At 70.7% G+C, this 112,492-nt stretch carries 108 protein-coding genes (1 of these 108 cut by a window edge); 31 read left to right on the top strand and 77 right to left on the bottom strand.

The genetic code is table 11. The features are described 5' to 3' along the window. The 4 genes from ctaD to M4I32_RS10315 all read right to left on the bottom strand — a co-directional run. Positions 1-154, bottom strand: the 5' portion of a protein-coding gene (ctaD, locus tag M4I32_RS10330) for a cytochrome c oxidase subunit I (protein WP_319034413.1). 1,610 nt of this gene lie to the left of the window's left edge; only the first 154 of its 1,764 coding nucleotides appear in the window; it begins with the start codon at positions 152-154; its stop codon lies off the left edge, out of view. A gap of 5 nt (positions 155-159) precedes the next feature. After that, the gene (gene coxB / locus M4I32_RS10325) at positions 160-1,059 is read right to left on the bottom strand and encodes a cytochrome c oxidase subunit II (protein ID WP_319034412.1); all 900 of its coding nucleotides are present in this window, start codon (positions 1,057-1,059) and stop codon (positions 160-162) included. Between the two features lie 122 nt (positions 1,060-1,181). Further along, on the bottom strand, positions 1,182-1,544 hold the full coding sequence (gene erpA / locus M4I32_RS10320) for an iron-sulfur cluster insertion protein ErpA (RefSeq protein WP_319034411.1): 363 nt from the start codon (positions 1,542-1,544) through the stop codon (positions 1,182-1,184). A gap of 22 nt (positions 1,545-1,566) precedes the next feature. Beyond that, the gene (locus M4I32_RS10315; protein ID WP_319034410.1) at positions 1,567-2,991 is read right to left on the bottom strand and encodes a dipeptidase; all 1,425 of its coding nucleotides are present in this window, start codon (positions 2,989-2,991) and stop codon (positions 1,567-1,569) included. Between the two features lie 48 nt (positions 2,992-3,039). Between M4I32_RS10315 and M4I32_RS10310 the strand changes: the two genes are divergently transcribed. Next, positions 3,040-3,600, top strand: a complete 561-nt coding sequence (locus M4I32_RS10310; protein WP_319034409.1) for a DUF3043 domain-containing protein — start codon at positions 3,040-3,042, stop codon at positions 3,598-3,600. Between the two features lie 39 nt (positions 3,601-3,639). Here M4I32_RS10310 and M4I32_RS10305 read toward each other — a convergent pair whose 3' ends face one another. From M4I32_RS10305 to dnaE, 5 genes are all read right to left on the bottom strand, one after another. After that, entirely contained in the window at positions 3,640-4,680 is a 1,041-nt protein-coding gene (locus M4I32_RS10305) for a quinone-dependent dihydroorotate dehydrogenase (protein WP_319034408.1), read from the bottom strand. A 12-nt stretch (positions 4,681-4,692) separates the two neighbouring features. Next, a complete protein-coding gene (gene nrdR / locus M4I32_RS10300; protein ID WP_319034407.1) occupies positions 4,693-5,211 on the bottom strand; it encodes a transcriptional regulator NrdR in 519 nt (172 codons plus the stop codon). 15 nt (positions 5,212-5,226) lie between these two features. Then, positions 5,227-6,558, bottom strand: coding sequence for a histidinol dehydrogenase (gene hisD, locus M4I32_RS10295; protein WP_319034406.1), 1,332 nt, complete (start codon positions 6,556-6,558; stop codon positions 5,227-5,229). Positions 6,559-6,576: 18 nt separating this feature from the next. Continuing rightward, entirely contained in the window at positions 6,577-7,581 is a 1,005-nt protein-coding gene (locus M4I32_RS10290) for a hypothetical protein (RefSeq protein ID WP_319034405.1), read from the bottom strand. A gap of 103 nt (positions 7,582-7,684) precedes the next feature. Continuing rightward, the gene (dnaE, locus tag M4I32_RS10285) at positions 7,685-11,152 is read right to left on the bottom strand and encodes a DNA polymerase III subunit alpha (RefSeq protein WP_413466812.1); all 3,468 of its coding nucleotides are present in this window, start codon (positions 11,150-11,152) and stop codon (positions 7,685-7,687) included. 141 nt (positions 11,153-11,293) lie between these two features. On the opposite strand from dnaE, the gene M4I32_RS10280 reads away from it, so the two are divergent. Then, positions 11,294-11,764 (top strand): NUDIX hydrolase, encoded by a 471-nt coding sequence (locus M4I32_RS10280; RefSeq protein WP_319034403.1) that lies wholly within the window; start codon positions 11,294-11,296, stop codon positions 11,762-11,764. Between the two features lie 17 nt (positions 11,765-11,781). Here the strand turns inward: M4I32_RS10280 and M4I32_RS10275 are convergent, their stop codons facing one another. The 19 genes from M4I32_RS10275 to M4I32_RS10185 all read right to left on the bottom strand — a co-directional run bounded on the left by M4I32_RS10275 (position 11,782) and on the right by M4I32_RS10185 (position 31,084). Continuing rightward, the gene (locus tag M4I32_RS10275) at positions 11,782-12,702 is read right to left on the bottom strand and encodes an RluA family pseudouridine synthase (RefSeq protein WP_319034402.1); all 921 of its coding nucleotides are present in this window, start codon (positions 12,700-12,702) and stop codon (positions 11,782-11,784) included. A 7-nt stretch (positions 12,703-12,709) separates the two neighbouring features. Next, complete coding sequence (lspA, locus tag M4I32_RS10270) at positions 12,710-13,381, bottom strand: signal peptidase II (protein WP_413466810.1); 672 nt, start codon at positions 13,379-13,381, stop codon at positions 12,710-12,712. Positions 13,382-13,384: 3 nt separating this feature from the next. Further along, entirely contained in the window at positions 13,385-13,993 is a 609-nt protein-coding gene (locus M4I32_RS10265; protein ID WP_319034401.1) for a DivIVA domain-containing protein, read from the bottom strand. Between the two features lie 139 nt (positions 13,994-14,132). Next, entirely contained in the window at positions 14,133-14,438 is a 306-nt protein-coding gene (locus tag M4I32_RS10260; protein ID WP_319034400.1) for a YggT family protein, read from the bottom strand. A gap of 50 nt (positions 14,439-14,488) precedes the next feature. Further along, positions 14,489-14,959, bottom strand: coding sequence for a cell division protein SepF (locus tag M4I32_RS10255; RefSeq protein WP_319034399.1), 471 nt, complete (start codon positions 14,957-14,959; stop codon positions 14,489-14,491). A gap of 34 nt (positions 14,960-14,993) precedes the next feature. After that, positions 14,994-15,692, bottom strand: coding sequence for a YggS family pyridoxal phosphate-dependent enzyme (locus tag M4I32_RS10250; RefSeq protein ID WP_319034398.1), 699 nt, complete (start codon positions 15,690-15,692; stop codon positions 14,994-14,996). A gap of 2 nt (positions 15,693-15,694) precedes the next feature. Then, positions 15,695-16,858, bottom strand: a complete 1,164-nt coding sequence (gene ftsZ / locus M4I32_RS10245; RefSeq protein WP_319034397.1) for a cell division protein FtsZ — start codon at positions 16,856-16,858, stop codon at positions 15,695-15,697. Between the two features lie 288 nt (positions 16,859-17,146). After that, a complete protein-coding gene (locus M4I32_RS10240) occupies positions 17,147-18,097 on the bottom strand; it encodes an FtsQ-type POTRA domain-containing protein (RefSeq protein WP_319034396.1) in 951 nt (316 codons plus the stop codon). A gap of 140 nt (positions 18,098-18,237) precedes the next feature. Then, positions 18,238-19,728 carry a UDP-N-acetylmuramate--L-alanine ligase gene (murC, locus tag M4I32_RS10235; protein ID WP_319034395.1) on the bottom strand — a complete coding sequence of 497 codons (1,491 nt, stop codon included), beginning with the start codon at positions 19,726-19,728 and terminating at the stop codon, positions 18,238-18,240. A 227-nt stretch (positions 19,729-19,955) separates the two neighbouring features. Next, entirely contained in the window at positions 19,956-21,029 is a 1,074-nt protein-coding gene (locus M4I32_RS10230; protein ID WP_319034394.1) for a UDP-N-acetylglucosamine--N-acetylmuramyl-(pentapeptide) pyrophosphoryl-undecaprenol N-acetylglucosamine transferase, read from the bottom strand. A gap of 107 nt (positions 21,030-21,136) precedes the next feature. After that, positions 21,137-22,339 (bottom strand): putative lipid II flippase FtsW, encoded by a 1,203-nt coding sequence (gene ftsW / locus M4I32_RS10225; RefSeq protein WP_319034393.1) that lies wholly within the window; start codon positions 22,337-22,339, stop codon positions 21,137-21,139. Continuing rightward, positions 22,296-23,861: a UDP-N-acetylmuramoyl-L-alanine--D-glutamate ligase gene (gene murD / locus M4I32_RS10220; protein ID WP_319034392.1), complete on the bottom strand. Its 1,566-nt coding sequence runs from the start codon at positions 23,859-23,861 to the stop codon at positions 22,296-22,298. Before murD ends, ftsW begins: the two co-directional genes overlap by 44 nt. Positions 23,862-23,874: 13 nt before the next feature. Continuing rightward, positions 23,875-24,987, bottom strand: coding sequence for a phospho-N-acetylmuramoyl-pentapeptide-transferase (mraY, locus tag M4I32_RS10215; RefSeq protein ID WP_319034391.1), 1,113 nt, complete (start codon positions 24,985-24,987; stop codon positions 23,875-23,877). Next, positions 24,984-26,396, bottom strand: coding sequence for a UDP-N-acetylmuramoyl-tripeptide--D-alanyl-D-alanine ligase (locus M4I32_RS10210; protein WP_319034390.1), 1,413 nt, complete (start codon positions 26,394-26,396; stop codon positions 24,984-24,986). Before M4I32_RS10210 ends, mraY begins: the two co-directional genes overlap by 4 nt. Positions 26,397-26,448: 52 nt before the next feature. Further along, the gene (locus tag M4I32_RS10205) at positions 26,449-28,236 is read right to left on the bottom strand and encodes a penicillin-binding protein 2 (protein ID WP_319034389.1); all 1,788 of its coding nucleotides are present in this window, start codon (positions 28,234-28,236) and stop codon (positions 26,449-26,451) included. 1 nt (position 28,237) lies between these two features. Further along, positions 28,238-28,849, bottom strand: coding sequence for a hypothetical protein (locus M4I32_RS10200; RefSeq protein ID WP_319034388.1), 612 nt, complete (start codon positions 28,847-28,849; stop codon positions 28,238-28,240). Beyond that, a complete protein-coding gene (gene rsmH / locus M4I32_RS10195) occupies positions 28,846-29,796 on the bottom strand; it encodes a 16S rRNA (cytosine(1402)-N(4))-methyltransferase RsmH (protein WP_319034387.1) in 951 nt (316 codons plus the stop codon). Before rsmH ends, M4I32_RS10200 begins: the two co-directional genes overlap by 4 nt. A 99-nt stretch (positions 29,797-29,895) precedes the next feature. Beyond that, on the bottom strand, positions 29,896-30,327 hold the full coding sequence (gene mraZ / locus M4I32_RS10190) for a division/cell wall cluster transcriptional repressor MraZ (protein ID WP_319034386.1): 432 nt from the start codon (positions 30,325-30,327) through the stop codon (positions 29,896-29,898). A gap of 379 nt (positions 30,328-30,706) precedes the next feature. Next, positions 30,707-31,084: a DUF3040 domain-containing protein gene (locus tag M4I32_RS10185; protein ID WP_319034385.1), complete on the bottom strand. Its 378-nt coding sequence runs from the start codon at positions 31,082-31,084 to the stop codon at positions 30,707-30,709. Between the two features lie 68 nt (positions 31,085-31,152). On the opposite strand from M4I32_RS10185, the gene M4I32_RS10180 reads away from it, so the two are divergent. Beyond that, entirely contained in the window at positions 31,153-32,247 is a 1,095-nt protein-coding gene (locus M4I32_RS10180) for a polyprenyl synthetase family protein (RefSeq protein WP_319034384.1), read from the top strand. A gap of 6 nt (positions 32,248-32,253) precedes the next feature. Here the strand turns inward: M4I32_RS10180 and M4I32_RS10175 are convergent, their stop codons facing one another. Next, entirely contained in the window at positions 32,254-32,604 is a 351-nt protein-coding gene (locus M4I32_RS10175; protein WP_319034383.1) for an Rv2175c family DNA-binding protein, read from the bottom strand. Between the two features lie 215 nt (positions 32,605-32,819). On the opposite strand from M4I32_RS10175, the gene M4I32_RS10170 reads away from it, so the two are divergent. Together M4I32_RS10170 and pknB are read left to right on the top strand one after the other, a co-directional pair. Further along, on the top strand, positions 32,820-34,010 hold the full coding sequence (locus M4I32_RS10170; RefSeq protein WP_413466811.1) for a LysM peptidoglycan-binding domain-containing protein: 1,191 nt from the start codon (positions 32,820-32,822) through the stop codon (positions 34,008-34,010). Positions 34,011-34,091: 81 nt separating this feature from the next. Beyond that, positions 34,092-36,035, top strand: a complete 1,944-nt coding sequence (gene pknB, locus M4I32_RS10165; protein ID WP_319034381.1) for a Stk1 family PASTA domain-containing Ser/Thr kinase — start codon at positions 34,092-34,094, stop codon at positions 36,033-36,035. An 88-nt stretch (positions 36,036-36,123) separates the two neighbouring features. Here the strand turns inward: pknB and M4I32_RS10160 are convergent, their stop codons facing one another. Genes M4I32_RS10160 through M4I32_RS10150 form a run of 3 tightly spaced genes read right to left on the bottom strand, consistent with a single transcriptional unit; the run spans position 36,124 to position 39,152 of the window. Then, positions 36,124-37,461: a class II 3-deoxy-7-phosphoheptulonate synthase gene (locus tag M4I32_RS10160; protein ID WP_319034380.1), complete on the bottom strand. Its 1,338-nt coding sequence runs from the start codon at positions 37,459-37,461 to the stop codon at positions 36,124-36,126. Between the two features lie 50 nt (positions 37,462-37,511). After that, entirely contained in the window at positions 37,512-38,195 is a 684-nt protein-coding gene (locus tag M4I32_RS10155) for a lysophospholipid acyltransferase family protein (protein WP_319034379.1), read from the bottom strand. A 3-nt stretch (positions 38,196-38,198) separates the two neighbouring features. Then, positions 38,199-39,152 (bottom strand): ROK family glucokinase, encoded by a 954-nt coding sequence (locus tag M4I32_RS10150; protein ID WP_319034378.1) that lies wholly within the window; start codon positions 39,150-39,152, stop codon positions 38,199-38,201. Positions 39,153-39,301: 149 nt separating this feature from the next. On the opposite strand from M4I32_RS10150, the gene M4I32_RS10145 reads away from it, so the two are divergent. Then, a complete protein-coding gene (locus M4I32_RS10145) occupies positions 39,302-41,134 on the top strand; it encodes an AMP-dependent synthetase/ligase (protein WP_319034377.1) in 1,833 nt (610 codons plus the stop codon). A 54-nt stretch (positions 41,135-41,188) separates the two neighbouring features. Here the strand turns inward: M4I32_RS10145 and def are convergent, their stop codons facing one another. From def to M4I32_RS10130, 3 genes are read right to left on the bottom strand one after another with little or no spacing between them, the layout of a single operon-like run. After that, a complete protein-coding gene (def, locus tag M4I32_RS10140; protein WP_319034376.1) occupies positions 41,189-41,680 on the bottom strand; it encodes a peptide deformylase in 492 nt (163 codons plus the stop codon). Between the two features lie 4 nt (positions 41,681-41,684). Continuing rightward, complete coding sequence (locus M4I32_RS10135) at positions 41,685-43,226, bottom strand: MinD/ParA family protein (RefSeq protein ID WP_319034375.1); 1,542 nt, start codon at positions 43,224-43,226, stop codon at positions 41,685-41,687. Between the two features lie 57 nt (positions 43,227-43,283). Next, positions 43,284-46,691: a pyruvate carboxylase gene (locus M4I32_RS10130; RefSeq protein WP_319034374.1), complete on the bottom strand. Its 3,408-nt coding sequence runs from the start codon at positions 46,689-46,691 to the stop codon at positions 43,284-43,286. A 71-nt stretch (positions 46,692-46,762) separates the two neighbouring features. Between M4I32_RS10130 and M4I32_RS10125 the strand changes: the two genes are divergently transcribed. Beyond that, the gene (locus M4I32_RS10125; protein WP_319034373.1) at positions 46,763-47,563 is read left to right on the top strand and encodes a ParA family protein; all 801 of its coding nucleotides are present in this window, start codon (positions 46,763-46,765) and stop codon (positions 47,561-47,563) included. 156 nt (positions 47,564-47,719) lie between these two features. Here the strand turns inward: M4I32_RS10125 and M4I32_RS10120 are convergent, their stop codons facing one another. From M4I32_RS10120 to M4I32_RS10110, 3 genes are all read right to left on the bottom strand, one after another. After that, entirely contained in the window at positions 47,720-48,265 is a 546-nt protein-coding gene (locus M4I32_RS10120; RefSeq protein ID WP_319034372.1) for a MerR family transcriptional regulator, read from the bottom strand. 103 nt (positions 48,266-48,368) lie between these two features. Beyond that, complete coding sequence (locus M4I32_RS10115; protein WP_319034371.1) at positions 48,369-49,061, bottom strand: MerR family transcriptional regulator; 693 nt, start codon at positions 49,059-49,061, stop codon at positions 48,369-48,371. Continuing rightward, on the bottom strand, positions 49,061-49,552 hold the full coding sequence (locus M4I32_RS10110; RefSeq protein ID WP_319034370.1) for an FHA domain-containing protein: 492 nt from the start codon (positions 49,550-49,552) through the stop codon (positions 49,061-49,063). Before M4I32_RS10110 ends, M4I32_RS10115 begins: the two co-directional genes overlap by 1 nt. Before the next feature lie 103 nt (positions 49,553-49,655). On the opposite strand from M4I32_RS10110, the gene M4I32_RS10105 reads away from it, so the two are divergent. After that, positions 49,656-50,204 carry a copper resistance protein CopC gene (locus tag M4I32_RS10105; protein WP_319034369.1) on the top strand — a complete coding sequence of 183 codons (549 nt, stop codon included), beginning with the start codon at positions 49,656-49,658 and terminating at the stop codon, positions 50,202-50,204. Positions 50,205-50,338: 134 nt separating this feature from the next. Then, complete coding sequence (lpdA, locus tag M4I32_RS10100) at positions 50,339-51,736, top strand: dihydrolipoyl dehydrogenase (protein ID WP_319034368.1); 1,398 nt, start codon at positions 50,339-50,341, stop codon at positions 51,734-51,736. Between the two features lie 184 nt (positions 51,737-51,920). On the opposite strand, the gene M4I32_RS10095 is transcribed toward lpdA, so the two are convergent. Together M4I32_RS10095 and M4I32_RS10090 are read right to left on the bottom strand one after the other, a co-directional pair. Beyond that, entirely contained in the window at positions 51,921-52,565 is a 645-nt protein-coding gene (locus M4I32_RS10095) for a CYTH domain-containing protein (RefSeq protein ID WP_319034367.1), read from the bottom strand. After that, positions 52,555-52,770, bottom strand: coding sequence for a response regulator (locus tag M4I32_RS10090; RefSeq protein WP_319034366.1), 216 nt, complete (start codon positions 52,768-52,770; stop codon positions 52,555-52,557). Before M4I32_RS10090 ends, M4I32_RS10095 begins: the two co-directional genes overlap by 11 nt. 47 nt (positions 52,771-52,817) lie before the next feature. Between M4I32_RS10090 and M4I32_RS10085 the strand changes: the two genes are divergently transcribed. Continuing rightward, positions 52,818-53,549, top strand: a complete 732-nt coding sequence (locus M4I32_RS10085; RefSeq protein ID WP_319034365.1) for a glutamine amidotransferase — start codon at positions 52,818-52,820, stop codon at positions 53,547-53,549. On the opposite strand, the gene M4I32_RS10080 is transcribed toward M4I32_RS10085, so the two are convergent. After that, the gene (locus M4I32_RS10080) at positions 53,537-54,277 is read right to left on the bottom strand and encodes an NAD(P)H-hydrate epimerase (RefSeq protein WP_319034364.1); all 741 of its coding nucleotides are present in this window, start codon (positions 54,275-54,277) and stop codon (positions 53,537-53,539) included. The genes M4I32_RS10085 and M4I32_RS10080 overlap by 13 nt on opposite strands. After that, complete coding sequence (locus M4I32_RS10075; RefSeq protein WP_319034363.1) at positions 54,274-55,386, bottom strand: YihY/virulence factor BrkB family protein; 1,113 nt, start codon at positions 55,384-55,386, stop codon at positions 54,274-54,276. The genes M4I32_RS10080 and M4I32_RS10075 overlap by 4 nt, the downstream gene beginning before the upstream one ends. Positions 55,387-55,490: 104 nt before the next feature. Between M4I32_RS10075 and M4I32_RS10070 the strand changes: the two genes are divergently transcribed. Then, a complete protein-coding gene (locus M4I32_RS10070; protein ID WP_319034362.1) occupies positions 55,491-57,158 on the top strand; it encodes a GspE/PulE family protein in 1,668 nt (555 codons plus the stop codon). An 18-nt stretch (positions 57,159-57,176) separates the two neighbouring features. On the opposite strand, the gene M4I32_RS10065 is transcribed toward M4I32_RS10070, so the two are convergent. From M4I32_RS10065 to M4I32_RS09970, 20 genes are all read right to left on the bottom strand, one after another. Beyond that, positions 57,177-58,415 (bottom strand): type II secretion system F family protein, encoded by a 1,239-nt coding sequence (locus tag M4I32_RS10065; RefSeq protein ID WP_319034361.1) that lies wholly within the window; start codon positions 58,413-58,415, stop codon positions 57,177-57,179. Between the two features lies 1 nt (position 58,416). Then, the gene (locus tag M4I32_RS10060; RefSeq protein WP_319034360.1) at positions 58,417-59,556 is read right to left on the bottom strand and encodes a type IV pilus twitching motility protein PilT; all 1,140 of its coding nucleotides are present in this window, start codon (positions 59,554-59,556) and stop codon (positions 58,417-58,419) included. Between the two features lie 8 nt (positions 59,557-59,564). Continuing rightward, a complete protein-coding gene (locus tag M4I32_RS10055) occupies positions 59,565-60,260 on the bottom strand; it encodes a hypothetical protein (protein WP_319034359.1) in 696 nt (231 codons plus the stop codon). Further along, positions 60,257-61,027 carry a hypothetical protein gene (locus M4I32_RS10050; protein WP_319034358.1) on the bottom strand — a complete coding sequence of 257 codons (771 nt, stop codon included), beginning with the start codon at positions 61,025-61,027 and terminating at the stop codon, positions 60,257-60,259. Before M4I32_RS10050 ends, M4I32_RS10055 begins: the two co-directional genes overlap by 4 nt. Then, the gene (gene pilM / locus M4I32_RS10045; RefSeq protein ID WP_319034357.1) at positions 61,024-62,043 is read right to left on the bottom strand and encodes a pilus assembly protein PilM; all 1,020 of its coding nucleotides are present in this window, start codon (positions 62,041-62,043) and stop codon (positions 61,024-61,026) included. Before pilM (M4I32_RS10045) ends, M4I32_RS10050 begins: the two co-directional genes overlap by 4 nt. A gap of 19 nt (positions 62,044-62,062) precedes the next feature. After that, entirely contained in the window at positions 62,063-62,905 is an 843-nt protein-coding gene (locus tag M4I32_RS10040; RefSeq protein WP_319034356.1) for a prepilin peptidase, read from the bottom strand. Beyond that, positions 62,902-64,431, bottom strand: a complete 1,530-nt coding sequence (locus tag M4I32_RS10035) for a hypothetical protein (protein ID WP_319034355.1) — start codon at positions 64,429-64,431, stop codon at positions 62,902-62,904. The genes M4I32_RS10040 and M4I32_RS10035 overlap by 4 nt, the downstream gene beginning before the upstream one ends. Further along, on the bottom strand, positions 64,422-64,973 hold the full coding sequence (locus tag M4I32_RS10030; protein ID WP_319034354.1) for a hypothetical protein: 552 nt from the start codon (positions 64,971-64,973) through the stop codon (positions 64,422-64,424). The genes M4I32_RS10035 and M4I32_RS10030 overlap by 10 nt, the downstream gene beginning before the upstream one ends. A gap of 78 nt (positions 64,974-65,051) precedes the next feature. Further along, on the bottom strand, positions 65,052-65,492 hold the full coding sequence (locus M4I32_RS10025; RefSeq protein WP_319034353.1) for a prepilin-type N-terminal cleavage/methylation domain-containing protein: 441 nt from the start codon (positions 65,490-65,492) through the stop codon (positions 65,052-65,054). A gap of 99 nt (positions 65,493-65,591) precedes the next feature. Further along, positions 65,592-66,017 (bottom strand): prepilin-type N-terminal cleavage/methylation domain-containing protein, encoded by a 426-nt coding sequence (locus tag M4I32_RS10020; RefSeq protein ID WP_319034352.1) that lies wholly within the window; start codon positions 66,015-66,017, stop codon positions 65,592-65,594. A 452-nt stretch (positions 66,018-66,469) separates the two neighbouring features. Continuing rightward, positions 66,470-67,702 carry a type II secretion system F family protein gene (locus tag M4I32_RS10015; protein WP_319034351.1) on the bottom strand — a complete coding sequence of 411 codons (1,233 nt, stop codon included), beginning with the start codon at positions 67,700-67,702 and terminating at the stop codon, positions 66,470-66,472. Then, a complete protein-coding gene (locus M4I32_RS10010; protein WP_319034350.1) occupies positions 67,699-68,847 on the bottom strand; it encodes a type IV pilus twitching motility protein PilT in 1,149 nt (382 codons plus the stop codon). Before M4I32_RS10010 ends, M4I32_RS10015 begins: the two co-directional genes overlap by 4 nt. 11 nt (positions 68,848-68,858) lie before the next feature. Next, the gene (locus tag M4I32_RS10005) at positions 68,859-69,506 is read right to left on the bottom strand and encodes a hypothetical protein (RefSeq protein WP_319034349.1); all 648 of its coding nucleotides are present in this window, start codon (positions 69,504-69,506) and stop codon (positions 68,859-68,861) included. Between the two features lie 2 nt (positions 69,507-69,508). Beyond that, a complete protein-coding gene (locus tag M4I32_RS10000; protein ID WP_319034348.1) occupies positions 69,509-70,171 on the bottom strand; it encodes a hypothetical protein in 663 nt (220 codons plus the stop codon). Beyond that, a complete protein-coding gene (pilM, locus tag M4I32_RS09995) occupies positions 70,171-71,232 on the bottom strand; it encodes a pilus assembly protein PilM (RefSeq protein WP_319034347.1) in 1,062 nt (353 codons plus the stop codon). Before pilM (M4I32_RS09995) ends, M4I32_RS10000 begins: the two co-directional genes overlap by 1 nt. Positions 71,233-71,284: 52 nt before the next feature. Further along, entirely contained in the window at positions 71,285-72,112 is an 828-nt protein-coding gene (locus tag M4I32_RS09990) for a prepilin peptidase (protein ID WP_319034346.1), read from the bottom strand. Then, positions 72,109-73,623: a hypothetical protein gene (locus tag M4I32_RS09985; protein ID WP_319034345.1), complete on the bottom strand. Its 1,515-nt coding sequence runs from the start codon at positions 73,621-73,623 to the stop codon at positions 72,109-72,111. Before M4I32_RS09985 ends, M4I32_RS09990 begins: the two co-directional genes overlap by 4 nt. Then, complete coding sequence (locus M4I32_RS09980) at positions 73,614-74,195, bottom strand: hypothetical protein (protein WP_319034344.1); 582 nt, start codon at positions 74,193-74,195, stop codon at positions 73,614-73,616. The genes M4I32_RS09985 and M4I32_RS09980 overlap by 10 nt, the downstream gene beginning before the upstream one ends. Beyond that, positions 74,192-74,641 (bottom strand): prepilin-type N-terminal cleavage/methylation domain-containing protein, encoded by a 450-nt coding sequence (locus M4I32_RS09975; RefSeq protein WP_319034343.1) that lies wholly within the window; start codon positions 74,639-74,641, stop codon positions 74,192-74,194. The genes M4I32_RS09980 and M4I32_RS09975 overlap by 4 nt, the downstream gene beginning before the upstream one ends. A gap of 141 nt (positions 74,642-74,782) precedes the next feature. Then, positions 74,783-75,175 carry a prepilin-type N-terminal cleavage/methylation domain-containing protein gene (locus M4I32_RS09970; RefSeq protein WP_319034342.1) on the bottom strand — a complete coding sequence of 131 codons (393 nt, stop codon included), beginning with the start codon at positions 75,173-75,175 and terminating at the stop codon, positions 74,783-74,785. 399 nt (positions 75,176-75,574) lie between these two features. Between M4I32_RS09970 and M4I32_RS09965 the strand changes: the two genes are divergently transcribed. From M4I32_RS09965 to M4I32_RS09920, 10 genes are all read left to right on the top strand, one after another. Further along, positions 75,575-75,982 (top strand): DUF4383 domain-containing protein, encoded by a 408-nt coding sequence (locus tag M4I32_RS09965; protein ID WP_319034341.1) that lies wholly within the window; start codon positions 75,575-75,577, stop codon positions 75,980-75,982. Positions 75,983-75,985: 3 nt separating this feature from the next. Next, positions 75,986-76,483 (top strand): hypothetical protein, encoded by a 498-nt coding sequence (locus M4I32_RS09960; protein WP_319034340.1) that lies wholly within the window; start codon positions 75,986-75,988, stop codon positions 76,481-76,483. Positions 76,484-76,914: 431 nt separating this feature from the next. After that, on the top strand, positions 76,915-77,631 hold the full coding sequence (locus M4I32_RS09955) for a hypothetical protein (protein ID WP_319034339.1): 717 nt from the start codon (positions 76,915-76,917) through the stop codon (positions 77,629-77,631). 29 nt (positions 77,632-77,660) lie between these two features. Further along, positions 77,661-79,286 carry a DNA polymerase Y family protein gene (locus M4I32_RS09950; RefSeq protein WP_319034338.1) on the top strand — a complete coding sequence of 542 codons (1,626 nt, stop codon included), beginning with the start codon at positions 77,661-77,663 and terminating at the stop codon, positions 79,284-79,286. Then, positions 79,286-82,900: an error-prone DNA polymerase gene (locus M4I32_RS09945; protein WP_319034337.1), complete on the top strand. Its 3,615-nt coding sequence runs from the start codon at positions 79,286-79,288 to the stop codon at positions 82,898-82,900. The genes M4I32_RS09950 and M4I32_RS09945 overlap by 1 nt, the downstream gene beginning before the upstream one ends. A gap of 74 nt (positions 82,901-82,974) precedes the next feature. Further along, on the top strand, positions 82,975-83,580 hold the full coding sequence (locus tag M4I32_RS09940) for an XRE family transcriptional regulator (RefSeq protein ID WP_319034336.1): 606 nt from the start codon (positions 82,975-82,977) through the stop codon (positions 83,578-83,580). Between the two features lie 60 nt (positions 83,581-83,640). Next, complete coding sequence (locus M4I32_RS09935) at positions 83,641-84,681, top strand: isopenicillin N synthase family dioxygenase (protein WP_319034335.1); 1,041 nt, start codon at positions 83,641-83,643, stop codon at positions 84,679-84,681. Then, positions 84,678-85,685 (top strand): adenosine deaminase, encoded by a 1,008-nt coding sequence (gene add, locus M4I32_RS09930; RefSeq protein WP_319034334.1) that lies wholly within the window; start codon positions 84,678-84,680, stop codon positions 85,683-85,685. Before M4I32_RS09935 ends, add begins: the two co-directional genes overlap by 4 nt. A gap of 97 nt (positions 85,686-85,782) precedes the next feature. Continuing rightward, positions 85,783-86,685, top strand: a complete 903-nt coding sequence (locus M4I32_RS09925; RefSeq protein WP_319034333.1) for a hypothetical protein — start codon at positions 85,783-85,785, stop codon at positions 86,683-86,685. 246 nt (positions 86,686-86,931) lie between these two features. Next, positions 86,932-87,135: a cold-shock protein gene (locus M4I32_RS09920; protein WP_319034332.1), complete on the top strand. Its 204-nt coding sequence runs from the start codon at positions 86,932-86,934 to the stop codon at positions 87,133-87,135. Between the two features lie 71 nt (positions 87,136-87,206). Here M4I32_RS09920 and M4I32_RS09915 read toward each other — a convergent pair whose 3' ends face one another. Genes M4I32_RS09915 through M4I32_RS09900 form a run of 4 tightly spaced genes read right to left on the bottom strand, consistent with a single transcriptional unit; the run spans position 87,207 to position 91,084 of the window. After that, on the bottom strand, positions 87,207-87,629 hold the full coding sequence (locus M4I32_RS09915; protein ID WP_319034331.1) for an ATP-binding protein: 423 nt from the start codon (positions 87,627-87,629) through the stop codon (positions 87,207-87,209). Beyond that, entirely contained in the window at positions 87,622-87,954 is a 333-nt protein-coding gene (locus tag M4I32_RS09910) for an STAS domain-containing protein (protein ID WP_319034330.1), read from the bottom strand. The genes M4I32_RS09915 and M4I32_RS09910 overlap by 8 nt, the downstream gene beginning before the upstream one ends. Continuing rightward, positions 87,951-89,909 (bottom strand): glycosyltransferase family 2 protein, encoded by a 1,959-nt coding sequence (locus M4I32_RS09905; protein WP_319034329.1) that lies wholly within the window; start codon positions 89,907-89,909, stop codon positions 87,951-87,953. Before M4I32_RS09905 ends, M4I32_RS09910 begins: the two co-directional genes overlap by 4 nt. Further along, positions 89,906-91,084: a GAF domain-containing SpoIIE family protein phosphatase gene (locus tag M4I32_RS09900; RefSeq protein WP_319034328.1), complete on the bottom strand. Its 1,179-nt coding sequence runs from the start codon at positions 91,082-91,084 to the stop codon at positions 89,906-89,908. Before M4I32_RS09900 ends, M4I32_RS09905 begins: the two co-directional genes overlap by 4 nt. A gap of 238 nt (positions 91,085-91,322) precedes the next feature. On the opposite strand from M4I32_RS09900, the gene M4I32_RS09895 reads away from it, so the two are divergent. Then, positions 91,323-91,526, top strand: a complete 204-nt coding sequence (locus M4I32_RS09895; RefSeq protein WP_319034327.1) for a cold-shock protein — start codon at positions 91,323-91,325, stop codon at positions 91,524-91,526. Between the two features lie 75 nt (positions 91,527-91,601). Here the strand turns inward: M4I32_RS09895 and M4I32_RS09890 are convergent, their stop codons facing one another. Beyond that, positions 91,602-92,657: a hemolysin family protein gene (locus M4I32_RS09890; RefSeq protein ID WP_319034326.1), complete on the bottom strand. Its 1,056-nt coding sequence runs from the start codon at positions 92,655-92,657 to the stop codon at positions 91,602-91,604. Beyond that, positions 92,654-94,048, bottom strand: coding sequence for a hemolysin family protein (locus tag M4I32_RS09885; protein WP_319034325.1), 1,395 nt, complete (start codon positions 94,046-94,048; stop codon positions 92,654-92,656). Before M4I32_RS09885 ends, M4I32_RS09890 begins: the two co-directional genes overlap by 4 nt. 107 nt (positions 94,049-94,155) lie before the next feature. Here M4I32_RS09885 and M4I32_RS09880 point away from each other — a divergent pair, with 107 nt between their 5' ends. Continuing rightward, positions 94,156-94,827 carry a GAP family protein gene (locus M4I32_RS09880; RefSeq protein WP_319034324.1) on the top strand — a complete coding sequence of 224 codons (672 nt, stop codon included), beginning with the start codon at positions 94,156-94,158 and terminating at the stop codon, positions 94,825-94,827. Positions 94,828-94,848: 21 nt separating this feature from the next. Here M4I32_RS09880 and M4I32_RS09875 read toward each other — a convergent pair whose 3' ends face one another. Both M4I32_RS09875 and M4I32_RS09870 read right to left on the bottom strand, forming a co-directional pair. Next, on the bottom strand, positions 94,849-95,709 hold the full coding sequence (locus tag M4I32_RS09875) for an oxygenase MpaB family protein (RefSeq protein WP_319034323.1): 861 nt from the start codon (positions 95,707-95,709) through the stop codon (positions 94,849-94,851). A 94-nt stretch (positions 95,710-95,803) separates the two neighbouring features. Continuing rightward, complete coding sequence (locus tag M4I32_RS09870; RefSeq protein WP_319034322.1) at positions 95,804-96,502, bottom strand: helix-turn-helix transcriptional regulator; 699 nt, start codon at positions 96,500-96,502, stop codon at positions 95,804-95,806. Between the two features lie 168 nt (positions 96,503-96,670). Here M4I32_RS09870 and M4I32_RS09865 point away from each other — a divergent pair, with 168 nt between their 5' ends. From M4I32_RS09865 to M4I32_RS09855, 3 genes are all read left to right on the top strand, one after another. After that, positions 96,671-97,513 (top strand): ABC transporter ATP-binding protein, encoded by an 843-nt coding sequence (locus M4I32_RS09865; protein WP_319034321.1) that lies wholly within the window; start codon positions 96,671-96,673, stop codon positions 97,511-97,513. Between the two features lie 63 nt (positions 97,514-97,576). After that, positions 97,577-98,605 carry an aliphatic sulfonate ABC transporter substrate-binding protein gene (locus M4I32_RS09860; protein WP_319034320.1) on the top strand — a complete coding sequence of 343 codons (1,029 nt, stop codon included), beginning with the start codon at positions 97,577-97,579 and terminating at the stop codon, positions 98,603-98,605. Then, a complete protein-coding gene (locus M4I32_RS09855) occupies positions 98,605-99,483 on the top strand; it encodes an ABC transporter permease (protein WP_319034319.1) in 879 nt (292 codons plus the stop codon). The genes M4I32_RS09860 and M4I32_RS09855 overlap by 1 nt, the downstream gene beginning before the upstream one ends. A 208-nt stretch (positions 99,484-99,691) precedes the next feature. Here M4I32_RS09855 and M4I32_RS09850 read toward each other — a convergent pair whose 3' ends face one another. From M4I32_RS09850 to M4I32_RS09840, 3 genes are all read right to left on the bottom strand, one after another. After that, positions 99,692-101,116 (bottom strand): amidase family protein, encoded by a 1,425-nt coding sequence (locus M4I32_RS09850; RefSeq protein WP_319034318.1) that lies wholly within the window; start codon positions 101,114-101,116, stop codon positions 99,692-99,694. A 408-nt stretch (positions 101,117-101,524) separates the two neighbouring features. After that, on the bottom strand, positions 101,525-102,346 hold the full coding sequence (locus M4I32_RS09845; RefSeq protein ID WP_319034317.1) for an alpha/beta hydrolase: 822 nt from the start codon (positions 102,344-102,346) through the stop codon (positions 101,525-101,527). Then, positions 102,343-103,428, bottom strand: coding sequence for an LLM class flavin-dependent oxidoreductase (locus M4I32_RS09840; protein WP_319034316.1), 1,086 nt, complete (start codon positions 103,426-103,428; stop codon positions 102,343-102,345). The genes M4I32_RS09845 and M4I32_RS09840 overlap by 4 nt, the downstream gene beginning before the upstream one ends. A gap of 74 nt (positions 103,429-103,502) precedes the next feature. On the opposite strand from M4I32_RS09840, the gene M4I32_RS09835 reads away from it, so the two are divergent. Further along, positions 103,503-105,179, top strand: a complete 1,677-nt coding sequence (locus M4I32_RS09835; protein ID WP_319034315.1) for a cation:proton antiporter — start codon at positions 103,503-103,505, stop codon at positions 105,177-105,179. Between the two features lie 15 nt (positions 105,180-105,194). Here the strand turns inward: M4I32_RS09835 and M4I32_RS09830 are convergent, their stop codons facing one another. After that, positions 105,195-105,584, bottom strand: a complete 390-nt coding sequence (locus M4I32_RS09830) for a ChaB family protein (protein ID WP_319034314.1) — start codon at positions 105,582-105,584, stop codon at positions 105,195-105,197. 180 nt (positions 105,585-105,764) lie between these two features. Next, positions 105,765-105,974 carry a hypothetical protein gene (locus M4I32_RS09825; RefSeq protein WP_319034313.1) on the bottom strand — a complete coding sequence of 70 codons (210 nt, stop codon included), beginning with the start codon at positions 105,972-105,974 and terminating at the stop codon, positions 105,765-105,767. Positions 105,975-106,187: 213 nt separating this feature from the next. On the opposite strand from M4I32_RS09825, the gene M4I32_RS09820 reads away from it, so the two are divergent. Beyond that, on the top strand, positions 106,188-106,412 hold the full coding sequence (locus tag M4I32_RS09820) for a hypothetical protein (RefSeq protein WP_319034312.1): 225 nt from the start codon (positions 106,188-106,190) through the stop codon (positions 106,410-106,412). Next, complete coding sequence (locus M4I32_RS09815) at positions 106,409-107,740, top strand: erythromycin esterase family protein (RefSeq protein WP_319034311.1); 1,332 nt, start codon at positions 106,409-106,411, stop codon at positions 107,738-107,740. The genes M4I32_RS09820 and M4I32_RS09815 overlap by 4 nt, the downstream gene beginning before the upstream one ends. A 177-nt stretch (positions 107,741-107,917) precedes the next feature. Here M4I32_RS09815 and M4I32_RS09810 read toward each other — a convergent pair whose 3' ends face one another. After that, complete coding sequence (locus M4I32_RS09810; protein WP_319034310.1) at positions 107,918-109,024, bottom strand: FUSC family protein; 1,107 nt, start codon at positions 109,022-109,024, stop codon at positions 107,918-107,920. Positions 109,025-109,062: 38 nt separating this feature from the next. Beyond that, a complete protein-coding gene (locus M4I32_RS09805; RefSeq protein ID WP_319034309.1) occupies positions 109,063-110,049 on the bottom strand; it encodes an aldo/keto reductase in 987 nt (328 codons plus the stop codon). Between the two features lie 147 nt (positions 110,050-110,196). On the opposite strand from M4I32_RS09805, the gene M4I32_RS09800 reads away from it, so the two are divergent. Together M4I32_RS09800 and M4I32_RS09795 are read left to right on the top strand one after the other, a co-directional pair. Next, the gene (locus tag M4I32_RS09800) at positions 110,197-111,216 is read left to right on the top strand and encodes an NADPH:quinone reductase (protein WP_319034308.1); all 1,020 of its coding nucleotides are present in this window, start codon (positions 110,197-110,199) and stop codon (positions 111,214-111,216) included. Between the two features lie 43 nt (positions 111,217-111,259). Further along, a complete protein-coding gene (locus tag M4I32_RS09795) occupies positions 111,260-112,354 on the top strand; it encodes a winged helix DNA-binding domain-containing protein (RefSeq protein WP_319034443.1) in 1,095 nt (364 codons plus the stop codon). Positions 112,355-112,492 lie beyond the last annotated feature (138 nt).

The following is a 112,492-nucleotide window of genomic DNA, read 5'->3' as shown; positions in this document are numbered from 1 at the left end:
ACCCGATCGTCTTGTGGTCGGTCGAGGTGATCCACTTGACAACGATGTTGCCCTTGTGCTCGGTGCGCGAGCGCGAGAGCAAGGCCGCCTGGCGCGGCGGCAGGGTCGAACCGGGCGCGGATGCCGAGTCCTGCGTGGGGAGTGTGGTGGCCATGGTGATCAGCCTTCCTCGACGGTCACGCCGGTCACGCCGGTGCCAGGCAGATTGTCATTGCGGTCGTAGTCCTCGGTGATGTCGCCGACCTGTCCCGCGGCGCGCAACTCGGCCAGGTAGGCCTCGTACTCCGCCTCGTCGACGACCTCGACGTTGAAGAGCATCGCCGAGTGGTACTCGCCACAGAGCTCGGCGCACTTGCCGGCGTAGGTTCCCTCACGCGTCGGCGTGAAGGACCAGAAGTTCTCGTGCCCCGGGTACATGTCCTTCTTGTAGAGGAAGTCGATCACCCAGAAGCTGTGGATGACGTCACGGGAGAGCAGCTCGATCTGCACCGTCTGGTCGACGGGGAGCACGAGCGTGGGCAGCGAGTCCTGATCGACGTCACCGTCCGCCTCCGGGACCGCCTGGACGCCCATCGTCCACACCGCGTCGGAGCCGTCTTCCTCTTCGCCGTTGTACTGGAAGTCCCACGCCCACTGCTTGCCGATCGCGACGATCGACACGTCGGGCTCCTCGTACTGCGTCTCGAGGATGGTCTGGTCACGGGCGGTGAATGCGAAGAAGCCGATCACCAGGATCAGCGGCACGATCGTGTAGAAGATCTCGATCGGCATGTTGTAGCGCAGCTGCACGGGCAGACCGCGCTGCCCCTTGCGGCGGCGGTAGGCGATCATCGCCCAGAGCATCAGCGCCCAGGTGACGACGCCGACGACGAGGAGCACGATCCAGGAGTTCACCCAGAGACCCGACACCATCTCGGTGCGGTTCGTCGCCTGCGGCCCGTCCTCGATGAACCCCGGCAGATAGCCGTTCAACTCGGTCGCAGTACAACCTGCGAGGACGACGATGGCCGCGATCCCGACGGGGATGGCAGCCCAGCGGAGGCGGCGTTCAGGGCGCACGGTGCACCTTTCGAGTGTCACGGGTCTAACAGGCTTAGTCTAGGGCAATTCACACCGGGCTCTGTTCGAACGCCCAGGCCGACGAGTGTCGACCTGGGCGTTCACAAGGGCCTCGCGAAACGTCAGTGGAAGCTGTCTCCACAGGCGCAGCTGCCGCCCGCGTTGGGGTTGTCGATCGTGAAACCCTGCTCCGAGATGGTGTCTTTGAAGTCGATCGAGGCGCCGTCGAGATACGGCACGCTCATGTTGTCGACGATGACTTCGACACCGTCGAAGTCGACGGTCTCGTCGCCCTCGAGGTTTCGCTCGTCGAAGTACAGCTGGTAGATCAGGCCCGAGCATCCGCCCGGCTGCACGGCGACGCGCAGCCGCAGATCGTCGCGGCCCTCCTGCTCGAGCAGGCTCTTGACCTTGGCCGCGGCCTCCGTCGTGAGCTTGACGCCGTGGGCGGGCGCCTCGGTGGGAACAGTCGTGGTGTCGGTCATGGCATCCTCCTTGTGCAGAAGTCTACCCGCGCCCACCCCGGGCGTCGCCGTGCGCGACGCGGGTGTTCGCGTCGGTGAGGAACAGCGCCTCGCTCAGGATCGCGTGGCGGAACGTGTCGAGGTGCAGCGACTCGTTCGGACTGTGCGCGCGCGAGTGCGGGTCCTCCACGCCCGTGACCAGGATCTGTGCGTCGGGGAACTGCGCGACCAGGTCGGAGATGAAGGGGATGCTGCCCCCGACGCCGATGTCGATCGGGGCCACGCCGTAGCCCTCCGCGAAGGCGTCGCGGATCGCGGATACCGCCCACCCCGAGGTGTCGACGAGGAACCCCTCGCCGACGTCGACGTCCGAGAACTCGAGGTGCGCGCCGAAGGGCACGTGGGCGCGCAGGTGCGCCTGCAGCGCGTCGAAGGCCGCGGCTCCCGACTGTCCGGGAGCCACACGCGCGCTGACGACGACCGTCACGTGCGGCGCGAGCGTGTTGGACGCGGCATCCGCCGACGTGAAGTCGACGCCGGTGACCGTCACCGCGGGCTGGTTCCAGATGCGCGACAGGATGTCTCCGCGGCCGGCGGGAGCGACCCCGTCAAGCAGACCGGTCTCGTCACGCAGGGCCGCCTCGTCGTAGGCCGGGGATGCCGCATCCCGCGCCGCCAGCCCGGCCACCGCGACCGCGCCCTCGTCGTCCCAGAGGCTCGCGAGCAGCTTGGTCGTCGCCATCATCGCATCGGGGACCGCGCCGCCGTACATGCCCGAATGCGACGCGTGCGCCAGGGTGCGCACCGTGAGCGTGAAGCGGGCATTGCCGCGCAGCGAGACGGTGAGTGCGGGCGTGCGCTCATCCCAGTTGCCGGAGTCGGCCACGACGATCACGTCCGCGGCGAGTGCGGCGCGGTTGTCGGCCAGGAACGTCGTGAACGACCGCGAGCCGTACTCCTCCTCGCCCTCGACGAAGAGCACGATGCCCAGATCGATGTCGTCGCCGTGGGCCGCGCGCAGCGTGCGAAGCGCCTGGATGTGCGTCATGACGCCGGCCTTGTCGTCGGCCGCTCCGCGCCCGTAGAGGCGGCCGTCGCGCACGGTGGGCTCGAAGGGCGGCGATTCCCAGAGCGCATCGTCGCCCGGGGGCTGCACGTCGTGATGGGCGTAGAGCAGCACGGTCGGGGCGCCTCCGCGCGCCGCGCGTGTGGCCAGCACCGCGGGCTGGCCCGGCTCGCCCGTCTCCGGCACAGCGGCCCGCAGCACCCGCACCTCGTCGAAGACCCCGGTGCCCCGGGCGAGGTCGGCGACCGCATCGGCGCTCGTCACGAGCTGCTGGGGGTCGAACGAGGGCCAGGCGATGCCCGGGATGCGGACGAGGGCGCCGAGGTCGGCCAGCGCGGACGGCATCCCGTCCTCGACGATCGCGCGCAGATCAGAAGCGGTCGGGGGCGCGGGGGAAGCCATGCGGGTATCTTAGAAGGGACCCCCACCCCGAGCGGCGAAGGATTCACCGTGGCCAAGAACCCCGCGCCCAGCGACGAGCAGGCGAACCCGGCCGGACCCGGGAAGAACCGCCCGACACCGTCCCGCGCCGAGAGCGTCGCCGGACGCCGGCGTCCGCTGGTGCCCGACACCAAGGAAGCCAAGAAGGCCGCGCGCGCACAGATGCAGGTCAAGCGCGATCAGGCGCGCGCCGGCATGGCCGCCGGCGACGAGAAGTACCTGCCCGCACGCGACAAGGGCCCGCAGCGCCGGTTCGTGCGCGACTTCATCGACTCGGGCTGGTTCGTGGCCGAGTTCATCATGCCGGCCATGGTCGTCGTGATCCTGCTGTCGTTCATCTCCGTCCCGGCGATCCAGTTCTACTCGTTCGTCGTGCTCTGGGGATTCATCCTGCTCGTCGTGATCGAGATGTTCGTCACGTCGTGGCGCACGAAGCGGGCCGTCCGGCGCCGATTCGGCGAGACCAAGCTCGAACGCGGCACCGGCTGGTACGCCGCCATGCGGTCGCTGCAGATGCGCTTCCTGCGACTGCCGAAGCCCCAGGTGCGGCGCGGAACCAAGCTGTCCTGACGCCCGTCGGCGCGGGCGCTCGGCGCGCGCGGACGTTTCTCAGCCGTCGACGGATGCCGCGGTGCGGCGGAGTCCGCGATTGACCTGACGGGCCCAGAGGGGCCCGCGATACAGGAACGCCGTGTATCCCTGCACGAGCGTCGCCCCCGCCCGCAGCCGCTCGCGCACGTCATCGGCGGTGTCGACCCCGCCGACGGAGATGACGCAGAACTCGTCCGGCACCACGGCGCGCACGCGCCGGAGGACCTCGAGCGACCGCTCTCGCAGCGGCGCCCCGGACAGACCGCCCTCCCCCGCGGCGGCGACCGCCTGTGGGCTCGAGACGAGTCCCTCGCGCGAGATCGTCGTGTTGGTCGCGATCAGGCCCGCGAGCCCGACGCGCACGGCGAGCGTGGCGATGCCCGCGATCTCGTCGTCGTCGAGATCCGGCGCGATCTTGACCAGGAGCGGCGTGGTGCCGGCCGCGTCCTTGACAGCGCTCAGCAGCGGCGCGAGGGTCTCCACGGCCTGCAGCGTGCGCAGACCCGGCGTGTTGGGCGATGAGACGTTGACCGCGAGATAGTCGGCCACGGGGGCCAGCAGCGCCGCGCTGTGCACGTAGTCGGCGGTCGCATCGGCGACATCCGTCACCCGGCTTTTGCCGATGTTCGCCCCGAGCACCGGTCGCCCGCGGCGCCGGCGCAGGCGGGCGAGTCGGTGCGCGGCCGCCTCGGCCCCGCGGTTGTTGAACCCCATGCGGTTGACCACGGCCCGGTCGGCGACGAGGCGGAACAGCCGCGGGCGGGGATTGCCCGGCTGCGGCACCGCCGTCACCGTGCCGACCTCGACGTGACCGAACCCGAGGGCGCCGAGTCCCGCGGCGCCGACGGCATCCTTGTCGAAGCCCGCGGCCACTCCGAAGGGCGAGGCGAAGCGCATCCCGAGGGCCTCGACCGCGAGCGAGGCGTCGGGCCGGGTGGCGGCCCGCAGCAGCGGCGCCAGCGGCCGCACGCCGCATGCGCGGATGACGGCCATGGCCAGGTGGTGCGCGCGCTCGGGGTCAAGACGCGTCAGCAGCAGGGAGAACAGCGCGCGGTACATGTCGGCCCCAGGCTAGCGGGTCGCGCCCGAGGCGGATGCGGGCGAGGCCTGACCGGTCTGCGCGTCCGGCGCATCGGGCTCGCGGACATGGTCGGCCCGCAGCTCGCCGATCGTGCGCTCGAAGTCCTCGAGCGATTCGAAGGCCTGGTAGACGCTGGCGAAGCGCAGGTAGGCGACCTCGTCGAGAGAGCGGAGCGGAGGCAGGATCGCAAGCCCGATCTCGTTCGCCTCGACCTGGGACGCCCCGGTCTGGCGGACGACCTCTTCGACGGTCTGCGCCAGCATCGCCAGGTCGGCCTCGGTGACGGGGCGGCCCTGGCAGGCCTTGCGCACCCCCGAGATGACCTTCTCCCGGCTGAACGACTCGATCACACCCGAGCGCTTGATGACGTTGAGGCTCGCCGTCTCGCTCGTCGAGAACCGGCCCCCGCATTCGGGGCACTGCCGACGCCGGCGGATGGAGAGACCGTCATCGCTCGTGCGCGAGTCGATGACGCGGGAGTCGGGGTGGCGGCAGAACGGGCAGTGCATCGGGCGGTGGTGCTCTCAATCGTCGGATGCCGCAGCAGCGACACGATCGCCGTCGCCCGCGAAGCGCGCGGTCACGGCTTCGCCGTGCGCCGGGAGCGCCTCGGCCTGCGCGAGGGCGACGATCGCGTCGGTGACGTCGGCGAGGGCGCCGCGGTCGTAGGTCACGATCTGCTGCGGGCGGAGGAAGGTGTGGGCGCCGAGGCCGGACGCATATCGCGCCTGTCCCCCGGTCGGCAGCACATGGTTGCTGCCCGCCAGGTAGTCGCCGAGACTGACCGGCGAGTGCGCGCCGAGAAAGATCGCACCGGCATCCGTGAGAACGGGCAGCAGGGCTTCGGGATCGGCGGTCAGCACTTCGAGGTGCTCCGGCGCATAGGCGTTGCTGAAGGCGGCCGCGGCTTCGAGGTCGTCGACGAGCACGAGGGCGGATTGGATGCCGTCGAGCGCGACCGCCACCCGCTCGGCATGACGCGTACCCGGCACACGCTTCTCGAGCTCGCGCGCCACCGCCTCGGCCAGGGCGGGGGCGTCGGTGACGAGCACCGCACCGGCCTGCTCGTCGTGCTCGGCCTGGCTGACGAGGTCCGCGGCGACGAGCCTCGGGTCGGCCGAGGCGTCGGCGATGATCAGGATCTCGGTCGCGCCGGCCTCGGAGTCGGTGCCGACGGATCCCGCGACGTGCCGCTTGGCGGCGGCGACGAAGTTGTTGCCGGGCCCCGTGACGACATCGACCGGCTCGAGCTGCAGCCCGGGCACGCCGTGGGCGAGGGCGCCGATCGCGCCCGCTCCCCCGATGGCGTAGACCTCGTCGACGCCGAGCAGGCCCGCTGCCGCGAGGATCGTCGGGTGCACGCGCCCGTCGGGCCGTTGCGCGGGAGACGCCAGGGCCACGGAGGCGACACCCGCGACCTGCGCGGGCACGACGTTCATGACGACGCTGGAGGGGTAGACCGCCTTGCCACCCGGGACGTAGACCCCGACGCGCCGCACGGGCTGCCAGCGCTGCGTCACCCGGGCGCCGTCGGCCAGCTCGGTGACGGCGGGCGGCGGCACCTGCGCCGCCGAGGCCCGTCGCACGCGGGTGATGGCGCTCTCGAGCGCCGCGCGCACGGCCGGGTCGAGGCGCTCGACGGCCTGGTCGATCTCGTGCCGCGGCACGCGGATGTCGTGCCCCGACACGCCGTCGAACCGCTCGGCCTGCGCCCGCAGTGCCGGCTCGCCGCGATCGCGCACGTCGGCGACGAGTTCGCCCGCCACCTCGAGCGCGTTCTGCCGCGCCTGCGCGGCGCGGGGCACCAGGGCGGCGGCATCGCGCGCGGTGGTGCCGCGCAGGTCGATCGTGCGCATGGGTCTCGGGCTCTCCGCTCAGCCGCGCGTCACGCCGGACACGTCGTAGAGCACGCCCACGCGGCCGTCGTCGTGGCGCACCACGAAGCTCGAGCCGCGGTCTGCGACGACGAGCGCCCAGGCCGTCGGCCCGATGCGGAACAGCGGCTGGCCGGTCTGTTCGTCCACGACGTCGCGCTCGACGGGCACGAGCGCCCAGAACGGCTGGTGCGAGACCGTCTCGGGTTCGGGTGCGGGGGCGGATGCCGCCGGGTCGGCGTCGACGGGACCCTCGGCGGGTGCGTAGCCCGACCGCGCGTACGCCGGCGCCCACGTCTGCTCGTCCGTCGCTGCGGCCGGGGCGGGAGCATACGGATCGATCGGGTCGACCACGCCCGTCTCGTCGTCATCGGCTGCGGGCGCAGAGTCATCCCGATCCTCGACCGGAGCGGGCTCCGGCCGCGGGCGGGCGACGACCGGCCGCACTGCGCGGGCGTTGCGGTGCGCGGGCGCCTCGGGGCGTGCGCGGAAGTCCTCGTCGAAGGGCGCGATGAACGGCGCGAAGACCGAGAAGAAGACCAGGGCGAGCATGGCGAAGAATTCGACCCACACGACCCATGTCGTCAGCCAGGGTCCGCCCGGGGCGACGGTCGCGACAGTGCTCCAGATGTACTCGAGCCAGATCACGGCCGAGACCGAGAAGGCGACCGAGGCGAACTGGTCGACGCCGAGCGAACCCACCCGACGGATGCCGTCGGGCGAGAACCGGCGCAGCACGATGAGGAACACCGCGACCGTCGGCACGCCGATCGTGAGGATCCAGTCGATGCCCGACGTCCACACGGACTGGAAGCCGCGGTCCCAGACGGAGAAGAACGACACCACGAACGCGATCACCCAGGCGCCCAGGATCGCGACCTCGCGGATGGTGAAGGGACCCACGCCGTACTGCGGGGCGGCGCCGGTGGCGGCAGGCTCGTTCGCCGCGGACTCGTGCGTCGTCCCGGGTGCGGTGTCGGATGCGTCGACGTCGTTCTCGGTCACTGTCGTCCCCTTCCTCGGGCGCGGAGGCGCCGTGCCCCAGCTTACCGCCGAGGCCCTCGTGTGACGACGTCCGGCGCCGCGCCGGCGCCGCGGGATGCAGGTGTCAGTTGCCCAGGCAGTTCGGGCCGAGCAGCGACTTGAGCTCGCCGTAGAGGTCGGCGCTCACGCTGACCCGATGGGGCACCTCGAACACCTTCGCGACCTGCCCCTTCGTCAGCTTGATGCGCACCTCCCCGGTGCCGCGATGGCGGGTGAGCATGTCGCCGAGGTGCGTGATGACGGCCTGCGTCGCGCGCTGTTCGGGGATCACGAGGTCGAGCGTGCTCGAGGTGTCGACCGCGTCGACGGCCGGCACCATGGCCGAGACGGCATGCAGGTTGAGGCCGTCGTCGCGGCGCGAGATGCGCCCGCGCACGACGAGGATCGAGTCGGCGACGAGCATGGACTGGTACTCCTGGTAGGTCTTGCCCATGAACATCACGGTCACCTCGCCGTCGAAGTCCTCGACCGTGATCATGCCGTAGGGGTTTCCGCTGGTCTTCGCCACCCGGTGCTGCACGCTCGTGACCAGACCGGCGACGGTCACCTGGTCGCCGTCGGCGAGATCCTCGGCCGTCAGCAGCGAGTTGATCGAGAGCGAAGCGTGCTTGGCCAGCGCCACCTCGAGCCCGGCGAGCGGGTGGTCCGAGACGTACAGACCGAGCATCTCGCGCTCGAACGCGAGCTTGTCCTTCTTCGTCCACTCGGGCCGGTCGGGCACCTTCATGTTGGCCTGCGGCTCGTCCCACAGGCTGTCGAAGTCGAAGCCGACCTCGCCGTTGGCCTCGCGCCGCTTGTCGAGCACCACCTGCTCGGTCGCGTCCTCGTGGATCTCGAGCAGGGCACGCCGGGTGTCGCCCATCGTGTCGAACGCGCCGGCCTTGATCAGCGATTCGATCGTGCGCTTGTTCGCCACCGGCAGCGGCACGCGCTGGAGGAAATCGTGGAACGAGGTGAACGGGCCGTCCTCGCGGGAGGCCACGATCGCGGCGACCACGTTGGCGCCGACGTTGCGCACCGCCCCCAGCCCGAAGCGGATGTCTTCGCCGATGGCCGCGAAGTACCGGATCGACTCGCTGACGTCCGGCGGCAGCACCTTGATGCCCATGCGTCGGCACTCGTTGAGGTAGATCGCGAGCTTGTCCTTGGAGTCGCCGACGCTCGTCAGCAGCGCCGCCATGTACTCGGCGGGATAGTGCGCCTTGAGATACGCCGTCCAGTACGACACGAGCCCGTAGGCGGCGGTGTGCGCCTTGTTGAACGCGTAGTCCGCGAAGGACTCCAGCACCTTCCAGAGCGTCTGCTGCGCGGCATCCGAGTATCCCCGCTCGGTCATACCGCCGAAGAAGATCTCCTGCTGCTTGTCGAGCTCGGACTTCTTCTTCTTTCCCATCGCGCGGCGCAGCAGATCGGCCTGCCCGAGCGTGTAGCCGGCCACGCGCTGAGCGACCGCCATCACCTGCTCCTGGTAGACGATCAGGCCGTAGGTGGTGTCGAGGATGTCGGCGAGCGGCTCGGCGAGCTCGGGATGGATCGGCTCGATCTCCTGCTGGCCGTTCTTGCGCATCGCATAGTTGATGTGCGAGTTCACGCCCATCGGTCCCGGCCGGTACAGGGCCAGGACGGCCGAGATGTCTTCGAAGTTGTCGGGCTTCATCAGCCGCAGCAGCGAGCGCATGGGCCCGCCGTCGAGCTGGAAGACGCCGAGCGTGTCGCCGCGGGCGAGCAGCTCGTACGAGGGCGCGTCGTCGAGGGTGAGGTCCTCGAGGATCAGCGGGCTGCCGCGGTTGGTCTCGATGTTGTCGAGCGCGTCGTTGATGATGGTGAGGTTGCGCAGCCCCAGGAAGTCCATCTTGATCAGACCGAGCTCTTCGCAGGACGGGTAGTCGAACTGCGTGACGATCTGGCCGTCCTGCTCGCGGCGCATGAGCGGGATGATGTCGATGAGCGGGTCGCTCGACATGATCACGCCGGCCGCGTGCACGCCCCACTGGCGCTTGAGGTTCTCGAGACCGACCGCGGTGTCGAACACGGTCTTGGACTCGGGATCGGTCTCGATCAGGGTGCGGAACTCGGATGCCTCCTTGTACCGCGGATGCTGCGAATCGAACATCCCCGTCAGGGGCATGTCCTTGCCCATCACCGCCGGCGGCATCGCCTTGGTCAGCTTCTCGCCCATGCCGAAGGGGAACCCGAGCACCCGGCTGGCGTCCTTCAGCGCCTGCTTGGCCTTGATCGTGCCGTACGTCACGATCTGCGCGACGCGCTCGTCGCCGTACTTCTCGGTGACGTACTGGATGACCTCGCCGCGACGTCGATCGTCGAAGTCGACGTCGAAGTCGGGCATCGACACCCGATCGGGATTGAGGAAGCGCTCGAAGATCAGGCCGTGCTTGAGCGGATCGAGGTCGGTGATCCCCATCGCGTAGGCGACCATCGAGCCGGCGCCCGAGCCGCGCCCCGGACCCACGCGGATGCCGTTCTTCTTCGCCCAGTTGATGAAGTCGGCGACGACGAGGAAGTACCCCGGAAAGCCCATCTGCACGATGACGCCGGTCTCGTACTCGGCCTGCCGTCGCACGTCGTCGGGCACACTGCCCGCATAGCGGACCTGCAGACCCCGCTCGATCTCTTTGACGAACCAGGACTCCTCGTTCTCCCCGTCGGGGACGGGGAAGCGCGGCATGTAGTTGGCACTCGTGTCGAACTCGACGTGGCAGCGCTCCGCGATCAGCAGGGTGTTGTCGCACGCCTCCGGGTGATCGCGGAAGAGGTGGCGCATCTCGGCGGCCGACTTCAGGTAGTAGCCGTCGCCGTTGAACTGGAACCGCTTGGGATCGTCGAGGGTCGTCCCGGACTGCACGCAGAGCAGCGCCGAATGGCTCTTCGCGTCGTGCTGATGCGTGTAGTGCAGGTCGTTCGTGCCCACGAGCGGGATGTCGAGCTCCTGCGAGATGCGCAGCAGGTCGCCGATGACGCGGCGTTCGATCGACAGGCCGTGATCCATGATCTCGACGAAGTAGTTGTCTTTGCCGAAGATGTCGCGGAACTCGGCCGCGGCCGCCTTGGCCGCGTCGTACTGCCCCAGGCGCAGGCGCGTCTGCACTTCACCCGACGGGCAGCCCGTCGTCGCGATGAGGCCGGCGCTGTACGTCTGCAGCAGCTCGCGGTCCATCCGCGGCTTGAAGTAGTAGCCCTCCAGGCTCGAGCGAGACGCGAGGCGGAAGAGGTTGTGCATGCCCTGAGTCGTCTCCGACAGCAGGGTCATGTGGGTGTAGGCGCCCGACCCCGAGACGTCGTCGTCGGACTGGTCGGGGCTGCCCCACCGCACACGGGAGCGGTCGCTGCGGTGGGTGCCGGGGGTGACGTAGGCCTCGAGGCCCACGATCGGGTTGACACCGGCGGACTTCGCGGCCTTGTAGAACTCGAACGCCGCGAACGTGTTGCCGTGGTCGGTCACGGCGACCGCCGGCATCCGCTGGTTCACCGCCTCGTCGACGAGCGAGCCGATGCGCGCGGCACCGTCGAGCATCGAGTATTCGCTGTGCGCGTGCAGGTGAACGAAGGAGTCTGCTGCCACCCGTCCACCCTACGTCGGCGCGTCGACATGGCGAGCTCGACGTCCCGGGTCCGCGGCGTTCGAGAGGGGCGCCGGCGCCGCTATCGTGGGCGGATGCCGACTCCCGAATTCGTGCTCGAACTGCGCAGACACGTCGGGCACGCCCCCCTTCCGATCGTGGGAGTCACCGCGGTCATCCTCGACAGCGATCAGGTGCTGATGGGGCGGCGCAGCGACACCGGCGCGTGGGCGCCCATCTCGGGGATCGTCGACCCGGGCGAGGAGCCCGCCGCGACCGCGCGCCGTGAGGCCCTCGAGGAAGCCGGCGTCGAGATCCGCGTCGAGCGCCTCGTCTCGGTGCACCAGGTGCCCCGCATCACACACGTCAACGGCGACCAGGTCGACTACCTCGACATCGCCTTCCGATGCACGTGGGTGTCGGGCGCGCCCTGGCCCGCGGACGGCGAGCTGACCGAGCTGCGGTGGCTGCCGCTCGAGCAGGCGCTCGCGGCGGCCTCGGCCGGCAAGCGGCGCGCGATAGAGCTCGCGGTGGCGGGCCCGGCGGAGGCGTTCTTCGAAGCCTGACCGCATCCGCGCACGGGTCAGTCGATGCGGAGCGTCGCGAGTGCGTGAGCCAGGTCGGTCGGGTAGGGCGAGAGCACCCGCACCGGCTCGGACGTGATCGGGTGCGCGAAACCGAGCTGGCGGGCGTGGAGCCACTGCCGGGTGAGACCCAGCCGGGCGGCCAGGCGCGGATCACCGCCGTAGAGCGGGTCGCCGACGCACGGATGCCGGTGCGCGGCCATGTGCACGCGGATCTGATGCGTACGGCCCGTCTCGAGCTGGATCTCGAGCAGCGATGCGCCCGGGAAGGCCTCGAGCGTCTGATAGTGCGTGACCGAGTCCTTGCCGTCCGGGGTGACGGCGAACTTCCACGAATGCGACGGATGCCGGCCGATGGGCCCCTCGATCGTCCCCGCGAGGGGGTCCGGGTGTCCCTGCACCACCGCGTGGTACACCTTGTCGACCTCGCGCTCCTTGAACGCCCGCTTGAGTGCCGTGTACGCCCGCTCGGTCTTCGCCACCGCCATCAATCCGCTCGTGCCGACGTCCAGACGGTGCACGACCCCCTGACGCTCGGCGGCCCCGCTGGTCGCGATGCGGTAGCCGGCCGAGGCGAGAGCGCCCAGCACCGTGGGCCCCTCCCAGCCCAGGGACGGGTGCGCCGCAACGCCCGCGGGCTTGTCGACCACCACGACGTCGTCGTCGTCGTACGCGATCGACAGATCGGGCACCGCGGTCGGGACGATCGTGGGCTCGTGCTTGGGCTCCCACTCCACCTCGAGCCAGGCGCCGGCGACCACCCTGTCCGACTTGGCCAGCGGCCTCCCGTCGAGGCTCGCGCCGCCGGCGGTCACGACCTCGGCCGCGAAGGTGCGCGAGAACCCGAGCAGCTTGGCGAGGGCGGCATCCACCCGCTGGCCGTCGAGGCCGTCGGGAACGAAGAGGGAACGAGACTGCATGCGTCGATCAGGCCGCGTTCGTCGATCCGTCAGCGGCGGGTGTGTCCTTCTGCCTGGCACCGTCGCGGCCGGCGGCCAGACGGCCTGTCTTGCCGCCCTCGGCATCGTCTCCGCTCTCGCGCCGGTCGCGGGTGCCGTTCAGATGGATGCCGACCAGGATGAGAAGCGCGATCGCGATCATGTCGCCGACGATGAAGATGTCGGCGACGTTGTAGACGGCGGGCATCATCCACGGCGTCGAGATGAAGTCGACGACGTGACCCACCGGAAAGCCGGGATCCCGGAACAGTCGGTCCGTGAGGTTCCCCAGCACTCCGCCCAGCAGCAGACCGAGCGCCACGGCCCAGAGGCGCGAGCGGACGCGAGTGATCATCAGCACGATGATCGCGAGGGCGACGACCGCCAGCGCGATCGTGAAGATCCACGTGACGCCCTCACCGAGCGAGAACGCGGCGCCCGGGTTGAACACGAGCACGAAGACGAGCGCATCGCCCACGACCTGAACCGGATCGCCGGGCTCGAGCGCGGCGAGGGCCCACTGCTTGCTCGCCTGGTCGGCGGCCAGCACCACCACCGCGAGGATCGTGATGATGGCGACGGCCGCCGCCGGGCGAAGCTGCGGCCTCGCCGCCGACGGCCCCCTGCGGGACTGGTCGGAAGCGGGGCGCGCGGCGTTCAAGGCCTAGAGGCCGACAGCCGAGACGGGCGTCGAACCCGAGCTCGAGCCGCTCGAGTCCAGGTCACGCAGCTGACCCTCGATGTAGGTGCGCAGCTGCGAGCGGTAGTCGCGCTCGAACTGACGCAGCTCGGAGATGCGACCCTCGAGCGTCTGGCGCTCCTTCTCCATGCGGGCCGTGGCTTCGCGCTGCTTGGCCTCGGCCTCGGCGACGATGCGCGAAGCGGTGGCCTGCGCTTCGGAGACGAGCTTGTCGCGCTGGGCGACACCTTCCGACACGTGCTCGTCGTGCAGGCGCTGGGCCAGCTCGATGATGCCCGCGCTCGTGGCCGTCCCGGTCGCGTCGGTGGACGCCGCCGGCTGCGCGGCGGGCTGCTCCGCCGGCTTCTCGGCGGGCTTCTCCGCTTCGGGCTCGGGCGCGGCCGCCGCGGCGGGCGTCTCACCCGACTCGTACGCGGCGAGCTTCGACTTCAGCTCTTCGTTCTCGGCGATGGTCTTGCGCCATTCGACGACGATCTCGTCGAGGAAGTCGTCCACTTCTTCGGGGTCGAAGCCCTCTTTGAATCGGACGTGCTGGAACTGCTTGGTGACAACGTCATCGGGGGTCAGGGCCATGGGATCCGTCCTCTTCATTTCTCGTGGTCGGTGTCGTGGCGCCCCGCGGGCGCAGCCTGTCTCAGCATAGTCGAGCGCCCTGTCGGGCGCATTTGGCCCCGCGCGGCGCCGCCCTGCGCGTGGGGTGGGCGTCGGCGGCTCACGCCATCAGCGCGATCGTGCGGGTCACGCTCAGCAGCACGAAGCACAGCAGCATCGTGATGGCGAAACCCAGATCGATCGCGACCGGCCCGATACGCAACGGCGGGATCAGACGCCGGAAGAAGCGGATCGGCGGATCGGTCACGGTGTAGACGATCTCGGCGGCGACGAGTCCCGCACCCTTCGGCCGCCACTCGCGATTGAAGATCGGGATGTACTCGAGGATGAGCCTCCCGAACAGCACGAAGATGTACAGAAGAAGAAGGCCGTTGACGATCGACGCGATGAGCCCCAGCAGTTCCACCCCTTCAGCCTACGCGTGCGCGGGGGTTGCCTCGCGCACGCGCAACGCTTCTACGCCTGCGCGAACGCCGGTGCCGCTTCGGGGTCGGCGTGTGCGATGCCGCCGTCACCCGAGACCGCCACGTGCTCGGGCGAGAGCAGGAAGACCTTGCTCGTGACGCGCTCGATGCGGCCGTGCAGGCCGAGCGAGAGACCGCTCGCGAAATCGACCAGACGCCGGGCGTCCGCGTCGCTCATCTGCGAGAGGTTGATGATCACCGGCACTCCCTCACGGAAGTTCTCGGCGATGACCTGCGCGTCGCGGTACTGCTTGGGGTGCACGGTGAGGATCTCCGAGAGACCTCCCGTGGCGGGCTGCTTCACCGCCGTCGGACGGCGGAGAGGGGTCACCGTGGCGCCGCCCTTGGGGGTCTCGACGGCCTGCATGCGAGACTGCGAGGTCTGCTGCGGGGTGTCGTCGATGATCTCCTCCTCGTCCGCGAGGCCGAGATACACCATCGTCTTCTTGAGTGGGTTCGCCATCGCATCCTCCGTGTTGGCTCGTCTGTTCTCGAGGCTACGCCCGGGTCGGGCGGTTGCCGGTGATTGCGGTTCCGATCCGCAGGTGTGTCGCGCCGGCGGCGAGCGCCTCGGTGAAATCCCCCGTCATTCCGGCCGAGATCCATTCCGCCTCGGGCACGATGCGGCGCACCTCGGCGGCGTATCCGGCCAGACGCTCGAAGGCGGATGCCGGGGGCTCGTCGAGCGGCGCGACCGCCATCACGCCGCGCAGGCGCAGGGTGCGGCATCCGGCCACGTGCTCGGCCAGCGATGCGATCTGGGCGGGTTCGGCGCCGCCGCGCGCCGGGTCATCCGTCAGGTTGATCTGCAGCAGCACGTCGAGCGGGGCGACCTCGGCCGCATCCCCCTCCGCCGCGTCGAGCGCGTCCGCCAGGCGGGCGCGATCCACCGAATGCACGACGGATGCCGCTCGGCGGATCGCGCGCGCCTTCTTCGTCTGCGCCTGGCCCACGAAGTGCCAACGCACGTCGAGGTCGGCCAGCTCGGCGTGCTTGGCTGCAAGCTCCTGCTGCCGGTTCTCGCCGACGTCGCGCACGCCGAGTTGCGACAGCTCACGCACGAGCGACGCCGGATGGAACTTGGTCACGACGATCCGCGTGACGCCGCCCGGGTCGCGGCCCGCCGCGCGTGCGGCATCCGCGATGCGTCGGTCGACCTCGCGCAGACGCTCGGCGAGCGGCGAGGACTGCGACACCGCTACTTCAAGAAGTCGGGGATGTCGAGGTCATCGTCGCCGAACGCCGACTCCAGGCCCTGGTTCTCGGGCACGATCGGCGCGCTGACCGAGCCGACCGACACCCGCTCGCGCGGCGCCTCGACCCTGGGCTCGCGCTCGGCCGCATCTTCGGGGTCGACCGCCGGAAGCGCCGGCGCCTGCCGGGTGGCCGTCACTGCTTCGACCTTCGGCAGCGGCTCGCCGCCGTCGAATCCCGCCGCGATGACCGTCACGCGCACCTCGTCGCCGAGCGTGTCGTCGATGACGGTTCCGAAGATGATGTTCGCCTCGGCGTGTGCAGCCTCGCGCACCAGCTGCGCGGCGTCGTTGATCTCGAAGATGCCGAGGTTCGACCCGCCCTGGATCGACAGCAGCACGCCGTGCGCGCCCTCGATCGAGGCCTCGAGCAGCGGCGATTCGACCGCGAGTTCGGCGGCCTTGATCGCCCGGTCGGCACCCCGCGCGGAGCCGATGCCCATGAGTGCGGACCCGGCCCCCTGCATCACGGATTTCACGTCGGCGAAGTCGAGGTTGATCAGGCCGGGCGTGGTGATGAGGTCGGTGATGCCCTGCACACCGGCGAGGAGCACCTGGTCGGCCGTCGCGAAGGCCTCGATCATCGAGATGCCGCGATCGCTGATCTCGAGCAGGCGGTCGTTCGGCACCACGATGAGGGTGTCGACCTCTTCTTTCAGGCTGGCGACGCCGGTCTCGGCCTGCGTCTGGCGACGACGGCCCTCGAACGAGAACGGCTTGGTGACGACACCGATGGTGAGCGCACCGATCGACTTGGCGATCTTCGCCACGACCGGAGCACCCCCGGTGCCTGTGCCACCCCCCTCGCCGGCGGTGACGAACACCATGTCGGCGCCGCGGAGCGCCTCTTCGATCTCTTCGGCGTGATCCTCGGCGGCGCGGCGGCCGACCTCGGGATCGGCGCCGGCGCCGAGCCCGCGGGTGATCTCGCGACCGACGTCGAGCTTGACGTCGGCGTCGCTCATCAGCAGCGCCTGCGCATCCGTGTTGATCGCGATGAATTCCACGCCGCGCAGGCCGAGTTCGATCATGCGGTTGACGGCGTTGACGCCACCACCGCCGACGCCGACGACCTTGATCACCGCGAGGTAGTTCTGGTTCTGGCTCATGTCGGCCTCCGTGTCCCCGTACCTGCTGCTAAACCTTCAACCTCAAGTAGAGGTATAAAGAAATGCCCGGTATGCATTTCGTTGTTCACACGCTAAGCGGCCGCCGGGCGGGCGGGCGCAGGCGCGCGGGCGTGTCGCGGCATCCGCTCGCACCGACTTCGCCAGCCTCTCCCCGGTGCGGCTGCACTCTTCGGCGGCGGCGCCAGGAATTTCTGCCGCCGGCGCCGAAAACTGCCGCCACAAGGGATGACGCGTACGGGCGGCGGATGCGGGCGCGCGGGCTGGAGGTCAGCTGATGATGATGGCGTCGGGCGACGAGACGTCGTAGACGCGCACGTCCTCGGGCGGTCGCGCCTGCATCGCGGTCTCGAGCACGAGGGCCTTCAGGGGCGTCTCGTCGACCGCGCCCCACACCACGTCCGTGGCCGTGCCGCCCAGCGTGAGTGTCACATCGTCGCGGGTCGTCGCACGCACCCGCGTGACGCGCTCGCGGATGTCGGCGGGAAGCGCCCGCATCACGAGCCCCACGGATTCGAAGGCGTCGCCCCCGCGCCCTCCGCTGACCTCCAGCACGGGCCGCCCCTCGGGCACGTCGGGCGTGGTCGAGAGGACGACACCGGCGGCATCCACGAGCGTCCATCCCGCCGCCGTCTCGAGCACGCCGATGGGCGTGCGCTCGACGATGCGCACGACGAGCTCGTGCGGCGGCTGCGCCTCGAGCGTGTACGACTCCACGAGCGGGAACGCCACGAGGGCGGCCTTGACCTCGCTGGCGTCGACGAGCGGAAGCGGCCGGCCGACCTGACCTGCAAGCGCCTCCTCGAGCGTCTCGGCGGGAAGCGTCGAGGCCCCGACCACGCTCACCCGCTCCACGGCGAACAGCGGGCTGTAGGCCGCGCCGACGCTGCCGACCACGAGCACGACGACGGCGGTCGCCGTGACCGACCAGACGATGCGGCGGCGCCGCGCTCGGCCCGTGAAGCGCCGCACCTCGCGGCGCAGCGCCCGCCGGCGGGCCCGGGCGGCGCGCCACACGTCGCGCACGCGCATCGGTCCGTCCTCCGCAGCACGCGGCTCCTCGGGCGGGGACGAGCGGACGGATGCCGCCGGAGGGCCCGCGGCGGACGCGCTGTGTGCGAGCCGGTCGTGCATCCACGGGATGCCGGCGATATCGAGGCGATCGGTCTGGTGGCTCCCCGTCGTCTCGTCGCCGGCCGGCTCCCCCGCGACGTCGCTCACGCCCTCCGCTGTATCGAGAGGGCCGGCATCCGCGAGCGCGGAATCGGGGCGCCGTTCGTGCTCAGCCTCCCGCCCCGGCTCCGACCCGCGCTCGGGCTCCGGGGGCGGGGCCGACGCGGGAAGCGGCGGGGGCCGACGCATCACTGCCCCGCGGCGCCTGCGGCGGCGGGACGGAACGGGGCGTCACCGGGCAGGCCTTCACCGGGCAGGCCTTTACCGGACAGCCCTTCGCGGGACAGGCCTTCGCGGGAGAGGGCGCCGAGCACCTGCGGGATGATGCGATAGACGTCGCCGCAGCCGAGCGTGACCACGAAGTCGCCCTCACGCGCGACGTCGGCGACGTGCTCGGCCGCCCGCTGCCAGTCGGCGACGTAGTGCACGCGCTGCGGATCGCGGAAGTCCGCGCTCACGAGCTCGCCGGTGACGCCCGGGATCGGATCCTCGCGGGCGCCGTACACGTCGAGGACCACCGTGTGGTCGGCATGCTGCTCGAGCACCTCGGCGAACTCGCGATGCATCGCCGCCGTGCGCGAGTACGTGTGCGGCTGGTGCAGCGCGATGATCCGGCCCTCGCCGATCACGGTGCGGGCGGCGGCGAGCGCCGCAGCCACCTCCGTCGGGTGGTGCGCGTAGTCGTCATAGACGCGCACACCCCGCTCCGTGCCGTGCAGCTCGAAGCGGCGCACGGTGCCGGCGAACTCCTCGAGGGCGCGCACCGCGGGTTCGAGGTCGTAGCCGAGCGTGAGTAGCACGGCGATCGCGCCGGTCGCGTTGAGCGCGTTGTGCGCCCCCGGCACACGAAGCCGCCCGCGCACGGTACGGCCCTGGTAGGTCACGGCGAAGGCGACGGGACCCTCGGCGACGATGTCGCTGACACGCACGTCGGCGGCGGCATCCGCACCGAAGGTCACCACGTTCGGGTGGGCGAGGCGCGCGGCGATGCGCAGCGCCCCGCGGTCGTCGGCCGCGATGACGACGGCCTCGCGCGCAGCGTCGGCGAAGCGCACGAACGCGTCGTCGACGGCCTCGTCGGTGCCGTAGTGATCGAGGTGGTCGGGATCGACGTTGGTGACGAGCGCCACCGAGGTGTCGTAGAGCAGAAAAGTGCCGTCCGACTCGTCAGCCTCGACGACGAAGAGGTCGTCGACACCGGGGCCGCTCGAGACCCCCAGCTGGGCGATCACTCCGCCGTTCACGAAGCTCGGGTCCTGCCCCAGCGCCTGCAGCGCCGTGACGAGCATGCCCGTCGACGTGGTCTTGCCGTGGGCGCCCGCCACCGAAACCAGCCGCCGTCCCCCGATCAGCCAGTGCAGGGCCTGGGAGCGGTGGATCACCGGCATCCCACGCTGCTTCGCCGTGACGAACTCGGGATTCTCGGGCCAGATCGCGCCCGTGTGGATCACCGTGTCGGCGTCGCCCAGGTGCCCCGCCTCGTGCCCGACGTGCACGCGTGCGCCGAGCGCCGCCAGCTCATGCAGCGCGGGGCTGTCGGCGCGGTCGGAGCCGGAGACGCGGATGCCGCGCGCGAGGAACATGCGCGCCAGCCCCGACATGCCGGAGCCGCCGACGCCGATGAAGTGGGCCGCCTCGATCCGCTCGGGGATCGGCAGGCTGAGGTCGGGTCTGATCATGGCGTGACAAGTGTAGGTCGGGCCGCCCTGTGCGATCGCCTGACCCGCGGGGAACGCCCGGACGCTCCGCGGGACCGCCCGCGCTCCCCGCCGGCGCTCCGCGCCGGCGCTCCGCTGCCGCAGAACGCTGTGTCGCGCCGCCCAGGGAGCGGTTCGCGACAGCCGAACGCCAGCGGGCGCCGCACAGCGACCGGTTCGCGACGGCGCCGATGCGCGCAGGAGCCGCGTCAGCGCCCGAGCGCCTCGTCGATCAGCGCGATCACGTTCTCGGTGCCCGACCGGGTGCCGACGCGCTCGGCCGCCGCGCGCATGCGCTCCAGCCGGGCGGCATCCTGCAGCAGAGGCACCACGTCCGACCGCACCCGGTCGGGGGTGAACGCGGCATCATCGATCAGCAGGGCGGCCCCGGCTTCGACCGACGCGGCGGCGTTCAGACGCTGCTCGCCGTTGCCGACGGCGTAGGGCACGTACACCGCCGGGATGCCGAGGGCACTGATCTCGCTCACCGTCGCCGCCCCCGCGCGCGAGACGATCACGTCGGCGAGGGCGAACGCCAGATCCATGCGGTCCTCGTAGGCGCGCACGACGTAGCCGGGCACGTGCGGGTCCTGGCCCTCCCACCGGCTGCCGGTGACGTGCACCAGCTGATACCCGGCCGCGAGCACATCGGCGTACGCCCCCGCCAAGGCCTCGTTCAGGCGCTTGGCCCCCAGCGATCCCCCGAAGACCAGCAGCGTCGGGCGCGCGGCATCCAGCCCGTAGTGGGATGCCGCCTCCCGGCGCAGGCCCACGCGATCGAGGTCGACGATCTCGGGGCGCAGCGGCATGCCGACCACGCGCGAGCGCCGGAGCGGGGTGCCGGCGAACGCGACCCCGACGCCCGCCGCTCGGCGCGCGCCGAGCACATTCGCCAGGCCCGGCCGGGCGTTCGCCTCGTGCACGATGAAGGGCACCCGCTCGCGTCGGGCGGCCACGTAGGCGGGGGCGGACGCGTACCCGCCGAAGCCGACGACGGCATCCACGCCCCGTGTGCGGATCATCCCACGGACGGCGGCGACCGCGCGTCGGAAGCGCCAGGGGAAGGATGCCGCCTCGCGGCCGAGCCGGCGCGGGAACGGCAGACGCTCGATCGTCAGCAGCTCGTATCCGCGCAGCGGCACCAGCCGGGCCTCGAGGCCCTCCTCGGTGCCGAGCACGAGCACCTCGTCGCTGCGACCGCGCGCACGGAGCCCGTCGGCCACCGCGAGCAGCGGGTTGACGTGCCCCGCGGTGCCCCCGCCGGCCAGCAGATACGTCGTCACCCTGGCGAGGCTACCCGCCCCGCGCGGGGCGAGGACAATCGCGCGGGAGGAGGATTCAGGAGCCGCGAGAGTCCTCGCGGCGCGCCATACTCCTCGCGCCGCGCCGATCAGCCGCGCGCGCGCATGGGGAGCGACCGCGCGAACGAGAGCAGCACGCCCGAGGCGATCAGCACCGACAGCAGCGATGTGCCCCCCTGCGACATGAACGGCAGCGGCACGCCGAGCACGGGGAAGACCCGCAGCACGACGCCGATGTTGATCAGGGCCTGACCGACGATCCAGACGGTGATGCCGCCCGAGACGATCCGCACGAACCGGTCGTCGGTCTTGCGGATGACGTGGAACGCACCCACCGCGAACAGGGTGAACAGCAGCAGCACCAGCACGGCCCCGATCAGGCCGAGCTCCTCGCCCACGATCGCGAAGATGTAGTCGTTCGCCGCGGCGGGCAGCCAGTCGTACTTCTCCTTGGAATTGCCCAGGCCGAGGCCGAACACGCCCCCGCCGGCCAGCCCGAACACCCCGTGCAGGGGCTGGTAGCAGTCGTCGAAGTAGTCGCAGTTCGGGTCCATGAAGCTCATGATCCGGCGCAGGCGGTTGGGGCTCGCGACGGCGTAGTACGCCACCACGGCCGCGCCGAGCAGCAGCGGGATGATGAAGATGCGCAGTCGCACGCCCGAGAAGAACAGGCCACCCAGCACGATCAGCACGAGGATCATGGCCGTGCCCAGGTCGCGCCCCGCCATGACGGTCGCGACCACCGCGATCGCGACGGGCACGAGCGGAATGAACACGTGGCGCCAGAGCCCCAGCAGGGTCTGCTTGCGGTAGAGCACGTAGCCGACCCACAGCGCCAGGCCCAGCTTGAGGAACTCCGCCGGCTGCACGGTGTAGCCGGCGATGCCGATCCAGTTGCGGTTTCCGTACACCTCGATGCCGAGCGGGGTGAACACCAGCAGCTGGAACAGCACCGTCAGGATCAGCAGAGGCCACGCCACACGCTTCCAGAACCGGATCGGAAAGCGCGAGGCGATGAACATGAGGGGGATGCCGATGACGGCGAACACCCCCTGCTTGAGCAGGGCGTCGAAGGGGCTCTCGCCCAGGGCCGTCGAGGTCGCGGTGGTCGCCGAGAGCACCATGACGAGGCCGAAGCCCGTGAGCAGGATCGCGGTCGACGCGATCAGGTAGAACTCGCTGGGCACCGGTGCGAACACCTTGCCGAGCGAGACGCGGGCGGCGAGGCCGCGGCGACCGTCGCCGTCGTCAGCCGGACCCGGGTGGGGCCTGGTCGGCGTCGATGTCGCCATCGCCCTCCCCCGTCCACGTCGTCTGGATGTGCGCACGCACGGCGTCTGCGAACCGTGCGCCACGCTCGGCGTACCCGCCGAACTGGTCGAAGGATGCCGCGGCGGGAGCCAGCAGCACGGTGTCTCCCGTCGAGGCGATGCCCGCCGCCAGTTCGACGACCTGAGCCATGACGTCCTCAGTCTCATCTGCGGTCACCTCGAAGACGGGGACCGCGGGGGCGTGTCGGCCGAACGCGTCCACGACATCCGCCCGCTCGACGCCGATCACGATCGCCGCTTTGGCGCCGGTGCCGCGCTCCCGCACGAGCGGGGCGATGTCGACGCCCTTCAGCACACCGCCCACGACCCAGACGGCTCCCGGGTACGCGGCGAGCGAGGATGCGGCGGCGTGCGGGTTGGTCGCCTTCGAGTCGTCGACCCACGTGAGCCCGGCGTGCACGGCCACCACCTCGATGCGGTGGGGGTCGAGCCGGAAGGACTCGAGGGCGTCGCGGATGGCGGCCGGTGCGACGCCGACCGCACGCGCGAGAGCGGCCGCGGCCAGGATGTTCGCGACGATGTGGGGCGCGCCCAGTCCCTGCCGGCGCAGTCGCTCGACCGTTGTGATCTCGAGAGCGCTCGAGCGCCGCTCGGCGAGGAACGCGCGGTCGACGAGAATGCCCTCGACGAGCCCGAGGTCGCTCGGACCGGGCACGCCCAGGTCGAAGCCGATCGCGCGCGCGCCCTCGATGACCTCGGCGTCCTCGACCATCTCGCGCGTCGCGGCATCCGCCTTGTTGTAGACGCACGCCACCCGGGTGTTGCGGTAGACCCCTGCCTTTGCGCGACGATACTCGGCGGCCGAACCGTGCCACTCCAGATGGTCGTCGGCAAGATTGAGGCAGACGGATGCCGCCGGCTGGGGCTGCCCCGCGGACGCCGAGAGCGACAGGTACCAGAGCTGGTGGCTCGAGAGTTCTACGACGAGCACGTCGAAACCGGCCGGGTCGCGCACCGCGTCGAGCACCGGCACGCCGATGTTGCCGCACGGCGCGGCGCGCATGCCGGCCGACGCGATCATGGTCGCCGCCAGCCGCGTGGTCGTCGTCTTGCCGTTGGTGCCCGTGACGAGGATCCAGTCGGCCGGCGTGCCGTCCGCCCTCGGGACCTTGTCGCGCACGCGCCAGGCGAGCTCGACGTCTCCCCACAGCGGCAGACCACGCTCGGTCGTCCACTGCACGAGCGGATGATGCGGCGCGAACCCCGGGGACGCGACGACGAGCTCGGGGTCGAAGTCGACGAGCTCGTCGGTCAGTTCGCCCAGGTCGCCGAGCCGCAGCCGCGCACCGATCACCGGCACCAGCCGCGAGTACTCCTGCGCCGCGTCCTCGCTGACCACGAGCACGTCCGCGCCCAGCTCCGCGAGCGTGTCGGCGACCGAGAATCCCGTCTGGGCCAGCCCCAGGACGGCCACGCGCAGTCCCTTCCACTCCGCGTGCCAGCTCGTCAGCAGATCGAGCCGGGTGGATGCCGCATCCGTCATCTCTTCGGCCCCGTCACGACGCGCTCGCCAGCCACTCGACGTAGAACAACCCGACGCCCGAGACGGCCAGCATCCCGGCGATGATCCACATGCGCACGACGATCGAGACCTCCGACCAGCCGCGCATCTCGAGATGATGATGCAGCGGACTCATCAGGAACATGCGTTTGCCGCGCGTGAGCTTGAAGTACAGCCGCTGCAGGATGACCGATCCCGAGGCGATGACGTAGACGCCCGCGACGAGGATGACGAGCAGCTCGGTGCGAGTGAGGATCGCCATCGCGGCGACGACCCCGCCGATGGCCATCGAGCCCGCGTCGCCCATGAACAGCTGCGCCTTCGGGGCATTCCACCAGAGGAATCCGACGAGCGCCCCCACGAACGAGGCCGAGATGATCGCCAGATCGAACGGATCTCGCACGTCGTAGCAGGCCTGGAGGAGTGCGGGCGCGGGCCCCACCCCCGTGCACACCTGGTTGAACTGCCAGAACGCGATGAGGCTGTAGGCCCCCACGACGAAGATGCCCGACCCTGCCGCGAGGCCGTCGAGACCGTCGGTGACGTTGACGCTGTTCGACGAGGCGACCCCGATCAGCGACAGCCAGGCCAGGTAGAGCAGCCAGCCGAGGATCGGGCCGAGCGCCATGAACGACAGCACGGGCAGGTCGCGGAAGAGCGACACGTAGGCGCTCGCGGGAGTCTGATCCCACTGGTTCGGAAAGTTCAGCGCCGCGATGCCGAACGGCACGGTGACGAGGATCTGCCCGACGACCTTGGGCCATCCCTCGAGCCCGAGACTTCGCTGACGCCGGACCTTCATGTAGTCGTCGATGAATCCGACCGCGCCGAAGCCCACCATCATCCAGATCACGAGCAGGGCGGACACCGTCGGAGGATTGCCGCCCGTGTACGCGCCGATCAGGTACCCGACGATCGTTCCCGCGATGAAGATGGTGCCGCCCATCGTGGGCGTGCCGCGCTTGGCGGCGTGGGAGGGGTTGCGGATGTCCTCGGGGGTGCGGATCACCTGACCCCAGCCCCATTGCCGGAACAGGCGGATGAAGACCGGGGTGAGGAACAGGGTGAAGGCGAGCGAGATCGCCGCCGCTGTCAGGAGTGATCTCACGAGAACGATTCTCCCAGACGGTCCCCGAGGTGCCGGAGCCCCGCGGCGTTGGAGGACTTGACGAGCACACGGTCGCCGTCGCGCAGTTCGCCCCTCAGGTACGCGAACGCCTCGTCGGCGTCGGCGAAGAACACGGCCTCGCCGTCCCACGATCCCTGCGCGATCGCCTCGAGGTACATGCGTCGCGCGTCGGCGCCGATGATCACGATGCGCTGGATGCCGAGGCGCACGGCGAGCAGTCCGATGCGGTCGTGCTCCTCCTCGGCGTACTCCCCCAGCTCGCTCATCGCTCCGAGCACCGCGACGGTGCGCTCGCCGGGCTCGGTGATCTGCGCGAGCGTGCGCAGCGCGGCCTTCATGGAGTCGGGGCTGGCGTTGTAGGCGTCGTTGATGATGCGCACGCGCGGGGAACCCATCACCTGCATCCGCCAGCGCTCCGCGAGCTCGACGGTGCCGAGCCGTTCGACGCAGGCCGACAGGGTGACGCCGATCCGGGTTGCCACGGCGATCGCCGCAAGCGCGTTCATGACGTGGTGCTCGCCGAGCACGCGCAGACGCAGCGGCGCCGAGACCGGACCGACGTGAACCGTGCACGAGGTGCCGTCGGCATCCACGATCACGTCTGCGGCACGCACGTCGGCCGATGCACCCAGCCCGAACCAGCGCACCTCGGCGCCCCGGTTGCGTGCGATCTCTGCCATCCCAACGACGCGGGGGTCGTCGACGTTGAGCACGGCGGTACCGCCGGGACGGATGGCGGCGACGAGCTCGCTCTTGGCCGCCACGGTGCGCTCGATGCCTCCGAAACCACCGGCGTGAGCCATGCCCACCATCAGCACCACGCCGATGTCGGGCGTCACGAGCCCGGCGAGCCGGGCGATCTCGCCCGGCGCACTCGCACCGAACTCGTTGACGAGATACCTCGTGTCGTGCGTGACCCGGAGCATCGTCAGCGGCGCGCCGACCTCGTTGTTGAACGAGGCGACGGGCCAGATCGTCTCGCCCTCGTCGACGAGGATGCGGGCGAGCAGGTTCTTCGTGGTGGTCTTGCCGTTCGATCCGGTGACGCCGACGACGGTGAGGGCGCCCCCGTCGCGCACGCGCGCGACCACGTGCCGCGCGAGGTCGGCGAGGGCGTGCACCACGCTCGGCACGACCACCTGCGTCACCTCGACATCGACGGGATGTTCGACGAGGGCCAGGGCCGCGCCGCGCTCGACCGCCGCCGGCACGAACAGGTGACCGTCGGTGTGCTCCCCCGGCTTGGCGGCGAAGACGCCGCCCGGGCCGATCGCGCGGGAATCGGTGTCGACGGCGCCGTCGATCACACTGTCGGGCGTGTGGGCGCCGTGCGGGCGCAGCGCACCGCCCGTCACGCGGGCGATCTCCGCAAGGGTCAACGCGATCATCGACGTCCCTTTTCCTTTCCGGTCCCGCCCCGGCGGCGGCACATCATCTCGCTCACCGGTATTTCGGCAGGATCTCCGGGCCCTCTTCCTCGGACGGGAGCACCCGGAACGTCTTCAGCACCTGGGTCATCGCCTTCTGGAAGCCGGGCGCGTTCGCCGCAGACGCCCGATTCTTCTTCGGTTCGTCGAGAGTCAGGATCACGACGTACTCCGGATCATCCGCCGGCGCGAAGCCCGCGAGGGTCGTATAGAAGATACCTTGCTTGTAGCCGCCCTCGCCGTCGGGCTTCTGCGCGGTGCCCGACTTGGTCGCCATGCGGTACCCGTCGACGGCGAGCACGTCGTGGTTCGCGACCTGCTGGTACACGTTCTCGAGCATCAGGGTCACATCCGCGGCCGTGTCCTCGCTGATCACCCGTTCGGGCTCGGGCACGTCCGGCTGGATGACCTCACCCGATGCGGTCGTGCAGGACTCGACGAGGGTCAGCGGCACGCGCACACCCCGGTTGGCGATCGTCTGGTAGACGCTGGCCACCTGCGGCGCCGTGACCGTGAAGTACTGCCCGAACGTCGTGGTGAAATGCGACGCGTCGTCCCACGGCGTGGGGTTGAGGATGCCGCTCGCCTCACCGGGAAAGCCGATCGCGGTGCCCGCGCCCACGCCGAAATCGGCGAGATAGTCGTGGCGCACGTCGTCCGACACCATCGTGCCGAACTTCGACAGCGCGACGTTCGACGAGTCCACCAGCGCGCCCGCCAACGTGTAGGTGTAGGCGGGGTGCGAGAAGATGTCGTTGATCGTCACCCCGTTGGGGAACGTCTCGCGCCCCGATGCCGACACGGTCGGTGTGAGCGGCGTTGCGGCGCCCTCCTCGATCAGGGTCGCCGCGGTGATCGGCTTGAAGGTCGAGCCTGGCTCGAAGTGCGCCGAGAAGATACGGCTGCCACGATCCTCGACCGGCGACGCCGTCGGGTCGTTCGGGTCGACGCTCGGGTACTCGGCCGCGGCGCGCACCTTGCCCGTGTCGACCTCGACCACGGTGACCGTGCCGTACTCGGCGCGTTCGCGCTGCACCTCTTCGGCGATCATCTGCTGCAGATACCACTGCAGGTCGCGGTTGATCGTCAACTGCAAGGTGCCGCCGTCGACAGCGGGAGTCTGGTTGAGCGTGCCGGGGATCACCACGCCGTCCTTGCCCCGCGCATAGGACTCGGTGCCGTTGGATGCCGCCAGGCACGCGTCCTCGGACGCCTCCAGCCCCGCCAGCGGCTCGGCATCCGCGCCGACGAAGCCGAGCAGATTGCCGGCGACGGCGCCGTCGGTGTAGGTGCGTGCCGGGTGCTCGCGATAGGTCAGGTAGGGGTATCCCAGTTCGCGCAGCGCCTGGTGCTGGTCGGTCGTCAGCCCCGTCGCGAGCTGGGCCCACTGCGTGTCGGGGTTCGCGGCGAGCGCATCCGCCACGATCTGCTCGACCTCTTCGGGCGTCTGTCCGGTGATGGCGGCGATCTTCTCGGCCTGTTCGGGCCAGGTGATCACGACCGGCTCGCCGTCGGGCCCATCGCGCTCGATGTCGGCGACGTGCTGGGGGTTGAACTCCCAGTCGTATTCGACGACGTTGCCCGCCAGCTCCGCGCCGGTCTCGTCGACGATCGTGCCGCGGGCACCGTACAGCGTGCGCTCGCCCCCGATGCCGACCCCCAGGGAGTCCGCGCGCAGCGACTCCGCATTGACGACCTGGATGTCGACGAGGCGGATGACGAAGGCGACCAGGACCGCCAGCACGACGGCGAGCGCGACGACGGTGCGACGACGGGGAGAACGAGTGGCGCGCGTCGACATGTCAGCGGGTCACCGGGCTGGGCAGTCCGTCCGAGAGCGCCGGCGGAGCGGCGGCCTCGGGGGCGTCACCCGTCGATTCGGCGTCGGATGCCGGCGGCGCGGGCGCCGGACGTGCCCCGTCGATCGTCGCGTCGGGGTCGGTCACGAGCGGGGTGTCCTGCACGAGGGCGTTGGGGACGCTGCCGCGCTCGACGGCGTCGATGCTCGAGCCGACCGTCGCGGCCGAGCCACCACCGAGCACGGCGCCGTCGGAGAGGCGCAGGTACGACGGCGCCTCGTTGATCACCATGCCGAGGGCAGCGGCGTTCGCGGCGAGGTACTGCGGCGAGCTGAGGCCGGCGACGGCATCCGTCAGCGACTGCCTCTGGTACGCGAGGTCCTGGATGCGCTGCTCGAGCTGCTGCTCCACGTACACGCCCTGCGTCATCGCGATCGACAGTCCCATCTGCGCCGCGGCGATCGCGAGCGCTCCGCTGAGCGCGATGATCGCATACAGCACGCGCGGACGGCGGCGGCGCGCGGGCGGCGCGACGGGCCGGCTGACGGGACGGAGGGTGCGGCGCGGCTCGGCCGGCGACGGGGCGTGGAGGGGGGCGACCGCCTCGAGGCTCATGCGGCCCTCACTCTCTCGGCCGCGCGCAGACGCACGGGAGCCGCACGCGGGTTGCGTTCCCGCTCGGCCGCGGAGGCCATCTCGGCGCCCTTGACGAGAAGCCGGAAGCGGGGGCGGTGTTCGGGCAGCTCGACCGGCAGCCCGGCCGGGGCGGTGGAGGCGACGGCATCCGCGAACGCACGCTTGACGATGCGGTCCTCGAGCGACTGGTACGACATCACGACGATGCGCCCGCCCACGCGCAGCAGCTCGAGCGCGGCGGGGATCGCCCGCTCGAGCACGCTGAGCTCGGCGTTGACCTCGATGCGCAGCGCCTGGAAGACCCGCTTGGCCGGATGCCCCGCGCGCTGCACGGCGGCGGGGGTGGCCGCGATGAGGATGTCGACCAGCTGTCCCGAACGTTCGATCGGGGTCTCGGCGCGGGCGGCGACGATGAAGCGGGCGTACCGGGCGGCGAGCTTCTCCTCGCCGTAGCGCTCGAAGATGCGGCGCAGGCCTCCCTCGGGGTATGTCGCGATGACCTCGGCCGCGGTCGTCCCCTGCGTCTGGTCCATCCGCATGTCGAGGGGCGCGTCGCGCGCATAGGCGAAGCCGCGCTCGGACTCGTCGAGCTGCAGCGACGAGACGCCCAGATCGAACAGCACCGCGTCGACCTCATCCAGCTCGGCGGATGCCGCGGCATCCGCGATCCCGTCGTACACGGTGTGCACGAGGCCCACCCGATCGCCGAACCGCGACAGGCGCTCCCCCGCGAGCCGCAGGGCGTCGGTGTCGCGGTCGAGGCCGAGCAGGTGCGCGTGCGGGAAGCGTTCGAGGAGGGCCTCGGAGTGCCCGCCCATGCCGAGCGTGGCATCCACCAGGACGGCGCCCGGGCTCTCGAGAGCCGGCGCGAGCAGCTCGACGCAGCGCTCGAGCAGGACGGGGGTGTGCAGGTCGCGAGCTTCCATGGCTTCGGGGCCGGTCCCCGGATCCTGATCCCCATCCGCTCCGACCTGGCACCGGGGAAGTGCGCCAGGGCGTGGCGGCTGGGAGTCAGGACCAGGGGCTCAGAACAGGCCCGGGATCACCTCCTGCTCCATCTCGGCGTAGGTCTCTTCGTTGGCTTCGGCGTAGGCGTTCCAGGCGTCCGCGTTCCAGATCTCGGCGTGGGCGCCCACGCCCGTCACCACCAGCTCCTTCTCGAGCCCGGCGTAGGTGCGCAGGGGCTGCGGGACGGTGATGCGGTTCTGCGAGTCGGGCATGTCGGCGCTGGCGCCCGAGAGGAACATGCGCAGAAAGTCGCGCGCCTGCTTGTTCGACAGCGGCGCCTCGCGGATGCGCTCGTGCACCCGCTCGAACTCGTGCTGACTGAACACGTAGAGACACCGCTCCTGGCCGCGCGTGACGACGATGCCGCCGGCGAGATCCTCGCGGAATTTCGCGGGCAGGATCACCCGGCCCTTGTCGTCGAGTTTGGGGGTGTAGGTACCGAGAAGCATCGGCATCCCCCTCTCGCCCGGCCGCCCTCACGAGGCCCCACTTTACTCCACTTCACTCCACTCGTCCATCATTGGGCACCCCGGTCGCCTGTCGGCGCGGCGCAGGGACCCCTTCGGCGGGACTCCCAGCGGGGTGGGGCGCACTCCGGCGCACCCCGGCGCCCCTCTCCTCAGCGGCACAGCGGGTGCGGCTGCACTTATCGGCGCGGGCGCCACCGATTCCCGCCGCCCCCGCCGAAATCTGCAGCCGCAAGGGGAAGCACGCGCGCGGGCGGGTGGGCACAGGCGCGCAACGGCGCGACCGGATGCCGTGGCGCCACGGAAAACGGGGCCGACCCGAAGGTCGGCCCCGTCAAGAGTGGAGTGGAGTGGAGGGGTGTCAGCGATCGCCGCCCTGCCGGCGGTCCCAGCGGTCGCTCATGCGGTCCATGAAGCTGGATGCCGCTTTCGGCGCACCCGAGCCCGCGCTCTTCGGTGTCGAGCCGACCCGCGGCGAGAGCACCTTCATGGGCGTGGCCGCCAGCACGACGCCCCCGAGCATCGCCACGAAGCCGATGACGCCGATGACGATCAACTGGGTCGCCACACCGGCGATGAGCCCGCCGATGCCGACGAGGGCGATCAGCACCCCGATGGTGACGTTGCGGTAATTGACGGCGCGGCCATCGCGGTCGGCGCTGACGACGTCGGCGTCGTTGCGCAGCAGATGGCGCTCCATCTCATCGAGAAGGCGCTGCTCCTGTTCGGAGAGTGGCATCGGTCCCCCCGGGGGTGTGAATTGTGCGTGGTCAGTCTACCTGCGCCGCCACTTACTAGGCTAGGCCTGTGCAGGGTTCCCCAGATGCCATCCGTGCGGTTTCACAGCGACTGGAGAGCTTCTTCGATGATCGTGCCGACGAGAACCGTGATCTGGGCGCCGCGGCCGAGCCGATTCTCCGCGCTGCACGGGAGGCCCTGACAGGCGGCAAGCGCCTGCGTGCACAGTTCTGCCTCACGGGCTGGCGCGCAGTGGCATCCGCGGGGCGCCCGGCGGATGACCCTCCCGCCGCGGTGGTCTCCGCCGCCTCCGCGCTCGAGGTCTTCCACGCGGCCGCCCTCGTGCACGACGACATCATCGACAACTCCGATACCCGGCGCGGGCGGCCCTCGGCGCACCGTGCTCTGCAGGCGCAGCATCGCGAGGCCGACTGGGCCGGCGATGCGCAGGCGTACGGGCGCTCCGCGGCGATCCTCCTGGGCGACCTGCTGGTCGCCTGGAGCGACGACCTGCTCGAAGAGGGGGCCGCGGATTGCGCACCCGGCCCGGCATCGGCCGCGCGGGAGCGCTACGCGCGGATGCGTCGCGACGTCACACTCGGCCAGTACCTGGACGTGGCGGCCGAGGCGTCGCACGTGCAGGTTCCCGACGACGAGCAGCTGCACCGGGCCCTGCAGGTGGCATCTTTCAAGTCCGCTCGGTACTCGGTGCAGCAGCCGCTGCTGATCGGAGCCGCCCTCGCCGGCGCGACGCCGGAGCAGGATGCCGCCCTCGCCGCGTTCGGCCATCCCCTGGGCATGGCGTTCCAGCTGCGCGACGACGTCCTCGGCGTCTTCGGGGACTCGGCCGTCACGGGCAAGCCGGCGGGCGACGACCTGCGCGAGGGCAAGCGCACCGCCCTCATCGCGCTCGCGCGCCCGATGCTGCCACCGCCGCTTCGGCGCACGCTCGACGAACTGCTCGGCGACCCGACCCTCGAATCCGGGCAGATCGAGGCGATGCAGGGGGCCCTGCGCGATTGCGGCGCCCTCGAGCGCGTGGAGCAGCTGATCGCCGACTACGCGCACGAAGCCGATCGGGCGCTCGCGGGCGCTCCCCTCGGCCATCAGGCCGTGGGGGCGCTGCGCGACCTGGCGGAGCGCGCCGTCAGCCGCACGGCGTGAGCGGCCTCAGGCGAGCGCCTTCGCGACGCGCCTGACCTCGTGCTTGCGCCCGGCGCGCAGCGCATCGATGGGCGCGTCGCCGATGATCTCGTCACGGCTGAGCAGCCACTCGACAGCCTCCTCGTCCGTGAACCCGGCATCGCGGAGCACGATGACCGTGCCGCGCAGCGAAGACAGGGGCCGGTCGTCGACGAGGAACACCGCGGGAACGCGCAGCGCGCCCTCGTGGCGCACCGCGACGAGCGAGTGCTCATCGAGTAGTCGCCGCACGCGGCCGGGGGTCTCGCCGAGGGCCTCGGCGACCTCGGGAATGGTGAGCCAGTCGGTGGCGGCGGTCCAGGAGGGCGAAGCGGTCACCCTGCCACTATCGCACGCCGTCGCGGCGCCGAGAAGCCGGCCCTCCACACCCTCCCGCGCCACAAAGACCACACCAGCACCGGTGTGCTCTTGTACCACTTCTGTTGACTTCCGTTCACAAGCGTGACAGCGTTTCTGCATTCTCACAGGAGAGGGGAAGTTCCGTGCGACGGTTCCTCCGTGCGATACCCCGCGAGCACGCGCTGCGTGCGAGCATGCCCGCCGCGCTGATGGGGACGCTCACCGCGACCTTGACGGCCGCCCCCGCTCAGGCCGAGCAGTCGCGCGACGCGCCGGCACCCCACGCGTTCCCGCGGAGTGCCCCGGCATCCACCGTGCCCGATGACTACGTCGTCGCGCCCGGTGACACGGTCTGGTCGATCGCCGCCTCCTTCGGGCTGGGAGTCGCCGACGTGCTGCGCTGGAACGGCCTCGACCGGTCGTCGGTCATCCATCCCGGCCTGTCGCTGTCCCTGCGCGGCCCAGCGGCCGCGGCGCCGCACGAGAGCACCCCGAAGCCGCGGGACCCCGTCACCCACACGGTGGCGGCCGGCGAGACACTCACCGCCATCGCGGCCCGGCACGACTCCGACCTGTCCACACTGTTCGAGGCCAACGGGCTGGACTGGTCCTCCGTGATCTATCCGGGACAGCAGCTCACGATCCCGGGCGGATCCGCCTCGTCGGGCGACGCGGCGGCCGACGACGGCACGGAGCCTTCGGCGGACGCGCCGAGTGACGACCGAGGTTCGGCGGATGCGGCATCCGTACAGCACACCGTCGTCGGCGGCGACACACTGTGGGCGATCGCCCGCGACCACGGCGTCTCGCTGGCCGCCCTCTACACCGCGAACGACATCGGCCCGGGCTCGATCATCTACCCCGGGCAGACGCTCACGGTGCCGGGAGCCTCATCCCCCGAGGGTGGCGATGGTGATGACGCTGCCGCCGCCGAGCCCGTGCGCGCCGTCACACCGACGATTGAACAGGCCGAGACGCAACTGGATGCGCAACAGCGCGACAACGCACGTCTGATCATCCGCGTGGGACGCGAGCTGGGTGTGCCCGACAAGGGCATCGCGATCGCCCTGGCCACCGCCATGGTCGAATCCTGGATCCGGAACCTGGATTGGGGCGATCGGGATTCCCTGGGGCTGTTCCAGCAGCGGCCCAGCACGGGCTGGGGCACCGTGGAGCAGGTGCAGGACGCGGAGCGCGCCGTACGCGTGTTCTATGGCGGCAGCTCCGACCCCAACGGCGACCGCACCCGGGGCCTGCTCGACATCGCCGGGTGGCAGGGAATGGGGTTCGCCGAGGCGGCGCAGGCCGTGCAGATCTCGGCGTTCCCCGAGCGCTACGCCGAATGGGAGACCGCCGCGCACGCGTGGCTCGCGGAACTGGGGTGAGCGCGATGCCGCGGCCAACCGGCTCCCACCGGCACCGGTGAGCCGCGCGGGAGGCGCCCGCCCCGTCCGTAGACTGCTGGCGTGACCACCAGCCAGCAAACCGACCCCCTCATCGGGCGGCTTGTCGACGATCGGTACCGCGTGCGGGCCCGTATCGCTCGCGGGGGCATGGCGACGGTCTATGTGGCGACGGACCTGCGCCTCGAGCGCCGCGTCGCGCTGAAGGTCATGCACGGTCACCTGAGTGACGACGCCGTCTTCCAGGGACGATTCATCCAGGAGGCCCGCTCGGCCGCGCGGCTGGCCGATCCCCACGTGGTCAACGTCTTCGACCAGGGACAGGACGAGGGCATCGCGTACCTCGTGATGGAGTACCTGCCGGGCATCACGCTGCGCGAGCTTCTCCGCGAGCAGAAGCGTCTCGACGTCGCGCAGACCATCACGATCATGGACGCCACCCTGTCGGGGCTGGCCGCCGCGCACCGCGCCGGCATCGTGCACCGCGACGTCAAACCCGAGAACATCCTGCTCGCCGAGGACGGCCGCATCAAGATCGGTGATTTCGGTCTCGCCCGCGCGACGACGGCGAACACCGCGACCGGGCAGATGCTGCTTGGCACGATCGCCTACCTCGCCCCCGAACTGGTGACGCGCGGCACGGCGGATGCCCGCAGCGACATCTATGCGCTCGGCATCATGCTCTACGAGATGCTCGTCGGCGACCAGCCCTACAAGGGCGAGCAGCCCATGCAGATCGCGTACCGCCACGCCACCGACACGGTGCCGCGGCCGAGCGTGAAGAACGCGCAGGTGCCGGAGCAGCTCGACGAGCTGGTGCTCTGGGCCACCGAGAAGGAGCCCGACGACCGGCCGCGCGATGCGCAGGTCATGCTCGAGCGTCTGCGCGAGATCGAACGCGACCTCGGCATCGCGCCGACGCCCGCCCGCGCCAACGCCGGCGTTTCGGCCGCCGGGGACGGCGGCTCCGGCGACCTCACCAAGGTCCTCCCCGCGGCGCCGCCGACGGGCGGCGTCACGACGAACGTCGAGATCGACAATGCCGCGCGGCTGCGTACGCGCACGCGACGCCGACGCGCCCGAGGTGTGTGGGCCGCGCTGCTCGTGCTGCTGCTCGCGGCGGCAGCCGGGGGGCTGGGGTGGTTCTTCGGATCCGGACCGGGCTCGCTCGTGGCCGTCGCCGATGTCTCGGGGATGACCTTCGACGCCGCTGCGGAGCGCCTCGCGGAGGACTCCCTGATCGCGACCGAGGGCGAGGGGCGGCACAGTCTCGACGTGGAACCGGGCCTGGTGCTCTTCACCGAGCCCGCCGCCGGCGAACGCATCGACCAGGATGCCGAGGTGGCCGTGGTGCTGTCGCTCGGCCCGCAGCCCCACACGCTCGAACCCCTCGTCGGGACGCCGGAGAACACCGCGCGCCAGGTGCTGGCCGATCTGAACCTGCAGGTCGGTGAGAGCGCGACCGAATTCTCGGACGAGTCCGCGGGAACAGTGCTCTCCGCGCGGCTCGAGCCGCGCGACGGCGGCGACGCGGTGAACATCTCGGACGGCGGTGAGGTGCTCGAGGGTGACACCGTCGTGCTCACGGTGTCGCTCGGTCCGGTTCCCGGCGTTCGAGGCATGGGCGTGGGAGATGCCACCGCCACGCTCGAGGCCGTCGACCTGCGGGTCGCCGATTCCCGCGCCGAGGAGTACTCCGACGAGCTCGCCGAGGGCCAGGTCCTCGGCATCCGGGGTCAGCCGGAGGGGCGCAACTGGCGCCCGGGCGACGAGGCGACGCTGATCGTCTCGCTCGGTCCCGAGCCCTTCCCCATCCCCGACGTGATCGACCTCACGCGCGACGAGGCCCGCACGACCCTCGAGGATGCCGGCTTCACCGTGGACTTCGCGCCCTTCTGGAACGCCGTCCCCGACGCCCTCACCCGGGTGACGGGCACCGACCCCGAGCCCGGTGCCGCGCGCGTGCTGGGCACGTCGGTGTATCTGCAGCTGACGGCATCCGGCTGACGCCTCCGGCGGGCCGCACACGGCGCACGCAGACGTGCCCCGGTCTTCCGAGAAGACCGGGGCACGTGTGCTCTCTGGGCGGAGGCGGTCAGCGCTTGCCGAGCTCCTCGGCCACGAGGAACGCCAGTTCCAGGCTCTGCATGTGGTTCAGGCGCGGATCGCAGAGGCTCTCGTAACGCGTCGCGAGCGTGGCCTCCTCGATCATCTCGGAGCCGCCCAGGCATTCCGTCACGTCGTCGCCCGTGAGCTCGACGTGGATGCCGCCGGGGTGGGTGCCCACGGCGCGGTGCGACTCGAAGAAGCCGGCTACCTCGTCGACGACGTCGTCGAAACGGCGCGTCTTGTAGCCGGTCGGCGTCGTGATGCCGTTGCCGTGCATGGGGTCGGTCACCCACAGGGGGCGCGCACCGGAGTCGCGCACCGCCTCGAGCAGCGGCGGCAGAGCGTCGCGGATCTTGCCCGCACCCATGCGCGTGATGAACGTGAGGCGACCGGGTTCGCGCTTCGGGTCGAGCTTGTCGATCAGCTCGAGGGCGACCTCGGGCGTCGTCGAGGGGCCCAGCTTGACGCCGATCGGGTTGCGGATCTTCGAGAAGTAGTCGATGTGCGCACCGTCGAGGTCACGCGTGCGCTCCCCGATCCAGAGGAAGTGCGCCGACGTGTTGTAGGGCGTGCCCGTGCGGGAGTCGATGCGCGTCATGGGGCGCTCGTAGTCCATCAGCAGACCCTCGTGGCCCGTATAGAACTCCACGCGTCGCAGCTCGTCGAAGTCGGCGCCGGCCGCCTCCATGAACTTGATGGCGCGGTCGATCTCGGAGGCGAGCCGTTCGTAGCGCTGGTTGGCAGGGTTCTGCGCGAAGCCCTTGTTCCAGCTGTGCACCTCGCGCAGGTCGGCGAAGCCCCCCTGCGTGAACGCACGGATCAGGTTCAGCGTGGATGCCGCGGTGTGGTACCCCTTGAGCAGCCGCTGCGGGTCGGCCCGCCGCGAGCCCTCGGTGAAGTCGAATCCGTTGACGATGTCGCCGCGGTAGGCGGGCAGCGTCACGTCGCCGCGCGTCTCGGTGTCCTTCGAGCGGGGCTTGGCGAACTGCCCGGCCATGCGCCCCATCTTCACGACCGGCATCGACGCGCCGTAGGTGAGCACGACGGCCATCTGCAGCACGGTCTTGATGCGGTTGCGGATCTGCTCGGCGGTCGCCCCGGCGAAGGTCTCGGCGCAGTCCCCGCCCTGAAGCAGGAACGCCTCCCCCGCGGCGGCGGAGGCGAGACGGTCGCGCAGGATGTCGACCTCGCCGGCGAAGACGAGTGGCGGCAGCGTCTCGATCTCGGCGGAGACCGCGGCGACGGCATCCGGGTCCAACCAGTTGGGCTGCTGCTTGATGGGAAGAGTGCGCCAGGTGTCGAGCGCGTCGTGCGGGGTGGGCATCAGGACAGTCTATCCGCGCGCGACGCCCCCTGAGCGCGCCCCGGAGGCGCTCAGCGCCGGGCCAGCCGGTCCTTCACCGACGAGGCGTAGACGTCCTCGTATTCCTGTTCGCCGAGGCGCTGCAGCGCCACCATGATCTCGTCCGCGACCGAACGCAGAACATAGCGGTCGCCCTCGAGCCCGGCGAACCGCGAGAAGTCGAGGGGCTCGCCGATGACGACACCCACCCGGCCGATGCGCGGCAGCCGCGTGCCGATCGGCATGATCTGGCTCGTGTCCACCATCACGACGGGCACCACCGGGACCCGCGCCTCGAGGGCCATGCGCGCGATGCCGGTGCGGCCCCGATAGAGCTTGCCGTCGGGGCTGCGCGTGCCCTCGGGGTAGATGCCGAGCAGGTCCTCACGCGCGAGCACACTCAGGCCGGTGTTGAGGGACGCCTCCGAGGCCTTGCCCCCCGAGCGGTCGATGGGAAGCTGCCCCGTGGCCTTGAAGAAGACGCGGGTCGCCCAGCCCTTGATGCCCTTGCCCGTGAAGTAGTCGCTCTTGGCGAGGAACGCGACCGGGCGGTCGATCATGAGCGGGAGGAAGACCGAGTCGATGAACGACAGGTGGTTGCTGGCCAGGATGGCGCCGCCCTGGGCGGGCACATTCGCACGCCCCACGACCCAGGGTCGGAAGATCGCCTTGAGCACGGGCCCGATGACGATGTACTTCATCAACCAGTAGAACATCGCTCACGCCCTCCCGGTCCGGCCCCGGCGTGCGAGGTCGGCGACGCCGATGACGCCGGCGTCGTTGGTCAGCCGGGCGATGTGGAAGTCGGCGATCGGGCGGGAGCCGAGCCCCGGCATGGCCGCGGCGTAGGCCTCGCGCATCGGGGCCAGCAGCCGCTCGCCCAGCTGCGACACGCCGCCGCCGATGACGAAGGCCTGGGGATCGAGGATCGCCGAGAAGCTGCCACAGGCGTCGCCGACGGCGACGGCCACCCGCCGCAGCGCCTCGACGGCGCCGGCGTCGTCGGCCAGGACGAGCCGCGAGATCATGGGGCCGCTCAGCTTGCCGCGCTCGGCACGTGCCGCCGCGAGGCCGGCGCCCAGATCGTCGGGATGCTGGTCGGCGATCTGCACGGCCTCGCGCTGCAGCGCGCGGCCCGAGCCATAGGTCTCGAGGCAGCCCCGTTGACCGCAGCCGCACTCCCGGCCGCCGGGCACGACCCGCATGTGGCCGAGCTCGCCGCCGATACCGTGCCCGCCGCGGTACAGCTCACCGTCCGTGACGACGGCGCCGCCGACGCCGGTGCCGAGCGTGAGCATCACCACGTCGCTCATGCCGCGGCCAGAGCCGAACCGGTATTCGGCCCAGCCCGCCGCGTTGGCGTCGTTCTCGATCGCCACGTCCATGCCGGTGCGCTCTTCCAGGCGTGCGCGGAGCGGCTCATCCCGCCACGCGATGTTCGGGGCGAAGTACACCGTGGAGCGCTCGCGGTCGATGAAGCCGGCAGCGGCGACGCCGGCGACATCCACGTGCCTGCCTTCCGACAGGTGCGAGATCATGTCGGCCACCGCGGCTTCGATGTCCGCGACCCGGCGTGGCGTGTCGACGCGCGTCTTGTGCAGGATCTCCCCCGCATCATCGACGAGCCCTCCGGCGATCTTGGTTCCGCCGATGTCGATTCCGACCGCGAGCACAGCCACATCCTTCCCCGGCCGCACGCGGCCACGCAGAAGTCTAGCCACGTGCGGTGGCGGCGCACCGCCCGCGTTGCGCCGATGAGACCGAGTACCACGACCGGTAGACTTCGAGCACACCGCCCATCGGTACCGAAGGAGTTACCGCCATGAGTGCCGACCAGTTCGACGTTCCCGCCATCGTCACCGCCGACCCGGACGCCAATGTCACCGACCTGCTCGAGGATCGCGTCGCTGCGACGCCCGATCGAGCGCTCTTCGCCGTGCCCGACGGGGGCGGCTGGCGCGACATCACCGCCAGGGAGTTCCACCGGCAGGTGATCGCGCTCGCCAAGGGCTTCGTCGCCGCCGGGATCGAGCCCGGCGACAAAGTGGGATTCCTCGCCCGCACGACCTACGAGTGGACCTTGGTCGACTTCGCGCTGTTCTACGCCGGCGCGGTCATGGTGCCGGTCTACGAGACCAGCTCTCCGGGGCAGATCGAGTGGATCCTGCAGGACTCGGGCGCCACCGCCTGCATCATCGAGACCGCCGAGCATGCCGAGCGTCTCGACGAGGTGCGGGGCGAGCTTCCGCTCGTCCACGACGTCTGGCAGCTCGACCGCGACGCCCTGGCGACCCTCACCGCAGCCGGCGCCGACGTCCCCGACGCCGAGATCGACCGCCGCCGCCGCATCGCCAAGGCCGCCGACATCGCGACGCTCATCTACACCTCGGGATCCACGGGACGGCCCAAGGGATGCGTGCTCACCCACGCCAACTTCGTCGAGCTCTCCCGCAACGCGGCCAAGGCGATCTCCGAGGTCGTCGAAGCACCCGGCGCCTCGACCCTGCTCTTCATCACGACGGCGCACGTGTTCGCGCGCTTCATCTCGATCCTCGACGTGCACGCCGGTGTGAAGACCGGGCACCAGCCCGACACGAAGCAGCTGCTGCCCGCGCTGGGCTCCTTCAAGCCGACGTTCCTGCTCGCCGTGCCGCGCGTGTTCGAGAAGGTGTACAACTCGGCCGAGCAGAAGGCCGAGGCCGGCGGCAAGGGCAAGATCTTCCGCGCCGCCGCGCACGTCGCCGTCGAGCACTCGCGCCTGCAGCAGGAGGGCAAGCGCGTCCCGCTCGGGATGCGGCTGAAGTTCCGGCTCTTCGACAAGCTCGTCTACAGCAAGCTCCGCACGGCGATGGGCGGCAACGTGCGCTACGCGGTGTCGGGCTCCGCTCCGCTCGGCGCGCGCCTCGGGCACTTCTTCCACAGCCTGGGGGTCGTGATCCTCGAGGGATACGGTCTCACCGAGACGACGGCGCCGGCATCCGTCAACCTCGCCTCGGCGTCGAAGATCGGCACGGTCGGTCCGCCGCTTCCGGGCGTCGGCATCCGGCTGGCCGAGGACGGCGAGATCGAGGTGCGGGGCGTCAACGTCTTCAAGGAGTACTGGCGCAACCCCGAGGCGACCGCGGAGGCGTTCGACGACGGCTGGTTCAAGACCGGTGACGTCGGCTCGTTCGACGACGACGGATACCTGACGATCACGGGACGCAAGAAGGAGCTGATCGTCACGGCGGGCGGCAAGAACGTCTCGCCCGCGAGCCTGGAAGACCCGATCCGATCGAACCCGATCGTCGGCCAGGTCGTCGTCGTGGGCGACCAGAAGCCCTTCATCGCCGCGCTCGTGACGCTCGATCCCGAGATGCTGCCCACATGGCTGGCCAACAACGACCTCTCGGGCGACATGTCTCTCGAGGAGGCATCCAGCCACCCGGCCGTGCGCGCCGAGGTGCAGCGGGCGATCGACGAGGCCAATGCGCACGTCTCGCGAGCGGAATCGGTGCGCAAGTTCCGCATCCTGCCCGTCGAATGGACCGAGGGATCCGGGCACCTGACGCCCAAGATGTCGATCAAGCGCAGCGTCATCATGGCGGACTTCTCAGACGAGATCGACGCGATCTACAGCGAGCCGGTCAACACGACGAACGTGGCGCTGTCTTAGGAGCGACCACCCGGTCGTTGAGCGAGCGCAGCGAGACGAAACGACCGCGGGCGGCTAGAACCAGTCGCTCTCGCGCACCTCGCGCATCGCGAGCCGGCGGCGCTCTGGATCGAGCCGATCCAGATACAGGGTGCCATCGAGGTGGTCGCACTCGTGCTGCAGCGCCTGGGCGAGCAGCCCCTCGCCTTCAAGAACGACGGGCTCGCCCTCCAGGTCGATGCCCTCGACGCGCGCCCACGGATGACGAAGCGCGGGATGCCAGAGGCCGGGGACCGACAGGCACCCCTCGTCGACCGGTTCCACCTCGCCGCGCACCTCGACCAGGCGCGGATTGAGCACGTAGCCGATGTCACCGTCGATGTTGTAGCTGAAAGCGCGCAGGCCGACGCCGATCTGCGGAGCCGCCACTCCCGCGCGGCCGGCGGGCTCGACCGTGTCGAGCAGGTCGCGCACCAGGGCGCGCACCGCGTCGTCGATGTCGACGATCTCGACGCTGCGGGACTTCAGAACGGGGTCGCCGAAGAGGCGGATGTCGCGGATCGCCATGCCGTCACCCCACCGGCGCGTGCTCGCGCAGCCCGTCGATGACCCGCACGGCGAGTTCGCGCGCTGCCTCGCGCGTCGCGGGCCGCAGCTCGCGGAAGACGATTGCGCCACCCGTGGCCAGCTGTGGGTCGTACGGGATGCGCACGACGTCGCGCACCCGCGAGCGGAAGTGGGCCTCGACCTCGTCCTGGCGCACCATCGGCGAGCCGGGAGAGGACATGTTGAGCACCACGAGCGCGTTGCGGGCACGCTCCTCATGGCCGTTCGACTCGAGCCACGTGAGCGTCTCGGAGGCCAGCCGCGCCTCGTCGATGCTCAGCCCCGTGACGAGCACGAGCTGATCCGACAGGTCGAGCGTCGCCCCCATCACGGAGTGGACGATGCCGGTGCCGCTGTCGGTGAGCACGACGGAATAGTAGTGCGCGGCCACGCGTGCGACCGCACGATACTCGTTGTCGTCGAACGCGAGCGAGACGTGGGGGTCGGTGTCGGAGGCGAGCACGTCGAGCCTCGTCTCGTCGCGCGCCACGATTGCCGAGACATCGTTGTAGCCGCGCAGGCCCTCGCTCTCGCGCACCAGGTCGCGCACCGTCTTGCCGCTGCGTCGTGTGATGCGCTCGGCCAGCGTGCCCCGATCGGGGTTGGCGTCGACCGCGACGACGCGATCGTCGCGGGCGTCGGCGAGAGCCATGCCGAGCAGGGTCGTCACCGTCGTCTTGCCGACACCGCCCTTGCGCGAGAGGACCGCGACGAAACGCGCCCCTCCCCCGGGCATCGGGGCGGAGATACGACGGTCGAGGTCCTTGCGGGCCCGTGCGCGGGCCGAGTCGCCCAGGTTGATCCGCCCGCGCGTGGCGCTGTACACCAGATGCCGCCAGAGGCCCTCGGGCTCGGGGCGCACGATGTGGTGCGGGTCGAGCAGACGGTCGGGGGTGAGCAGGTCGGGCGTCTCGCGCTCTGCGCCCTGAGTGAGCTGCGCGATGCGCCGCGAGGTCGGAACCACGGATGCCGTCGGCGCGGCGGCGGCGGGCGCCGGGGCCCGGCGCACGGGGGGCGCGGCGGCGGCGGGCGCTGCGGTGGCGGGCGCTGCGGTCTCGGACGCTGCGGTCTCGGACGCTGCGGTCTCGGGCGCCCGTGGCGGAGTCGCCGGCACTGTCGACTCCGGGGCAGATGCGGAGGCCGCCGCGGGTTCGCGGGCCGGGGCCGCTCCGGCGACCGGGTCGGGCTCGGTTGCGCGCACCGCTTCCCCGGCGGACTCCTGCTCGCTCACCGGCTCGGGCTGGGTCTCGGGCGCGGCGACGGACGACTCGTCGGGGTCCCCCGCATCCGCTACCGACGCCGGGCGGCTCGCGGGCACGTCGGGTTCGAGGATCTCGTCGTCGTCGACGAGATCCTCGTCCGAGGCATCGGCAGGCAGCGAGATGCGCACGTGCGCGCCCGTCGACCCCAGGATGCCGATGCCCGCGGTGTCGACACCGGGGGCCTCGTCGAGCACCCCGTGATCCAGAGGATCTTCGGCGTGCGGGTCGCTACCGTGCGTGTTCACTCGTGCTCCGAACTTGTCGGGAAGGCAGGGGCAGAGCACCTGCGGGACTGCACAACATTAATGCGCGGGACTCACCACGACCAAAAGGTCCCCCGCCTCCACCTGCTGTGTCGCACTGATCGCAAGACGCTCGACCACGCCGTCGACGGGCGCCGTGATGGCCGCCTCCATCTTCATCGCCTCGATGGAGGCCACGGGCTGCCCGGCCGTCACCGTGTCGCCGACAGCCGCCTTCAGCGTGACGACCCCCGAGAAGGGAGCCGCGACCTGACCCGGCTTCGATGTGTCGGCGCGTTCGGCCTGGCGCACGTCGACGTCGATGCTCCGGTCGCGCACGAAGACGGGCCGCAGCTGGCCGTTGAGGGTGGTCATCGCCGTGCGGATGCCCTTCTCATCGGGCTCGCCGATCGCCTCGAGGCCGACGTAGAGCCGCACGCCCCGCTCGATCTCGACGACGTGCTCCTCGCCCTGCGTGAGTCCGTACAGGTAGTCGGACGTGTCGAGCAGCGACACGTCGCCGAACGTCTCGCGCACCTGCTCGAACTGGGCCGTCGGCGCCGGGAAGAGCAGATGGTTCAGCGCGCGACGGCGATCGTCCGACGAGCCCTCGAGGGCGGCGGCATCGGCCTCGCCGAGCGGCTCGGTCTCGACCTTCGGGCTGCGCCCGGCGAGAACGGCCGAGCGGAAGGGCTCGGGCCAGCCGCCGGGCAGGTCGCCGAGCTCGCCGCGCATGAACGCCACGACCGAGTCGGGGATGTCGTACTTGTGCGGGTTCGCTTCGAAATCGGCGGGGTCGGCCTTCGCCGCCGCCAGGTGCAGGGCGAGGTCGCCGACCACCTTCGACGATGGCGTCACCTTCGGGATGCGGCCGAGGATCGCGTTCGCAGCCGCGTACATGTCCTCGATCAGTTCGAAGTCGTCGGCCAGTCCGAGCGCGATGGCCTGCTGGCGCAGGTTCGAGAGCTGGCCACCCGGGATCTCGTGCCGGTAGACGCGACCGGTCGGCCCGCGCAGCCCGGATTCGAACGGCGCATAGATGCCCCGCACGGCTTCCCAGTACGGCTCCAGGTCGGCGACGGCGGCGAGATCGATGCCCGTGTCGCGTTCGGTGTGTGCGAGGGCGGCGACGAGCGCCGACAGCGAGGGCTGGCTGGTGGTGCCCGCCATCGGAGCGGATGCGGCATCCACGGCATCCGCGCCCGCCGCACTCGCCGCGAGCAGCGTCGCGAGCTGGCCCCCCGCGGTGTCGTGCGTGTGGACGTGCACGGGCACGTCGAACCGCTCACGGAGCGCGCTGACGAGCGTGGCCGCGGCGGCCGGACGCAGCAGGCCCGCCATGTCCTTGATCGCCAGCACGTGGGCACCGGCCTCGACCATCGCGTCGGCCAGCCGCAGGTAGTAGTCGAGCGTGTACAGATCCTCGTCGGGGTTCAGAAGGTCGCCGGTGTAGCAGAGCGCCACCTCCGCCACCGTGGTTCCCGTCGCGAGCACCGCGTCGATCGCCGGCCGCATCTGCGAGACGTCGTTGAGCGCGTCGAAGATGCGGAAGATGTCGATGCCGGTGTCGGCGGCTTCGCGGATGAACGCGTCGGTCACCTGTGTGGGGTAGGGCGTGTAGCCGACCGTGTTGCGCCCGCGCAGCAGCATCTGGATCGGGATGTTCGGCAGCGCCTCGCGCAGTCGGGCCAGCCGTTCCCACGGATCCTCGCCCAGGAACCGCAGGGCGACGTCGTAGGTCGCGCCGCCCCACGCCTCGACCGAGAGCAGCTGGGGCGTCATCCGAGCCGCATACGGCGCGGCCGCCACCAGATCCTTCGTGCGCACGCGGGTGGCGAGGAGCGACTGGTGGGCATCGCGGAACGTCGTGTCGGTCACGGCGAGAGCCGTCTGCTCACGCAGGGCGCGGGCGAACGCCGCCGGCCCCTCGTCGAGCAGCAGCCGGCGATGCCCCGAGGAAGGCTCCGTGGAAAGGTCGAGCGCGGGCAGCTTGGCGGCCGGATCGATCGAGAGCGGGTTCTCCCCGTTGGGCTTGTTCACGGTGACGTCGACGAGCCAGTTGAGCAGCTTCGAGCCGCGGTCCTTGGACTCCCTACCGCGGACCAGCCAGGGACGCTCGTCGATGAACGAGGTGGCGATGTCGCCGGCGACGAACGAGGGGTCGTCGAGCACGGCCTGCAGGAACGGGATGTTCGTCGACACGCCGCGGATGCGGAACTCGGCCAGCGCGCGCCGGGCGCGTGCCACCGCGGCGGGAAAGTCACGGCCGCGGCAGGTGAGCTTCGAGAGCATCGAGTCGAAGTGAGGGCTGATCTGCGATCCCGCGGCCGTCGTGCCACCGTCGAGACGGATGCCGGAGCCGCCCGGGGAACGGTACGTGGTGATCTTGCCGGTGTCGGGGCGGAAGCCCTGGGCGGGGTCCTCCGTCGTGATGCGGCACTGCAGCGCCGCGCCGTGCTGGTGGATGTCGTGCTGCTCCAGCCGCAGGTCGGCCAGCGACTCGCCGGCCGCGATCCGCATCTGGGACTGGACGAGATCGACGTCGGTGATCTCCTCCGTGACGGTGTGCTCCACCTGGATGCGCGGGTTCATCTCGATGAAGACGTGCTGACCGGCGCGCTCGCCCGCCGTGTCGACGAGGAACTCCACGGTGCCGGCGTTCTGGTACCCGATCGACTCGGCGAAGGCGACGGCATCCCGATGCAGGCGAGCGCGCAGCTCGTCGTCGAGGTTCGGCGCCGGGGCGATCTCGACGACCTTCTGGTGTCGCCGCTGCACCGAGCAGTCGCGCTCGAACAGGTGCACGGTGTGGCCGTCGGTGTCGGCGAGGATCTGCACCTCGATGTGGCGCGGCCGCACGACCGCCTGCTCGAGGAACATGCGTGCGTCGCCGAAGGCGCTCTCGGCCTCGCGCATCGCTTCGGCGAGTGCGGGCGCCAGCTCGTCCTTCGTCTCGACCCGCCGCATGCCGCGGCCGCCCCCGCCGGCGACAGCCTTGGCGAAGATCGGGAACCCGATCTCGTCGGCCTGCGCGATGAGCGCGTCGACGTCGTCCGATGCCTCGGTCGAGGCGAGCACGGGCACGCCCGCAGCGATGGCGTGGTTCTTCGCCGTGACCTTGTTGCCGGCCATCTCGAGCACGCGGGCGGGCGGGCCGATGAAGGTGATGCCGTGCTCCGCGGCGCGGGCCGCCAGATCGGGGTTCTCAGAGAGGAAGCCGTAGCCCGGATAGATCGCATCGGCCCCGCATTCGCGCGCCGCCGTGATGATCGCGTCGACGTCGAGGTAGGCGCGGACGGGATGCCCGCGCTCGCCGATCTCGTAGGACTCGTCGGCCTTCAGCCGGTGGAGCGAGAAGCGATCCTCGTGCGGGTAGACCGCAACGGTCCTCGCCCCGAGCTCATACGCTGCGCGAAATGCGCGGATCGCGATCTCGCCTCGGTTCGCGACCAGGATTTTCCGGAACATGAGACCTCACAGCATCGTCGCGTCGGGGCAGAATGTGAAGCCAAGCCTAGAGGAAGGTAACGTTAGGGACCGTGCACGTACTCAGCGTCAGCTCACTCAAGGGTGGGGTCGGCAAGACGACCGTGACACTGGGGTTGGCTTCGGCCGCGTTCGCCCGCGGTGTCCGGACACTCGTCGTCGACCTCGACCCGCAGTCCGATGTCTCCACCGGGATGGACATCCAGGTCGCGGGGCGTCTCAACGTCGCCGACGTTCTGGCCAATCCCAAGGAGAAGGTGGTGCGACAGGCCATCTCGTCCAGCGGATGGTCCAAGGTGCATCCCGGCACGATCGACGTGCTGATCGGCAGCCCGTCGGCCATCAACTTCGACGGCCCGCACCCCTCGGTGCGCGACGTCTGGAAGCTCGAGGAGGCCCTGGCCACCATCGAGGCCGACTACGACCTGGTGCTGGTCGACTGCGCCCCGTCACTGAACGCGCTCACGCGCACGGCGTGGGCCGCCAGCGACCGCGTCATCGTCGTGACCGAGCCCGGTCTGTTCTCGGTCGCCGCCGCCGACCGCGCCCTGCGTGCGATCGAGGAGATCCGCCGCGGGCTCTCGCCGCGTCTGCAGCCGCTCGGCATCGTCGTGAACAGGGTGCGTCCGCAGTCGATCGAGCACCAATTCCGCATCAAAGAGCTGCGCGACATGTTCGGCCCCCTGGTGCTCTCGCCCCAGCTGCCCGAGCGCACCTCGCTGCAGCAGGCCCAGGGCGCGGCCAAGCCGCTGCACATCTGGCCCGGCGATTCGGCGCAGGAACTCGCCGCCGACTTCGACGCCCTGCTGGACCGCGTGGTGCGAACCGGCCGCATCCCCGTTCCGGGAGCCTGATCGCGGCGCGCTGCGCGCGCGTTTCGTCTCCTCACGCGGTCGTTGAGCGAGCGGGAGCGAGCCGAAACGCCCCGGCCCACGGTCGTTGAGCGAGCGGAGCGAGCCGAAACGCCCCGACCCACGGCCGTCGAGCGAGCGGGAGCGAGCCGAAACGCGTCAGGCGGTGCGCTTGGCCCGGCGTGCGGCGAGCTCGTCCATCGCCTCGGGCGCCTGCGGGTCGAACTCGACCAGCGTCGTCTCGACCTCGCGCAGCACCTTGCCGACGGCGATGCCGAACACGCCCTGTCCGCGGCTGACCAGGTCGATGACCTCGTCGTTCGAGGTGCAGAGGTAGACCGAGGCGCCGTCGCTCATGAGAGTCGTACCGGCCAGGTCGCGGATGCCGGCGGCCCGCAGCTGTTCGACCGCCGTGCGGATCTGCTGCAGTGAGATTCCGGTGTCGAGCAGGCGCTTGACGAGCTTGAGCACGAGGATGTCGCGGAAGCCGTAGAGCCGCTGCGAGCCCGAGCCGCTGGCCCCGCGGACGGTCGGCTGCACCAGCTCGGTGCGTGCCCAGTAGTCGAGCTGACGGTAGGTGATGCCCGCGGCCCGCGCCGCGACCGCACCGCGGTAGCCGGTGTCGTCGTCCATGCCGGGCAGGCCGTCGGTGAACAGCAGCTCCGAGACGAAACGGGGCTCGTCGGCGAGTTCATCCGCGTTCATCGCGTCCTCCTCGCCTTGCCCGGATCGGTCAGGGACAACGCTAGGCCACCCCGTGGTCGCGGGCAACGACATCCGCCGCGACACGCCGCGGGTGACACCGAGGTCATGGCAGGAGCCGGCCGAGGGCCGCGCGCACGAAGTGGGCGCGCACCTCGTCCAGGCGACGAGCCAACTCGGGACCCGTTTCGCTCGCCCGGGCCCGCGAAGGAGCGTCGGCCCGGTGCAGCAGCGGCGCGAGTGCCTGCTCGACCAGCGCGACGTCACGCTCCGCACTCTGCCGGAGGGCCCGGATGTGACGGGGTTCGATGCCGTGCTTGTCGAGGGCGGCGATCGCGCTGAGCAGTGAGACGCACTGTTCCGGGTAGGAGTCCGCGGCGGGCAGGACGCCGGTCGAGACGGCCTCGTTCAGCAGCTGGGGTCGCGCCCCGGCGGCCCGCAGCAGCTCGTCGCGGCTGTAGCGCCGGCCCTGCGGATGGATGGACGGCGGCGGCTGCTGCGCCGGATGCGGGGTGTCACTGTCGACGTCGCGGTCGGCCAGGTAGTCGCGGATGACGTGCAGCGGCAGGTAGTGGTCGCGCTGCAGCTGGAGAGCCAGGCGCAGCCGCTCGACGTCGGCGTTCGAGAACTTGCGGTAGCCGGAGGCCGTGCGCGTCGGGGCGACGATGCCCTGCACCTCGAGAAAGCGGAGCTTGGAGGTCGTGAGTGCGGGGAACTCCGGGGTCAGGCGCGCGAGCACCTGACCGATGCTCAGAAGACCTTCGGTGGCGTGCGCTGCCCGGGATGATGCGGCCGGCATCAGCCCGTCGCCGCCGCGGGCAGGTCGACGGGTGAGACGAAGAAGGTCAGGCGGAACTTGCCGATCCGCACTTCGGCGCCGTTGTCGAGGGAGGCGCGATCCACACGCTCACCGTTGACGTAGGTGCCGTTGAGCGACCGCCGGTCGACGATCTCGAAGCTCGCACCGGAGCGCGCGACTTCGGCATGACGGCGCGAGACCGTCACGTCGTCGAAGAAGATGTCCGCCTCGGGGTGGCGACCGATCGTCGACACGTCCGTGTCGAGCAGGTAGCGGGCCCCGGCGGTCGGGCCGGAGCGAACGAGCATGAGCGCCGCCCCCGAGGGCAGCGCCTGGATCGCGTCGAGCTCGGGCTGGTTCAGATCGGCTCCGAACGGCACGAACGACAGGTCCGAGTCATGCCCGAACGTCTGGGTCGTATCGGTCGGTGGGCGCTCGGCGTCCGCCCCGCGGCGGAGGCCGGCGGCGCCGGGGTCTTGCTGCTCTGCCACGTCGTCCTCCTTGGCCCACCAGCGTAGCCGATGCGGGTGCCTGCCAGAGAGCATGATTTCGAGGTCCCTCCCCCACCGTCCCCCGGCTGGGTAGGGTCGAAGGATGCCGTCCCCCGCCTCACGTCGCCGCCTGCCCGCCCTCGTCGCCGGCGGGCTTCTCGCCGTGACGCTGACGGCGATGCCGATGGCGGCATCCGCCCACGACGAGCTCATCGGCACCGATCCCGAGGACGGCGCCGTCCTGGAGCAGGCCCCCGAGGCGGTCGACCTGCGCTTCAGCGCCGAGCCGCTGACCGAGGAGGGCGGCACGCAGGTGCGCGTGATCGATCCCACCGGGGCCGAGGTGCAGGCCGACGCGCCCGAGACGGTCGACAACGGAGTGATCCAGGCGATCGACGCCGACGAGATCGGCACTTACACCGTGACCTGGCGCGTGGTCTCGAGCGATGGGCACCCGATCTCAGGGGAATTCGCCTTCTCGGTGGGCGAGGAGTCCGAGCCCGCTCCGGCTCCGGCGCCGGCGGACGAGAGCGACGCAGGGTCGCCGGACGTCCTGATCTGGATCCTCGTGGCCGTCGGGGGCGCGGCCGTCGCAGGAGCGATCGTCGTCGCCGTGATCGCGCTGCTGCGCCGCCGCCGCCCGCAGGACTGAGACGGCCGGCCTTCGAGCCCGGAAACCACCGTTCGCGCGAAACCCACCGCGATGCCGGCGGTCTCGCGCGAACGGTGGTTTCTCGACGCTGCCGCGCCCCGCGCCGACCGCGCACCGGACGCTAGGCTGGAGGCATGCCTCACTACGATGTCGTCATCCTCGGAGCCGGCCCTGGCGGGTATGTCGCGGCGGTCCGCAGCGCCCAGCTCGGACTGTCCACCGCCGTCATTGAAGCGAAGTACTGGGGCGGGGTGTGCCTGAACGTCGGCTGCATCCCCTCCAAGGCGCTCCTGCGCAACGCCGAGCTGGCCCACATCTTCACCCACAAGGCCGAGATGTTCGGCATGTCGGGCGATGTCAGCTTCGACTACGGCAGCGCGTTCGACCGCAGCCGCGACGTCGCCGAGGGGCGCGTCAAGGGCATCCACTACCTGATGAAGAAGAACAAGATCACGGAGTACGACGGCCGGGGCACGTTCACCGACGACCACACCATCGAGGTCGCGAAGAGCGACGGCGGCAGCGAGACCGTCACGTTCGACAACGCGATCATCGCCACCGGCGCCACCGTGCGGCTGCTTCCCGGCGTCACCCTCAGCGAGAACGTCGTGACGTATGAGGAGCAGATCCTCTCGCGCGAGCTGCCCGACTCGATCGTCATCGTGGGTGCCGGCGCCATCGGCATGGAATTCGCCTACGTCATGTCGAACTATGGCGTGAAGGTGACGATCATCGAGTTCCTCGATCGTGCGCTGCCGAATGAGGACCCGGATGTCTCGAAAGAGATCCAGAAGCAGTACCGCAACTACGGCATCGACATCCTCACCTCGACCAAGGTCGAGAAGGTGGAGGACAGCGGCGACAAGGTCACCGTCTCGTACACCGGCAAGGATGGCAACGCGTCGACGATCGAGGCCGACAAGGTGCTCATGTCGATCGGCTTCGCGCCGCGCATCGAGGGGTTCGGCCTCGACAAGACCGGTGTCGAGGTGACCGAACGTGGCGCGATCGGCATCGACGACTACATGCGCACGAACGTGCCGCACATCTACGCGATCGGCGACGTGACCGCCAAGCTGCAGCTGGCCCACGTGGCCGAGGCGCAGGGCGTGGTCGCGGCCGAGACCATCGGCAAGGCCGAGACGATGCCGCTCGGCGACTACCGGATGATGCCCCGCGCGACGTTCTGCTCGCCGCAGGTGGCGTCGTTCGGGCTCACGGAGCAGCAGGCCAAGGACGAGGGGCACGAGGTCAAGGTCGCGACCTTCCCGTTCATGGCCAACGGCAAGTCGCACGGCCTGGGCGAGCCGGTCGGGTTCGTGAAGATCATCGCGGATGCCGAGCACCTCGAGCTGCTGGGCGCCCACATGATCGGCCCGGACGTCTCGGAGCTTCTGCCCGAGATGACGCTGGCGCAGAAGTGGGACCTGACCGCGCTCGAGCTGGCGCGCAACGTGCACACGCACCCGACGCTGTCGGAGTCGCTGCAGGAGGGCTTCCACGGCCTCGCGGGCCACATGATCAATCTCTGAGCCGGAAGGACGCAGTGCGCGCACAGCGCGCGTTGCGTCCTTTGCGGCTCAGGGTTGAGCGAGCGCAGCGAGACGAAACGCCGCGCCTGACAGCACCGCACGCGCACGAGGACTTCAGCGCGGCAGGAGGATCCTCGTGCGCCGATCGTCCTCCCGCCGCGCGAAAGTCCTCGCCCCGGGCTGGTCAGCGGCCGAGGGCGCGCTGCAGCTTCGACTCCGACGACGCGGGGCGTCCGCCGACCGCGGCGACCGCGGCATCCACGGCGGCGAAGAACGCCTCCCGACCGGCGGGGTCGCCGGGAGCCGCGGGGCCGAGCTCGACCTCCCACTCGCGCCACGAGGTCGTGCTGCCGCCGCGCACATCGGATGCCGTCACCCGGTCGTCGACCAGTTCGGCGACCAGCGCACCGTCGGCGCCGGTCAGCGCGTACGCGCGGCGGGTGTTGCGCACGCGGGCCAGTGGAGACAGCGCCTCATCGGCGCACCACTGCGACACGGCCTCGCGCACCGGTTCGGGCACCGCGAGCTGATCGAGCACCGCCGGCAGCGCCTCGTCGCCGAGCGGCCAGCCGTACTCGTGCCGGCCGTCCGCAGCACTGAACTTGACGTGCCAGCCCTCGTCGGGCCCGCCGGACCGGCGACGCACGGCCACACGCGCCGAGGCGAGCGTCAGCGCCGAGGTGTCGAGATAGACGGCATCGAGCTCGCGCAGCTCGGGCTCGCCGACCGCGGCGACTCCCGGCATCCGCACGAGATCGACGAGAGGCGTGTCATCGTCGACGTCGTACTTGCGCTCGACCTCGATGGTGCGCGTGGGCTCACTCGTCACTCTGGCCGATCTCTTGGGTCGACTCGACGAACACGAAGCGCACCTCGGTGGGCCCGTCGTGCTCGCCGGTGTGCTGAGGCTCGCCCTGCCGGTCGTAGACGACCTGGCCCTCGGTGTAGGCGAGGATGAGCGAATCCTGCGACGGATCCTCGAGCGGAACCACCTGACCGTCCAGGGGGCCGCCCGACAGACGTGCAATAGCCATGTTCTTCCTCCTCACCGCGAGCCTATCGCTGCGGCAGGCTGGGTGTTGTGAAACCGTTCCTTCTGCTCGCCACCCGCGCCGAAGACGTGCCGGCCGACGAAGAGTATGCCCTCTTCCGCCGGTTCAGCGGCCTCGACGAACGAGACCTCGTGCGCGTGCGGCTCGAATCCGCGCCCATGCCTCCGCTCGATCTCGACGCGTATTCGGGGATCATCATCGGCGGCGGCCCGTTCAACGCCTCGGACCCGACCGAGACGAAGGCGGCGGTGCAGCGGCGGGTCGAGGGCGAGATCTCGCGCCTGCTCGACGAGGTCGTCGCCCGCGACTTCCCCCTGCTCGGAGCCTGCTACGGGATCGGCACGGTCGGCGTGCACCAGGGCGCCATCGTCGACCGCACGTTCGGCGAGCCGATCGGCGTGGCGCCGGTCACCCTCACCGACGCGGGTGCGGCCGACCCGGTGTTCGCCGGCATCCCCCGGGACTTCTCCGCCTTCGTCGGCCACAAGGAGGCGGTGCGCGAGCTGCCGGAGCACGCGGTTCTGCTGGCGAGCTCGCCCGGGTGCCCCGTGCAGGCCTTCCGGATCGGGCGCAATGTGTACGCCACGCAGTTCCACCCCGAACTCGATCTCGCGGGGATCACGACCCGCATCCACGCGTATGCGCGGTTCGGCTACTTCGCCGCCGACAAGCTCGAGTACACGCTCGCCGCGGCGCGCCGGAAGCCCGTCGTGCACACGGGACGGGTGCTGGCCAACTTCGTCGCGCGCTACGCCCGCTGATCCGGCGGGGCGTCGATCGTCAGCAGCCGCACGGGCGCGGTGGTCTCGACCTCGGGGCGCAGGCGCTCGAGCGCGGGCGTGAGCCCTAAGTCGACCAGCACGATCTGCCCGGTGAACTCCGGCCCACGGCCCCGCACGAGCCCGGCTTTGACGGCGCCCATGGTCACGGTGACGTCAGCGGGCAGCACGGTGCCGTCGGCCGTGCCGTCGTCGGGGTGCAGACCGCTCGGCAGGTCGACGGCGAGAACGCGCAGATTCTCGTTGCGGTCGAGCTCGGGCGCCAGTGCGGCGACGGTCGCGCGGGCGATTCCGCGCAGCGCCGGGTCGCTGGAGGTGCCGATGCCGAGGATGCCGTCGATCACGAGCCGGTAGTCGGATGCCGCTTCGCGCACGTCGTCGAGACCGCAGCAGACGACGCCCGCCCGGCGTGCCGCCCCCAGCGCCGCGCTGTGGGCGCCGTCGGAGGTCAGCAGCACGTCGACCGCGTAGCCGGCCTCCGCGAGGGTGGCCGCGGCGAACAGCGCGTCGCCGCCGTTGTTGCCGCGTCCGGCGAGCACCAGCACGGGCCCGCGCCCGTCGGGCACCAGCTCCCGCGCGATCTGCGCGATGGCCGCCGCGGCCCGGGCCATGAGCGGCTCGCCGGCCTCGAGCAGCGGCTGCTCGGCCCGCCGCACTGCCGCGGCGGTGTAGGCGGGGGTGGATGCGGGTGTGCCGGGCGTCGCGCTCATGCCTTCGCTCCCTCGCGTGCGGGCGAGCGCTCGGACGATCCGCCGTCGTCGTCGGATGCGTCCTCCGCGGCCTTCTCTCGCTCGGCCTCCGCGGCCTTCTCGCGCTCGGCCTCTTCGTCCTCCCGCGCCCGGCGCAGCTCCTCGCTGTCCAGCCGCACCGCGCGCTCGGCCCGGCGCACGCGGCGCTGCGCGAAGGTCGATGCACCGTAGCGCGCGCGCACCCGGTCCTGATCCTCCTCAACGCCGGTCAGGATGTAGGCGGCAGAGATCAGCACGACCTGGCTCGACAGGTTGAACCACAGCAGCAGCGCGATGAGCGCGGCGAACGACGCCAGCAGCGGGTTGGAGCGCGCACCGCCGACGAAAAGGCCCGACAGCTGCTGCAGCACGGTCAGCCCGAAGGCGCCGAGCAGCACGCCCGGCCAGAGGGCATGTCTGGACGCCTTGACCCCCGAGAGCACGACGAACATGGTGGCGATGATCGCGGCATCCAGCATGAAGACGACCGCCGCCGAGAACAGCCACGTGCCCGCCGTCACCGTAGGGCCGCCGTCGGGCAGACCGACCCACGAACGCACCACGTCGATCAACGCCGAGCCGAAGAACGTCGCCGCCGCCGCGAGCAGAAGCGCCACACCCACGCCCACCGCCAGGGCGAGGTTACGCAGCAGCGCCCACACGACGAAGATGTCGCGGTTGGGCAGGTCGGCGAGCGAGCGCAGCGCCGCGCGCACCTGACTGACCGACCCGATCGACGCGCCGATCAGGCCGAGGGACGAGGCGATACCGGTGATCGACAGGCCCGTCGGCGCCGCGATCGAGGAGGGGTCGATCAGGTTGTCCTCGCCGACGAGGCCGGGGATCGCCGCGTCGACGGCGCTGATCAGGGCCTGCCAGGCCTCGGGGTTGCCCTCGAGCCAGAGCGCCGCGATCGAGAAGCCCAGCAGCACCGCGGCGAAGACGGCGAACAGCATCCGGTACGTGATGCTGTCGGCGAGCATGGGACCGCGCTGCTCGGAATACAACAGGAATGCCCGCACGGGCTTGCGTGCCAGTGCCCACGCGATCGCGCGCTGGATGGGCGTGCCGGATGCCGGTGTCTGCGCCATGCGCTCCAGGCTATGCCCGTCGCCGCACACGTGCTCGGTCTTGACACCCGCCGGAGGCGTCGTCGTGGAGAGGCGCGGATAGGATGAGCCGAGGGAGGGACGTCATGCGTGGAATCGCCCAGACGCTGGTGCTCACGGGCGCTGTGCGGGCCGACGACATGTCGCTCGCGCTGGCCGAGTACGGCGAATCGGCCGAGCTCGAGCGCGCCCTCGTCTCGCGCGGCGTGATCACCGAGCTGCAGCTGGCCGAGGCCGTCGCCCTGCACACCGGGCATCGGCTCGTCGACCTGCAGGACGCCACCCTCGACCCGGCCGTCGTGGCCCTCGTGCCCGGCCAGCTCTGCCGGCGCTACCGGGTGATCCCCATCGAGAAGATCGCGAACCGCCTCACCGTCGCGATGCTCGACCCCAGCGACATCATCGCCCTCGACGACGTCGCAAGCCTCACCGATCTGCGCATCGACCCCGTCGTCGTCGCCGCCGACGCGCTGCAGCAGGTGTTCGACCGGTACCTGCGCTCGGACGAAGAGCTGAGCGACCTCTCGGAGCAGATCGGCGAGACGATCGCCGCACCCGGGGTGACCTTCACCGAGTCCCTCGACGAACAGGATGCCGACGCCCCGGTGGTGCGCTTCGTCAACCTGCTGATCGCGCAGGCGATCAACGACCGGGCCAGCGACATCCACGTCGAGCCCGGCGAGCACGAGCTGACGGTGCGGTTCCGCATCGACGGCGTGCTGCACGAGATGCAGCGGGCCGACCGCGGCATCCAGGACGGCATCATCTCGCGCCTCAAGATCATGTCGGCCATCGACATCGCCGAACGGCGGCGCCCTCAGGACGGGCGCCTGTCGGTGCACCACGACGGGCGACAGATCGACCTGCGCGTGGCGACGCTGCCGACGGTGTGGGGCGAGAAGATCGTCATGCGCATCCTCGACAACAGCGCCCAGCGGCTCTCGCTCGACGACCTGCGGATGGCGCAGGGCAACCTCGACCGCTTCCGCGACTCGATCACCCGCCCGCACGGCATGGTGCTCGTGACGGGCCCGACCGGCTCGGGCAAGTCCACCACCCTCTACACCGCGCTGCGCGAAGTGGCCGATCCGCGCGTGAACGTCATCACGGTCGAGGACCCCGTCGAATACCGGATGCAGGGAATCAACCAGGTGCAGGTCAACAACCGCGCCGGCATGACCTTCGGCGCGGCGCTGCGCTCGATCCTGCGCAGCGACCCCGACGTCGTGCTCGTCGGTGAGATCCGCGACCACGAGACCGCCGTGATCTCGATCGAGGCGTCGCTGACCGGTCACCTCGTGCTCTCGACCCTGCACACCAACGACGCGCCCAGCGCCGTGACGCGGCTGACCGAGATCGGGTGCGAGCCGTTCCTGGTGGCCACGGCGCTCTCGGCGGTGGTCGCCCAGCGTCTGGCCCGCAAGCTCTGCGACCGCTGCCGCCAGCCGATGACGGAGCCGACCGAGGTGCTCGAGTCGCTGGGGTTCCCGCACGACCCGGCGGACCCGCCGCAGCTGTTCCGCGCCGCCGGATGCCCCGCGTGCTCGAACACCGGATACCGCGGGCGCATCGCCCTGCACGAGGTGATGACGCTGTCGGAGAGCATCGAGCAGCTCGTCGTCACGCGGGCCAGCGGCACCGAGATCCGCCGGCAGGCGCTGTCGGAGGGCATGATCTCGCTGCGCAACGACGGCTGGGGCAAGGTCGCCGAGGGGCTGACGACGATCGAAGAGGTGCTGCGCGTCTCGACGTGAGCGCCGGAACGCAGGCGGTCAGCCGCCGGCGCCCATCTCGCCGTAGAGGCTGAAGATCGGCAGATAGAGCGAGATGACCATGCCGCCGATGATGATGCCGATGCCGACGATCAGCACCGGTTCGATCGTCGCGGTCAGCTGGTCGGTGGCGGTCTCGACCTCGTTCTCGTAGAAGTCGGCGATGCTCGAGAGCATCTCGGCGAGCGTGCCCGATTCCTCCCCGACCGACACCATCTGCGCCACCATCGTCGGGAAGACCCCGGCCTTGGCCAGCGGCACGGCGAACGAGCGCCCCTGCCGCACCGATTCCTGGATCCTGTCGACGGCCTGCTCGATGGCGTAGTTGTTGGCGGCCTGCGACACGATCGCGAGGGCCTGGATGAGGGGCACGCCCGCGTGCAGCATCATCGACAGGTTTCGGGTGAATCGCGCGACGGCGATCTTGGTCGCGAGCGGGCCGATGATCGGCATCCGCAACGTGAGCGGGTCGACCAGCCGCCGCACGCGGTCGGTGCGTCGATTGCGCACCCACCATAGCCAGCCGGCGATGCCGCCGATGATCAGCAGCGGCAGCAGCCACACCATGTTCTTCGACAGGATGACGAGCACCTGCGTGGGCAGCGGCAGCGCCGAGCCGATGCCGGCGAACATGCCCTCGAAGATGGGCACGACGAACGTCACCATCGCCAGCACGCCGACGATCGCGACGACGAGCACGACCATCGGGTAGGTCGTGGCCGTGCGGATCTTGTTCTGCAGTTCGGCCTCGCGCGCGTAGGTGTCGGCGATCGAGGTGAGCGACTGGCCGAGGAATCCGCCCGTCTCGCCGACCCGCACGAGGCTGATCAGCAGCGGGGGGAAGATCTTCGGATGCTTGGCGAGCGCGGCCGAGAAGGAGGCACCGGACTCGACGTCGGCGTGCACCTGCACCAGCGCGCTCTGCAGCGTCTTGTCCTCGCTCTGCTCGATGAGGATCGCCAGGGTGCGCATCAGCGGCAGGCCGGCGTTGATCAGCCCCGCCATCTGCTGCGCGAACACCGCGAGCGTGGCGATCTTGACGCGCTTCTCGAAACCCGGGATCGACACGTCGCGGCTGAGTCCGGTCTTCGACACCGGCACGACCTCGAGCGGCATGAGCCCCTGGGCGCGCAGCTTGGCCGTGACCGCGTTCTCGCCGGACGCCTCTATCGTGCCCTTGACCACGGCGCCGCCGGCGCCGTCCACCGCGCGGTAGCTGTACTCCTGCACGACGGGCATGTCACTGCCCCCATCCGGCGGCCGCCTGGCGCTCCCCGGCGTGCATCGCCCAGGCGTCGACATCCAGATCCTGCGGGCGCACCCGCACGTCGTCGAGGTTCCTCGGGTCGACGGCGTAGGTGCGGGCGACCTGCTGCGAGACCTTGCCCTCTTCGACGAGGCGGCGCAGGTCCTGGTCGAGCGTGTGCATCCCCAGCGACGACCCCGCCTGCATCGCGGTGTACAGCTGCGCCACCTGCGCTTCACGGATGAGGTTCGCCACGGCGGGCGTGTTCACGAGCACCTCGGTGGCGATCGTGCGACCGGTGCTCTGGGCCAACGGCAGCAGCGACTGGCTGATGATGCCCTGCAGCGTATCGCCCAGCTGGGTGCGGATCTGATCCTGCTGGTGCGAGGGGAAGACATCCACGATGCGGTTGATGCTCTTCGCGGCGCCCTGCGTGTGCAGCGTCGAGAGCACGAGGTGCCCGGTCTCAGCCGCCGACAGCGCGGTGTGGATCGATTCCTGGTCCCGCAGCTCGCCGACGAGGATGACGTCGGGGTCCTGTCGCAGGATGCGCCGGAGCGCCTCGGCGAAGGATGCGGTGTCGCTGCCGATCTCGCGCTGGTGCACGAGCGAGCGCTTGCTCGAGTGCTGGAACTCGATCGGGTCCTCGACCGTGATGATGTGGGACGGCAGGGTCGAGTTGATGATGTCGACCATCGCCGTCAGCGTGGTCGACTTGCCCGACCCGGTCGGACCGGTGACGAGCACCAGGCCGCGGGGGCGCAGCGCCAGGTCGCGGCAGATCGCCGGGGCGCCCAGCTGCTCGAGCGAGGCGACCGTGGTGGAGATGAACCGCAGGGCGGCGGCCATCTCGCCGAGCTGGCGGAACACGTTGACGCGGAACCGGCCCAGACCCTCAGCGGTGTAGGAGAGGTCGACCTCGCCGTGCGCGATGAAGTCCTCGCGCTGCGACGCCGACATGATGCCGAGCACGGTGGACTCCATGAACGCCGCGGTGAGCGCCTCGGGGTGGCCGGGCACGGCCTGCAGGTCGCCGTCGACCCGCAGCAGGGGCGGGTGCCCGGATGTGAGGTGCACATCCGAGGCGCGGGCGGATGCCGCCGCGTGCAGCAGTTCGTCGAGTGCGTGGAACATGGGGCTCCTCAGTCAGCGGCGCGGACGAACGACAGGGCGTTGACCGTCAGGTCGTACCCCTCGCCGGTCGGGTTCAGGGTGGCGTTGTCGATGGCGATCAGGCGCGGCCCCTGGCCGAGCTCGTCGATGAAGCGCACGGCCTGGGCCGGGTCGTCTGCCGTGACGGCGATCGCGAACGGGATCTGTTGGCGGGGTGAGGCGGGATCGGCGTCGGCGGAACCCGGTGTCGCGCCGTCGGTGGGCGGGGTCCCCGTCTCATCCGCCGGCGTCGCATCCTCGGGCGTCGCCGGCGCCGGGGCCGCGGCATCCGCTGCCGAGCTCTGAGCCGCCCCGTCTGCCGTCTGCGACGTGCGCAGCGACCACTCCCCCGCATCCGCGGCCGTGATGCTGACGACGCGCGCGCCGGTGCTGCGGGCGGCCTCGGCGATGATCTCGAAGACGTCGTCGTGGCGGTTCTGCTCGCGGATCTGCGCGCGCAGATCGTCGACGCGCGCACGGATCGCGGGCAGATCCTCGGCCTGCGCCTGCAGCCCCTGCACCTGCACGTCGTAGACCGAGTTCTGCTGCGCGACGCGGTCGGCCTCGTCGCCGGTGCGGTTCGACTGCAGGAACAGCGGCATGGCGATGAGGAGGATGCCGGCGAGGAGCGCGCCGGCGACGATCATGCCCCCGCCCACGTTGATCAGCTGACGTTGGATGCTCATCGGTCCTCCGCCTCGGTGTAGGCGCCGCTGTAGACGCTCTGATCGAAGGTCGCGGTGAGCACGTACGTGTACACGCTCGCGCCCTCCCCGTCTTCGGAGGTGAGCTCGCGCACGTCGACCTCGGTGATGGCCGGCACCGCGCGCAGGGAGCGCACCGCGGGAGAGGTGTCGACGGGTGCGCCGCTCTCGAGGGTGATCGTGCCCGAGAGCCCGGCGTTCGCGGCCTCCGCGGCCGGATCGGGCTGCGTGGTGTCCGCGGATTCGGCGGCGGGTGCGCCGCCGGTGGTCAGGACGAAGCCGACGACCTCGACGCCCGCCGGCAGCACCGTCGTGACCGAGTCGAGCACGGGCCGCCACTCCAGGTCGTACGACATCGCCTCGGAACGGAAGCCCGTCAGCTCCGTCTCAGTGGAGAGAGCTTGGCTGACCTCCGACAGGCTCGCCAGCTGCGCCAGCAGATCGTTGGTCCGGGCCTGGGCGGCCGCCAGGCGCTGCTCGGCCGACCAGGTGAGCGCGAAGGCGCCACCCGAGAGCACGAGCACGAGCGCCAAGGCGCCGACCAGTCCCCACCCCCAGCCGCGCACCAGGCGCAGGCGTTCGCGACGTTCGGTCTCGGCCGGCGGCATCAGGTTGACGCGCGCCGGAGACGTCTTGGCGGCGTTCTTGGGCGTGCGCTTCGGCACGCGCTTCGCCTTGCCCTTGCCCTTGGCCTTGTGCGCGTCGTCGGCGGTGCTCGTCGAGGGGTCCGTCGCCGTGCCCGGGTTCATGATCCCTCTCCCAGCGTGAGCCCGACGGTGGGGAGCATGTTCGCCGTGAGCTGCTCGGGCGCGACACCGGGACCGAGCCGCACCACCTCATCGGCCACGACCGGACGCACGGGCGCGGGCAGCTGCGCGGCGAGGGCGTCGAGCACGCCGGGCGCCGCCGCGGCCGCGCCGCTGACGAACACCGAGCCGATCTGCGCGGCGCCTTCGCGGTCGTTGTAGAAGCCGATCGTGCTGTGCACGCGCTCGACCAGGTCGGCGTAGGCGGGCTCGAGCGCCGACCAGCGACCGGCGGCCCGACTGCGCAGCGTGCGGGGCGCCGGCGCACCGGCGGCCCCGACGCCGGCGAGCTCGAGCGCCTCCGCCGGCGCCTCGGCGGTCTGGTCGCCCTCGACGGGCAGGTCGACCGGGATGATGCGCACGAACCGCGGCACGCCCGCGATCGCCACGACGACGTAGCTGGTGTGCTCGCCGAGGTGCACCATCGCCACGGTCTCGTCGCGCGGCGCAAGCCGGCCGCCCACCCGCGCCAGGCCGAAGGGCGCCACGTCGACCACCTCGACGTGCAGGCGCGCCTTGCCGAGGGTGGTGATCAGCTGCTCCACCGTCTCGGCGACGGCCGCAACCAGCAGGCCGTGGACGCGATCGCCCGACGTCTGCACGGGGTAGAAGTCGAGCACGGCCTGCGCGACGGGCACCGGCAGCAGGTCCTGCACTTGGAAGGGCAGCGCCTGGCGCAGCAGCTCGGGCTTCATGACCGGCGCGGCATACTCGCGCACCAGCAGCCGTCGGCTGCCGATGCCGAGCACGACCCGGCGCCCTTTGATGCCCGCACGGCCCCACAGCTGGCGCACGGCGACGGCGACCGCATCCGGATCGAGCACCTCGGAGTCCTTCGCCGCACCGGGCGGGAGCGGCACGTCGCCGGCCGCGATCAGCTTGGGCGCGCGGCCGGTCGTCACCTCGACGGCGCGAACGCTGCGCTCGGTGATCTCGATGCCGATGATCGTCTTGGCCATGGTCGATTCCTTCTCGCTTCTAGATCCCGGCCAGCAGGTCGAGGTAGGCCCGGGCGACCGGCTCGCCGGCGGCGATGCCGACCCAGGCCCCCGCCAGCATCCACGGGCCGAACGGGATGGCGGTGCGCCGGCCCGCCCGCTTGATCGCGACCAGCGCGAGCCCGACGACACCGCCGAGCGCGAAGGCGGCGAAGCCGCCGACGGCCAGCGCGCCCCAGCCGATCCAGCCGAGGCAGACGCCCACGAGCCCGGCGAGGCGCACGTCTCCGCCGCCCATGCCGTCGGGGCGGATGATGCGCAGCAGCGCGTAGATGACGTAGAGGATGGCGCCGCCCGCGAGCGCACGCAGCAGGTTCTCGACCGGCGCGCCGGCGAACCAGGCCGAGGTGAACAGCGCCAGCACGGCGACCGCGCTCGGGAGCACGATCGCGCGCGGCAGCAGCTGGCGGTCGAGGTCGGTGAGGGTCAGCACCACGCTCGCCGCCGCGAACCACAGGTAGGCGGCGAGCACGAGCGCCCCGGGCGCGGGGGCGATCGCCGACGCGGGGGCGGCGTGCAGCGCCAGCCACGTGACGGCGACGAAGGCGACGCCGGTGATCGCCTCGACCAGCGGGTACCGCGCCGAGATCGGCGTGCGGCACGAGGCGCACCGTCCGCGCAGGGCCAGCCACGAGAGCACCGGCACGTTCTGCCACGGGCGCACCGGCGCGGCGCACCGGGGGCAGCGGCTCTCGCGGGTGAGCGGGATGCCGGCGGGCACGCGGTGGGCGACGACGTTGAGGAACGAGCCGATGACCAGGCCGAAGAGCCCCGCGAAGGCGAGGATGAACACGAGGGCGGGGGTGGTGAGAGCGGCGGTCATCGGGCCACATCCCGCTGGCTGACGAGGGTGCCGAGGGCTTCCAGGGTCTCGGCTCCCACCGATGTCGCCCCCTCCGGCATGTCCGGCAGGAGGATCTGCACGCCATAGAACGACAGGCCCCCGCCGTAGTCGAAGGAGCCACCGTAGAACCCCCCGTGCCAGAGGTCGTTGTTCATGCCGGCCACGTCGATGATGCACGGGGTGTAGGCCATCGCCGTGACCCCGGCCTGGATGACCGTGCCGTTGATGAGGATGTCGTTCCCATTCGTGCAGGTCGGGACACCATCAGCGACGGTGTCTTCGACGACGAACCACAGGTGCGGATCAGCGCCCGCCGCCGCGCCGATGGTCAGCGCGGTGAGGTTGAAATCATTGCCGAGAAGAACGACGTCCGTCTTCAGGTCGAGATCGGGCTCGGAACCGTTGTTCGTGCTCAGCGTGGTGCAGGCGCGTGCATCAAGGATCGTTGGCGTGGTGAGCGATTCGAGACTTGTCCACCCGGTGCCGGGGTGGGCGTTGAAGTGCTTGCACGTTCCAGATGCGCTGCTGCTGTTGTCGTTCTCCAGAGTGATCACGTCGTAGTCGGGCCAGTGCGACTGCTCGTACTCGTAGTCGAACCAAGGGTCGAACGTGGGCGCCTCGGCAGGCGTCGAGACCGACTCGGGGGTGTTGATGTCGCCCGCAACCGATCCCTCCTGGGGGCTGAATATCGCCCCGGCCGGCAGGGTGAGCGACCCGAGCAGACTCTGGTTGCCGAGATAGACATCGCCTTCTGCGGTCACGTCGCCGCCGACGGAATTCCCTTGCGTTCCGAAAAGCAGGGAGCCGCCCGCGAGGATGTCGCCGCCGATCGTCCCCCGAATGATGTTCGATCCCGCCCCGGCGACCGAGAGGTTCCCTCGGATCATGTCACCCCCGACCGCCATGTCGATCGTGCCGCCGGCCACGACCGAGCCGTGTACGTCGCATCCGCCCTTGGTGGCGAAGCTGCCGCTCAGGACGATGTTGGCGGGGATGACGGACTGGCACGTGAAGTCACCCGTCGGGATGACGATCGAGAGCAGGTCGTCGTCGAGCGTGTGTGCAAGGACCTCGCCGGTGAAGGTCGTTTTCTCGCCGAAGAAGACCATGTCTCCCTCGCCGCCGATGTTCTCGGAGCTGTACTCGAAGACCGCTTCGAGCCGAGCGGCGCGGTCGGCGTCGCCCCACCCGGTCGCGGTGAACGTGACGAGACCATCGGCGCACGTGCTCGTCGTCTCGTAGCGGGGCGCGGTGGAGTTGGTGAGGGTCACGTCGCAGACGGTCGCCGTGCGGCGGGCGTGAGCGACGGCGTCGGCGAGGCCGGCGTCGGCAGCCGCGCGCGCTTCGAGGGCGCCGCGGCTGCCGACGAGTGATGCGGTGGTGCCCGAAACGATCGTGCCCGCGGTCAGAGCGCCGATGCTGAGCACGAGCATGATGACCAGGACCACGACGAGGGTTGAGCCGCGGTCATCGGACTCGGCTGGAATGGTCTCTTTCACAAGCACACCTCGTCCACCCCGTCTTCGGGCACGACCGTGACGGCGGCGGCACTCACAGGCACGACGGCGTCGCCCGCGCGCACGATGAGCTCCACCTCCACGGTCCTGCTGTCGGTGTCGCCCGCTCTGAACGCCGCGCCGCCGTCAAGACCACCAGAGACACTCCCAGCGAGCACCGTCCACGCGCTTGGATCCGTACCGATGGGGACGTCGGAAGCGGTATAGGCGAGGTCACCGCTCGGCGTGAGTGCCCACGCTCGGCACTCCGATACGCCGTCGCCCACGATGACGCGAGCCACGAGCAGGTCGTCGGTGACGTTGATGTCGGCGGCATTGCGAATCGAGGTTTGGATCGAGTCGGTGACCACCTGCGCCTGCCCCGTTGCGCGGTCGCGGTCGCGCGTCGCCGCCTCAGTGCGCAGACCCGTGACGAACAGCGACGCCATGAGTCCGAGCAGCAGCGCCGCGATCGAAGCCGCGATGATGAGTTCGATCATCGACATCCCTCGTTCGTCGGGGCCCGCGGGGGCCGTCGGGGTGCGCGTCATCGACAGCAGCTTTCGGTGCTCGGTTCAGCGTGGATCGTGCGGTGGCGTAGGTGCGGCGCCGATCTTTAGTGGGGCAGCTCAGGGGGCCGAGACGACGATACGGGTGGGTATCGTTGCCAGCGCGGTGCCGGGGTCGTCGGCGGCGTAGACCGTCGCCGTGACCGTCACCGTCCCGGGCAGGGCCTCGGGACACGCCGACACCGTGACGTCGGCGCGCAGCCCCGTGGCAGCAGGATCTTCCTTGCCGACAAAAGCGAGCCCGGCGACCGCCGTGCAGGTCGTCGTCAAGTCGTTGTTGCCGAACTCGGCCCGGGCCGGCGCCAGCTGCGCATTGGCGAAGGTCGCGGCCGCGACGGCCGAGCGATTCTCATCACTCACCCGCGTGGTCGTGACCAGCAGCGGCAGCACCGCCAAGGCAAGGATCGCCGACAGGAACATGGCGATCACGAGCTCGACGAGGCTGAACCCTTCGTCAGCGGTGAGGCTGAATCCGTCGTCGGATGCAGGAGACCGAGGCATCCGTCCACCTCCCGGTCGGGATGGGTGCGGAAAGGCCGGTGGGTGCGGGATCCGCCCCCTTAGAGCCCCGGATCCCGCACCCGCCGACGGTCAGGGGACTCAGAGGCCGCCGGTGTCGTCGCCGGTGCCGGCAGCCGCGTCGCAACCCGGTCCTGCGGTCGCATTGTCGAGCCCCTCTGCAACTCCGGTCACGCAAAAGTCTTCAAGAGAGGTGCCCGCCAGGGTCAAAGTGACTGCAAGATCGCTATCTGCCGTGAGATTCGGTGCGTAGCCCTCCCCCGCGGTGGGCGGGGTTTCGCTCGCATACGCTGCAGCGGCCTGGCTGGCCGCGTTCGCGGTAATCGCGTCAAGTGAGCTCTGCTCCGCGTTCTGCTGGATGCCGAGGAAGATCGGGATCGCGACCGCGGCGAGCACGCCGAGGATGACGACGACGACGATGAGCTCGATGAGCGAGAAGCCCTTCTCGCCGGATTCCTCACGGCGGGTCTTCTCGGCCTGGATGTAGTTACGAACGAAAGCGCGCATGGTGGAGTACTCCCCTTGGGTTGCCCGAATGATTCGTCATCACACCGGACCGCGGATCGGGGACGAACCGTGGCTGGCGTGATGCCGGACGATGATTCACCGCAGTGAGCCGCCGTCACAGGGAATCATTAGCGACTTCTCATCTTTCGTCAAGTTTCACTTTCTGCACTCCTGTCCCCCGTTCGGGTGACAAGCCTCGCCTAAGTACTCGCCGCGCGACAGATAATAATTGCTGATCAGAGGCACTTTATTCAGGATCCGTGCACGAGGAGCGAGCCCCGAATCCGTAACAGGTTTGTAACCAAGAATGTTGATCACCTCTCATCTACACCCCTCACATTTCTCATTTGCGGGCACGAAAAACCGCCCCCGGTCCGGGAGGGGACCGGGGGCGGCGAGGGTCCGGGCGCCCCGCAAGAGGGAGGGGCTGAGGCGGCCGGACGTCTGTGGGCTCAGCCTTGGCCGAGCTGGCCGTAGATGCCGAAGATCGGCAGGTAGAGCGCGATGACCATGCCGCCGATCAGCAGGCCGATCACGACGATGAGCAGGGGCTCGATGGTCGACGTGAGCTGCTCGGTGGCGGTGGTCACCTCGGCCTCGTAGAGGTCGGCGATGCTGCCGAGCATCTCGGCGAGAGTGCCCGATTCCTCCCCCACCGACACCATCTGCGCGACCATCGGCGGAAAGACCCCGGATGCAGCGAGCGGCCCCGCGAACGAGCGTCCCTGCCGCACGGACTCCTGGATCTGCTGCGCAGCCCGCGCGACCACGCGGTTGTGCGAGGCCTCGCCCACGACCGACAGGGCCTGCAGCAGCGGCACACCGGCATCCAGCATCATGGCGAGGCTGCGGGCGAAGCGCGCGACGGCGATCTTGGTGGCGAGGGGCCCGAACACCGGCATCCGCAGCGTGAGCGGGTCGATGACGCGCCGCACTCGGTCGGAGTCCTTGTGGCGCAGCCACCAGATCGTGCCGCCGACGGCGAGCGCGACGAGCAGCGGCAGGATCCAGAACATGTTGTTCGAGACCGTGACCAGCACGCGCGTCGGCAGCGGCAGGGCGCCGCCCATCCCGGAGAACATGCCCTCGAAGATCGGCACGATGAAGGTGACCATCGCCAGCAGGGCGAGCACCGCGATCGAGAGCACGATCACCGGATAGGTCGTCGCGGCGCGGATCTTATCCTGCAGCGCGGCCTCGTCGGCATAGGTCTTCGCCACGGCCGACAGCGAACGGCCGAGAAAGCCGCCGCTCTCGCCCACGCGGATGAGGTTGACCATGAGCGGCGGGAACGCGTCGGGCTGGCGCGCGAACGCCTCGGACAGCGACCGCCCGCCCTGCACCTCGGCGTGCACCGTGACCAGCGCCGCCTGCAGGGCGCGGTCCTCGGTCTGTTCGACCATGATCGTCAGCGCGCGCAGCAGCGGCAGCCCGGAGTTGACCAGCCCGGCGAACTGCTGGGCGAAGACGGCGAGCGTGCGGACGCGCACGCGGCGTCGCACCGGCAGGGTGATCTCGCGCTGCAGCCCGGTGCGCCGCGCGGGGGACACGTCGAGCGCGGTGAGGCCCTGCGCCTTCAGCTTGACCGCGACGGCGGCCTCGCTCGCGGCCTCGACGGTGCCCTTGACCACGCCGCGTCCGTCGGAATCGAGGGCCCGGTAGGCGAACTGCTGCACCAGCGTCATGAGCGCACCCCCCACTGCGTCAGGCTGCGTTCGTCGGCCGCGTGCAGGCTCCACGCCTCGGCGTCGAGGTCGCGGGGGCGCACGTGCACGTCGTCGAGCGAGCGCGGGTCGACCGCCATGGCCCGCGCCACGTGCGGGGCGATGGTGCCGTCGGCGACGAGCCGGGCCAGGTCCTGGTCGAGCGTGTGCATGCCGAGCGACTGCCCGGCCTGCATCGCCGAGTACAGCTGCGCGATCTGCCCCTCGCGGATCATGTTGGCCACGGCGGGCGTGTTCACCAGCACCTCGGTCGCGATCGTGCGCCCGGCATCCTGCGCCAACGGCATGAGGGTCTGGCTCACGATGCCCTGCAGGGTGTCGCCCAGCTGGGTGCGGATCTGATCCTGCTGGTGCGACTCGAACGCGTCGACGATGCGGTTGATGCTCTTGGCCGCGCCCTGCGTGTGCAGGGTCGACAGCACCAGGTGGCCGGTCTCGGCCGCCGACAGCGCCGCGGCGATCGATTCGCGGTCGCGCAGCTCGCCGATCAGGATCACGTCGGGGTCCTGGCGCAGCACCCGGCGCAGGGCCTCGGCGAAGGATGCCGTGTCGCTGCCGATCTCGCGCTGATGCACGAGCGAGCGGCGGCTGCGGTGCGGGAACTCGATCGGGTCCTCGATCGTGATGATGTGGGCCGCGCGCGTGCGGTTGATGATGTCGACCATCGCGGTGAGCGTCGTGGACTTGCCCGATCCCGTCGGCCCCGTCACGAGCACCAGCCCGCGCGGTCGCAGGGCCAGCTCGTGCGCGATCGGCGGCACGCCCAGCTCGTCGAGCCCGAACACGCGGTTCGGGATCAGGCGCAGCGCCGCGGCGATCTGCCCGACCTGGCGGAACACGTTCACGCGCACCCTCCCGATGCCCTCGGCGGTGAACGAGAGATCCACCTCGCTGCGCTCGGCGAACTCGTCGCGCTGGGCGGGTGACAGCATCCCGAGCAGCACGTCCTCGAGCTGCGCCGCGGGCTGCCGCTCGCCGTGCCCGGTCAGCGGAACGAGGTCGCCGTCGACGCGCATCAGCGGCGCCTGCCCCGCGGTGAGGTGGATGTCGGAGGCCCCCGCGAGCGCGGCGGTCTGCAGCATGCGGGCGAGCAGGTCGTCGCTCATGGCCGGCCCCCTCACGCCTCGGGAGCGACGAACGTCGTCGCGTTGACGGTCAGCAGCGGCTCGTCGCCGGAAGCCGTGAGGGCGGACTGGGCGACGGCGACCAGGCGGGGTCCCGCCGTGAGGGCGTCGACGAAGCGCGCGGCGCGCAGCGGGTCGCCGGCCTCGACGACGATCGTGAACGACACCTGCAGGCGGTCGGCGCCAACCTGCGTGGTGTCGGCGGGCGCGGGATCGGCGGATGCGGCATCCGTCTCTTCTGCGGCGTCTGTCTCGGCGGGCACCTGCGACGCGGTCTCGGCGCCCGAAGCGGGCGTCCATGGCACGGGATCGCCGGCCGTGGCACTCACGACCGTGACCCCCGCCTCGTCGGCGGCCGACGCGACGAGCGCGAATACGTCGTCAAGGTCGTTCTCGACCGGGATCTGCGCACGGTCCGCGGCGAGCTCGGCCTCGATCTCGTCGATGCGGCCGGCCTCGGCACGCAGGTCCTCGACCTGCGCGGCGTAGGCGAGGTTGCCCGCGGCGACGTCGCCGGCGGCACGCGTGGTGGCCTGCGCCTGCACGAAGAGGGGCGTGGCGAGCAGCAGCAGCCCCCCGATAACGACCGCGACCGCGAGGGTCGCCCCGATGACGTTGATGAACTGCTTGGGCAGCGACATTCTCATCGCTCCTCCTCCGCGGCATAGGCGCCGGTGTAGACCGACTGGTCGAGTTCGACGCCGAGGATGTACGTGTAGACCCGGGCCGCGTCGCCGTCGCCGGTCGAGGCGAGGTCGCGGCCGTCGGCCGACAACACGCCCGAGACGTCGCGGACCGCACGGATGGTGTCGGCCATGTCGACCGGCGCGGCGCTGGTGAGCGTCAGGGTGCCCGACAGCCCGGCGGCGGGGTCGGCTGCTGCCGCATCGCCGGCGGGCGCAGCGCCTGCCGCGAGTTCGAAGTCCGTGATGGCCACGCCTCCCGGCAGTGCTGTCTGGAGCGTCGACAGCGCGTCGCTCCAGCCGAGATGGGTCGCCATGGCCTCGGCGCGGAATGCCCCCAGCCTCTCGGTGTCGGCGAGCGCGGTGCTCACCTCCGAGAGCTCGGCCATCTGACCCAGCAGGGCGCTCGTCTCGGCCTGCTCGGCGACGAGCTGCTGGTCGGCGGTGAGCTTGAGCACGAAGGCGGCGCCGCCGGCGACGGCGACGACGGCCAGAGCCCCGACCATCGCCCACGCCCAGCCTCGGGTGAGCGCGGCGCGGCTGCGGCGCTCGCGCTCGGCGCGGGGCATCAGGTTCACGCGCGGAACGCTCGTGAGTCCGGCGTTCGAGGTGATCGCCGACATCAGCGCACCTCGCCCAGCAGGATGCCGGCGGTGCCCACGAGGTTCAGCGCGCTCTCGCCGGTCGGGCGGTCGTCGCCGATGGCCACGACGTCGTCGAGGTGCACCTCGTGCACCGGCAGGTCGAGGGCGCCGATGAGCGCGGAGCGCAGGCCGGGCGCCGTCGCCCCGGCGCCGCTGACGTGCACGCGCGAGATCGGCGTGGCGTCGGGACGGTTGCCGAAGAAGGCGAGCGTGCTGCGCACGCGGTCGGCCAGGTCGCCGATCACGGGATCGAGCCCCGCCGGGCCCTGCGGCGCCGACGGGCGCACCCGCGCCGAGCTCGCACGCGAGGCGGTCTCGGAGAACGCCGGGGCGTCTCCCGGCGGCACGGTCTCGAGCATCTGCTCCAGGGCCGCGTCGATGTCGACGTCGTCCATCCGGCCGAGGCTCGCCTGCGTCGGCACGTCGATCGGCAGCACCCGCACCAGACGGGGCACGCCGTCCGTCGCGATGACGACGTGGGTCGTGTGGGCGCCCACGTGCACCATGGCGGTGGTCGTCCCCGCCGCGACCCGGGCGGCGATGCGGGCGAGCCCGAAGGGCGCGAGGTCGACGGCATCCACGACCAGCTTCGCCCGGGCGAGCGTCTGCACGAGCGCCTCGACGGTCTCGGCCACCGCCGCCACGAGCAGCCCGGACACCTGCCCGTCGCGCTCCGAGACGGGGTAGAAGTCGAGCACGGCCTGCGCGGCGGGCACCGGCAGCAGCTCCTGCACCTGGTATGGAAGCGCCTGCCGCAGCAGGTCGGGGCGCATGGCGGCGGTGGTGTATTCCCGAACGAGCACGCGTCGGCCGCCGATGGCGAGCACGACGTGGCGTCCCGAGATTCCGGCGCGGCTCCACAGCTGCCGGATCGCGACGGCCACGGCATCCGCGTCGAGCACCTCGGAGTCGCGCGCCGCCCCCGGCGGCAGCGTCACCTCGCCCGAGGCCAGCAGGCGCGGCGTTCCGCGTGTGGCGGTCACCTCGACCGCGCGCACGCTCTCCTGCGTGATCTCGATTCCCACGAGCGTTTTCGCCATGGTCCCCTCCCCCTTTTTCTCTCCCCCGGGTCGCGGCGTCGCCGCGGCCCCCTCACGCGACGACGAGCCCCGTGTACCAGTTCGCGAGCGGCTCGCCCGCGAGTATCCCGATCCATGCCCCGACGAGCATCCACGGTCCGAACGGGATCGCCGTGTGCCGACCCGCCCGCTGAAGCGTCAGGAGCGCGAGCCCGACGACGCCCCCGAGCACGAACGCCGCGAACGCGCCGACCGCGAGCGAACCCCAGCCCAGCCAGGCCAGATAGATGCCGACGACCCCCGCGAGCTTCACGTCGCCGCCGCCCATGCCGCCGGGGCGGATGCCGCGCAGCACGGCGTAGAACGCATACAGCAGCGCCCCGCCGAGAACGGCCCGCCAGAACGACCCCCAGTCGGCTCCGGCGACGCACGCGAGCGCGAGCAGGCCGAGCGCGACGGCGTAGCTCGGCAGCACGATGGCGTTGGGCAGCCGCCGCGTGTCCTGGTCGATCAGCGTCAGCACGACGCTCACCGCCGCGAAGTAGAGGTAGGCCACCAGCACGACGACGGTCGGGCCGAACGGCACGCTCGAGGTGTTCAGCGACGCGGCCGCGATCCCCGCGAAGGCGAGCGCGGTGACGACCTCGACGACCGGATACCGCGCCGAGATGGGCGTGCGGCATCCCGCGCACCGGCCGCGCAGCGCCACCCACGACGCCACCGGCACGTTCTGCCACGCCCGCACGGGTGTGTCGCACTCGGGGCAGCGACTGTCGCGCGTGAGCGGGATGCCGGCCGGCACGCGGTAGGCCACAACGTTCAGGAACGATCCGATCACCAGGCCGAACACCCCGGCCAGCACGGCGAAGGCGACGACGATCTCGGCGGCGAGGGCGGTCATGACAGGTCCCGCTGCGAAAGCAGATCGCCGAGGGTGGCCGCGCCACCGGCATCCGACCCGGAACCGCCGGGGCCCGCGCCCCACTGCCCCGGCAGGGCCATCGAGTGCGTGTGGATGTCGATGTCGCCGCCGTCGGTGAGCGTGCCGGCGTACATCGCCCCGGTCCACACCCCGCCCTGTCCCACGCGGATGGTGCAGGGCGTGTAGGCCATCGTGTTCACCCGCACGTCGATGCTGGCGTCGGTCTCGATCGTGCTCCCCGAGGTGCACGTCGGCTGCGCGTCGGCTGTTCTGTCGGGCACGATGAACCAGGCGTTCGGGTCGGTGCCCGCCTTGGGCGTCAGGGCGAAGTCGCCCAGCGTGAAGCTGTTGGCGACCAGCACGAGGTCGACGCCGAGCTGGGTCTTCGCGTCGGCGCCCCGCGCGGTGTCGATGCCGCCGGCGCAGGCCGTCGTGTCCACGACTGTGTCGACGGTGAGGTTCGCAACGAACGACGACCAGAAGGTCGTGAACTTGCCCGCGATGTTGCCGCAGTTGTAGGGCGCCGACGACGAGGTGATCGTGACGACGTCGTAGCCCGGCCAGTCCTCGGCCGCGTAGGCGTAGTCGAACCACGGCTCGAACGTCGGCGCGAGGCTCGGTGCGGTGCCGGGCGACTCCCACCGGATGCCGCCGGCCTGCCCGCCCGCGACCCGCGGGCTGCTCGTCGGTGCTCCGACATCCATCCAGCCGACCTGCAGCTTCGCGCCCTGCGGCAGCGTGAGGGTGCCGTCGATGCGGGACGGGCTGTTCCCGATCGCGACGTCGCCACCCGCGGTGACGTCGCCCTGCACGATGTCGCTGTTGTTCAGGTACACCGCCCACCGGCCGTTGAACGGGTTCTCCCCGCCGGCGTGCACGTCGCCGTTGATCGTGCAGCCGGACTGGCCGATCACGGAACCCGCGATGTTCACGTTCGCCGGCACGGTCGTCTTGCATTCGAAGGAGCCGCCGGCGGGGAACTCCACGGTGGCGAGGCCATCGCTTCTGGGCATGACGTGGTTGGTGAAGTACACCGAGTCGCTGCCGGAGTTGAAGAACACCAGCTCGGCCGCGCCGTCGAAGGTGGGGGCGAGCGTGTAGGCGTAGACGGCCTCGGTGGTGGTGACGCCGCCATCGGTGCCGCGGCCGACCGAGGTGAACGTCACGCGGTCGGCGGCGCAGGTGCCCGTGACGGTGTAGGCCGGGTCGGTGGATGCCAGCGACAGGTCGCAGAACTCGCCCGTGCGGCGCGCATCGGCGACGGCCGCCGAGAGGCCCGCATCGGCGGCGGCCTTGGACTGCACGCTGCCGCGCGTGTCGACGATGCTCCCGGCCGTGCCGGTGACGACGGCGCCGGCGGTGAGGGCCACGATGCTCAGCACGAGCATCACGATGAGCACCGAGACGAGCGTCGAGCCGGTGTCGTCGGTGTGGCGCGGGTCGCGTCGGGCGCGTGCGGCACGCGGGTGGCGGATCGGGTTCACCAGCATGCGGATCCCGTCCCTTCGTGCGCGGCCTGCGCGAACGCGCCGCCGGCGAGCGGCACGGTGACGTCACCGGTGGTGACGGTCAGCGAGATCGTCAGGCTCCGTCCCGATCCGGTGAACGGCGCGGCATCCGGGCCGGTGCCGGTGACCCCCGTCGCCATCTCGCTCCATCCCGCGCCCGGGACGGAATCGAGCGGGATCGCGGATGCCGACGTGCGATGCAGCAGTGTGCCGTCGGCGTGCAGCACCCAGGCCTCGCAGCGCCATCCCGATGCGCCGTCGGCGACCCGGGCGCGCAGCATCCCGCCGTCGACACGGAACTCGCTCGCGTTGCGGATGCTGGTCTGCACCGAGTTCGCCACGACCTGCGCCCGGCCCGTCGCCTGATCGCGCTCGGTGGCGGCGGCGCCCGCGGACAGGCCGGTGGCGAACAGGACCGCGAGGATGCCGAGGAACAGGGCGCTCAGCATCCCGTACAGGATCAGCTCGACGAGGGTCGCGCCCGCGTCGTCGGGATGCCGTGTCGTCGTGCCCGCGGCGTTCGGGCGTGGCGCGGTCGTGAATGGCGCGGTCATGATGCGCTCACCAGAAGCTCGGTGGAGACCGTGACGATGTCATCGAGGCTGTCTTCGGCGCCGGCGCCCTCGGTCACGATGACCTCGACGGTCACGGTGCCCGGGTAGTCCGCGGGGCATCCGCCCGGAAAGTCGAGGGTGGTGGTGAGCCCCGTGCTCGCGTCGGTCCCCCCGGACGACGCGAGCACGGAGGCGCAGCTCGTCGTGGTGGACGAGTCGGGGAATCGGGCCTTCAGCTCCGCGACGCGGGCGTTGGCCACAGAGTTGGCCGCCGACGAATCGCGGTTCTGCACGCTCGATGCCGTCGCGGTGATCAGCAACGGCGCAATGGCCAGTGCGATCACCGTCAGCAGCAGCATCGCGACCACGATCTCGACGAGGCTGAATCCCCCGTCGAGCACGCGTTCGTCGCGTCCCCCCTGCTGCCGGATATGCGGCATCCCCATCTCGCTCACCCTCCCCAGTGCGAGCTGCCGGTCCCCGAGAGGACCGTGTTTCCCCAGTTGCCTCCGATGGAGGCTTTTCCCCAGTGGGGGCCGACGCGCCTTACTGCGCCGACCCCACGTGTGGTGGCCGGTGGCCGGCTGTCAGTCGCAGCCGGGGCCGGACTTCTGATCCGTCACACCGGACTTGGTGGCTGTGACGCAGACAGTGTCGATGTCGGTGCCGTCGAGCTCCGTGACCTTCACGGTCACGCCGTCCGTCGACAGGTTGGTCAGCGTCGCGCCCGCGGCCGGCGCCGCGTCGTCGCCGGCGGCGACGGCGGCCGACACCTGCGTGGCCCCGTTGGCGGCGATCGTCGCGAGCGAGTTCTCCTCGGCGGTGGCCTGGATGCCGGCGAAGATCGGAATCGCCACGGCGGCCAGGACCCCGAGGATCACCACGACGACGATCAGTTCGATGAGCGAGAAGCCGTCGTCGTCGGCGTTCTCCCGGCGGCGTTCAGCCGCGACGATGTAATTGCGAATCGATGCACGCATGTGCGTATCTCCCCAGTGGAATATGTGTACAAGTCAGCTCGGACGTGCGCAGGTATTCCAGATCTCCCCGGATACCCCAGCCCCCAGAGCTGGGTACTTAGGGACTCACATGACGTGAACCCCTCCCCGCAAGCATCATGAGACGTTCCTCATCTTCATGTCAACCTGCTCTCATGTAACGAAAAGGTAACGGAGCCTTGGCCTGCCTCCTTTATCGCAGATCAGAGTTGTTTTCTCTGACAGACATACGAGAGTGAGTTATCCACAGCCAGACGCAGCGCTCGCACTACTCCCCCGAGCATCGGGTGCGCAACCCCACCGCATCCGCAATCCGTTCACCATTAACCTCCGAAGACCCTGTGAACACGGAAAGACCGTGAACGAGATTGGAGGCGCGTCATGCGCACGTCACCCAACCGGATCATCGCGACGATCTTCGGAGCCGTCTACCTGCTCGTCGGGCTGCTCGGCTTCGCCGTCACCGGCGGCGTGGCATTCATCGCCACCGAAGGCGGGCTGCTGCTCGGCATCTTCGAGGTGAACCCGCTGCACAACATCGTCCACCTGCTCGTCGGCGCGGTGCTGCTGATCACCGGACTCGCGTCGGTGCCGGCCGCCAAGGGCGCCAACATCACGATCGGCGCCGTCTATCTGCTGCTCGGCATCGTCGGATTCTTCATCGTCGACAGCGCGCTGAACATCCTGGCGCTGAACACCGCCGACCACTTCTTGCACCTGGCCAGCGCCCTCGTGCTGCTCGGTGTGGGTCTCGGCGCCGACCGCGGCGCACGGACCGCCACGGTCTGACGGATGTCGTTTCGCATGTGGCCCGCCCTCGCCTCGTGGGGGGCGGGCCTCGTCCATTTCGCCGTCGGGGCCGCCGCGCCGCCGATGTTCCTGGCCGCCTTCGTCGTGATCGCGACGCTTGAGCTCGCATGGGGCGTCGCGGTTCTGCGCAGCGATCGGCTCGTCCTCCCCCGACTGACGCTCGCGGCGAGTCTGAGCGCCCTGCTCGTCTCACTCGCGGCGGCGCTCGCCGGGGTAATGACGTGGCTGCCCCTGGTCAGCGCCACCGTGATGCTGGTGTTCATCGCCGGCGCCGCGGCGATCGCCGTGCGGCGGCACGCCCGGGCCCGGGATGCCGGGTCGCAGCCGGCCACGGGCCAGGTGCGTCCCGGGCGCACCCTCGTGGGCTTCGCCGCCGGGGCCGTGCTCGTCGCGGGGTTGACCACGCCCGCCCTCGCGGCCACGGAGGCCGGCGAGTACGCGGTGCCGCACGGCGAGATGCCCGGCCACCACGCCCACTGACGGCATCCGCCCCGGCGCCGGCGTCGCGCGCCCGCGTCGCGCACTGCGCCCGTCGCGCCCGACCCTCGAGATGCTCCGCTGTCGCATATCGACCCGGGGAGGAGGCGCGCGGATCGATGTGCGACAGCGGAGCGGATGGAAGCGGGGGCGGATGCCGGGGCTGCTGCGCGCCGAGGAGGGTGCGCGCCGAAGAGGGCCTGCGCCGAGGAGCACGTACCGTGCGGCCGCACAACCCGGCCGCCCCACGCCCGACCCTAGAGCGCTCCGCTGTTGCATATCGACCCGGCGAGGAGGCGCGCGGATCGATGTGCGACAGCGGAGCCAGGGTGGGCGGCGGGCGCGGCGCGGGAGCGGACGAGCGCGCGCGATATACGAACATAGGTACGCAATGCGCCATGGCCAATGTCGAAGATACGTTCTAGCATTGCGGCATGGCCACGGCACTGCGCGAGAGCACCACCCACGGGGATGAGGTGCGGCGTCTGCGCGCGCAGCTCGACCGCATCCGGGGTCACAAGGTCGAGACCCCCGCGCTGCCGGTGCACTCCGCGCTGGCGCAGCTGCTGCCGGGGCAGGGCCTGCAGCCGGGTTCGGTCTACGCGGTCGACAGCTCCGCCGCGCTGCTGCTCGCGCTGCTCGCCGGCCCCTCGCGGGCCGGGTCATGGTGCGGCGTCATCGGCATGCGCGGATTCGGCGCCGAAGCGGCCGAGGAGTACGGCCTCGACCTCGACCGCCTGGTGCTCGTGCCCGATCCGGGCCCCCGCTGGTTCGCGGTCGCCTCGGCGCTGGCCGAGGTGCTGCCGATCGTCGCGGTGCGCCCGGCCGGGCGTCCGGGTGACGGCGATGTCTCCCGGCTGGCCGCGCGACTGCGTGACCGCGGCACGGTGCTCGTCACGCTGGGCGCCTGGCCCGGCGCCGACGCCCTGCTGAGCGTCAGCGATCCCCGCTGGCGCGGTCTCGGCACGGGGCACGGCTACCTCGCCGGGCGCGAGGTCACCGTCACGGCATCCAGCCGACGATTCCCCGTGCCCCGCAGTACGCGGATGCTGCTTCCGGATGCCGCGGGCACCGCCGCCGCGGTCGATCCCGCACCCGCCCGCGCCACCGGCGACGCGCGCGTCCCCACCCCGATCCGGGCGGTGGGCTGATGGGCGGCGGGCCGGTGAACAGCGGACCGGTGAACAGTGGACCAGCGAACAACGGGCCGGTGAACGGCGAGCGGGGAGACGGCGGGCGGAACGACGCCCCTGTGCGCACGCTCGCCCTGTGGATCCCCGACTGGCCGATCGCAGCCCTCGTCCGCGAACGCGGCGCAACCGTCGACCCCGCGCAGGCCGTCGCGATCGCCAAGGCGAACCGCATCGTCGCCTGCTCGGCGGCCGCCCGCGCGCAGGGCGTGCGCCGGGGGCAGCGCCGTCGCGACGCCCAGGCGTGCTGCCCGACCCTGCAGCTCGTGCCCGAGGACGAGGGGCGCGACAACCGGGGCTTCCTCCCCGTCGTCGAGCGCCTCGAGCGGCTCGCCCCGGGGGTGCAGATCGTGCGGGCGGGACTCGGCGCCCTGCGCGCCCGCGGCCCCACCCGCTACTACGGCGGCGAAGACGAGGCCGCGCGGATGCTGCTCGACGAGATGGCCGCGTGCGAGCTGCCCGACGCCCGCATCGGCATCGCCGACGGACCCTTCACCGCCGAACGCGCCGCCCGCCTCACCCGCCCGGGCGAGGTCGCCGACCGCGTGCGGGTCGTCCCCCCGGGCGAGGCCACGGCATTCCTGCATCCCCTGCCGATCGGCGCGATCGGCGACGACGAGCTCGTGGGGCTGCTCACGCGTCTGGGGGTGCAGACCCTCGGGGGCTTCGCGGCCCTCGACGAGAACAAGGTGCGCGAGCGCTTCGCGGAACGCGGGGTGCGCCTGCACCGTCTGGCGCGCGGACTCGACGCCCGCCCCGTCACGGCCCGGGTGCCGCCCCCCGAACACGAGCGCGAGATCGCGTTCGAGCCCCCGCTCGAGCTGGTCGACCAGGTCGGCTTCGCCGTGCGCATGACCGCCGACGACCTCGTCGACTCCCTCGGCTCGCAGGGTCTGGTGTGCACCGAGCTACGCGTCGAGCTGCGGGATGAGTTCGGCGGCCGGTCCGAGCGGGTGTGGCAGCATCCGACCACGTTCGACGCGGCGGCCGTCGTCGACCGGGTGCGCTGGCAGCTCGAGGCGGCGATCGACGCCGACCTGCGTGGCGGCATCACCGGCGGCATCACTCTCGTGCGCCTCGAACCCGAGGCGGTGGATGCCGCGGCGCACCACGCCCCGGGGCTGTTCGGCCAGGGGCCCGGCGAGCGCGTGCACCACGCCCTCTCGCGCGTGCAGGCCATGCTCGGGCATCGCGGTGTCGTGACCCCCGTGGTCGGGGGCGGGCGGTGGCTGGCGGAACGGCAGGTGCTGGTGCCGTGGGGCGACCGGGTCGCGCCGGCCCGCGAGCGCGCGCAGCCATGGCCGGGGTCGCTGCCCGCCCCGCACCCCACGACCGTGTTCTTTCCGCAGCCCGAGATGCAGGTGCGCTCAGGCGACGGGGCCGACGTCACGATCGACGACCGGGGCCTGCTCAGCGGCGCGCCCGCCGCGATCGCGGGCACCGGCATCCACCGCTCCGTCGCGGCGTGGGCCGGGCCGTGGGGGGTGCGCGAGCGCGAGTGGGACCCCGAGCGGCGCCGCACCGCCTATCGGGTGCAGGTCGTCGACGACACCCAGGTCGCGTGGCTGCTCGTGCTCGAGAACGACACGTGGCGGGCCGAGGGGCGGTACGACTGATGGGCTTTCGCAACCCGCCGATCCCGTGGTCCGAGCTCGAGCGCATCCTCAGCACGACCCGGCCCGAGAAGGCGCCCGCCCATGCCGACGGGGGCGACAGCCCCGCCTGGTCACGCAAACGCGGGGCCTACGTCACCCCCACCATCGAGCGTCCGCCCGAGGCGGTGCCCTATGCCGAGCTGCACGCGCATTCGTCGTACTCGTTCCTCGACGGGGCGTCCTCACCCGAAGAGCTGATCGAAGAGGCCGAGCGCCTCGGACTGTCGGGCCTGGCTTTGACCGACCACGACGGGTTCTACGGGCTCGCGCGGTTCGCCGAGGCGGCTGAGTCGTTCCAGGTCACGACGGTGTTCGGGGCCGAGCTCTCGCTGGGGCTGCCCGCCCCGCAGAAGGGCGAGGCCGACCCGGTCGGTCAGCACCTGCTCGTGCTCGCACGCGGGCAGGAGGGCTACCACCGCCTCGCCGCCGCGATCACCCACGCGCAGTTGCGGGGCGGCGAGAAGGGCCGCCCCGTGTACGACCTGGGCGAGCTCGCCGACCGATCGGGCGGCCCCGCAGATCCGCACTGGGCGATCCTGACCGGATGCCGCAAGGGTGCGGTGCGCCAGGCCCTGTCCACCGAGGGCCCGTCCGGCGCCGCCCGCGAGCTCGACCGGCTCGTCGATCTGTTCGGCCGCGACGCGGTGCACGTCGAGCTGACCGACCACGGCGACCCGCTGGACTCCCGCCGCAACGACCTGCTCGCCGCCCTCGCCGCCGACCGGGGGCTGCCGACCCTCGCGACCAACAACGTGCACTACGCCTCGCCCCCCAAGGCGCGCCTGGCCGCCGCGATCGCCGCGGTGCGCGCGAACCGCAGCATGGACGAGCTTGACGGATGGCTGCCCGCGCACGGCTCCGGGCACCTGCGCTCGGGGGCCGAGATGGCCGCGCGCTTCGCCCGCTACCCCGGAGCGGTGGCCCGCACCGTCACGCTCGCCGATGAGCTGGGGTTTCCCCTGCGCCGCGCCAAGCCCGCGCTGCCCAGACAGGAGGTCCCCGCGGGCCACACGCCCATGTCATGGCTGCGGCACCTGGTGTGGCAGGCGGTGCCGCAGCTGTACCCGACGCTCGCCGACGACGACCGCCGGCGCATCGAGAACGAGCTGGACGTCATCGAGAAGAAGGACTTCCCCGGCTATTTCCTCATCGTGCACGACATCGTCGCCGAGGCCCGGCGCCGCGGCATCCTGTGCCAGGGCCGGGGGTCCGCGGCCAACAGCGCCGTCTGCTACCTGCTGCACATCACCGCCGTCGACCCGATCCTGTACCGGCTGCCGTTCGAGCGGTTCCTGTCGTCGCTGCGCGAGGAGGAGCCCGACATCGACGTCGACTTCGACTCCGACCGGCGCGAAGAGATCATCCAGTGGGTCTACGCCCGCTACGGCCGCGAACGCTCCGCCCAGGTGGCGAACGTCATCCAGTACCGCCCCAAGAATGCCGTGCGCGACATGGCCCGCGCCCTCGGCTACTCCCCCGGTCAGCAGGACGCGTGGTCGAAGCAGGTGGAGCGCTGGGGCGCCGAGCTGTCGTCGATGCCCGACCACGACATCCCCGACCAGGTGGTGGAGTACGCCGGCGAGCTGCTCAAGGCGCCCCGGCATCTGGGCATCCACTCGGGCGGCATGGTGCTCACCGACCGGCCCGTCGGCGAGGTCGTGCCGATCGAGCACGCGCGCATGCAGGACCGCACCGTCATCCAGTGGGACAAAGACGATGCGGCGTGGATGGGGCTGGTCAAATTCGACCTGCTGGGTCTCGGGATGCTGGCGGCCCTGCAGCACTCGTTCGACCTGATCCGCGGGGCCACCGGCGAGGAGTGGACGCTCGCGACCCTGCCCAAAGAGGAGCCCGCGGTGTACGACATGCTGTGCCGCGCCGACTCGATCGGAGTGTTCCAGGTCGAATCCCGCGCGCAGATGGGGCTGCTGCCGCGCCTGCAGCCGCGCCGGTTCTACGACCTGGTCGTCGAGATCGCCCTCATCCGGCCGGGGCCCATCCAGGGCAAGGCCGTGCACCCGTTCGTGCGGCGCAAGATGGGGCTCGAGAAGGTGGAGTACCCGCATCCCAAGCTCGAGCCGGTGCTCGAGCGCACCCTCGGCATCCCCGTGTTCCAGGAGCAGCTGATGCAGATCGCGATGGCCGTGGGCGACTGCACCGGCGAGCAGGCCGACCTGCTGCGCCGGGCGATGGGCTCCAAGCGCGGGCAGGAGAAGATCGAGTCGCTGCGCGCACAGCTGTACGAGGGGATGGCGCGCAACGGTCTCGTGGGTGAGGCCGCCGACGACATCTACGCCAAGATCCAGGCCTTCGCCGACTTCGGATTCGCCGAGTCCCACTCCCTCTCGTTCGCGCTGCTGGTCTACGCCAGCTCGTGGATCAAGCTGCACTATCCCGCCGCGTTCCTCGCGGGCCTGCTGCGGGCGCAGCCGATGGGGTTCTACTCCGCCGCGACGCTCGCCGCCGACGCCCGCCGGCACGGGGTCGAGGTGCGCCGCCCCGACCTGCAGCGCTCGGGCGCGACCGAAACCCTCGAGGCGGTGTCGCCGAGGCCCATGCGCCCGGCGTCCGCGCACCCGGCATCCGCGCACCCGGCGTCGGAGATGGGGCGAGCGTCGGATGCCGCGGCCCAGAGCCCTCCGACCCCCGACACATCTCCGACGCCCGACACACCCCCGGGCGCCGGCGTTTCGTCTCGTCGCTCCGCTCCTCGCGCAACGCCCGAGGTCCCGGCCGCCTCGCGAGCGCAGCGAGACGAAACGCCCGCAACGACCGGCCTCGACTCCTGCCTCGACCCCGCGCAGCCGGCGGCGGGCGCGTTCGACCCGAACGCCCCGGATGTCTCGGCCGCGCACCGCCGCGACGGCGGTTTCGCGGTGCGCCTGGGGCTCGCGGGCGTCACGGGCATCGGCGAGAGAGTCGCCGAGCGCATCGTCTCGGAAAGGGATGCCGGGGGGCACTACCGCGACCTGCACGATCTGGTGCGCCGCACCGACCTGACCGCCGCGCAGCTCGAGGCGCTCGCGACCGCCGGGGCCTTCGAGTGCTTCGGGCTCACCCGCCGCGAAGCGATCTGGCTGGCCGGATCGGCGGCGCAGGACCGCGCCCAATTCCTGCCCGGCACCGTCTTCGCCGTGCAGCCGCCGCTGTTCCCCGACCTGTCGAACCACGACCGGCTCGCGGCGGACCTGTGGGCCACCGGCGTCTCGCCCGACGATCACCCGATGGCCCACTACCGCGACGAACTCGACACCCGCCGCGTGCTGTCGTCGACGCAGCTGCGCACGCACGAGACCGGGCGGCGGGTCGAGGTCGCGGGACTCGTGACGCACCGGCAGCGGCCGGCGACGGCATCCGGGGTCACGTTCCTGAACCTCGAAGACGAACACGGCCTCGTCAACGTGATCTGCTCGGTCGGGGTGTGGACGAGATTCCGTCGCATCGTTCGGGACTGCCCCGCGCTGATCGCCCGCGGGATGCTGGAGCGCTCCCCCGAGGGGGTCACGAACCTCGTCGCCGACGGCTTCGAAGATCTGCAGGTCGGCATCCGGCACGCGTCCCGCGACTTCCGCTGAACCGCGCCAGAACCGCGCCGGCTCGGCGGCCCGGAACGCCGAGAGCGTCGCCGACCCTGCTTTAGCCTGAGAGCGTGCGTGACGACACCCCCACCCTGCCTGCGATCGACGACGATCGCGCAGAGAACAGCATCGCCATGGCGATCGGCCAGGCGGTCGCCTCCGCTCGCGCCGACCGCAAGCTGTCGATGCGCGCACTGGCAACCGAGGCGGGGATCAGCCAGCCCTTCCTCAGCCAGATCGAGAACGGCCGGACCCTGCCGTCGATGCTGACGCTCTACCGACTCGCCGCGGCCCTCGGCCTCTCGGCGGCGGAACTCATGCCGACCGAGGCCGAACCCGCGCAGATTCACGTCATCCGCCGCGACGATGCCCGCAAGGTGTCCGTGTCCGAAGCCCCCGATGCCGGGGTGGGAAGCATCCTCACCGCAGCCGGCCGGCGCGTCGTCGCGACCGAGTACATCATCGGCGCGGGCGACGACATGGGCGATTGGTTCCAGTCCGACGGCGAGCTGCTGGTCTACATCGCGGCGGGCCGCGTGATCGTCACGATCGACGGCCGGGGCGAGTGGGAGCTCGGTGCGGGTGACGCGATGACCTATCCCGGCGCGCTGCGCAACGTCTGGCGCGCCGTCGGTGCCGAGAAGGCGACGATCCTGCTGGTGCACTCTCCCGATTGACGTGACATCGTCACAAGATATTTACACAAGCAATCTTTGATTACTCTGTACTATCAAGTCATGAGCGAATCTTTCACCGTCCCCATCGTGGACATCTCCGCCTACGTCACCGACGGCAGCGCCGCGGAGAAGGCCGCCGTCGCCCGCGCACTGGATGCCGCATGCCGCACCGTCGGGTTCATCCAGGTCGTCGGTCACGGCGTACCCGGCGCCGTGACCGACGGACTCGCCCAGGCGATCGACGACTTCTTCAGCCAGGACCTCGAGGCCAAGAAAGCATGGAAGCGGCCCGCGAAGGAGAACCGCGGCTACAGTCCGCCCAAGAGCGAGTCGCTCAGCTACTCGCTGGGCATCGACCCCGTCACGCGCATGAACGACTTCTTCGAGGCGTTCAACGTCGGCAGCTCCGAGGCGGACTACCCGGGCTTCACCGACCAGACGGGCGACTACGCCGCCAATACCTGGCCCGACACCCCCGGCTTCGAAGAGCGCGTCACCGCATACTTCGACGAGGCGCGCCGGGTCGCGTTCACGCTGCAGGATGCGTTCGCCGACGCCCTCGGGATCGACCGAGCCGTCTTCGATGCCACCTCGGATCATCCGATCAACGTCCTCCGCATGAACAACTACGCCCTGCCCCCGGGCAGCATCGAACTCGGGGGCGACCTGACGGGCATGGGCGAGCACACCGACTACGGGCTGGTCACCGTGCTCTGGGCGGACCGGGTCGAGGGACTGCAGGTGCTTGGTCGTGATGCGCGCTGGCACGACGTGATGCCGGCCGAGAACGCGCTGCTGGTGAACCTCGGCGATATCGCCGCCCGCGTGACGAACGACGAGTGGATGTCGACCCTGCACCGCGTCAAGCCCCCGGTCGTCGGTGGCACGATCAAGCGCCGCCGCTCGGCCGCCTTCTTCCACGATTGGAACGCGGATGCGATGATCCACACTCTCCCCTCCGTCCTGCACGACGCCGAACCCAACTACGACCCCGTCACGGTTGCGGAACACGTTCAGGCGAAGCTGCGTGGATCGCGCGCCGGAGTGAAGAACACCGCCGCCGCCCGCGAGCAGGCCCGCATCGAATCGGCGTCCGTATGAGCGCCCTCACGCCCGCGTCGTCGTCCGCGATCCCGAAGGCAGAGATCCACATGCACCTCGAGGGTGCGCTCGAGTCCGAGCTGCTCGTCGTGCTGGCCAAGCGCAACGGCATCCCCCTGCCCTCCTACGATCCGGAGGTGCTCGATGCCCGCTACCGGTTCGGCGAATTGCAGGATTTTCTGGATGTCTACTTCGGCAACCTGGCCGTCATGCGCACGGCGGAGGATTTCCACGACCTCGCGGCGCTGTACCTGCGCCGCGCCCGCGAGAACGGCGTGGTGCGGGCGGAGTCCTTCTTCAATCCGATGGTGCATGTCCGCGCGGGCGTCCCGCTCGCCGCGGTCATGGAGGGCTACGGCGCGGCGTTCGCCGATGCTCGCCGCGACGGGCTCTCGTGCGACCTCATCCTCGACTTCACCCGAGACCTGGGAGCGGAGGCGGCCGACGACATGCTCACGCAGATGGCGCCGTTCCGGGACGCGTTCATCGGTGTCGGGCTCGACTCGACCGAGGTCGGGTATCCCCCGATGCTCTTCCGCGAGGTGTTCGCCCGGGCCGCAGCCGACGGTCTGCACCGGACGTGCCATGCCGGCGAAGAGGGCGACCCCGAGTACGTCCGCCAGGCGCTCGACGACCTGCACGTCGAACGGATCGACCACGGCCTGCGGGCCGTCGAGGATCCGGAGCTGCTCCGGCGGCTGGCCGACGAACATGTCCCGCTCAACGTCTGCCCGCTGTCGAACGTCGCGCTGCGGGCGGTCGATCGGATCGAGCAGCATCCGGTGTTCACGATGCTCGACGCCGGCATCGCGGCGACGATCTCGAGCGACGACCCCGCCTACTTCGGCGGTCATATCGGCGCGAACTTCGCCGCGCTGGAGGCGGTGGGCGCCTCCCGCGACCAGTTGATCGGATGCATCGAGAACTCCTTCGAAGCCGCGTTCATCGACGCCGCCGAACGCGGCCGTCACCTCGAGGCGCTCCGGGTCGCTGTCACCGGCTGAACACGCCAGGCGCGTTTCGTCTCGTCGCTGCGCTCCTCGCTCAACGCCCGACGCCTCCTCGCTCAACGCCCGAGTCGAACCGCGAGAGGATGGACCCGTGACCTCCTCCCCACCCGACCTGGGCCTGCTGTTCGACGTCGACGGACCGCTTGCGAGCCCGGTGACCCGCACGGTCGCGATCGGCAGCATCCTCGACGATCTGCTGGCCCTCGCCGGTGCCGGCGTGCCGATCGCGTTCATCACGGGGCGCTCCGACGCCTTCATCCGCGACAAGGTGATCACCCCGCTGCAGGGCCGCGGGCTGGCTGAGGCGCTGACGGCTCCCGGCGCCCGAATGTTCGGCGTCTACGAGAAGGGCGCCGCCTGGTCGCGCATCACCCCGACCGGCCTCGGCGAGGTGCAGGTCGACCGGGACCTCGCCCCGCCGCAGACGCTCGTCGACAGCATCCGCGATCTGGTCGACCGCGACTTCGCCGACCTGGTCTTCTTCGACGACACCAAGCGGGCGATGATCTCGGTCGAACAGCGCGTCGACGTCGACAACGCCGACTACCTCGCGCGACAGGACGAGTTCAACGACGCCGCGTACGACGTGGCCGTCAGTCAGGGCGTGGGCGTTCGCTTCGGCGACCGCACCGCTCCGGATGCCGCCGGCGAGACGCCCTTCCGCATCGACCCGACGATCATCTCGACCGACATCGAATCCGTTCTGCTCGACAAGGACCACGGCGCCCGACGCGCCCTGTCGCACTTCGGCGAGACCGGTCCCCTGCCGCGGACGTGGCGCACCGTCGGGGACTCGCGCAGCGACTACAAGATGGCCGACGAGCTGCACGCCCAGGGGTTCGACGTCGCGCACGTCGACGTGCGCCCGAGCGACGGCATGCTCGACAGGCCCTACGCCGTGCTCACGGAGGGCGATCTGATCCACGACGAGGCCGGCGCCGCCTTCCTGCGCGGGTGGATGCAGCGGCTCGGCGTGGCGCGCGACACCGCCTGAACGTGGCCGGCGCCGCCGCTTCCGCGCCGGTGGCGTTGCTCGCCCCGTCGGTAGGCTAGACTGGAATCTGCGATCGGCACTTGCCTTTGGCTGAAGTAAGGTCCTGTCGGGGCCGCCGACCGCACGAACCCCTCCTGAACATCGCAGAACATCGCGAACCAGGTCCGGAACCACGTGATCGGTGCAACTCCCCGATGCGGCCACGCGTACCATCCGTACGCGAAAGAACACGTAGGGAAGAACACCATGGCCACCGGAATCGTGAAGTGGTTCAACGCCGACAAGGGATTTGGCTTCATCGCCCCCGACGACGGCTCCGCAGACGTCTTTGCGCACTACAGCGCCATCAACTCGGGAGGCTACCGCAGCCTCGACGAGAACCAGCGGGTCGAGTTCGACACCGCTCAGGGCCCCAAGGGCCTCCAGGCTGAGAACATCCGCCTGGTCTGAGTTGATCTGATCAGAAGGGCGGTCCGCGTAAGCGGGCCGCCCTTTGTCGTGGGATGTCGCCCGTTCCCGGATCAGCGCCGCCGGCGCCGCAGTTCCCACCTGTTGCCGGCACCGCCGGGCTCCGCCCGGTACACGAACTCGTCCATCGCGGCGACGGCGATCGCCAGGCCGCGCCCGGATTCCGCTTCGGGGGCGGGCATCGAGACACCCGCGAGATCGATGTCTCCGGCCACGGCGTCGTCGACGAAGACGGCGCTGAGGGTGACCTCATCGGCACCGAGCGCCAGCGAGACATGCACCGGCGATCCTTCGGCACCCACGGCGTGTGCGGCCACATTCGCGGCGATCTCGCCGACAGCCAGGGCGAAGAGGCCGTGGTCCTCGTCGCTCAGCCCGGGGACGTCGCGGCCCAGCTGCTCCAGCGCCACGTGCACACGATCGACGAAAGCGGCATCCGCAATGCCCTCTACGCGCACCCGCTCACCGTCAGTCACCGTCGAACGCCGTTTCCGGCGTGGGGTGAGCGCGCAGCACCCGATCGAGGTTCGTGAGTTTCAGCACCCGGCGCACGCTCTCCGACACCGTCGCAATGCGCAGGTCGCCGCCGGCGACGCGCGTCGCCTTCAACCCGCCGATGACGGCGCCGAGACCGGACGAGTCGATGAACTCGGTCGCCGCGAGGTCGATGACGATGCGGGTGAAGCCCTTGGCGATAAGATCGTCGATCGCCTGGCGCAGCCTGGGGGCGACGGTCGCGGTGAGGCGGCCCGTGGGCGACACCACGGCGAAATCGGGATGCGTGGTCACGGCGATGTTCATCGTTGCTCCTGGGTCGGGGAAAGGGCACGGGGTGCGGGGCCCCGATAGAAGACGGCCTGGATGATGACGCTCAGCACGGCCAGGTCGTAGACCACCCACACCGTGTTCACCAGCGTGCCGGTCCCGTCCGCGGTGCCGACCGCCAGCCGCGCGAGTCCGATCACGAGGGCGATCGTGAGCAGGACGATTGCGGTCAGCTGGGGCCAGATCGCGCGCCAGGGCGTCGCCCCACGCACCCCGTCCTTGCGGGTGACGACGAAGCCGAGCGAACGCCCGAAGACGACGTTGGCCACCGCGCTGGTGCATGCGCGGATCCACACGGGGAACAGTGCGAGCGAGTACTGCTGGCCCCGCCAGGTGCGGATCCCCCGCGCGACGACGAGGAAGAGGATCTGGTTGATGACGAAGTACGGCAGGAACCTCACGAAGAAGTCGACGCTCCACGCGGTCACGGGCATGACGCCGAAGCAGAGATAGATCACGGGCGCCGCCAGGTAGACGATCGCGGCGAAACCGGACAGGTACGTCCACATCGTGCCGAAGTACATCAGACGCTGGCCGAACGACAGGCCCCTCTTGACCAGCGGGTTGTCACGCAGCATCACCTGCAGGGTTCCCTGCGCCCACCGCAGCCGCTGCTGCAACATCGTCGCCAGGTCTTCCGGTGCGAGGCCGTGGGCGAGGATCTCGTGGTGGTAGACGCTGCGCCAGCCCAGGGCGTGCAGCTGCATCGCCGTCGCCATGTCCTCGGTCACCGAGATGGTCGCCAGCGGCAGGATCGGCTGCGCCTCGCCCGGGCGGTCGACCCGCAGCGCATCCACCAGGGCGCCGACGGAGTCGACGGCGCCGAGCGGCGACCATTCGCGGGTGGCGAGCACCTGCAGGGCACCGTCGTCGATCACGAGCGCGCCGATCTCGGCGTCGCGTTCCACCGGCAGCTCGCGGATCGCGGCCAGGTCGGCCTCGAGCGCCACCAGGTCGCGCGCGACGAGCCGGCGAGAGGCGGCGTCCACGGCATCGTGCACCCGTGAGGTCACATCGGCGATCGGCCCACCCGTCGAGACCTGGGTGCGGGCCTCGTCGACCACGGCGCGCAGCTGCGTCAGTTCCTCGCGCACAGGCGCGTCGAGTCCGCGTTCGCGGCTCGCCTTGCTCAGCATCGAGGATGCCGTGTGGAGGGCGCGGCGCGTGGAATGCTCCAGATCGCGTACGTAACCGACGATGCCGAGCTGCATGAGCGCGTCCCGGCGCAGCACGGCATTCGACCCGCAGAAGAAGGCGGCGTTCCAACCGTCCTTGCCCTGCTGGATGGGCCCGTAGAACAGCGGGGCCTGGCTGCCGAGCGGATCAGATTCATCGACGTTGACGAAGTACTGCGGCGTCTGCACCAGCGCGACCTGCGGGTCGTCGGCGAAGTACCCGAGCGTGCGGTGCAGGATCAGCGGGTCCGGCACCTGATCGGCATCCAGGATCAGCAGGAACTCGCCGTCGGTGCGAAAGAGCGCATTGTTGAGGTTGCCGGCCTTGGCGTGCCGAGGCTTGTCGGCCCAGTCCTCCGAGCGCGTGATGTAGCCGACGCCGGCCCGGCGGCATTCCGCCTCGAGCTCGGACCTCGCCCCATCGTCGAGCACCCAGGTCTCGTGCGGATACGCGATGCGCTGCGCGGCGCGAGCGGTGGCCATGACCATCTCGAGCGGCTCGTCGTAGGTCGTCACGAACACATCGACGGTTCCCTCGGGCGCGGATGCCGGAGCGGCCCGCTCGCGCGCTCGCCACATCGTGACGGCGAACAGCACGGTGTCGACAAGGCTGTAGGTCTCGGCGATGACGAGCGGAACCGCGATCCACCAGGCCGACCAGTTGATCGACTCCAGCCACCGCCACGCCACATAGTTCACACCCAGCAGCACCGACAGCAGCGCGAGGACGCGGATGGCCGCGAAGCGCGTGCTCACGGGTTCCTCTGCACCACGACGACCGTCACATCGTCGGTCGCGTCGCCGCCGCGCGCCAGCCGCATGGCTTCGCGCACCGCGCCCTGCGGACCGTCGCGGAGCGCCGCGGTCACCTGCTCGAGCGGGCGGTCCGCGTCGAGCACGTCGAGCAGGCCGTCGCTGCAGCAGACGAACGTGTCGCCGGGCCGGAGGGTCGTGTGCGCCTGCGTGTGAACCTCGCCGAACCCCATACCCAGGGGCAGCCCCGTGGAGGCCAGCTTCTCCCAGCCGCCGTCGCGCCGCAGGATATAGGCCAGGCTGTGGCCGGCATCGACATAGGTCAGCTCGCCCGTCGTCAGGTCGAGGTCCGCATGCAGGGCGGTCACGAAGGCGTTCGTGTCGCCGATGTCGTTCTCCAGCAGCTGGTCGACCTCGGCGATCGCGGCCAGCAGCGGGCGGTCCGGCGCGGTGCGCAGGGAGGCGCGCACACCGGAGGCCACGATCGCGGGTCCGGCTCCCTTGCCCATCACATCGGCCAACGTGATGCGCAGCGCCCCGTCGTGCAGGTACCAGTCGTAGAAGTCGCCCATCACGTGGCCGGAGGCGATCGCGGCGCCGGCAAGCGTGAAGCCCTCGGCTTCGGGAGTGTGGCGCGGCAGGAGCGAGCGCTGGATCAGCGAGGCGTGATCGAGCTCGGCGTCCCGTGCAAGCTCCGCCTGCACCCACAGCGCCAGATCGCGCAGCATCTCTCGCTGACGCTCCGTGAGCGAACGCGGAGCGGTGTCGAGGATGCAGAAGGTGCCGACATGCTCGCCGCCCGGGGCCTGCAGCGGGTGGCCGGCGTAGAACCTCAGGTGCGGGTCCCCGGTCACGAAGGGGTTGTCGGCGAAGAATGTGTCGATCGATGCGTCCTCGACGACGAGTGTGTCGTCCTGCCGGATCGTGGCGTCGCAGAAGGCCCCCTCGCGGGAGGCCTCCTGGCCGCCGAGCCCGATCTGCGACTTGCGCCATTGACGGTCGCGATCGAGGAGCGTCACGCTCACCATCGGCACGCCGAAAAGCTCCTGCGCCAGGCGCGTGACCCGATCCACCCGCTCGTCGGGCGGGGTGTCGAGGATCTGGAGGGCGTCGAGAGCGCGTTGGCGCGTCTCTTCGTCGACGATCACGCGGTCGGCTCTCCCTTCCCCCGCGGCCATGATAGATGCCTCGACCCGAGACATGCGAACGGAGCGACGGACTACTCGGCCGGCGGTGCGGGTGTCTTCGGGGGCTGCGGCGACCCCCGCATCCGGTGTCGGTTCGATGCCTTTCGTGACGTTTTCGTGTCACGTTCTTCTAGCGAAACGGCGGGGTCACCTGCGTATGATTGGGGCACCGCGGCAGGCACATGCCTGGGGCGTGACGAAGCCCCTCTCGGGCAGTAAGGAAAACAGCATGGCCACCGGAACCGTCAAATGGTTCAACGCCGACAAGGGATTCGGCTTCATCGCGCCCGACGACGGCTCAGCCGACGTCTTCGCGCACTACAGCGCGATCAACGCGCGCGGCTACCGCAGCCTGGAAGAAAACCAGCGCGTCGAGTTCGACACCGCCCAGGGCCCCAAGGGTCTCCAGGCCGAGAACATCCGTCCCGTCTGAGACGCGACGAGTAAGGAGGGCGGTCCCGATCGGGGCCGCCCTTCTGCATGTGCGGTCACCGTTCGGTCACCCGCATCACCGGGTCATCGCGGCCGCGGGATCCTCGGGCCGCGGCAGCACGTTGCGCAGCACGTCGTCGAGGGTGACGACGCCGACGAAGCGTCCTTCGTCGCTCACCACCGCGAGCTGCTCGCTGTCGTGGCGCATCCGGGCCAGCGCGTCATGCACCGGGGTGTCGGCGGACAGCATGAACGCCGGACGGGCCAGTTCCCGCGCCGGTCGCTCGGCGGGTTCGAGCAGCGTGTCCCGCACGTGCACGATGGCCAGCGACGATGCACCGGATGCCGCCCTGGCGCGTTCCACGTCGCCCACCAGGATGCGCAGATGCCCCGACCGGGCCGCTTCGCGGTGCACGTCTCCGGCCGTGGCGTCGCCCGCCACCGCGGACGGCGTTCCCCCGACGGGAACGACATCGCGCAGCAGGAGGGTCTCGAGTTCGATGGCCTTCGCGATCGAACTGCGGAAGGAGGCGTCGAGAGCACCGACGTTGGCCGAATGCTCGACGAGGTGGCGGATGGTCGCCGCGTCGTGCCCGCCGACGGCCGCACGATCGACGGGCTCGACCCCGGTCGCCGCCACCAGGCGGTTGGCGACACGGTTGATCCAGACGAGCAGGGGGCGGAAGACCCAGATGAACGCGCGCGCAGGCAGCGCGGTCATGATCGCCGACGCCTCGGGGTGGGCGATCGCCCACGACTTGGGGGCCATCTCGCCGACCACCAGATGCAGGAAGGTCACGATCAGCAGCGACAGCACGAAGGCCAGCACGTCGGCCGACCACGCCGGCATCCCCCACGAGGAGAACACCGGCCCGAACCAGCCGTCGATCGCGGGCTTCGTCACCGCGCCGAGGGCGAAGGTGGCCGCGGTGATCCCCAGCTGAGCGCCCGCGAGCATGATGGTCAGCTCGTTCGACCCGCGCAACGCGGCCCGCGCGGAACGGCTGTCGACCGCGGCTTCCTCGAGGCGGTGTCGACGGGCTCCGAGCAGCGAGAACTCGATCACCACGAACAGAGCGCTGAGCGCGATCAGGAGCACGGTCGCGACGAGTACGACCCAGGGGTTCGTCATCGCTCCTCCTCGTCCCGGTCGGCGGTGTCGTCTTCTTCGTAGATCTCACGCAATGCCAGACGCACGAGCGTCGGAACGTGCCGATCCACTTCGAGGATCTCGGCATCCACCACACGCCGCACGGGTTCGTGCTCGATCATGTCCGCGCCCTCGCTGCCGAGGTCGATGCGCAGGGTCTCGCCCTCCTCGGGGAGGGCACCCCGCTCGGCGATCAGCAGCCCGGCGATCGTCTCGTAGTCACCTCGGGGCAGCCGATGGCCGATCGCGCGTTCGGCCTCGTCGATGTGCACATCGCCGCCCATCCGCCACTGGTCTTCGGCATCGCGCACCGGCAAGGGCGGTTCGTCGACGTCGTGCTCGTCGGTGATCTCACCCGCGACCTCCTCGGCGAGGTCCTCGAGCGTGAGAATGCCGGTGAAGCCGCCGTACTCGTCGATGACGCAGGCCAGCTCCTGGCCGCTGGCCCGCAGCTCACCGAGCGCATCGGGCAGCGACATCGGCGTGGGGACGATCAGCGGCTCGCGCATGAGGTCCGCCACCGTCTGGTCGTCGCGCAGCCCCTCGGCTCGCAGCAGATCGACGAGCTGCACCATGCCCACCGGCTGATCCTCGTCGTCGATGACGGGATAGCGGGTGTGCTCGCGCGCCATGAGCTCGCGCATGCGCTCGATCGAGGTGTCGGGACTCACGGTGCCGACCCGCGAACGCGGGATCATCGCGTGCTCGACGTCCTGCTGAGGAAAATCCAGGATGCGGTCGAGCATCATCGACAGCTCCTCGGGCAGGTCACCGCTCTCTCGCGAGTCCGCGATGATGTGCTCCAGGTCGCGTGCCGTGGCGCTGCTGTCGACGTCTTCGACGGGCTCGATGCGCAGCAGACGGAGCAGACCGGCCGCGGCCCGGTCGAAGACGTAGATGAGCCAGCCCAGCGCCCCGAGATAGAACAGCGTCGGCGCGGCGAGCCAGCGCGCGAGGGGTTCGGGATTGGCGATCGCGAGGTTCTTGGGGAAGAGCTCGCCGAAGATCATCTGCACGACCGTCGACAGCGCGAGCGCCAGCACCGTGCCGATCGTGACGCTGACGGCCGCGGGTATGCCGACCCCTCCCAGCAGCGTGCCGAGCGATTCCCCGACGAGCGGCTCGGCGACGTACCCGACCAGCAGGCCCGTCACCGTGATGCCGAGCTGGGCGCCCGAGAGCATGAACGACGTGCGCCGCGTGACGGCGAGGGCCCGGGCGGCGGCCGCGTCGCCCGCCTCGGCCTTGGCGCCCAGACGCGATCGGTCGACCGACATATACGCGAACTCCTGCGCGACGAAGAACCCGTTCGCCACGATGATCGCGAGGATGACCACGACACCCAGCAACATCGTCAGGACGGCGACGAGCATGGAGAAGTCACTCCTTCAGGCGGGCGCGACCCGCGGTTGCGTGACTGCCAATCATACGTGCGGTGCGCGCCGATTCTGCGCGGCGGCTGGGAACTAAGGTGAACCCCGTGGAATCGGTGCTCTGGTACGTCATCCCCCTCGGTGTGGCCATGGCACTCAGCGTGCTGCCGATCCTCGCCGCGGTACTGATCCTGCTCGCCCCCGATCCCGTGCCGCTCGGCGTCGCCTACCTCGCCGGCTGGGCCGCCGGGGTGCTGGTGCTCGTGACCCTCTTCGCCGCGGGCGCCCGCATCATTCCGGCCGTCAGCACCGGCCCGATGCCGCCCTGGGCGCACGTGGCGGAGGCGGTGCTGGGCGTGCTCCTCGTCTGCTACGCCGCGTGGGCGCTGCTGCACCCGAGGGCCCGGCCGACGGAGACGCCCTCGTGGACCCGCGCCCTGCAGTCCCTGAGCCCCCGCCGCGCGGTGCTGTTCGGGCTCGTCATGAACGTGCGCCCCAAGAACCTCACGCTCGCCGTCGCGGCGGGCATCGCGATCGGCTCCGCATCCATCGACACCCTCTCGAGCGCGGTCTCGGCCGTCATCTTCACGGCGGTCGGGGTATCGACCGTCGCGGGGCTGGTCGTGGCCTACCTGCTGGGCGACAAGCGCGTGCGACCGGTGCTCGAGACGCTGAGCGTCTGGCTGCAGTCGCACACCGCACTCGTGCTGCATCTGTCGGTGCTGCTCATCGGCGGCCTGCTGATCTGGCTCGGGCTGTCGCAGGTGCTGGCGGTCTGAACCGGGGCGGATGCCGCGGGGTCATCTCCCCTTCACACGCCCCCGCCCGCGCAGCTTCTGGTACGGGTGTACCGTCGCCTCCTCGGTCGCGTCGGTGATGAGGCGGTCCATCGTCCGATTGCGCGCGGCGATGCGCATGAAGAGCCCCATCCAGCGCCGACCAGCGCGCACGCGTCGGCCGTTCAGGTGGTCGATGCCATAGAGACGCAGCGCCCATGCGGGCAGCAGCGCCAGCATCCCGTACTGCGTGTTGCGCGCAACCCACCGCTCGATCACGTTGCGACCGCCGGGGTTGCGCAGTGCCAGAGCGATGTCCGCAGCCGGAACGATGAGCGCGGCCCGCTCACTCCAGCTCTCGATGACGGCGTCGAGTTCGGCACGGGTGGACGGCAGCGGATCGGGCACATGCAGAAGGGCGGCTGCGCGGTGCTGTTCGACGACGAAGCGGTCCTGTTCCTCGGTCGTGAGCTCGAGCCCGTAGGCCGTCGTCGCCGTCAGCGCGCCCCACACGAACGTGTTGTGCGTCCAGCGCAGCCAGTCGTCGGTCTTGGCCCGGGTCGTCTCCCCGGTCTCGGGGTCGGTGTAGACCGCCCGCTCGTGCAGCCGGTCGACGTGGGCGGCGGCGGCATCCGCATGCGCCTTGTCTCCGAAGTTGACCGTGATCAGGTAGGCACCCGTGCGTTGGAACCGGGATGCCGAAGCCTCGCCACCCTCGGTCGCGATCGTGGTCCGCGACAAGTGGCGCATCTCGCCCGGGTCGAGTACCTGCAGGAGCACCGCGAGGCCGCCGCCGATGTTCAGCGCCGCGGGGTGGGAGATCACCTTCCAGGTGACGCTGCCGGGGCCGAAGTACCCGTCGTCCTCGCGAGGCGCACGAAGCATGGATCGGATCGTTACGGGCTCATGTGCCGAAGAGTCGTGCGCCGGAACTGTGCCTGGATAGTCGTTGTCACCCATGGTGCCAGAGTGGCAGTCGTCAACGCTCGTCTGCGCAGGTTGTCATGTTCTCGCCACCGCACAAACGAGCCTGCGCGTACCGCATGCCCAATTCGAAGCGCGAGCGCGCACCCGCGGCGCCCATCGCCGCGGCTACTCGCCTGCTGACGGTCCTGCCCGACACCCCGAGCGCGACGGCGATCTGCGCGTCACTCCATCCGCGAGCCATCAGACGCAGCACGTCGCCGCCGCCACGCACATAGTCGCCCCACGGGGTGGCACCGGTCCAGCGCTCGTCGAACTGCGCCTGCAGCGCCGCCACGCGGGCGGGCCGCCGTGTGTGCACGTGTCTGTCGCCGCGCTCCGGATCGCGCCCGTCGAAGCTGACGCCGATCCGGCCGTTGTAGATCGCGAACCTCGCCGGAGACGACGACACCCGAACCTCGACGCCGATCGCCAGGGCCTTCTCGACCAGCCCGGCCGCGGCAACATCGATCGTCTCGGGCGGGACGATGACGCGCCCCGCGATCAGCCGGCGGCCGACGACATACGCCACCACGTCGCGATCGAGTTCCGCGGGCCAGCGTCGCTTCGCGAACGAAGCATCGACGACGGCATTCATGAGCATAGGCTCGGGCTCGCCTCCGGCGGCGGGGTGCAGGGTGTCCCACCAGTGCTGCCAGTACTCGTCGTCGCCCGTGAGAACGCCGTCGTGCTGCGTCGCCGCGTCGTCACCCACGCGCGAGAGCCTAGTGGGCACGTTCGTTGATCGATCGGCGGCGTCGCAGAACGCAAGCCGTCTTACGTCCGGCTACGTCACATTACGTCGTAGGTCACGCCGGATCGATCATCGTCGCGGTCGTCGCTAACGTCGTGTCATCCCGAACCGTACGCGAAGGAGCAGTTCATGACGGCGGCGACCGCGCTCTACGCCGACACCACCGAGTGTCCGGCCCCGCGCATCGACGACGCCTCGGCGGCATCCCTCGCACTGCGGGGGGTGGGGCGCACCTTCGGTACCCCCGAGGGCAGCCGCCGTGTTCTGCGCGACATCGACCTCGACGTCGCCGCCGGCGAGATCGTCGCCATCCTCGGTCCGAGCGGATGCGGCAAGTCCACGCTGCTGCGCCTGGCCGGCGGCCTCGACACCCCGACCGACGGATCGATCGCGATCTCCGGCGAGTCGGTGCGGTCCTACGATCCCCGCTGCGCGATCGGCTTTCAGGAGCCGAGGCTGTTCCCCTGGCGATCCATCGCCCACAACGTCGAGCTCGGCGTGCGACGCGGCACGCCCGCCGCTCAGCGGCGCAAGGACGTCGCCCACCTGCTCGAGCTGACCGGTCTGACCGAGGCGGCCGGGCAGCGCCCACACCAGGTCTCGGGCGGCATGGCGCAGCGCGCCTCGCTGGCCCGTGCGCTCGCCCGCAACCCGGCCGTGCTGCTTCTCGACGAGCCCTTCGGGGCCCTCGACGCGCTCACGCGGCTGCGCATGCAGGACCTGCTGCTCGACATCCACACCGCCGAGCCCACGACCGTGCTGCTCGTGACCCACGACGTCGACGAGGCGCTGCAGCTCGCCGACCGCGTCGTGCTGCTCGGGGCCGATGCCGGCCGCGAGGGCGCCGTCATCCAGCAGATCGTGACCGTGCCGGGCGAGCGGCCGCGCGACCGCGGGTCGGCGGAGCTCGCCGAGCTGCGCGCGAACCTGCTCGACGGCCTGGGCGTCGACCGCCACGCGCACGCCCGCTGACTCACTGGCTTCACCGACTTCACTGACCGACCGCAACACCCAACCCACCCGTAGGAGAGAACCATGTCGCATTCACGCGCCCCGATCTTGCGAGCCGCGCTCGCCACGACCGCCGTGTCCGCCATGGTCATGATGACCGGGTGCGTGGCCGGCGAGGGTCAGCCCGCCGCGGGCGGCGGCGACCCCGACTCGCTCGAGGGCCAGACCCTCAACATCGACTTCGCCACCTACAACCCCCTGAGCCTGATCATCAAGGAGCAGGGCTGGCTCGAGGACGCCGGCCTCGATGTCACCTGGGTGCAGTCCCAGGGCTCGAACACGGCCAACGAGGCGCTGCGCGCCGAGGCGATCGACGTCGGCTCGACGGCCGGCTCGGCGGCGCTGCTGGCCCGCGCCAATGGTTCCCAGATCAAGGTGATCGACGTCTACTCGCAGCCCGAGTGGTCGGCGCTCGTCGTGCCCGAGGGCTCGTCGATCACGTCGGTCGACGATCTCGAGGGCGCGCAGGTCGCCGCCACGCGCGGAACCGACCCGTACTTCTTCCTGCTCCAGACCCTGGACGAGGCCGGCCTGACGGCCGACGACATCGTCGTGCAGAACCTGCAGCACGCCGACGGGTGGGCCGCCCTGCAGAACGGCTCCGTCGACGCCTGGGCCGGGCTCGACCCGATCATGGCGGGTGCCGAGGAAGAGGGCGCCGAACTGATCTACCGCAACGTCGACTTCAACAGCTACGGGTTCCTGAACGCGACCGAGAGCTTCATCGAGGAGCGGCCCGCCGTGGCGCAGGCCGTCGTCGACGCGTACGAGTCGGCCCGCGCCTGGGCCGTGGAGAACCCCGAGGAGACCGCGCAGATCCTCGCCGACGTCGCCGGGCTCGACAGCTCGATCGCCTCGCGCGTGATCGAGGAGCGGTCGAACCTCGACGTCGACCCGGTGCCCGGTCAGGCGCAGCTCGACGTGCTCGAGCGCATCGGCCCGGTCTTCGTCGAGCTCGGCGACGTGCAGACGCAGGAGCAGGTCGACGAGGCGCTCGACACCCTCATCGACGACAGCTTCGTCACCCAGGCCGATCCGAGCCGGTTCGGCTGATGAGCACGCATTACGAACTGGCGATTCCGGAGCAGGTCGCTTCGGGACCGGTGGCGGGGCGGCCGAACGGCGCTCCGCAGGGCAGCCCGTCAGGGGCGGACGCGATCACGCGTCCGCCCCTGACGGGGCGTCGGTGGTTCATCGTCGTCGGCGGCGCCGTGCTGCCGCTGGTGCTGCTCCTGGCCTGGCACTTCGTCTCGACCACCGGCATCGTGCCGGTCTCGCAGTTGCCCTCGCCCGAGATGGTCTGGCTCGCCGGCGTCGACCTCGCCGAACGCGGTGTACTCGGCCTGTACGTGGCGATCTCGACGCAGCGAGTGGTCATCGGCTTCCTCTTCGGCGCCGTGATCGGCCTCGTGCTCGGGGCCGTCGTGGGACTCTCGCGGCTCGGCGACGTGCTGCTGGCCCCCACACTCGGCGCGATCCGTGCGGTGCCGTCGCTGGCTTGGGTGCCGCTGCTGATCCTCTGGTTCAAGATCGGCGAAGAGTCCAAGATCATCCTCATCGCGATCGGGGCCTTCTTCCCCGTCTACACGGTGGTCGCGGCGGCCCTCCGCCACGTCGACCGCCGGCTGATCGAGGCGGCCCGGGCGTTCGGGCTGCGCGGCATCCGCCTGTTCGCGTCGGTGCAGCTGCCCGCGGTCGTGCCGTCGGTGATCTCGGGGCTGCGCCTCGCACTCGCCCAGGCGTGGCTGTTCCTCGTCGCGGCGGAGCTGATCGCCTCGTCGATGGGGCTCGGGTTCCTGCTCACCGATTCGGGCCAGATCGGCCGGATCGACCGCATCATCCTCGCGATCATCATGCTCGCCATCCTGGGCAAGCTGACCGATTCGCTGCTGGGCCTGTTCGAGCGGTGGGCGGTGCGTCGCTGGGCGTAGCCCCGGGCTACTCCCCCGCGACTCCCGCTCGCTGCGCCGTTGCGGCTGCAGTTCTCGGCATCCCTGCACCGTTGCGGCTGCACTTTTCGGCATCCCATCCCGTTGCGGCTGCAGTTTTCGGCACGGGCGCCACGAAAAGGCGCCGCCGCCGCAGGAAAGTGCAGCCGCAACGTGCTGCGGTGGGGCGAGACCGAGCGAAGCGACGCGGCTATGGCACGGGCGGCGGCGCGAAACCGACAAGGCCGGCCCGCTCGGCCAGCGCGGCGATGCGCAGCGTGGTGCGATCGTGCAGGAACGGGCCGATCAGCTGCCCGCCCAGCGGCAGGCCCGTGTCGGCGCCGAGACCCAGCGGAATCACCGTGCACGGCAGCATCGCGAGGTTCGGGATGCTGCTCCACGCGCTGATCGCCGCCGGCGCCGCGTAGTCGCGGCCGCCGATGCGCAACGTGCGCTCCGTCTCGGGACGATCGTCGTGCAGCGGTGCCGCACCGGGCACGGCCGGAGCCAGCACGACGTCCACGTCGCAGAAGACGCGCGCGTTCCACTCGTCGCGGATCTCGCGCTGTCGCTCCGCATCGCGCCATGCGTCCCGCATCCGCTGGGCCACACCCGAGTCGCCGCCCGAGGCGAGGGCCGCCGCGAACCCGGCGTCGTCGATGCTGTGCGCGATCTCGCCGAGCATCAGGCGCTCGAACAGCGCGAGGCCCTCCTCGTCGGCGCCGGGCGGCGCGGTCACCTCGACCACGCGGCATCCCTCCGCCTCGAGCGCGGCCGCGAGAGCACGCAGGCCGGCGCGCATCTCGTCGTCGATCGGGGCGTGGGCGCACTCCGTCCACAGGCCGACGCGGGTTCCCCGCAGCCGGTCGCGTCGCGGCGCGGGCAGCTCCAGGCGCCACGCGGATGCCTCGGGCTCGGCCGGACCGGCCAGCACCGCGACCGCGCGCTCGATGTCGCGGGCGGAGCGTGCGAGCGGGCCTGAGACCGACACCGGCGGTTCGATGCGAGCGTCCACGCGCCACGGCAGATGCCCGCGCTTGGAGACGATGCCGTTGCTCGGCCGGTGCCCGAATATGCCGTTCCATGCTGCGGGGATGCGGATGGAGCCGATCAGGTCGCTGCCGAGCTCGAGCGCGCTCAGACCGGTGGCCACCGCAACGGCGGAGCCGCCCGACGAGCCCCCGGCCGCACGCGCCTCGTGCCAGGGGTTCAGCGTGCGCCCGAAGTCGTCGTTGAGCGTCTGGTATCCAGACAGCAGCACGGGCACGTTGGTCTTGCCGAAGATCACCGCGCCGCCCGCCCGTGCCCTCGCGACGGCCGGGGCGTCGGCGGTGGCCCGATGCGCATCCGAGAGCCGACCGTGGGTCGTGCGCATGCCGGCCACGTCGAACGAGTCCTTGACCGTCATCGGCACACCCGTGAGGGCGCCCAGCGCCTCGCCCCGGGCGCGTCGATCGTCGAGGTCGGCGGCAGCAGCATCCGCGGCATCCAGGTCGACGTCGACGATCGCCCGCCACCGGTCACCCCCGGCCTCCCATCGCTGCCGATGCTCGGACCACACCTCCGTCGCGGAGGCGGCGCCGGTCACGATCGATTCGTGGATGCCGGTGGCATCCGGTCGTGTCGCTGACGTCATGCGTCTCGTTCCTCCCTCGCGCCCGTCCCCTCACATACCCTTGCACGCGCCGGGCCGACGCTGCACCGCTCCTCCACGCCGGTGCGGCGCTGCACCGCTCCTCCACGCCGGGGCGGCGCCGCACCGCTCCTCCACGCGGGTTCGGCTGCACTTTTCGGCGCCGGCGCCAGAAAAAACCACCGCCCGCGCCGAAAAGTGCAGCCCCAAAGGGGAAGGTGAAGGGCAGCCCCCACGGGAGGGGCCGAGAGCGCCGCTCGCGCTTAGAGCAGCATCCGACTCGGTCCCCCACCGATGCCGGCTGCACTTTTCGGTGCCGGCGCCAGAAAAAGCCGCCGCCGGCGACGAAAAGTGCAGCCGCAACAGAGAAGGGAGGAACGCCGCCGCGGACGCGCCGCGCAGATCCGACCCTCAGGCACCGCCCCGCAGGTGCGCCGCCGTCGCGCCCAGCACCGCAGGCGTGTCGAAGAGCGGGTCCTCGTGGGTCGCGCCCCGCACCGTCAGCATCGACACGTCGCCGCCGGCGTCCCGCAGCGCGTCGTGCAGCGCCTCGGAGTGGGATGCCGGCATCAGCGCGTCCTCGTCGCCGTGGATCAGCAGCACGGGGGCCGATCCCGCGCGAACGAGCGCGAGGGGGCTCGCCGCCCGAAGGGCCTCGGCATCAGAAGAGGCACCCGCCGACTCGTCCGGCAATCCGAGCAGCATCCGCTCGAACGCCGGAACCTCGACCCCCGGCGGCAGGAACGACGGCATCCGCGCACCCGGCGACGCCGGCGCACGCGACATGAGCGTCAGGTCGGTCGGCGGGAACCACGCGACCACCGCATCGGGGCGCTGGTCATCGACCGCGGTGAGCGCCGCCATGAGGGCGACGTGGCCGCCCGCGGAGCACCCCCAGAGCGACACCCTGCCCGACACCGCGACTCCCCGGTCGGCCAACAACGCGGGCACCGCGGCGAGCGCGGCGCGCACGTCGTCGAACTGCGCCGGCCAGACCGCCTCGCCCGAGAGCCGGTACTCGATCGAGGCCACGGCGATGCCGGATGCCGCGACCGGAATCAGCCGCTCGGACGCCCGATCCGACCGCGAGCCGCGCGCCCATCCCCCGCCGTGCAGGTAGATCGCGACCGGCAGCGGGCCTGCGGCATCCGCCGGCCAGTGCAGGTCACAGCGAAGGTCACGACCACCCGCGCGGGCGTAGGCGACGTCGGGCTCGGTGCGCACCGAGGTCATCGCGTGGCCTGCGCAGGCTCGAGCGCGACCCGGTCACCAGCCGCGGCCAGCGCGTCGGCGGCCGCTCGGATGTCGGGCATGATCCCCGCGAACGCCCGCAGGTTGGCGAGGCTCTCGTCGAGGCCCATGTCGCCCTGGTAGAGCTGTGCCTCGATCATGTTCACGTCGGTCTGCTCGAGCTGCGCGATGAGCCGATCCCGCACGGTGTCGGCCGTACCGACGATCGCGGTGCCGCGCGCGATCATGGTGGCGGCATCGAAGGCCGCGTCGAACGAGTCCACCCCGTGCTCGTGCCACAGCTTCAGCACTCGCCGGGCGTGGAACTCCTGCGCCGACGCGAACCGGTCCTCGGCCTCGGCGTCGCTGCCGCCGATCAGCACGCTCATGGTCGGGCCGATGCGGGGTGTGCCCGCGACGTGGCCGTTCAGGCGCGGGCCCTCTCCGCCCGCGCGTCCCGCCGCCCAGTAGGCGTCGACCGCCGCGACGAACTCACCGTCGTTCCATCGGCCGAGAAAGTTGATGCCGTGCCGACCCGCCCACTCCGCCGTGCGCTGGTTGCTCGAGGCGTACCAGAGCGGCGGATACGGCTGCTGCACGGGCAGCACCGAGAGGGTCGCGTGCTCGCGCTCGGGATCTTCCGGATGCCGCAGCACGCCCGTCGTCCACGCGTCGAGCAGGGCGGTGAGTGAGCGGTCGTAGCGAGCGCGCGCCTCATCGCCGGGAACGCCGAAGTAGCCCAGTTCGAAAGGGCTGACCCCGCTGCCGACGCCCAGGTCGAGGCGACCGCCGGTGAGGTGGTCGACCACGGCGATCTCCTCGGCCAGACGCAACGGCTCGTACGCAGGCAGCACGTAGACCATCGCGCCCATCCGGATGCGCTCGGTGCGCTGGCTGAGCGCCGCGAGGAAGAGGTTCGGCGACGGGATGACCGACAGGTCGGTGCCGTGATGCTCGGTCGCGTGATAGTGCGCGTACCCCAGGCGATCGGCCTCGACGCCGAGTCGCAGCCGGCCGTCGATCACCTCGCCCGGCGTGCCGTCTCCCAGATCGAACGAATCGAAGATGCCGAACTCGAATCCCATGCTGCTCCTTCTGCACACGCCCGCGTCCTCGCGGCACGCCCCGACGACGATACCGCCCGACGTAGGTTGGAGGCATGCCGCCGATCGATGTCGATACCTTCACCGTGACGGCGGCGATCCTCGCCATCGCCGGCGTGATCGCCTTTCTCGCGCACCGCGCCAAGCAGCCGCTCATCATCGCGTTCATCCTCGTCGGCATCGTGGTCGGACCCAATGTCCTCGGGATCATCGGCGACACCGAGCCGCTCGAGCTGCTGGCCGAGATCGGCATCGCGATCCTGCTCTTCCTCGTGGGGCTGAAGCTCGACATCACTCTCGTGCGGTCCATCGGCAAGGTGGCCTTGCTCACCGGGCTCGGTCAGGTGGTGTTCACGTCGCTCATCGGCTGGGTCATCGCCGTGCTGTTCGGGATCGATCTCATCGCCGCGATCTACGTCGCGGTGGCGCTGACGTTCTCCTCGACGATCATCATCGTCAAGCTCCTGACCGACAAACGCGAACTCGACGAGTTGCACGGCCGCATCGCGCTCGGATTCCTGATCGTTCAGGACGTCGTGGTCATCGTCGTCATGATCGCCCTGACGAGCTTCGGCGGCGGCCACGAAGGCCCGATCGGCGAGCAGATCCTCTTTCTCATCCTCAGCGCCGTCGGACTGTTGGGCGGCGTGTACGTCGCGTCGCGGTGGGTGCTGCCCTGGCTGCTCAGACTCGTCGCGACGAGCCAGGAGCTGCTGATCGTCTGGAGCGTGGCGTGGGCCGTCGCGCTCGCGGCACTCACCGATGTGCTCGGCTTCTCGATCGAGGTCGGGGCCTTCCTGGCCGGCTTCGCCCTGGCATCCACGCGCTACCGCGAAACGATCGCCGCCTCCCTCAGCGGTCTGCGCGATTTTCTCCTCCTGTTCTTCTTCATCAACCTGGGCGCCCAGCTCGACTTCAGCACGATCGGCGCACAGGTGCCCGCGGCGATCGTGTTCTCGCTGTTCGTGCTCATCGGCAATCCGCTCATTGTGCTGGTCATCATGGGCGCCATGGGCTATCCCAGCCGCGTCGGCTTCCTCGCCGGCCTCACGGTGGCGCAGATCAGCGAGTTCAGCCTCATCCTCATCGCTCTCGGCAGCGACCTGGGCCAGGTCGGCGACGACCTCGTCGGGCTCGTCACCCTCGTGGGCCTCATCACCATCGCGGGCTCGACGTACCTCATCTTGTACTCGAAGCAGATCTACGACCGGATCGAACCCGCCCTGCGGATCTTCGAGCGCAAGAACGCCGCGCGGCCCGCCGACCACGAGCCCGACCGGTACGACGCGATCGTCTTCGGCTACGGGCGCTTCGGCAAGCAGGTCGTGCACGAGATCGTCGCCGCCGGCTACAGCGTGCTGGTGGTCGAGTGGGACCCGTACGCCCGCGTCGAGATCGAGGACGATCAGCTCTCCGACCGTGTGACCGTCGTGTTCGGCGACGCGAACAACCCCGACTTCCCCGACACCCTGCCGATCCGGCATGCGCGGTGGATCATCAGCACGATCCCGGATGCCGATACGAGCGTCGTCGTCGCGAGAGCGCTGCGCCATCACGGCGCCACGTGCCCCATTGCGGTCACCGCGCACACGGATGCCGCGAACGCCCGCTACCGGGACAGCGTTGCCGACGGCACCATCTCGACCGTCCTGCATCCCTTCCGCGACGCCGCCGACGATGCGATCGCCCTGCTGACGCGTCTGGAGAAGGACGATCCCGACGCACCGAGGTAGGTCGGGCCGAGCCGGTCAGTCCTTGCGCGCCTCGCGCGTCTCGCGGGCGTTCGCCTTCTTGATCGCCTCGACCAGCTCGTCCTTGTTCATGTTCGAACGCCCCGAGATGTCGAGCCTCTGCGCGACGTCGTACAGGTGGTCTTTCGAGGCGTTCGCGTCGACGCCGCCCTCGGTGCGGCCGCTGCGGTCCTTCGAGCCCTTGTCGGAGGGCCCGGACTCGTCCTTGGCCTCCCAGTGGTCGCCGACCTTCTCGTACTCGTGCTTGAGCGCCGAGTACGCCGTGCGGTGCGCGCGCTCGCCCTCGCCGTAGCTGTCTACCGCCGAATCGTGCGCCTTCGACCAGATGTCCTGCGCGTGCTTCGGCGAGCGCTTGATCGTGTCGGGCATCTCCTCTTTCGCGGGCATGACCTCTCCTCTCATCGCGTGCGTCGGGACTGTCGGCCCGAGCGCGCGATGCGCGATCGGATGCCGGTCCGACGCCAGGCACGGTACTCCCCGGCCCGCGGCGCTGCGACCCCCTTGCGCAGGAGCGTGTCAACGCCTATCGCACCGGACCGGCATCCGCCCCTGCGGACTCGACCGGGCTCAGTCGATCGGCCGCTCCTCGTCGTCGGGCACCTCGCGGGACTGCTCGAGCACGTCGGCCTCGTTCGCATCGGTCGGCGCCGACAGCCTGCCGGGTGCGTCGGCGGGCGCCTCGCGGTCGGCATCCACGTCATCATCGGAACGCTGCTGTTCCAGGTAGTCGCCCTCGGGTTTCTCTTCGTCGGGCATCTGCGTCTCACGGTCTGCCATCGGTTGCTCCTTTGACGCTCAGAAGACGTGCGGTGTGTGCGCCCACACTACGGCTTCTGCTGGCCGCACGCGCAAGCAACCAAACACCACCTCGCACGGCTTGAGTCAACCCCCTCCTCACGCAGCAATCGCATCTTCTAACGTCGGGCCCGCATCACGGCGATATGCCTGGAACGCGGGCGCACGCCGGTGGATCCGAAGGAGATGATCGAGATGGCCGAAGCACCGGACAGCCCGGTACGCGACAAGAACTACAACCTCATCTGGGCGCTCGAGGCGTCGCTGCACAACGTCTGGAAGCTCGAGACCTACATCCAGGACGCCGAGCGCGAGGGCGACGGCGAACTGGCCGAGTGGTTCCGCAAGATCCAGCACAACAACCAGAAGGCGGGCGAGCAGGGCAAGAAGATGCTCGCGGAGCGCCTCGCCAGGGAATGACGGATGCCGCAGGGCCCGGCGACGGGCGGAGCCTGCGCGACCTCGCGCTGCCGCTGCGGAATGAGGCCGACCTCGACCCGCTGCTCGAGCGGGTCGGGGATGCGCGGCACGTGCTGATCGGCGAGGCGTCGCACGGCACGCACGAGTACTACGCGTGGCGGGCGGCCCTGACCAGGCGGCTGATCGAGGAGAAGGGGTTCTCCTTCGTCGCCGTCGAGGGCGACTGGCCGGACTGCTACGCCGTCAACGAGTGCGTGACGGGGTCCCCTCGGGCCCCCGACGACCCGGCCGAGGTGCTGGACCGGTTCGACCGCTGGCCGACGTGGATGTGGGCGAACACCGACGTGCTCGATTTCACCCGGTGGCTGCGCGAGCACAATCAGCGGCGTCGCGACGGCAGGACAGTGGGCTTCTACGGCCTCGACGTCTACAGCCTCTGGGATTCGCTGCGGCAGACGCTCGCCTACCTACAGAAGCACCATCCCGAGCACGTCGAGAGCGCGCAGCGGGCGTTCCGGTGCTTCGAGCCGTATGCCGAGGAGCCGCAGGACTATGCCGCCTCGACGCGGTACCTGCCCTCGGGCTGCGAGGCCGAGGTGGTGCAGCTGCTCGCCGCCACGCGGTCAGCGGCGGCATCCGCCGAGGGTCCGGATGCCGAGGCCCGCTTCAATGCGCAGCAGAATGCGCGGTCGGCGGCCGGAGCCGAGGCGTACTACCGCACGATGATGCGGGGCGGCGCGGACTCGTGGAACCTGCGCGATCGGCACATGGTGCAGACGCTCGACGAGCTGATGCGCCATCACGGTGAGGGTGCGAAGGCCGTGGTCTGGGAGCACAACACGCACGTCGGCGATGCCCGGTGGACCGACATGGCCGACGCCGGAATGGTCAACGTCGGCCAGCTGGTTCGGGAGAAGCATCCGGACGACGATGTCGTGCTCGTCGGGTTCGGCAGCTACGAGGGCAGCGTGATCGCCTCGGACCGCTGGGGCGGCGAGGTTCGCGAGATGCCGGTTCCCGCCGCTCGCCCCGCGAGCGTCGAGGAGCTGCTTCATGACGAGTTGGAGGACGGGGCGCTCGACGGCCGCGACGCCGCGCTGTTCGTCTTCGAGGGCGAGCGGCCGGACTGGGCGGCGCAGGTGCGCGACCACCGCGCGATCGGGGTGGTCTACCACCCCGAGGTGGAGCACCTGGGCAACTACGTGCCGTCGGTGCTGGGCTCGCGCTACGACGCCTTTCTCTGGTTCGACACGACCCGGGCGCTCACGCCGCTGCACGCGGTGGAGTCGCGGCGGGGCGAGCCCGAGGCGTGGCCGACCGGCTTCTGACCGCGCGGCCGCCTGCACGTCCCACCAACCCGGCGCGCGGGCCGAGGCGAGGCGAGTTGCCGAAACGAGGACGGATGCGGCGGCCACGGCCCTCCTCTCGGCAATCCTCCTCTGCTGAGCAGAGGAAATAGGCGCAGCCGCCTGTCCTCTTCCGTTTCGCATACTCAATGCGCGGGGTCAGGCCTGCGGGTTGCTGTTCGAGGTTTCGCGCGCTTCACGCGCCGAGGCGACGTCGTCGACGATCACGGCAATGTGGCGCATGCTCGACAAGAGAGATCCGTAGAGCGGCCACGTCTCCCGCGGGAGACCCCGCTCATCGGCCATCTCCCGCGCGAGAGAGGTGAGGCGCTCGGCGATCGGTTCGACGTCTGCATCAGGATCGGCGATGGCATATCCCGCGTCGCGGACCACCGCCGCCCATCTCTCCCGGAAGCGCTCATCCCAGTCGCCATCGGAGTAAGCGGCCTCGTTCAGCGTTCGGGCGAGATGGCGCAGGTGCGAGACACCCTCATCGACCCGCTGAAGGATCGCCGCGTAGCTCGCTGTCTGCTCCGGTGGCTGGCCGCCGCGACCACGGCGGGGACGAGACAGTCGAGACCACGGATTGGATCTTCGGCTCTCCTGGGCGAAGCGCACTGTCCGCCACGCGGTATCCAGTTCGGCGGTCATCGACTCGATCTCCGACCGCCACGCGTCGGCCCTGTCCGTCTCCCACGAGGTCGAGAACTCCTCGGCCATGCTGACCAGCACCTCACCCATGCGGCGATTGATGCTGTCGACGTACCGCGCGGCCTGCGTGTCGCGCAGCGGGGGGAAGATCAGCAGGTTGACGAGAACGCCGATGGCGACCCCCACGGCGACCTCGATGATGCGGTCCAGCAACAGCGGCTGCTGTTCGGAGAAGCCGCTGCCGAGCACGAAGATCGCGGTGGTCGCGATCGCGACGCCCTCATCACGGATCCACGAGATGCGTGCTCCGGCGAGCGCGACGAACAGTGCCAGGGCGAAAGTCCAGACACCCACGCCGAGGTAGGCACCGATGAGGAACGACAGGACCACCCCGATCGCCGTGGCGACCGTCGTCTGCGCACCCCGCGACAGCGACCTGTGCACCGTGGCGTGCACCGTGAGCAGCGCCGTCCACGGAGCCAGAAACGGCAGCGCCGAGTCCAGCACGTCGCGACTCAACCACCACGCGGCCGTCGCGGCGATCACGCTCTTCGTGACCTGCAGCAACGCGGTCGTGAACTCAGGCCGTTGCGTCAGTTCTCGCAGCCATCGCATGCCTTATTCTCACCCGTCCGGGTGTGCGTCGAGGAGCCCTACCAGAGTGGGTGGATCGCCTCCCGCAGCAGCCGCTCGTAGACCTCTCGCACGGTGAGGTCGAACGCCGTCATGTCGAAGTCGCCCTCGAGCAGGTCGGCCGCGGCCGCGTTCGACTCCGCCTGCCGGGTGTTGCGCGCACCGGGGATCACGGAAGTGATGCCGGGGCGAGACATGATCCAGGCGAGGGATGCCGCGGGAAGCGAGACCCCGTCGGGCAGGGCCGCGGCGAGTTCGCCCGCGGCGCGGATGCCGACCTCGAAGTCGACGCCCGAGAAGGTCTCGCCGCGGTCGAAGGCCTCACCGTGCCGGTTGAAGGAGCGATGGTCGTTCGGCGCGAACGTCGTGTTCGACGTGTACCTGCCCGAGAGCAGCCCGGAGGCGAGCGGCACGCGCGCGAGGATGCCGACACCCGCGGCCTGCGCGGCGGGCAGCACCTCGTCGAGGGGCTTCAGCCTCAGCGGGTTGACGATGATCTGCACGCTCGCCACCCCGGGGCGGGCGATGGCGGCAAGCGCCTGGTCGCACGTCTCGACCGACACCCCGTAGGCCGCGATCGATCCGTCGGCGATGAGCGCGTCGAGGGCGTCGTAGGTGGCATCCGCGCCGATGACCGCGCTGGGCGGACAGTGCAGCTGCACCAGGTCGAGGGTGTCGACGCCGAGGTTGTGGCGGGAGCGGTCGATCCAGGCCCGGAAGTTCTCGGGCGAGTAGTTCTCGGGCACCTGGTCTTCGCGCCGCCCCATCTTGGTGGCGACGAAGATGTCGTTCCGCCCGCGCAGGAACCGCCCGATCAGGGCCTCGGAGCGTCCATCGCCGTAGACGTCGGCCGTGTCGAAGAGCGTGACGCCGTGCTCGGCCGCCGTGTCGAGCACGCGGAGGGCGTCGTCCTCGCTCACGTCGCCCCAGTCGGCGCCCAGCTGCCAGGTGCCGAGCCCGACGACCGAGACCTCACGGCCGGTGCGCCCCAGGATTCGCTGCTGCATGGTGGTCCCTTCGATTGCGTCAAGGCTATGCGGTGCTCACGGCGATCGTGCGATGCCGCGCGCCGCCGGGATCTCACGCCAGCGCGATGATCGGGCGAGAACGCCGCGCGAGGAATGACGTGCCGCCGCTCCCCGTTGACGGTGGATATGAAAGCGATCGTCTACTCCTCCCCCGGTGACTCCTCCGTCCTGTCGCTCGTCGAGCGCGAGAAGGTCGAGCCCGGTTCCGGCGAAGTCCGTGTGCGCATCGCGGTCTCGGGCGTCAATCCCACCGATTGGAAGTCGCGGTCCAAGACACCGCCGACATCCGGTGACGTCGTCGTTCCGAACCAGGACGGTGCGGGCGTGATCGATGCCGTCGCCGACGATGTCGAGGGTCTGTCGGTAGGCGATCGCGTCTGGGTGTATTACACGCAGACCGGCGGCGCGACGGGGACGGCGCAGGAGTACACCACGATCCCCGCCTCGCGAGTCGTACGCCTGCCCGACGACATCGACTTCGCCGTCGGCGCGAGCCTCGGAGTGCCCGCCGTCACCGCGCATCGCGCCCTCACCATGCACGAGTTCGGTCCGAGCCGACTCGGGCCCGGTGCGCTGGACGGCCGCACCGTGCTGGTGCAGGGCGGCGCCGGCGCTGTGGGTCACGCCGCCATCCAGCTCGCGCGATGGGCTGGAGCAGAGGTGATCGCCACGGTGAGCTCAGAGCACAAGGCCGCGCTTGCCCGCGCCGCCGGCGCCGCGCACACCGTCGACTACACCGGCGGCGGCGTGGCCGAACAAGTCGCCCGGATCGCGCCCGACGGCGTGGACCACATCGTCGAAGTGTCCATCGCGGCCAACATCGACGACGACGCCGCGATGGCGGCCCATCACGCCGTCGTGTCGTACTACGCCGACGACGGCGGCGACAGGTTCAGCATGTCCATCCGCTCGACGTTCGCCAAGAACCTCCGCCTTCAGGGCGTGCTGCTGTACACGGTCGGCGAGGAGGCCTTCGCTGCCGCAACCGCTGACATCACTGCCGCGCTCGCTGACGGCGCCCTGCCGGTCGGCGAAGATAGCGGCCTGCCGTTGACCTGGTTTCCGCTGGAACAGGCGGCCGCCGCGCACGACGCGGTCGAGAACGGCACCGTCGGAAAGGTCCTCATCCGCGTCGCCGACCTCTGAAGGAGTCTCGCTGGCGGCGCACACGCGTAGCGTATGCGGCGTGATGCTGAATGATCGCGAGGTGCGCGCGCTGCGTATGCGCGCCCTGCTGCTGACACCGCCCGAGGACGAGCGAACCGTCGCGCGGATCGTCGAGTGGTTCGGCGCGATGCAGGCGCAGGACGTGCACAGCGCCCTCTGGTCACTCGGCTCGCGGATACCGGGAGCCTCCCTCGCCGAGGTGGGCGCCGCGCTCGAGCGCAAGGAGGCCCTGCGCACCTGGCCGATGCGCGGCACCGTTCACCTGGTCCCCGCCCGCGATGCGGCATGGATGGTCGCGATTCTCGGCGCACGGCCGCTGGCGCAGGCCGGTCGGCGGCGCGCGATGCTGGGACTCGACGAGGCCGACGCCAACCGGGCCGTCGCGGCCCTCGCGAGCGCGCTCGAGGGCGGCAACCGTCTCACGCGAGCCGAGTGCGTCGAGGCGATCCGCGCGGCCGGCTTCGAGACCGCGGGCCAGCTGGGGTATCACCTGCTGTGGTACGCAAGCCAGCTGGGCGTCACGGCGATCGCGCCGCACGTCGGCACGGAGCAGACGTTCGTTCTGCTCGACGAATGGGTGCCCGACCCCGTCACGCCCGAGCGGGATGAGGCACTCGGCATCATCGCCGAGCGATACTTCCGCAGCCATGGGCCTGCGCCCTTCAAGGACTTCGTGCGCTGGACCGGGCTCACCGTGGCCGATGCCACGCGGGGCGTGCACACGGCGGGCGAGGCGGTCGTACCGGTCGAGACGGACGCCGGCCCGATGCTGGCGCCCGCCGACCCGCTCGGCGCTCCGAGCACGGTGACCGTTCCCCCGTGGCTGGCGCCGGCGGGCTTCGACGAGTACATGCTCGGTTACGGTCAGCGCGATCTCTTCCTCCGACCGGAGCACGCGCAGGCGGTGGTGCCGGGCAACAACGGGATGTTCCGCGCGACCCTCGTCCGGGACGGCGAGGTGGTGGGCGTGTGGACGCGCACCAAGCGCGCCAAGATCTGCCGCGTCGACGTCACCGACCTGGCGGGTCTGACCGCCGCCGATCGCACGGCCGCAGAGGCTGCGTTCGCCCCGTACGGCGCCTTCTTGGGTCTGCCGGTGGAGGTGCGCTTCTCCTGAAGCGGTCGTGACTCGCCGAGACGCTCGGACGGGTCAGGACGCCCGGTTCGGCCGATACGGGCTAGTAGTACTTGGTTAGGTGGGTCCGGCGCGTTGGCAGTAGGGGCAGCAGCTGAGGAGGCGGGTGACCGCGGTTTG

Source organism: Microbacterium sp. LRZ72, assembly GCF_033792225.1.
In the GTDB taxonomy this organism is placed as follows: Bacteria; Actinomycetota; Actinomycetes; order Actinomycetales; family Microbacteriaceae; genus Microbacterium.
This window is presented reverse-complemented; position numbering and strand designations above follow the sequence as displayed.

What these genes read in the sequence shown, in the direction of transcription:
- M4I32_RS09885 (WP_319034325.1), bottom strand. Translation starts at nt 94,048, where the DNA reads ATGCTCGTCGCCGTCCTGACGATGTTGCTGGGTGTCGTGGTCATCCTC.
- mraZ (WP_319034386.1), bottom strand. Translation starts at nt 30,327, where the DNA reads ATGCTTCTCGGTACCTACACCCCCAAACTCGACGACAAGGGCCGGGTG.
- M4I32_RS10130 (WP_319034374.1), bottom strand. Translation starts at nt 46,691, where the DNA reads ATGTTCCGGAAAATCCTGGTCGCGAACCGAGGCGAGATCGCGATCCGC.
- M4I32_RS09965 (WP_319034341.1), top strand. Translation starts at nt 75,575, where the DNA reads ATGCGCACGTCACCCAACCGGATCATCGCGACGATCTTCGGAGCCGTC.
- def (WP_319034376.1), bottom strand. Translation starts at nt 41,680, where the DNA reads ATGGCGATCCGCGACATCCGCCTCTTCGGCGACCCCGTTCTGAAGTCC.
- M4I32_RS10255 (WP_319034399.1), bottom strand. Translation starts at nt 14,959, where the DNA reads ATGGCGAACCCACTCAAGAAGACGATGGTGTATCTCGGCCTCGCGGAC.
- M4I32_RS09800 (WP_319034308.1), top strand. Translation starts at nt 110,197, where the DNA reads ATGAAAGCGATCGTCTACTCCTCCCCCGGTGACTCCTCCGTCCTGTCG.
- lpdA (WP_319034368.1), top strand. Translation starts at nt 50,339, where the DNA reads ATGCCTCACTACGATGTCGTCATCCTCGGAGCCGGCCCTGGCGGGTAT.
- M4I32_RS10030 (WP_319034354.1), bottom strand. Translation starts at nt 64,973, where the DNA reads ATGACGCGCACCCCGACGGCCCCCGCGGGCCCCGACGAACGAGGGATG.
- M4I32_RS10010 (WP_319034350.1), bottom strand. Translation starts at nt 68,847, where the DNA reads ATGAGCGACGACCTGCTCGCCCGCATGCTGCAGACCGCCGCGCTCGCG.
- M4I32_RS10315 (WP_319034410.1), bottom strand. Translation starts at nt 2,991, where the DNA reads ATGGCTTCCCCCGCGCCCCCGACCGCTTCTGATCTGCGCGCGATCGTC.
- M4I32_RS09975 (WP_319034343.1), bottom strand. Translation starts at nt 74,641, where the DNA reads ATGGGGATGCCGCATATCCGGCAGCAGGGGGGACGCGACGAACGCGTG.
- M4I32_RS10060 (WP_319034360.1), bottom strand. Translation starts at nt 59,556, where the DNA reads ATGTTCCACGCACTCGACGAACTGCTGCACGCGGCGGCATCCGCCCGC.
- M4I32_RS09825 (WP_319034313.1), bottom strand. Translation starts at nt 105,974, where the DNA reads ATGGCAGACCGTGAGACGCAGATGCCCGACGAAGAGAAACCCGAGGGC.
- M4I32_RS10020 (WP_319034352.1), bottom strand. Translation starts at nt 66,017, where the DNA reads ATGCGCGCTTTCGTTCGTAACTACATCCAGGCCGAGAAGACCCGCCGT.
- M4I32_RS10160 (WP_319034380.1), bottom strand. Translation starts at nt 37,461, where the DNA reads ATGCCCACCCCGCACGACGCGCTCGACACCTGGCGCACTCTTCCCATC.
- M4I32_RS09795 (WP_319034443.1), top strand. Translation starts at nt 111,260, where the DNA reads ATGCTGAATGATCGCGAGGTGCGCGCGCTGCGTATGCGCGCCCTGCTG.
- M4I32_RS09810 (WP_319034310.1), bottom strand. Translation starts at nt 109,024, where the DNA reads ATGCGATGGCTGCGAGAACTGACGCAACGGCCTGAGTTCACGACCGCG.
- M4I32_RS10070 (WP_319034362.1), top strand. Translation starts at nt 55,491, where the DNA reads ATGCGTGGAATCGCCCAGACGCTGGTGCTCACGGGCGCTGTGCGGGCC.
- M4I32_RS10025 (WP_319034353.1), bottom strand. Translation starts at nt 65,492, where the DNA reads ATGCCTCGGTCTCCTGCATCCGACGACGGATTCAGCCTCACCGCTGAC.
- murD (WP_319034392.1), bottom strand. Translation starts at nt 23,861, where the DNA reads ATGACGGATGCGGCATCCACCCGGCTCGATCTGCTGACGAGCTGGCAC.
- M4I32_RS09890 (WP_319034326.1), bottom strand. Translation starts at nt 92,657, where the DNA reads ATGACGAACCCCTGGGTCGTACTCGTCGCGACCGTGCTCCTGATCGCG.
- M4I32_RS10115 (WP_319034371.1), bottom strand. Translation starts at nt 49,061, where the DNA reads ATGCCGGCCGCATCATCCCGGGCAGCGCACGCCACCGAAGGTCTTCTG.
- M4I32_RS10265 (WP_319034401.1), bottom strand. Translation starts at nt 13,993, where the DNA reads ATGGCCCTGACCCCCGATGACGTTGTCACCAAGCAGTTCCAGCACGTC.
- M4I32_RS10275 (WP_319034402.1), bottom strand. Translation starts at nt 12,702, where the DNA reads ATGCAGTCTCGTTCCCTCTTCGTTCCCGACGGCCTCGACGGCCAGCGG.
- murC (WP_319034395.1), bottom strand. Translation starts at nt 19,728, where the DNA reads ATGATCAGACCCGACCTCAGCCTGCCGATCCCCGAGCGGATCGAGGCG.
- M4I32_RS10075 (WP_319034363.1), bottom strand. Translation starts at nt 55,386, where the DNA reads ATGGCGCAGACACCGGCATCCGGCACGCCCATCCAGCGCGCGATCGCG.
- M4I32_RS10065 (WP_319034361.1), bottom strand. Translation starts at nt 58,415, where the DNA reads ATGCCCGTCGTGCAGGAGTACAGCTACCGCGCGGTGGACGGCGCCGGC.
- M4I32_RS09895 (WP_319034327.1), top strand. Translation starts at nt 91,323, where the DNA reads ATGGCCACCGGAACCGTCAAATGGTTCAACGCCGACAAGGGATTCGGC.
- M4I32_RS10005 (WP_319034349.1), bottom strand. Translation starts at nt 69,506, where the DNA reads ATGTCGCTGCCCAAGCAGTTCATCAACGTCATCGGGGCGACCCTCGCG.
- M4I32_RS10200 (WP_319034388.1), bottom strand. Translation starts at nt 28,849, where the DNA reads ATGAGCCTCGAGGCGGTCGCCCCCCTCCACGCCCCGTCGCCGGCCGAG.
- M4I32_RS10170 (WP_413466811.1), top strand. Translation starts at nt 32,820, where the DNA reads ATGCCCGCCGCGCTGATGGGGACGCTCACCGCGACCTTGACGGCCGCC.
- M4I32_RS10305 (WP_319034408.1), bottom strand. Translation starts at nt 4,680, where the DNA reads ATGTACCGCGCGCTGTTCTCCCTGCTGCTGACGCGTCTTGACCCCGAG.
- M4I32_RS09820 (WP_319034312.1), top strand. Translation starts at nt 106,188, where the DNA reads ATGGCCGAAGCACCGGACAGCCCGGTACGCGACAAGAACTACAACCTC.
- M4I32_RS09850 (WP_319034318.1), bottom strand. Translation starts at nt 101,116, where the DNA reads ATGACGTCAGCGACACGACCGGATGCCACCGGCATCCACGAATCGATC.
- ftsW (WP_319034393.1), bottom strand. Translation starts at nt 22,339, where the DNA reads ATGGCGACATCGACGCCGACCAGGCCCCACCCGGGTCCGGCTGACGAC.
- M4I32_RS10080 (WP_319034364.1), bottom strand. Translation starts at nt 54,277, where the DNA reads ATGAGCGCGACGCCCGGCACACCCGCATCCACCCCCGCCTACACCGCC.
- pilM (WP_319034357.1), bottom strand. Translation starts at nt 62,043, where the DNA reads ATGGCCAAGACGATCATCGGCATCGAGATCACCGAGCGCAGCGTTCGC.
- M4I32_RS09985 (WP_319034345.1), bottom strand. Translation starts at nt 73,623, where the DNA reads ATGCTGGTGAACCCGATCCGCCACCCGCGTGCCGCACGCGCCCGACGC.
- M4I32_RS10205 (WP_319034389.1), bottom strand. Translation starts at nt 28,236, where the DNA reads ATGTCGACGCGCGCCACTCGTTCTCCCCGTCGTCGCACCGTCGTCGCG.
- M4I32_RS09900 (WP_319034328.1), bottom strand. Translation starts at nt 91,084, where the DNA reads ATGGCCGCGGGGGAAGGGAGAGCCGACCGCGTGATCGTCGACGAAGAG.
- rsmH (WP_319034387.1), bottom strand. Translation starts at nt 29,796, where the DNA reads ATGGAAGCTCGCGACCTGCACACCCCCGTCCTGCTCGAGCGCTGCGTC.
- M4I32_RS10040 (WP_319034356.1), bottom strand. Translation starts at nt 62,905, where the DNA reads ATGACCGCCGCTCTCACCACCCCCGCCCTCGTGTTCATCCTCGCCTTC.
- M4I32_RS09845 (WP_319034317.1), bottom strand. Translation starts at nt 102,346, where the DNA reads ATGACCTCGGTGCGCACCGAGCCCGACGTCGCCTACGCCCGCGCGGGT.
- M4I32_RS10145 (WP_319034377.1), top strand. Translation starts at nt 39,302, where the DNA reads ATGAGTGCCGACCAGTTCGACGTTCCCGCCATCGTCACCGCCGACCCG.
- M4I32_RS10210 (WP_319034390.1), bottom strand. Translation starts at nt 26,396, where the DNA reads ATGATCGCGTTGACCCTTGCGGAGATCGCCCGCGTGACGGGCGGTGCG.
- M4I32_RS09830 (WP_319034314.1), bottom strand. Translation starts at nt 105,584, where the DNA reads ATGCCCGCGAAAGAGGAGATGCCCGACACGATCAAGCGCTCGCCGAAG.
- M4I32_RS10090 (WP_319034366.1), bottom strand. Translation starts at nt 52,770, where the DNA reads ATGGCTATTGCACGTCTGTCGGGCGGCCCCCTGGACGGTCAGGTGGTT.
- M4I32_RS09945 (WP_319034337.1), top strand. Translation starts at nt 79,286, where the DNA reads ATGGGCTTTCGCAACCCGCCGATCCCGTGGTCCGAGCTCGAGCGCATC.
- erpA (WP_319034411.1), bottom strand. Translation starts at nt 1,544, where the DNA reads ATGACCGACACCACGACTGTTCCCACCGAGGCGCCCGCCCACGGCGTC.
- M4I32_RS09855 (WP_319034319.1), top strand. Translation starts at nt 98,605, where the DNA reads ATGAGCACGCATTACGAACTGGCGATTCCGGAGCAGGTCGCTTCGGGA.
- M4I32_RS10155 (WP_319034379.1), bottom strand. Translation starts at nt 38,195, where the DNA reads ATGTTCTACTGGTTGATGAAGTACATCGTCATCGGGCCCGTGCTCAAG.
- nrdR (WP_319034407.1), bottom strand. Translation starts at nt 5,211, where the DNA reads ATGCACTGCCCGTTCTGCCGCCACCCCGACTCCCGCGTCATCGACTCG.
- M4I32_RS10015 (WP_319034351.1), bottom strand. Translation starts at nt 67,702, where the DNA reads ATGACGCTGGTGCAGCAGTTCGCCTACCGGGCCCTCGATTCCGACGGA.
- M4I32_RS09835 (WP_319034315.1), top strand. Translation starts at nt 103,503, where the DNA reads ATGCCGCCGATCGATGTCGATACCTTCACCGTGACGGCGGCGATCCTC.
- M4I32_RS09990 (WP_319034346.1), bottom strand. Translation starts at nt 72,112, where the DNA reads ATGACCGCCCTCGCCGCCGAGATCGTCGTCGCCTTCGCCGTGCTGGCC.
- M4I32_RS09935 (WP_319034335.1), top strand. Translation starts at nt 83,641, where the DNA reads ATGAGCGAATCTTTCACCGTCCCCATCGTGGACATCTCCGCCTACGTC.
- M4I32_RS10185 (WP_319034385.1), bottom strand. Translation starts at nt 31,084, where the DNA reads ATGCCACTCTCCGAACAGGAGCAGCGCCTTCTCGATGAGATGGAGCGC.
- M4I32_RS09980 (WP_319034344.1), bottom strand. Translation starts at nt 74,195, where the DNA reads ATGACCGCGCCATTCACGACCGCGCCACGCCCGAACGCCGCGGGCACG.
- ftsZ (WP_319034397.1), bottom strand. Translation starts at nt 16,858, where the DNA reads ATGAGCCAGAACCAGAACTACCTCGCGGTGATCAAGGTCGTCGGCGTC.
- pilM (WP_319034347.1), bottom strand. Translation starts at nt 71,232, where the DNA reads ATGGCGAAAACGCTCGTGGGAATCGAGATCACGCAGGAGAGCGTGCGC.
- M4I32_RS09815 (WP_319034311.1), top strand. Translation starts at nt 106,409, where the DNA reads ATGACGGATGCCGCAGGGCCCGGCGACGGGCGGAGCCTGCGCGACCTC.
- M4I32_RS10055 (WP_319034359.1), bottom strand. Translation starts at nt 60,260, where the DNA reads ATGAGCATCCAACGTCAGCTGATCAACGTGGGCGGGGGCATGATCGTC.
- add (WP_319034334.1), top strand. Translation starts at nt 84,678, where the DNA reads ATGAGCGCCCTCACGCCCGCGTCGTCGTCCGCGATCCCGAAGGCAGAG.
- M4I32_RS09805 (WP_319034309.1), bottom strand. Translation starts at nt 110,049, where the DNA reads ATGCAGCAGCGAATCCTGGGGCGCACCGGCCGTGAGGTCTCGGTCGTC.
- M4I32_RS09955 (WP_319034339.1), top strand. Translation starts at nt 76,915, where the DNA reads ATGGCCACGGCACTGCGCGAGAGCACCACCCACGGGGATGAGGTGCGG.
- M4I32_RS09910 (WP_319034330.1), bottom strand. Translation starts at nt 87,954, where the DNA reads ATGAACATCGCCGTGACCACGCATCCCGATTTCGCCGTGGTGTCGCCC.
- M4I32_RS09875 (WP_319034323.1), bottom strand. Translation starts at nt 95,709, where the DNA reads ATGCTTCGTGCGCCTCGCGAGGACGACGGGTACTTCGGCCCCGGCAGC.
- hisD (WP_319034406.1), bottom strand. Translation starts at nt 6,558, where the DNA reads ATGCGCACGATCGACCTGCGCGGCACCACCGCGCGCGATGCCGCCGCC.
- M4I32_RS09860 (WP_319034320.1), top strand. Translation starts at nt 97,577, where the DNA reads ATGTCGCATTCACGCGCCCCGATCTTGCGAGCCGCGCTCGCCACGACC.
- M4I32_RS09840 (WP_319034316.1), bottom strand. Translation starts at nt 103,428, where the DNA reads ATGGGATTCGAGTTCGGCATCTTCGATTCGTTCGATCTGGGAGACGGC.
- M4I32_RS10050 (WP_319034358.1), bottom strand. Translation starts at nt 61,027, where the DNA reads ATGAACCCGGGCACGGCGACGGACCCCTCGACGAGCACCGCCGACGAC.
- M4I32_RS10000 (WP_319034348.1), bottom strand. Translation starts at nt 70,171, where the DNA reads ATGTCGGCGATCACCTCGAACGCCGGACTCACGAGCGTTCCGCGCGTG.
- M4I32_RS10120 (WP_319034372.1), bottom strand. Translation starts at nt 48,265, where the DNA reads ATGAACGCGGATGAACTCGCCGACGAGCCCCGTTTCGTCTCGGAGCTG.
- M4I32_RS09865 (WP_319034321.1), top strand. Translation starts at nt 96,671, where the DNA reads ATGACGGCGGCGACCGCGCTCTACGCCGACACCACCGAGTGTCCGGCC.
- M4I32_RS09970 (WP_319034342.1), bottom strand. Translation starts at nt 75,175, where the DNA reads ATGCGTGCATCGATTCGCAATTACATCGTCGCGGCTGAACGCCGCCGG.
- dnaE (WP_413466812.1), bottom strand. Translation starts at nt 11,152, where the DNA reads ATGCTCGACGGTGCCGCGCGCATCGGCTCGCTCGTCGACGAGGCGGTG.
- M4I32_RS10105 (WP_319034369.1), top strand. Translation starts at nt 49,656, where the DNA reads ATGCCGTCCCCCGCCTCACGTCGCCGCCTGCCCGCCCTCGTCGCCGGC.
- M4I32_RS09920 (WP_319034332.1), top strand. Translation starts at nt 86,932, where the DNA reads ATGGCCACCGGAATCGTGAAGTGGTTCAACGCCGACAAGGGATTTGGC.
- M4I32_RS09960 (WP_319034340.1), top strand. Translation starts at nt 75,986, where the DNA reads ATGTCGTTTCGCATGTGGCCCGCCCTCGCCTCGTGGGGGGCGGGCCTC.
- M4I32_RS10280 (WP_319034403.1), top strand. Translation starts at nt 11,294, where the DNA reads ATGCCGACTCCCGAATTCGTGCTCGAACTGCGCAGACACGTCGGGCAC.